This window comes from Fluoribacter gormanii (assembly GCF_900156395.1).
In the GTDB taxonomy this organism is placed as follows: Bacteria; Pseudomonadota; Gammaproteobacteria; order Legionellales; family Legionellaceae; genus Legionella; species Legionella gormanii.
On sequence record NZ_FTNL01000013.1, the window covers coordinates 1 to 110,540 of the forward strand.

Here is a 110,540-nt window from a genome sequence, read left to right on the forward strand (position 1 = left end):
TGTTCCACCTGACAGGAGATCCCTCACCCTCGCTGCGCTTGGGTTCGGGATGACGTGGGGAGTTACGTTTAGCCTTGAATTTCTAATAGATATTGTCCGTTTTTTTTTCTTTGATAAGCGTTAAATAGGGCTGTGTTGGATATTTTGTCGTTTTAATCATCTTCTCTGGCAATTTGATTTGTTTAACTGAAAAAGGATTTTCAGTGTTAAACATATAATTTATTGGATTGATTAGGTTTGGAAAATACCCCTGATTACTCATTTGCTTGTTCGCACGATTGGATGGATGAACGCTACCTATCCATAATGGTTGGTTTGATTCTAATAAGTTAAAACTTGACTCCCAAATTCTTAATTCCAAAGTTAACTTACTTTGTGGATCCCTAAAGGTCATGATTAGCATGGGGGCTTTATTCTCATATAATTGAGTAAGTAATGGTAGCTTAACGCTGTTTGGCTTTTGACTTATTCGCAGAAGTAAGTTGGTAAAAAATGAATCTTCATGAGATTTCCATCCATTTTTTTCAAGATAACTTTGGAGTGTATCCAAATTACCTGAGAATTGAACGTTTAATAAACTAATGCGTTTGCCTATCCTACTGAATTGATAAATTGGTAGAGTAGGCTTCTCTTGTTCCCACCATGTTTTTTCGCTCAAAGTAAATTTTTTATGATAAGGAGTGTGGCTATAAGATAAAGTTTTAAAATTAAAATAAGTAGATCCGAAAGAAGATAAAAGAATGCCGATAATTAGCAGAGAAATCATTAATAATGAAGGTGTATTTTTATGGGGAGGAATATTAGATTTTCTATAAATTAAGCAGTGAATTAAGCAAATTGTTGTACCAGCAAAGTACGATGCTAAAACGTCTGAAAGCCAATAATCTCCTAAATAAAGGGCGCCCAAACCACTAAAGCCAAGAACAGTAAATACAATAGATTTCGACATGTTGGTGAACAAATTATAGTTATTATTGATGTAAAATAGAATAAATCCATATAATGCTGTAGCAATCAAAAGATTAAATGCAGGAAAAGAAGAACCTGGCATCGCAATCAATAATCCAGGGGGTCTTGGACTATGAATAAAATATGTAAGTGACAGGGCTAAAAAACTACTAAAAAAAATAATACTACATAAATAAATAACAGCCGTTTTATTTTTACGATAAATAAACCAGCAACAACAAATAATAAAAAAACTGATTATCGTAGTTGTAGAAGTTAATTGAGTACAAAAGATAAAAAATATTTTTAATGTTGGTGTGTTAAAGCTTTGTAAAAATAAATAAGCTGGATAATTAACTGACGTTAGATATTGTGTCACAACAGTTAATCCTAAAAGGATAAGGAAAAAAAACAGACAAAAGACTGTTATCAATACAAAGGCAGCAGTGTGATAGTGATTTGTTTCACCATGAGGAGTAATTTTCTGGTGCACATATACAAAAATAGAGTTATTTTTTAGCTTTAACCAAAAAGTGTGCAAGTGTAATTTTAAAATAGAGCTTAATAAGCCTATAATTCGTTTTATAAATAAACTAATAAACCAAAGTCCAGCAAGTAAAATAAGTATTAAAATGAATAAGCGCGTTGCACTTTCGGTGGATAGCTCATGACTTGCAGCTCCAATGGCAACACCTGGCATTACGTATAAAAGAGACCAGCCTATTGCTGATAAAAGATTTGCTACAAAAAATCGCCATTGCTTCATATGCAGTATACCAGCAATGACGGGAATAATTGAGCGCAGAGGACCAACAAAGCGACCAATTAGTACACTCTTACCACCGTGTGTTTCAAAAAAATCTTTGCCGTATTGTATCCATCGTGGATACTTGCTAAACGGCCAAATTTCAGTCAGCCGATCGCTATAGTAATAACCCAGGAGATAACTAAGACTATCGCCAGCAACGGCCCCTAAAATCGCAGCTAATAATGTAAGATCAATTCGCATAATCCCTGAGCCAGCAAGTATTCCTATGGCAGTCATCGTAACACTACCAGGTACAATACTTCCAACAATCGCCAGAGACTCTGTTAGGGAAATTAAAAATGTAATAAATAAAGACCAGTGAGGGTTTTGTTGCAACCAGACAGTAAGTGGCTGTACATAATCTACGAACAAGTTCATATTTATTTCAGGGATAAAATTGTTGCAGAAAATATTGCACAAAATGTTGATTTACTTCATCTATTTGCACAGTAGGAACAAACTTGCTTATTTGAGTCATTTCCATTTTTGCAAATCCACATGGATTTATTCCTGAAAAAGGCTTTAAGTCCATATCAACATTTAGTGCAATTCCATGATAAGTACAACCATTTTTTACTCTTAAACCAATTGAGGCTATCTTTTGTTCATTAACATAAACCCCAGGTGCTCCACAACGGATAGAACCTTCTATTTGATATTGTGCAAGAACAGAAATTAAGATCTGTTCTAATTGACTAACCAATGATCTTATTCCTAAGTTTTTTCTACTGATATCCATTAAAACATAGGCAACTAGCTGGCCTGGTCCATGGTAGGTTACTTGTCCCCCTCGATCTGATTGCACCACAGGTATGGATTCAGGATTTAGTATGTGTTCAGGTTTCCCTGCTTGCCCTTGAGTATACACAGGGGAATGTTGTAAAAGCCAAAGTTCATCTTGTGTATTAGCATCACGGCTTTGTGTAAATTCTTTCATTTGCAGCCAAACATCATTATAATTTTGAATACCTAGCTGTCGTATTTTCATTATAGAACCATTTTCACTTCTGGATGTTGCGTAATAGCTCTATAAAATGCATCCAGTATGTCTTTATTTTCAGCATACACAGTAACAGTTATTGCTAAATAATTGGAATCCTTGCTCATTTTATGAGTCAGTGCATCTTCAGCAATATTAGGAAAGTGTGTGACGGTAATTTCTCTGATCTCTTCAAGAAAAACAGTCGAATTATTCCCTATTATTTTTATAGGAAAATAACAGGGAAATTCAATTAAAGTCGTTTTTTCCATCCTTATATCCTATAAATCCTAAGAGCCAAACCAGCGTTTAAAGGCCAAACGTATAGAGTCTTTTGTACGAGTATAAAAACCACCTGATTCAACATCTTGCAAAGCATAAAGTGGTCGAGTTGATACAACGTTATTATCAAATTGGACTACCAGATCACCAATTTTATCACCTTTCTTAATTGGTGCCTCAAGGTAAGAAGGAACTTTAGTAGAAATATTAAGACGTTGATATTGGCCAGTAGGAATAGTGATGTATTGATCTTCGTTTAGACCAACAGTTATTTTATCAACACTCCCTTTATAAAGTGGAAGCTCAGAAATTGATTGTCCTGATTTGTAAAGTTGATGCGTTTCAAAAAATCTGAAACCATAGTTGAGTAGCTTTTCACTATCATCGGCACGAGAAGAAACACTTGGCTCACCGAGTACAACAGCAAGTAAACGCATATTGTCGCGTTTTGCAGAGGAAACAAGACAAAAACCTGCATCATTCGTGTGACCTGTCTTTATACCATCCACTTGATTATCGCGCCATAACAAGCGATTTCTGTTAGGTTGACGAATGCCATTATAGGTAAACCATTTTTGTTTATACCAGTCATAATATTGAGGAAAATCAACAATTAACGCTCTTCCAAGGATCGCTAAATCTTTTGCGGTGGTATACAGATTAGGGTCAGGCAAACCAGTACTATCAGTAAAATGGCTGTTTTTCATTCCAAGGTTTTGAGCTTGCTGATTCATCAGATCAGTGAATGAATTTTCAGTTCCCCCAACATGTTCTGCCATAGCAACACATGCATCATTGCCTGAGTCAACGATAATCCCTTTAAGCAGATCTTCAACAGGAACTTGTTGACCCTCTTTAATAAACATGCGAGAACCACCAATTTTCCAGGCATCACGACTCACACGAACGCTATCAGTGAGGTGAATTTGTTCATGATGCAGTGCATTCGATATGACATATAACGTCATCATTTTAGTTAAACTTGCGGGAGGCAAACGTTCTTCACTGTTTTTTTCAGCAATAATTTTGCCACTGTTAACATCAATCAGAATGTAGGCTTTAGCATTAAGCATTGGGGCTGCAGGAGTAACTAAAGGTTTATTATTCACCGTAGGCGATGGTCTTTCCAAATCTGCAGTAGGTTTTGTTGGTAAAGAACCTTCGTCAGCCATAGAGTTCGTTGATTGTACAAATAATGTAATAATAAACAGTGTTGTTAATAAAATAGACGTTGTTCTTGTCATGTTGATATTTAGTCCGATTACAAAAATGAGGATATAGTACCACAGCCTTTTACAGGCAACAAAATAGCAGATGAAAAATAATGAAATTTTTTTCAAAATAAAATAAATCTTCGAAATTATGTGATATTTCTGTATATTAGCCAGAAAACAATTAATAAAACTGGAAATTATGCGAAAGATACTTATTGCCGTGACGATTATATTAGCAGGTTGTCAAACTACAAATCAGTCTCTTGATTCTGCATCATCTGGAACCAAGAAGTCTACACGACAAGTAACTCAAAATAATAAAAATTCTAATAATTCCATATATAATCGTTATAAGAATAAAACAAATCGATATACACAAGTTCAAGATGGTGCCCCCACTAAATTGAGGACTATTAGTTTTAAGGAGCCTGTGCCATCTAAAGAGCCTTTAAGTCGATATGGTAACATATCAGAATATTCTGTTGATGGACGCTCATATCAAGTGATGAGGAGCTCAACTGGATATAAAGCAAGGGGTATTGCTTCATGGTATGGGACCAAATTCCACAAACAAAGAACTTCAAGTGGTGAGCCTTATGATATGTATGTAATGTCTGCTGCACATAAGACCTTACCTTTACCTACTTATGTAAAAGTTAAAAATTTGAATAATGGAAAAGCTGCAATCGTTAAAGTAAATGATAGAGGGCCATTTCATTCTGATAGAATTATTGATTTATCTTATGCTGCGGCTCTAAAACTAGGAGTTTTTCCTAAAGGAACTGCCCCTGTTGAAATTGAAACATTAATGGGACCGGCAGGACAGGCGCATTATTATCTTCAGGCAGGTGCTTTTACAACTGAAATTTTAGCAAAACGTTTAAAAGATAAATTAGCTCGTATTACTCCCTCACCAGTTTATATCGAACACTATAAGCAACATTATATCGTGAGGGTTGGTCCATTTGGTTCAAAAAATATGGCTGATAGCTTGAAGCACAAATTAGCACTTAATGGAGTAACTGGATCTTTTTCCGTTTTGATTTGATTCATAATGAATATTGATAGCTAATTAACGGATTAATGGATAAAATTACTGCTTCAAATTTTCAGAACATTAGAATTACTATAGTAATAAAATTGTAGCCCTGGTTAAAAGCACAGTATATGCTCTTTTTGTATTCAACTTCTTGTTTTATTGCGCTTATCCAGGCTTACAATTTTTTTAATCAAAGTCGGTTTTATTTTAATATTGAGGTAATGAATCAATGCATGATGGCTCTGTGTTTTATACAATATTCTTAATTTTCGCAGGCGCTGCATTTCTATCCACTTTGGTTCTTTATACCAAACAATCTTTGCTGGTTGCGTATATCCTTCTCGGGGCAGTATTTGGACCATGGGGTTTGAAGCTTGTATCTGATGTGAGTATTGTCAAACAAATTGGTGATGTTGGAATAGTTTTCCTATTATTCTTGCTTGGATTGCATTTGCAACCACAAAATCTAGTGCATATGCTAAGGAAAGTTACCTGGATTGCTTTAGTTAGCTCTGTTCTTTTTGCTGTAACTGCATATTGGATTGGCAGGTTCTTTGGATTGAGTGTTGCCGAATCATGGATTTTGGGCGCTTCAATGATGTTTTCAAGTACTATCATTGGGTTGAAATTATTACCAACTACTATTTTGCATCACCAGCATACTGGTGAGGTGATGATAAGCGTGTTGCTCATGCAGGATGTTATTGCAATCATTGTTCTTATTTTAATTAATGGCGCTCAGCAAACCGGTGGTTTTTCGATTGATGATATCATTTTAGTAGGAATTAATTTACCTGCATTGTGTCTTTTTGCCTTTGCTTTTGAGAAATACGTCTTAATACGGTTACTGGCTCGTTTTGATAGAACTCAAGAATATGTCTTTTTATTATCAATTGGCTGGTGCCTTGGTTTGTCAGTCCTTGCGCAAAAAATGGGACTTTCAGAGGATATTGGTGCTTTTATTGCTGGAGTTGCGTTGGCAGCAAGTCCTATTTCTCTTTTTATCGCAGAGAGCCTAAAACCTTTAAGGGATTTTTTCCTGGTCATGTTTTTCTTTTCAATCGGAGCAACTTTTAACTTCGGTTTAGCACAGCAAGTTGTTATTCCGGCACTGATTTTATCAGCTCTAGTGTTATTGTTTAAGCCGGTTTTATTTTATTTGCTCCTTGGAAAATCTGGCGAAAAAAAGCATGTTGCAAAAGAGGTGGGTATTCGTTTGGGACAGGAAAGTGAGTTTTCATTGCTTGTAGCTAGCATCGCTTTAAGTACTCAGCTTATTTCGGACAAAGCTTCTAATCTGATTCAAGCGACTACTATTTTAACCTTTATCGTGTCATCGTATTTTGTTGTATTGAAATACCCAACCCCCATAGCATTCTCTGATAAAATGCGTAAGGATTAAATAATGAAATTATTAGTAATATTATTGTGTTTATTAAGTGAACGTTTTTTGATTCACTCTGTTTCCTACCAGCGATTTTATTGGTTTTCTGATTATTGCCAAAAGATCAAAAATGTAGGCAATAAGCATAGTTTTCTTAATAATCCGTGGGCTCTTTTGGCTTTAACAATAGCGCCTGTTCTACTGCTTGTATCCATTATTTATCTATTACTGAATCCTATTGTGTTTGGATTGATGGGATTTCTTTTAAGTTTGGTTATTTTCTTTTATTGCCTTGGTCCACAAAATGTTTTTTATCCAATAGTACAATCGGATGTCAAGAGCAACCAAGAACTCGTCGGAGACTATTTTATCTTAGTCAATAGACAATTATTTTCTCTTGTATTTTGGTATATCATCGCTGGACCAATTGGTGCTTTAACATATCGTTTAATTACTTTATGCCGTGATATTCATTTCGTAGATCAGCAGGCAAATGAAATTACCGATTTGCTTGAATGGATTCCTGCTCGCTTAACAGTATTACTTTTTTTACTTGTAGGAAATTTCCAAAAAGGTTTTTCTTTATATGTTAGTTACTTTCTTGCTAAACCCGATGTGAATAGTGACATGTTGCGTGAATGTGGATTGCAGGCAGTTAAAACAAATGAAACAGAAGAAATTCCTATGCCAATAGCAGAAGGCTTGGTCGAACATGCAATTATTGTTATGTTGGTTTTTATTGCTTTATTTACATTAATTACCTGGTTGTAGATGAGTTAAGTGGCTTTTAGCTGCGGTGGTTAACCTACATAATCATTTTTGTGGATATTATCTATATGAATTCTTTTTTGCGTTTAATTTGTTGCACTATAATATTACTGCTTGGGGGTTGTCATGGATTACAACAAAATGCTCTAAAAGGCCAGGCATTAGAACAATGTAATAGGACTTGTGTGCAACACTTAGATTTTTGCAGGCAAAATTGTAGCAATAATTGTACAACATGTGCCCATATATCTCAACAGGATGCGGAAAAAAATTTTGTAAAATATGTACATGAACGAAAAGTTGAAGGTAAAAAAGTGATGCGTGAGTTGAATTCTTACCGCGATCCACTACAATGCCGCAAAGTAACATGTGATTGCTTATCAGATTTCACAATTTGTAAGAAAGGTTGCACGGGTGTAATTCCACAAAAATTACAAGCTGTACCTTACTGAGTTTAATAGATTTCGGGGAACACTTTCATGGCAAATGAAAACATTTTAGATTTGGATCCTATAGAAACACGTGAATGGCTGGATGCCCTGCAAGCTGTATTAATAAATGATGGTCCACAACGAGGAGCTTTTCTTTTAAAACAGCTTCTTAATAAAGCGAATGCAGAAGGGGTCAACTTAGCCAGTTCAATTAATACACCTTACAGAAATACAATTAATCTGCATGAAGAAAAGCAAATACCTCCCGATGAAGGTATTGGCAAACGGATTAGTGCATTGATTCGTTGGAATGCTGTGGCAATGGTATTGCGTGCAGGAAAATATGCACCCGAACTAGGTGGGCATATTGCCTCTTATGCTTCATCATCTACTTTGTATGAAACAGGGTTTAATTACTTTTTTAAAGGACCAAATGGCGAGCATGGCGGTGATTTAGTATATATTCAAGGACATTCATCACCTGGTATTTACGCACGCGCCTTTCTTGAGGGACGACTCACAGAAGAGCAATTAAGTAAATTCAGACAAGAGGTAGAGGTTGATGGTTTATCCTCATACCCACATCCTTGGTTAATGAGTGAGTTTTGGCAGTTTCCTACGGTATCTATGGGATTAGGTCCTTTACAAGCTATTTATCAAGCACGATTTCTAAAATATTTAGAAAATCGAGGATTGATTAATACTGAAAATAGAAAAGTATGGGCATTTCTTGGTGATGGTGAAATGGATGAGCCTGAGTCAGTAGGGGCTTTAAGCATTGCAGCACGAGAAAAGCTTGATAATCTTATTTTTGTTGTGAATTGTAATTTACAGCGACTCGATGGCCCTGTACGTGGAAATGGCAAAATTATTCAAGAGTTAGAAGGATTATTCCGTGGTGCCGGTTGGAATGTAATTAAAGTCATTTGGGGTGGCCGCTGGGATCCATTGCTTGCGCGTGATAAGGATGGCTGGTTACAAAAACGTATGGAAGAGTGTGTCGACGGTGACTATCAGGCCTACAAAGCAAATAATGGAGCCTATGTTCGACAACACTTCTTTAATGAATATCCAGAACTAAAGAAAATGGTTGAGAATTATACAGATGAAGAGATCTGGAGATTGAACCGAGGTGGCCATGATCCTCAAAAAGTTTATGCTGCCTATGCTAAGGCTGTGGAGCATAAAGGCTCGCCAACTGTTATTTTAGCAAAAACAATTAAAGGCTATGGAATGGGAGCTGCTGGTGAAGGACAAAATATTACCCACCAGCAAAAGAAGATGACTGTGGAGCAACTGAAGGCATTTAGAGATCGATTCAGTATTCCTATCAGTGATGATCAAATTGCAGAAATACCATTTTATAAACCTGCAGATGATAGCCCCGAAATTAAATATATTAAAAAGCAAAGAGAAATGCTGGGTGGTTATTTACCATCACGCACTACCAAAGTTGAGCCTCTAAAGACTCCTGACCTAGCTGAGTTTTCATCAGTTACCAAAGGGTTAGGTGACCGTGAAATTTCAACAACAATGGCATTCGTGCGGATTCTTTCTACCTTGTTGAGAAATAAAGAACTCGGTTCACGTATCGTTCCAATTGTTCCTGATGAGTGCAGAACGTTTGGAATGGAAGGTTTATTTAGACAAATTGGAATTTATTCTCCAGTTGGTCAACTTTATACACCAGTAGATCATGAACAAGTAATGTTTTATCGTGAAGCAAAAGATGGACAAATTCTTGAGGAAGGAATTAATGAAGCCGGAGCATTTTGCTCGTGGATTGCAGCAGCGACCTCATACAGTTCAAACAAATTGGCAATGATCCCTTTTTATATTTATTATTCAATGTTTGGATTTCAACGTATTGGCGATTTGGCTTGGGCAGCAGGTGATATGCAAGCCAGAGGCTTTCTATTAGGCGGAACTGCAGGGCGTACAACACTTGCTGGCGAAGGATTGCAACATCAAGATGGACATAGCCATTTATACGCTTCAACAATTCCAAATTGTGTCTCTTATGATCCTACTTATGCTTATGAACTTGCTGTTATCATTCAAAACGGTTTGTATCGTATGTATGAGAAGCAGGAAAATGTTTTTTATTACATTACAGTAATGAATGAAAACTACATACAACCAGATATGCCAAAAGGAGTTGAAGAGGGAATCATTAAGGGAATGTATGTATTGGAAGAAACTAAGAAGAAATCAAAACAACATGTACAGTTAATGGGAAGTGGAACCATACTGCGCGAAGTTATTAAAGCAGCACAAATGTTAAAAGATGATTATGGTGTGACTGCAGATATTTGGAGTGTTACAAGCTTTAATGAATTAAGAAGGGATGGTTTAGCTGTGGAGCGCTACAATGCAATGCATCCCAAGGAAAAGGAACAAAAAAGTTATGTTACAACTCAATTAGAAGGCAGACCAGGACCTGTGATTGCTGCAACAGATTATTTAAGAATTTATGCAGATCAAATTAGACCGTTTGTACCTAATCACTATGTAACTTTGGGTACTGATGGTTATGGAAGAAGTGATACGAGAGAACGTTTACGTCATTTCTTTGAAGTAGATGCTAAATTTATAGTTCTAGCGGCATTGAATGCTTTAGTTGCTGAGGGAAGTATCGATAAATCGACAGTTGTTGATGCTATAAAGCGCTATAACATTAATCCTGATAAATTAAATCCGGTTAATCATTAGAATTAAAAGTATATAGTAGGCTTAGTAATCCAGGTTGTAATTGTATTGGAATATACGCTAATCGCTTAAGTATGTTTCCATTGCAGTCATGACCTGAATACTCTGAGCAATCTTTTGAGGAAAGACATGTCAAACGAAATAGAAGTTAAGATTCCTGATATTGGTGGAGCGACTCAGGTTGATGTGATTGAAATAATGGTTCGAGTGGGGGATCAAGTCGAAGTTGATACACCACTCATTACTTTAGAATCAGATAAAGCCAGCATGGAAATTCCTTCTCCAGTTGCTGGGAAAATCACAAAACTAAATATCAAAGTCGGTGATAAAGTATCTGAAGGCGATGTGATTCTTTTTGCCACAGTGGATAAAAAAGAAAATATTGAAAAAGAAAATGTAACTCAAGCTTCTAAAATAGAACCGGTCAATGCCGAGATAAAAGAGACTAAGGTTTCTCAAGAAAAGAAATCTGAACAGATAACAGAAGTTAAAATACCCGATATTGGCGGCGCAAGCAACGTAGACGTGATTGAGGTAATGGTCCAAGTTGGGGATCAAATTGAGACTGATACCCCGCTTATTACATTGGAATCAGATAAAGCCAGCATGGAGATCCCTTCACCCGTATCAGGGAAAATAACTAAGCTAAATGTGAACGTAGGTGATAAGGTATCTGAAGGTGATTTAATTCTTTTAGTTGCTACAGAAAATGGTTCGGAAACAGAAGAAAAAATAACACCTGAAACAGAGCAGAAGCCAGTAATTGCTCCAGAAACATCAAGCCCAATAGAGTCTAAAAAAAGCGAAGTAGCTCCCCCGCAACCAGCTTTTATTGAGCCAGTAGAATCTTCAAAATTAATTGCTGCGGGTCCGGCTGTAAGACGTATCGCTCGAGAATTTGGTGTAAATCTGGCTGAGGTTAAAGGCACTGGTCGCAAAGAGCGTATTACTAAAGAGGATGTACAAGCCTATGTGAAAAGGCGTCTTAGTGAGCAACCCAGTCAAGGTTCTTTTGGCATTCCACCGAATCCGGTAATTGACTTTTCTCAATTTGGCGACATTGAAACGAAACCACTTAATAAAATTAAAAGGCTTACTGGAGTTAATGTACATCGATCTTGGATAACAATCCCTCATGTAACCCAGTTTGATGCAGCAGACATTACTGATGTTGAAGCATTCAGGAAGTCTGAATCAGAGCATGCTAAAGAAAAAGGATATAAATTGACATTGCTGGCATTTGTTTGTGCCGTAGTCAGTAAAGCATTAAAAACATTCCCTCAATTTAATGCATCTTTAGATGCCGCCGGCACGAATCTTATTTATAAAAAATATTGCAATATCGGTATTGCAGTAGAAACACCGAACGGTTTGGTTGTTCCTGTTATTAAAAATGTTGATAAATTGACTGTTGCTGAAATTGCGACTGAAATGACTCGTTTAAGTACCAAGGCCCGAGATAAAGGCCTAATGCCAACAGATATGTCAGGAGGATGCTTTACTATTTCTAGCTTAGGTGGAATTGGTGGTACATCATTTACACCTATCGTGAATAGTCCTGAAGTAGCCATCCTTGGATTATCTCGCTCGGAAATAAAACCTGTCTATGAAAATGGTACCTTCCAACCAAGGTTAATGTTGCCTTTGTCTTTATCTTATGATCATCGAGTCATAGATGGTGCTGAGGCGGCGCGTTTTACTCGTTTTATTTGCGATTGCTTAAGTGATATAAGACGAATTTTACTCTAATCTTTTTTATAATATCTAATTAAAGAGGCTTGTAATGGCTAACAAAATAAAAACAGATGTCGTTGTATTAGGAAGTGGCCCTGGTGGATACACAGCGGCATTTAGAGCAGCAGATTTGGGAAAAAAAGTAGTATTGGTAGAGCGTTATGATTCACTAGGTGGTGTTTGCTTGAACGTAGGTTGCATCCCTTCCAAGGCATTATTACATATTGCAAAAGTTGTTGATGAAGCTCATGAAATGTCAGAGCAAGGTGTTAGCTTTGGCAAACCCAAGCTGGATAGTAAAAAAATCGTTGCATGGAAAAATTCAGTAGTTTCGAAATTAACAGGCGGTTTGAAGGCATTATCAAAACAACGTAAAGTCGAAGTCGTTACAGGAATAGGCAAATTTTCAGGTACGCATCAAGTAACTGTCACTACTAAAGAAGGGGCAGTAGAAGTTGAATTCGAGAATGCAATCATTGCCGTAGGTTCTGAATCCATTAATTTACCTTTTATTCCCGAAGACAAACGTATTTTTAGTTCAACAGGTGCTTTAGAACTTGCTGATATCAAAGGGAGTTTGTTGGTATTGGGTGGAGGAATTATTGGTCTGGAAATGGCTACAGTTTATGCATCTTTAGGTGTTGATGTAACTGTTGTTGAATTTATGGATCAATTGATTCCAGGCGCTGATTTTGATTTGGTTAATGTTTTACAAAAACGTATGCAGAAAAAGGGAGTTAAATTCCTTTTAAAAACCAAAGTAACTGCTGTTGAAGCCCAAAAAGATGGTATTTATGTATCTATGGAAGGTGAGCATGCTACAGACAAGCCTCTTTGCTTCCAACAGGTTCTTGTTGCTGTTGGTAGAAAACCTAATGGTGGTGCGATTGATGCAGAAAAAGCAGGTATAAAAGTTGATGAGCGCGGTTTTATTAAAGTAGATAACCAGCAAAGGACAAATGTATCACATATTTTTGCTATTGGTGACGTTGTTGGACAACCAATGCTCGCACATAAAGCAATTCCTGAAGGTAAAGTTGCTGCGGAAGTTATTGCGGGCAAAAAGCATTATTTTGACCCTAAATGTATTGCCAGTGTCGCCTATACAGATCCAGAAATTGCTTGGGCTGGTCTAACTGAAAAAGAAGCGAAAGAAAAAAATATACGTTATGAAAAAGCTACTTTTCCCTGGGCTGCCAGTGGCCGCGCTCTTAGTATGGGGCGAGAAGAAGGGATGACTAAATTATTATTCTGCCCAGATACGAATCGAATATTAGGTGCTGGAATTGTTGGGATTAATGCTGGTGACTTAATTGCTGAAGCGGCATTAGCAATTGAAATGTGCTGTGATGTTGAAGATATCGCTTTAACAATACATCCTCATCCGACACTTTCTGAAACTATTGCGCAAGCTGCAGAGGCATTTGAAGGAACAATTACAGATCTTTACTTGCCAAAAAAGAAAAAGAACTAATTAACAGTAGGTAATGCACAATCTGGTGCAGCGAAGTGCTGCTGCCATTAAGTTAGGTGATTTAGACTATAGTCTTTGTCATCTCCGCGAAGGCGGAGATCCATTTTTAGAGTGGCTCAGCGCTTCATATAGAAATAGATTCCCGCCTTCGCGGGAATGACAAAATATTCAACCGAATAGCAGTACAGGCAGCGTAACATAGGAAGTTAATGGTAGAAATCACCTGGGCACCATTTCGCTGCACTCAGGGCATGATTATTTGTAAAGGAGCGACAAGGATGACACTTAACATTCGGCGCATGACGGAATCAGACATTGATAATGTTTATGCAATTGAAAAAGATGTTCATATTGCTCCATGGGATAGGGATATTTTAAGGGATTGTGTACGGGTAGGATATGATTGTCGTGTATTCGAAGTAGATGTTGAAAATAGTCTAATTATTGGTGGTTATATTATTTCTAGACATAGTAATCGGTGCTGCCATATTTTAAATTTCTGTATTGCTAAGTCTTTTCAATCAAAAGGTAATGGACGACAATTCTTACAAAGAGTACTGGATTCATTAACTGAATCACAGCATATTGATCATGTGGTTCTTGAAGTGAGGCCTAGTAATAAAGCCGCATTACATCTTTATAGAAGCATGGGATTTGCACAAATTGAAATTAAACCAGCGTACTATGTAGAAGATAGCCATGTTGAAGATGCAATTGTTTTAAAAAAGATACTATCCATCCAAAACTAAAATCCAAGGGACCGTCGACAATTCATTTCGTGCCTACGTGGCAAGTATATTAGAATCTAACTGGACTCGTTTTTTAGCGATGCCCTATAGGTTTCAGGACTTCTCCGAGTCTTGTAGGCGGGGAGGTAAGTTGTCAGCAGATCCTTAAAGTCATAGATTAATCTACAAGGAAAAGCACATGCTCGTTATTTGATCATGAGCGTTTTAGCATGAACTTATATAAATTATCTAAGTTCAGGTCCTTCATTTTTGGGTTCCTCATCGGTAATTTCTTCTATTTTAGGACCTATCTTTCTCATGTAAGGTAATGAGTCAATCGTTTTCATCATATGATCTCGAATCGCGTCCATATCGTTAACTGGAATATCGCTTGGAACATGTGAAAATACATATGTTTCATCATCATTTTCATACATGCCGTTAAGCATTTCCAATATACCTGATTTTGCTAAATATTTTGCTTCATGCATCGTAATCACTCTACCATCAGGAGGAATAAGTCCCATATCCCGATTTCTTTGATTAACTAACTCAAATTCTTCCTTAAGATAAGCATCGTGCTCTGCAAAACCTACTTTAACAGAGCAAACTCTTAGTTTATATCCTGGATTTTCAAAGCTTATTTCATGTAAAGGAGTCTTTATACTCGTCCAATTACATAATAATTGACCTGGAACTGTTAGAAGATGAATTTCTTTTACATCCTGTATTCCTAATCCAACATAGTTTTTACCAAAGTTTCTGATCATAGTAATTTCAATGTTTTTCGCTGCTGTTTCTAAAACGTCGGTAAGTCCTTGGAATTCAGTATGCATTTCAGTTTCTAAGTCAAAACGTTTTTTAAAACGTTTATAAAGTTCTTCGTGAGTCCCTAGTATCTCTTTTGGATTAACAAAATAAGGAGGTAAATTGGTCGTGACAATTGCTCCGGTGCTGGGAACAATGGTGCTCATGCTTGCATAAGTTCCACCAACTTGTAAAGAGGGGGTAAAAGAACCGAATTTGGTTGTGTTATTAAGAATAACATGCTCAGGAATGTTATAATGATTCTGTTTCTTTTTGCTGGGCGCACATAAAAACTTTTTCACTTTTAGAAAATGGGCTACTTCTTCATTGCTCATCCCTCTAAATATTAGATTTTTTTTATTTTCCTTTTCTAGATGCGCAACAAACTTTGGAAATGTATCATTTCTCGAATGCAAGTTTGTTTTATATACAGCTTTAAAATCACTTAAAATTGAACTTTGCCGAGTATTTATATAATCTAATACAACACTGGAGTAATCACCTCTACGAGGTTGCTTTACATGGCTAAAAAATTGTCGTGCTTTCATCAAGAACACTCCAACGATTTAAAATAATTGAATCCAGATTCTTTGATTATAATTATAGCACTCAGTATTAAAATCGCTCTTTATGTGGGTTGTATGTAGAGATTAAAAATTTAATAAATTATGAAAAATAAGATAAAACATAACCTTAGGAGAGGAAATGAAACAGCATGCGAAAGGATTTTTAACATTGGTTGCTGAGTCCAAAAAACGTATTAAAGAGATAACTCCCAAAGCATTAAAAGAAAAAATTGACCGCCATGAGCCGATGCATCTTATCGATGTGCGCGAGCTTAATGAATGGGATACAGGCTATATCCCAACTGCAATTCACTTAAGCAAAGGCGTTATTGAGCGAGATATTGAGAAGAAAATTCCGGATCTGAGTTCGCAAGTAATTGTTTATTGTAGTGGAGGCTTTCGATGTGCCCTGGTTGCAGAAAACTTACAAAAAATGGGTTATTCCAATGTATTATCGTTAGAAACCGGACTACAAGGCTGGCTTGATGAAGGATACTCCTTACAAAAATAGATAGGTTTGGGGTATTTTTACTTAGTGTGAATTCCAGGAAACGCTACTGTGGGCCTCTCTCACAATGAGAGAGGTTAAGTAATTCAAATATGATTATATCTTTCTAATTCGCTAATTGCTTAAAATTAATAGTATATTCGTTGTTCCAATGCCAATTGTTTTTCTGATTTGTTGCAATGACCAGGGATTTTACTTTTTTGATATCTAATTCGTTATTGTTCTTATAAAGTAATGAGAACTCAACTGTACTTTCAATAAGAGGCGAAAGAAGGAACGTTGATTTTGCCATGTTTGCAACAAGACGATACTGTCTTGTCGCACCATTATTTAGATACATAGTAATGTGTAATTGTTGTGGTTTAAAGACAATCGTTGCTAAAGCTCCCAGGATGTTAGGGGTTAACTCAATTTCAGCAAATAGTAATTGTGTTTCTGGTATTTCGACTTGCTCACCAAGAGAATAAGACTCTCTTTTTAATAAAATGATATTTTTTTTATGTTCATGTTTCTTCTTACGGAGGAATAGAAAATTATTGGTGGAGTGAATAGGTTGGTAATTAGTCAGTAGCAAGGGCCAACTTGCACCATCCTCCAAAGACGGGACTCGCTGATCAATCGGTTCAATCTTAAAAATGATGTTATCAGGTTTATGCTTTCCTTGAAGATGTTTGCTGTTGTCCGCAGCCAAATCTGGATTGAAAACAGAGTAGCTCTGAAAAATTGGGCGTGGTGCCCAAATATTTTGAGAGGATATTAAGTAGGTTTGATCGTATGAATAAATATCAGTAGTGCCTTGTAAAACAGGAAAATCAGCTTGATTACGTATGAAGTTCATAGTGAGCGCAAAGTTTTTTTCGAGCCAGGAAAAATCCTGTATTCTGTTTTTAAAGCCATGCCATGCTGAAGAATAAGTAGAGATGAAGTTATCCCGGAGTGATATGTTTGTATACTGACTATTAATGGAGAACCAAGCATTTAATGAAACAACAATGAGCAGATAGCTTGGCCAGGAGTTAATAATATGGGGTAAAAATAATGTTGCAAGAAAAACAGAAGTTCCAGGTATAAAGGCATGACCCAAATGGCGTGTAAAACCGGTTTTGAACGAAACGAATAAAAAAATAAAATACACGCTCAATAAAAATATTTTTAGAGTAACTGGCATTTGTTTGTTCAAAAAAATGGTTAAGAAAATTAACGAACAGGTAAGCAGATACAAAATGACTTCTTTCATATTTCCATCAGACGACATTGCTTCAGTAAATTCTGATGCGATAAAAAGTGAGCTGGTGAGGTAATCTGGTAAGGTAAGCAGAGATTGTCCCGCTGCTAGCCAAAATACGATGATTGTTATTGAAGGAGAAACAAGGCAAATCAATGCAAGTTTATTTTCATTATTGGCGAGAAAAAAAATGAAACAAAGAAACAGCATAAGAAGGCAAGTAATTAGCATTGACCCTTTGATTAACGCCAGTAAGCCAAATGGAGCGAAGAGATAAAAAGCAAACAATAAAAGATAATGGCCTGTAATCTTATGTTTTAACGACTTGATTTTTAAACTGCACAATCCTGCAAGCAATGGATAAGAAAGAAATAGAGAATCCCGTGAATAAATCATTCCTAAAAATGGCACGCAATAAATTAGAGCCAAATACCATTTATTTTTTTTCATTAGAAAAAGCAAGCACCCCCAGTAAGTGAGCGCTAAGTATAGACATCCTACAATCATCATCAGATCAGTAGCTGGATGATAAGCTTTTGTATAAAGTGATGAATAGGGACCCAAGGTAAATATTATTTCCTTACCAAAAGCCAATCCTTGAGCGACAGCTTGGTTTAATCCAAGTGCCCATGAAGGATCAATTCCTGGAGCTGGCATTTTGGGAGAAAGGGGGACAAAAGTACTTATGAGAGTAAGTAACAGCAACAATTGAGCCATAAAATCAAAGGGTTTATTTATTTTTTCAAGCAGTATCGTTGGTATGTTCCTCAATGTAGGTATCCATAATTTTAATTTTTTAGTAGTGTAGCTTGGGTGATATAATGGAACAACCCTCTCATCATGTGTATCTGGGTGAAAAGAAGTATAACCCGAGTTGGGACGTTATGTTCACATCCTGAATCCCTGGGTTACGCTTTTGTTGTACCAACCTACCAGATATTTACGTTTTCTATAACAGGAATGTCAGTCCTAAAGAAACTGTATTCGAAATGTCTGGAGTCGTGCTTGTATCTTCAATTGTTTTAAACGCACCATAATCATGTTCGTTTTCATACTCAACAAATAAACTTAGACCAGGTAAAAGTCGATAATAAGGTCTTACTGTATAACGCATCTGATTCAAACCACCGCCAATTTGAGCATTGACTACGGTTTTAGTAGCTAAAATACTGCGAATACCAGTTCTTATCAAAAAATTATTAATAATTTGCGTATCTCGCGATAGTTCAATATCAAATTTAACGCTGCCAGCATAAAAATAAGTTCTTATATCAGTATCAATGAAAAAAGGCATTAATCCTTCAAGACCTAGGCCTGCTTGCCAATAAGGTTTATTGGCTGGTTGATTAAAATAGTTCACTCCACCTTTAACCGCCCAAAACTGACTGATTAAATGCCAGTAAAATATATCAACATCCGCATTTTCAACTACACCCTTGTACATTTCTGCATCGTTAGTAAATAATTCTAATTTATTATAATCAGGACCATACATGCCCTTGTAAGTAAGACGTTGAGAGTTGTGTAATGGATCTGCCCCCACATCAAGAAGTGTTGCAAACCAAAATCCTGCACCATGAGCCATAGGGTGCTTTATCAAATTTAAATTTATCGGCTTAATTGATTCATCGACTCGAATAATGGGACGGTTATAATAAGCGGTATCTTTTTCAATGGCTTCTGGTTTAGCTTTACCTTCTGCTATGTTGATTATGGTTGTATACTGAAAGACCCGGTTCATTCCCGTCATCATATGGTAAAGCATATGACAATGGAAAAACCATTGGCCACTTGCATCAGTATCGACATCTGCAGTTATTGTGGCTCCCGGTGGAATATCTAGGGTATGCTTCAAAGGATCATAGGCATCCTTTCCGGTTCGTAAAATGAACCAATGACCATGAATATGCATTGGATGATGCATCATCGATGTATTAGTAAATACAAAACGATAACGTTTCCCGGGTTTCAACGGAATTGGTTTAGCCTTATATCCTGGCACACCATTGATGAACCAGATATATTGTCCCATATAGCCAAATAACTCCAAATTAATTACTCCTTCTACAGGTTTATTTGGATTATTGGTGGGAACTGCAGCAGTCAAATCACGATACTTTGTTTCCAGTGATGTCATATAAGATGAGTCAGAAGGGGATATTGTATCCTTAAATCGAGTTGGTTCAGTAGGCATTATCATGCTCATGGAATGATCCATGTTCATAGAGTGTGTTTGTTTCATTGAAGACTGTGATGTATTTTGTTTTTGTTGACTCATAGGTAGGCTACCATGATACATACCACCCATCATAATATTCATCATTTCTCTACTGACAGGGATAGGCTCCGGGAACTGTTTGACTTGACCGAAATCAACAGGTTGATTTGGTGCTGTTTTTAAAGCGCCATATGCATTTCCTACGGCGTCTTTTGATCCTGCGTAAATGATATAGGGTTTACTTTTTTCTATTTTTATTAAAACATCATAGGTTTCAGCAGGAGAAATCGTTAATTCTTTAGTCGAATAAGGTTTTACATCGTTTCCATCAGCTTGTACGACAATCATGTTAGAACCAGGTATTTTGATACGGAATATTGTGCTACTTCCAGCATCAATAAATCGCAGTCGAACAATATCACCTACTTTAACGGGTGCGCTCCATGGGGCGTCATTAGGATGTCCATTCATTAAAAAAGTATCGAAGGCAACATCACTTATATCATAAATACTCATGCGCATTTGCTGCATGCTTTTATAATCGGTAAGGAGACTTTGTCGTTCACTTTTAGATGCATTACGATAATCATGAATAAATTTTGCAAGTGATGGTTGTAGCGGAAAACGAGGAGAATAATAATCTCCGGATTTTTTTAGATTAGCTAAAACCTGGTCTGGTTTGGTATTAATCCAATCTGATAAAACGATTACGTAATCTTTAGTATAGGTATAACCGGGCGGTTTTTTAGAAGCAATCAAAAAAGCGCCATACAAACCTTGTTGCTCTTCCAAACCGGAATGTGCATGGTACCAATAAGTTCCAGATTGCTTTAAAGTAAATTGATAGCGAAAAAATCCGCCTGGCGGAATTTCAGTTTGTGCAACACCCTCCACCCCATCCATTTGCCAAGGTACCAACACACCATGCCAATGCAGAGCTGTGCCTTTATCAAGATGATTGTGCACATTAATAGTCACTTGATCGCCTTCTTTAAAACGTAATGTTGGCGCGGGGATTTGATTATTTACAGCAATCGCTTTGGTAGGTTTATTGGCAAAATATACAGTTTTATAACCAATTTCTAAATTAATAGTCTTGTGTGCTGCAAATGCAGAAAGTGAGAGCAATAATGGAATCAGGGATATAAAAACATGATATCTTTTAAATTGTGAATTATAGAAACCCATTTTGCCATCCTTTAATGCAGTTGCTTTGCTCCTATAGAATTAGACGTTTACAATATCATTTACATCAAAAGGAAAACAGTAGGGGCTTTGGATTGACACAAAGCATTAAATAGAAAAGAATGTTCGTTAATTAAGGTATATTTGAGTTTTAATTCTTATAATATTCTTGGTTTTGCACTGATTGGCTCTTCATCTAATCGAGTATGAATAAAAGATTCTTCGAGTTTATAGATTTTTTTAATTGCCGCAGCCTCAGTTATTGCCGCATTTGTAGACATTTCGATTTCTAAAGGAGATAGGTTCAAATGCCGCTGTAACCTGAATAAGGCTTGTGAAAAACTAGTTATTTGTCCATTACTTGCTTCTGCTAATGTTTTTCCTTGATACGCATTGTTGAGCATTGGGGCTGAGTATTGCTCTAATCTTTTTGCAATACTCATTGCTTGAAATGCTTGAAGAGATAAATTCCGTCCAACTAAATTAGTTTCACTTTGATATTTAAGTAATTCTTGATAAACATTTGCCAATAATAAATAACCTGCTGAGAGATAATATTTTGCGGCGATTTGCGCGTAAAAAATTATTTTTTCTGCAATCTGATCATCAAATTTATGGCTTAACAACTCTAATCCCCCTTTACATAAAGCATTTAATGCAAAAAAGCATCCATAATTACCGGAGGTCGCCAAAAACTCTTCCACATCATCATAAAACTGCTGTGTGTGTTCCATGTCCTTAAAAATTTTCCTATAATTTTCATACAGATAAAGTCCTTTTAGCAGATCAAAGCATGAAGAAACAGTAGGCATGGGTTGATATTCATGTACTGGTTCATGATTTAATACGGCATGTTCCTTGGGATTAGCACCACAAAGGCGCCACATGTCCTCCCAGTGAGATTTAAATTCAGGTGCTTTACATATAGCATCAATTTCGGTGTTATTGATAGCAAGCTTGAATAGCACTTCTTGATCTGCTTGTTCAATTATTTGATTAAAAAAATCAGGGTCTAATCGCTTTTTTAGACTTAATAACTTAATTTGTTGGAATTTTTCTTGATCATTTAACTCAAGAAATTTAGCTAATTGCATATTTTGATTCCAAATCGAATTGTTTGAAGAACACACAATATATTAATATTTTCCCTATACAAAATGAAGAACATAAGCGGCTTATGTTCTTATCTCAGTAATTAATTGTACACCCTGTTCCTCTTTTTCTATAGTAGCCTTAGATGTTTTCTCAGCATGGACAGATGAAACGAAGATATCCGCATCTTTTGTTGTTCTTCGTGGGCCAAGCCAGGACAAGAGTTGTTGTTTCGATTTAGTTGAAACAGCGTGGCTCTCTGTTTTCAATGCTAGATGTCCATGTCCTTTAATTTCAATGATTTGATCCAGTTTATGTTTCGTTAAAAGAGCTTGAATCATTGAATGTGATGCACCACAAGTACTTGCTTTTCTTGCATTTAACAAGTCTTCTACGAAACTTGCAGCCACTTTTTCTTCAACGCCCGCCTTTTCTAAATATTTAATGATTAAATATTGGCTATCCATGTTCGCATTAATGCTGTTTGGGTTAAGGCCTCGCAAAAAATTATAACACTTGATTTGTGCTCTGGAAGGAGGCATTGATCCAGGACCTACATCACCTCCAATGTTTTCTGATTGGAGCCATTTCCAGGTAGCATTCATATATTCTTTTTCTCGAACTGCCATGGCGGCTGCACCAAAGAAAATTACTTTTTTATCAGGTGAGCATACATTAAGTACCATATTATTTTTATCATACACAAGTGATAGATCGTCTTCGATTTCCTTGCAAATGCCTCGCATAAGATTATCATCTTGTCCAACAGAGTAAATTAATTGGTCACATTCAATAGATAATGCTTTCGTTTTTTTCTTAGCAGTTGTAGCAATGGATCTATCGGTTATAAATAATAATAATAATTTTCCATTTTTTTGAGGTTCAATTTTTATTAATTCAGCATGCATTAATTCTCCACGTGATTGTGCAGAGGATAATGCAGTAGTAGCAAGTTTACCCGTTCCGGCTTTATCAAATTGCCTTGCTATCCAGATAACAGAGTTTTGTTGATTGGTTTCATCAAACTCCATATCTTCAGTTCGTTTATCATGGCCAAAAAATCCTTTTCTATAGCATGCCGCAGCAGTTCCCCCACCTCCGTAGATCACTATTTTTCTTGGTGCCTTAGCATGTTCCTCTGTATCCGTTAAAATAAATTGATTACCATCCACAATCGGTGTGAATCCTTTCTTAAGATCCAATTTGTTTAAGCAATCGAATTCAGCTGATGAGAGTAGGGAGCCTGAAATGATATTTCGTGCAGGCCCAAGACCTGTACAAATTTTCAGTTCGTTTGCATAGATATTTTTTGCTCCATTAGGTATTTTCACAACCAAGCGATATTCCTGATCTGGAGACTCCCAATCACCTAAATGATTACTTCTTTTTTCAACCCTTAATACAGTGGCACGTAACAAAGGAGCTTCAGTAAAGCCAAGATTCACCTGATTTGCCTGGTAGACATGACGACCATTAGCATGAGGATTTTTTTGATAATAATCTGTTGGCAAATAAATGGATGGGTTTTCTTTACATTCTGTTCGCTCAAGAATGCTGTGAGGTTGAGCGAGTGTGTAATCATGTTTCCAATTACCTGGATCTGCACCGATGATTAAAATTGGAGGAAGTTCCCCCTGAGCTAATTGTGCTTGGCTGGTTCCATGATATTCTTTATATTGTTCAAGCCAAAGAGTAGTACCAGTATCACCTGAACCAATGATAATTTGTGGGACCACTGCAAATTCCTTATGTGTTAACACCTGCAAAATACTACCACTGATTTGCTGTACTTTTTCTTGAGCCATTTCAAGGCGATCATAACCTTTTGTTACTTTGGTTAAATCATCTTCAACTGATGGTTCTACAGCGGTTTTGTGAATTGTCCCAACATCGTTCTTTCCCCTTTCGCTACTGATAAAGTTATCTATAATCTCTTCCTTTAGCGTGATTTTATAATCATATACATTATTGTAAGTTGTAATTGCTTTTTTGAGTATTTGAACGCATTGTTCTGGTGTATAGGCTTCTTTAAAAATGTGTTTATTTTGCTGGATTTGCTCAATAAGCAGATCAAAATTAGCTATTAAATCTTGAGTGGTACGGATTAAATTATGATTTAGTAACGTACAAATATAGTTTATCTCGTTTTGCCTAATGTCTTTAGGAATTGAGCTTTTACCCATTGTTCACCTCACCGGGCTGTTTAAAACTTGCGCATATAGCGAATAACTGTATCAAAAAAGTATTAAGAAAATATTAATTAGACAGGGTGGTTGCTTATTTTTCTTTTGATAAATGGAATATCTCAGCAAAGAAACACTTAAAAAATTGGCATTTAAAATTCATCTTGAATAAGATAAGACTAAATTTCTAAGATAATAGTTATAAAATGTCACGAACTGAACGATTATTGGACTTGATTCAGATATTAAGACGGCACCGTTTTCCAGTAAGTGGATTATTGCTTGCCCAGGAGTTAGGAATTAGCCTCCGTACTTTGTATCGAGATATTTCGATGTTGAAAGGACAGGGCGCTCCAATTGAAGGGGAGGCTGGCATGGGGTATATGCTGCGACCAGGATTTAACCTTCCCCCGCTTATGTTTACTACCGATGAAATTGAAGCTATAGTTCTTGGATCACGCTGGGTCGCGGATCGAACAGACACTCAGCTCAAATTTGCTGCACAGAATGCACTGGCTAAAATCGCAGCGGTACTTCCCAATGAATTACGTGAACAATTAGAAATTTCTGGACTTCTTATTGCTCCAGGAAAGGTCGCCGAAGGTAAAGATTCTGATTTAATTTTAATTAGAAAAGCAATACGACTGGAAAAAAAACTACAATTGATCTATCAAGATGTAAATGTACGCTCTTCCGAACGGATTATTTGGCCATTAGCACTGGGTTTTTTTGACCAAGTCCGTATTCTTATTGCATGGTGCGAACTAAGACAAGATTTTCGACATTTTCGAACAGATCGTATTATTGAATTAAATCTAACAGAAATAGGTTATCCTGAACGCCGTCAATCTCTTTTAAAAAAATGGAAGGCAACTCTTGCTGAAAGTAAGTCTCAATAAACGTTCAGGCTCCTTGTTTTTGTTAATATAAAGGAGAGAAGGGCGAGTGTTGATTTATTGTTCTTAAGGAATACGATAAAACTATTCTAATTAATAACATATGAGAGAAGATTTAGATTGGGACTCATTTGAACTTACATCCGACGAATTAAAAATTATTAAAGAAATCAGTATGAAGAGACGTTTCTCTACTGACAAAAACTGTCACTAGTTTCGATTACACTTGTAACCTCTCTAATAAATTGGCAAAGAATTATGACTAAAAATTGGCTGGCAGTTGCTTGTGCAGAACATGTTCGTTTGGGTAAACAAAAAGGAATTATGCAAGTATGTCATGGTAAACGTGCTCCTCTAGCTCGGATACATCCAAATGACGTTGTTATCTATTACTCACCAACAGTTAGTTTTAAAGGTAAAGACAGATTGCGTTCATTTACAGCAATCGGAGTTGTAAATTCCGGGGAACCGTATCAAGTTGAAATGAGTCAAGACTTTCATCCTTTTCGACGCAATGTACAGTGGGCGAGGGCGCTTGAAATACCCATTGCTCCCTTAATTCATAATCTTGATTTTACAAAGAATAATAAAAATTGGGGTTATCAGTTGCGGTATGGATTAATTCCAATAAGTGAACACGATAAATCAATTATTGATGCTGCTATGCAGGCTCAATGGTTATAAATTGAAGAGAGAACGCATTATGATACAAAATACGCCACAACTTATTAAAGTCGAAGCTTTTACCGTAATGGGATTGAGTGTGCGAACCCAAAATTCCAATGAGTTTAACCCCCAAACAGCAAAAATTCCGGAACTTTGGCAACGATTTTATACATTACAAATTCCCGCGCAAAAATCTGACTCACCGATTTATGGGGTATATTCTGATTATGAATCAGATAGTAAAGGGCTTTATACAGTTACCGCTGGAGTTGAGCTTAATAATTCGGCAATAATAAATCATTTTGATACTGTTAGTATCAAAAAAGGGAATTATCTTGTTTTTAAAAACTCAGGACCTATGCCTAAAGCAATTATCGAAACCTGGCAAGCAATTTGGGAATATTTTGAAACTGAATCTAATGTTCTCAGAGCGTATGAGACCGATTTTGAGGTGTATACGGGACAAGAGCAATGCGCTATTTACATTGGCGTTAAATACTCTTAAAACTTAGGTTCATGATTTAAATAATTCGTATATCGCCTTGCTGCAGTGAAACAATAACCGGAAAAATATCATGGTTCTATTTCACTGCATAAAGCATTACTTGGATACTATGCAATTGTTCGGATAATACCACCATCTACACGAATACTCGCTCCATTGGTAGCAGAAGATAATGGACTGCATAAGAATACTACCATATTGGCAATTTCTTCAGGAGTAGAAAATCGTTTGATTAGTGAGGTTGGTCTTAAATCGTCAAAAATATCTTTCTCAATCTGTTTCGTTGATTTATTTTGTTGCTTTCCAAGGTCGCTTACAAATTGGCTAATACCTTCGCTGCTGGTAGGGCCGGGGAGAACTGAATTGACTGTGACATTAGTTCCTTTTGTTGTCTCCGCCATACCTCGCGCAATGGCAAGCTGTGCCGTTTTACTCATGCCATAATGCACCATTTCTTTAGGAATTTGTACCGCTGATTCACTTGAAATAAATATGATTCTGCCCCAGTTTTGCTTTAGCATAGGGGTTATATAATGACGACTTAATCGAACGCCGCTCATTACATTGACCTCAAACATATGTAACCATTCTTCATCTGAAATATCAACAAAGGGCTTGGTGTTGTAAATACCAGCATTATTGACAAGAATTTCTACTGTGGGTATTTGCTTGATTAAAGCTTCTGTTTCACTTTTTTGACTTAAATCAGCAGGTGCTGCAATCAAAATGGCTTCGGGATTGTGTACTTTTATTTGTTGCATTGCCTCATTTACTCTATCCTTGGTTCGGCCATTAATTACAACAGTTGCGCCTTCCTGTGCTAATATTTGCGCGATTGCGAAACCAATTCCTGCAGTGGAGCCCGTCACTAATGCAGTTTTACCTTTAAGTTTTAGATCCATGATTTATTCCCTGAAATCAATCAGTTTAAATGAAAGAAACCTATTTATAGGTTTAATCATGCAGCTTAGCAAATTTTTTTTAATTTTTAATCTTTTTTATAATTAATTCTTCTTATAGAAGAATGATGTTTGGAAGAAAGATACCTAGGATAAGTCAATACTTGCAATAGAATCACTGGCAGAAGGTTCATTCGGAATGTCATTCTCTGAAGCCCCGTTAGCAATTTCTTTATTACTATTATTGTTTTTCATTGTATTTAGTTGATTTTTCATATTTTCTTGCAACGACTTTCGTGAAGAGAGTTCCCATCCCGCATTAAATGTAGCCCAGCCACGGGATGTCAGATCCGATTTAATGTCTATCTTTCCAGCGGATACTACAGATAATGTTGCTGAAACTAGATCGGCGACTGTACCTGCAAAGATCTTTATTAATCCTTTTAAAATTTTTAATTCTGGGAATTCAACTGCAAGCTTATTTTTAAGTTTTTCGTATTGCTCGCGGCTTTTATCTGTCTGAGTTTCAGGACTGATTGCCATCGAAGTAGTCCTAACAGTGGTTTCCAACAACAAACGTTTACCACTAACCTCCTGACCTTGTTGCTTTTTTATTTCTTCTAAAACATTTATTCCTTGTTTAAGGACTTCTAATTTAGGAGAAGCTTCTTGCTGTTCTCCTTCTGCTTGTTTTTGTTTTTTGATCTGCTCATCTAGCTCCGTCTCACATTCTTGTATCCGTTGTGCTAACAAATTTTCGACACGTTGGTGAGGGCAATTAAAGTCTCTCCATTCAATGAGCCATGCTTTTTGGGGATCATCTTTTAGTTGTTTATAATTTGCATTGACATAAGCATCAACCGAGTTCCATATGAGATTTATATGATGATTTATACCTCGGCCTTTAACCATGGTTGGTGCAGCATGTAATGCTTGCTCGAATTCTTCACGACTCATTGGGATTTTTTCCATTCCAGCCCGTACTTCTTTTTCGGTTAATGGTTGAAAGGATTTTATTAAGTTGTAATAAGCAGAGGCTACTCCACCTCGATCAATTGCGTCTTTACAACTGAAGTTGATGCTGTTGGGTTTTAATGACTCTATAATATAGTTCGGTAGTTCATATTTAACAAAATGAAACCATACTGCCTGGTGTTGCGCTTCAGACAATTCAGTATGATCTGGATTTATTACGGCATCAAAGCTCTTATCAATTAGTTTTTTTAGAATTCTAGCTTCAGCTTCAGGTGAATACCTGCCATCTTCCTTAAATATTTTTTCACGAATTCGTTTGCTGATGTGGAAGTCTTTTATTTTCATTAACCCAGGAGGAGTGTAGTCTCGGTTTGCAATCAAGGTTTTGGCTTGCTCATCACTAAGATGCAATGAGGCGTGTTGTTGCTTGTTAATATCGTTTAGATTTTTCTCAAATTGATGAAAGTCCTTAATAGGTAGTTCTTTGGACTCACCATTTGAGTCAATATAATACAGTTTTTTATTGTTGTTAACATCATTACAATATATATAACTTCCTGTATATTCATTAAGATCTTTAGGTAATTCAGATTTTAAATGGAGATTATACCCCTCAGACTCTTGCGCGATCCGTAAAAACTCTTCTTTTAGATCTGTAGGTTTATATTGGGGTTTAGTATCCGCATATGCATCTTGACTCATCAACCCCTTATCTGCAGGAAGCGTAATAACAGCTATATTTTTATGTTCAATTTCAAGTCATTCTAACTGCTCGGTTAACTCTTTTTCCTTTTTTCCTTCGAAATCGTCTCTATCACGCCCAAGAAGATTAAAATAAATATGAGTTATTCTATCCTCATCTATTTTATCATCATCTTCCAGTTCTTCTTGTGCTATAGTGTTATCTACTTCAAGTTCTTCTTGTTCTATAGTGTTACTTACTTCAAGTTCTTCCTGAGTTTGTTTTTTTAGGTCTTGTTCTTTTTTTGCAATTAAGCGTTTTGCTCGCTCTTTTTTTGCTTGTTCTACTCTCTCTTGCTCTCTTTCGGCCTCAATTTTTAAAAATCGTTCGAATAAAGGACTAATGCGAGCTGTACCATGATGACGTTGTCCCTGTGTCCCAAAGCGGTATTCAATAGGGCCATTACGATTGTAGTTGTAATGCCTTATTGTGGATAAACTGGTTCCATGCTGTGGTTTATAATCATCAGACATCATGGCCGTTAATCGACCTAAAGCTGAACCTTCATAGGATGGTGATTTGGAATTTTGATTGATAGGTGTTTCTTTATCGCTTACATGATGTGAAATGGATTTTTCAATGCTTGGTGAATTTGGCGTCTGATTTAGAGTAATTTCTTTAATATTCTCAAATGTATCTTCTAGGATATGATTATCATTAGCATATAGAGAGCAAATAAAATCATCTAAAGCATTAAGTTCTTCTTTAAGTGCTTGGGCTTTTTTGTTTAGTATTTCATCTAAAGGTAATACCTCGGGTTCTTTATTATTATAGTCAATTACTCCAATTTTCTTTATGGAATCTAAAAATCCCAAAACTCCGATGAATCTTCGCTGTAAATGTGAAGGGAAAATCTGTTGTTGGGATTGAAGAATATCTTTCTGTACTTCAATTCGTGCGGATTCAGTATTCAAATCATATTTGGCTTTATCATAAATAGTTTCAATATTCTCTTCGAGATAAGCAAAAAATTGTTTGTATAAATCACCATATGGATAGCTAGGATCATAATCTTCTTTTTTTTTATCTTGAAGTGACGATAACGCTGTAGCCATATCTGGTGGCAGTGATTTTAATTCAATTACTGCTTTAGGGAGTTTTATATTCCTTAAGTAGTTAAAGCAGTTTTTATTATGCAGTTTATCACTGGTTATTGATTTAGTTTCTTCTTTTGAACCAAACATAATATTCTCGAATGATAAATATATAAATATTAAAGCTTTATATTTATAGTCTAGACCTAATTTATTAAAAGAATATTAAGTTTTTACATATATATTTTGTTATTTATAAAGGATAAAAAAATGTGGCTTCATGCTTGTTATAAAACATATTAATAAGAAATGAATTAGGTATTTCTTGAAATTTTTTTATTGTAGCCAACTCAATTTCTCCTTGTAATTTTATGGTAAAAATCAGTTGTTTTGCTTTTCCCGACTCTATCCATTTCATGATGAGCGCATACGCTCGCTCAGGATAACAGGCCACATCTGATAAAACCCAATCATAACTGTGTTCCCACTGCATGGGATCTATAGCGAAGGCACTTTGTTGCAAGTAGTTAATGCGTGGTAGTTTGGCAATTTTAGGGTCTAATAAAGCTTTATCCACAGCAGTTACAGATGCTCCCAGTGTTTGCATGACATAGGTCCATCCTCCTGGAGAAGCGCCTAAATCCAGGGCTTTATCACCTGGTTTTGGATACTTCCCTAATAGCGTCAATGCTTCCCAAAGTTTTAAGTAGGCTCGATTCGGAGGATTTATTTTATCTTCAATAAAATAGCATACTCCATGCGGCCATTTTTTCTGGCGTTTTGCGCTATAAATTAAAGTATTTTTATCTAATAAGCTAAAAGCACCTATTGATGGAATTTCAGATTCAATAGGAAAATGACGCATGAGGGGGGGAACTTGACGTAATTGTTCTTCGATTAGTCGAGAGCGTCTGATGTTAGAAATAGGGTGCAAGTACCAAAATTTTCCTGCTTGACGAAGAATTCGTACGGCTTCTGAAATTGATTGGAAAGTTACTGTTTGAGGTTCTAACCAAATATCTTGAGCAAAGCATACATCCAGTTTTTTATGAGGGGAAAAAACCAAATCTTCTATAATGTGTGACACTTCACCTAGTTCTTCAGATAGTAATGTAAGAAATTCTGGTTTAGCGACATAAATCGCAGCAATTTTATCCATAAGTTGAACTTAAAATAAGGTTTAAAAAAACGATATATTATCATTATGACCATATAAGAAACGAGACTGCAAAGATAAAAAACATTTGAAGAGCCATGACAATGATATTTTGCATCTGATCTGTAATATACTGAATGAGGTGAATAAAATTCTATATCGACTAAAGGGAATTAAAATGGAAAAGAAAACTGTTCTTATTACAGGGGCTCTTACAGGAATCGGTAAAGCAACCGCTTTTGCATTTGCTCAGGAAGGTGCAAATGTCATAATTTCTGGGCGTAAACAAGAAGTTGGTGATTCTCTAGCTAAAGACCTCCGAGCCCTTGGTGCGGATGTACTATTCATTCGAGCTGATGTTCGTTACGATGATGAAGTTAACGCACTTATAGAGAGTACAGTAAAACATTTCGGTCGTTTGGATGTTGCCGTCAACAATGCAGGCGTAGAGGGATTCGTCGCGCCATTTGTAGAACAAACTATAGAGAATTATCATTCGATCTTTGATACGAATGTGTTTGGTGTCTTTTTAAGCATTAAGCATGAGCTTAAAATTATGATACCACAAGGATCTGGATGCATTATCAATCTTTCATCACTTGCGGGTCAAAAAGCGGTTCCGGGCGGAGCAGTTTATTGTGCCTCAAAACATGCTGTGGAAGGATTTACCAAAGTCGCTGCACTTGAAGCGGCAGCTGCTAATGTTCGCGTCAATGCAATTGCCCCAGGTCCGATTAGTACGGATATGTTCGATCGTTTTGTAGGCACAGAAGAAAATAAATCTGCTTTTCTGGAAATGGTGCCTCTAAAACGGGTTGGTCTTCCTGAAGAGATAGCACAAACAATTGTTTTTCTGGCTTCAGATAAAGCACCATATATTACTGGTAAAGTGATTGGAGTGGATGGTGGTATGGCCTAATTTAGGGCCGTAATGTCTGGAATGCATTTCGCTTCAGTTCATTTCTATGAAAGTGAAATGCTGACTCCAAATAAGCTAAGTAAAAAATCTGATTGGCGTGAGGGTTTATGAGATAATATATATTAGGACTTTTCCATATAATTTTCTCTAGATTCAAGACCCAAGGCTGCGCCAAATTTCTGTGCCGCAGAAATGAAACTGCAAAAAGCAATTAATTCCGCAATTTCCGCCTCAGAGAAATATTTTTTTAAGCGAAGGATTTCGTTTTTATCAATGGACTGGGTAATTGAAAACAGATTAGCAAACCTTAATGCCTCAACAAGTCGATCTCCTTGTGGATTTTGATCCGGTGGCCCGGCTTTTGCCATACAATACTGGCATTGATTATTAAATGCTAAAGCGCGCCTTACTTGCTCCAAAAAATCAGCATTAAATGTGTTGCTCTTTAAAAAAACCATCTCCAATTTTCCCCATTGATCCAGTACTTCTGGGGCATGCCCCAAAAGACGTTCAAAAGGAGATGTTCCATATTCTGATAACTGGATAAATGACATAGTATATTTTACCTGCTGTTTCTCATCTGATATAAAAGTATATGTATAAAAGTGTGTATTTTAAATATGTAGCGAAATCTTATGATCTCTCGATTGGATTATTGATGAAAAAGACAATCTGTCTTTTTCATCAATGATTACTTTATTTCACATATACAGTGCTTGCTGCAGGACCATCATTACTTCTTGCTTCAACAAAACTAACTCTTTTTCCTACTTCTAATTTATCGAAATCATAATCGATTACACTTTTACTGGTAAAACGAAGTCTTCTGCCATCAATTGTTTCAATAAAACCATAATCAGCCAGAGGCGCTATTTCACGAACAAGTCCTATTGGTGGAAGTTCGTGATGTTTTATTTCACCACGTTGTTTATGAACGTATTTTTGCAGTTGCCGTGTCATAGCAAGAAATTTATCTCTTATCGCTACATAAACGTCTTCATAAGCGTGATTTTCTGCAAGATCTCGATTGACTACGAGTTCTGCATTTGGAACAACAAGATCAATACGCACATGAAAAATTCTCCCTTTATTGTGATGTCGATGCGTTTCAATGCTTACGTTACAACTAATAATACCGTCAAAATACTTCCCTAATTTTTCAGCATGCTTGCGTACATTACTCTCAATAGCTTTTGAATACCTTAGATTATTGAATATTATTTGTATAGGAAAATATGCTGAATTGTTCATTGTTTGCTCCTTATATCACATACATCAATATCGTTTATTTAAAACTATATTCTCTGTTTTGCTTCTTTTTTTTGCTGAATTTTTATTACATCAACCATTTTGACCATTGTCTCTGCTAGAATTTCAATAAAATCATCCAGAGTAATTATACCTATAAGCGTTTTGTCATTATTGACAACCGGTAAACGACGTATTTTTTTTGAATGCATTATTTCAAGCGCATCAAAAAGACTGTCATTCTCAAAGACGCAACTAAAAGGTTCTGTGAGAATATCTCGGACTAACAATGAGTCAGGTTTAACACCTGCGGCCATAACTTCGACGACTAAGTCACGATCAGTAACAATACCTATTGGTATCTTCCTATTTTCTTGTTCCTCGAGTAAAACCAAGTCGCCAACATGATGGGAACGCATGAGCTCTGCAGCATTTTTTACTGATTCATAGTCATTGATGACAACTACATCCCGGTTACAGTATTCGCCAACTCTCATAAAGGTCTCCCAAAATAATAGTTGTTATCGTTTTTTGCTTTGTAAACAAAGTACTTTTCGAGATAGAAAATGTTTCATATTCACTAGGTCGAACAACGAAATGACCGCAGGGAATGAACGTTTAATAATTTTACTAACTGTTTTTAGTATAGTATATAAAACCTGGATTCGGGCTAACTCGACTGAATTGACAATGATTTTATGCTGAAATAGAAGATATAGATGGATGTTTTTTGAAAAAACGACAATGAAATAGAGAAAGATTTATAAGTAAAAACAACATAGCTAACCCTAAAGATAAAAATAGTCCAGTTTTTGATAAAATAAGAATAAATAAAATTAAAATAGAGCGTATTATTTCAAAAAATAGGATTTTTTGTTTGCCATTGGCAATTGAGCCAAGCGTGTAAAGGGTGAATAAAATAAATGCTCCAATCAGCCATGAGCCCAGAGAGTTTAAAATGAAAATAAATGAAAGATAAGCGTATAAGACTATTGCAAGGGCTATATTTAATAACATGTATAATTTAGGAGATTCGCTGTTTTTCGGATTCACCATTCTTTTGGAAATGTTTTGATTCTGCTGTCGTAAACGATGAATTACCCATTCTGGAGGCATAAAAAATGCTTGAATGATGTTCAGCTTATTTTTCAGATTTTTTCCATAATACAATATATCTTTAATTACTTTAACATTGGCATAAAAAGGATTCCATGAGTCCAGCGGTTCAGTTACCCCGTATTCTACAGCAGTATTTTCTGGCTCAAAGGTGCCAAAAAGTTTGTCCCATATAATCAAACTTCCTGCAAAGTTTTTGTCTATATATTGCGGGTTTATACCATGATGCACTCTATGATGAGAGGGTGTATTGAATATTTTTTCAAACCACCCCATTCGCTTAATTGATTGAGTATGAATCCAAAATTGATAAATAGTATTGCTTGAAGCGACTAAAACAAACATCCAGGTTGGAAAGCCTAACAAAGCCAGAGGCAGATAAAAAATCCAAGATGTTAGAGTTTGAAAATAGCCCTGTCTTAGGGCAACTGATAAATTATAATTTTCACTTTGATGATGAACCGAGTGTCCTATCCAAAGGAAATTACATCGATGGCTTGATCGATGATACCAGTAATAACAAAAATCGACACCAAACCAGAGCATGATCCAGGAAATAATATGATGAGAATTTATATTAAACAAAGCAAAATGCTCATATAAATAATAGTAACCAAAAACTATTAAACTTCTTACTGGTAGTGCAGCAATTTCCTCGAGTATGCCAGTGCTCAAATTATTAATAGAATCATTAAATTGATATAGACCAGATTTTTTGTAATAGGCAATGCTCCATTCAATTCCAATTAAAATTAGAAATATTGGTGCAGCAAATACCGTTAAATTAATATCCATATCAATCCTTTCGCTTGAGATGAGCCAAGATAGAACTAATTTTTATTTTCTTCTAATCGTATTATGGTTGTAAATGCTGATATTAATGTTTATCTTCTTTTATTCAAGAAACATCACAAATTCAGTATTGATGCAATCAAATGAGTACCTCATCACTAGTCTTGCGTGATTTTATATAATTCATATATTCAGTTTGATAGCCAATGCATGCTGGCAAGTGGGCCACAGAGCTAATGGTGTATCTGATAGGGAGCTCCGAAGATTCATTATTTAACGAGCGATTATTAATAAAACAATAATCGATTCCAAAGTTTTTTGCTCCATAACCATCACTAATAATGGAGTCACCTACCATTAGCATCGAATTTTTTTCAATTACTTGTTTGCGCTTGCTAGTAATTTCTTGTATGGCAATATTAAAAATTTCTATGTTAGGTTTCGCCACACCAACTTCATCAGAAACTATATAACAGTCAAACCAATTATTTAACTGAAGTCGTTGCCTTTTTTCTCCTTGTGCCTCGATGAAACCATTGGTGATAATACCTAAAATATGTCCTTTTTGATGTAAAAATTCAATAGCCGTTCTTACGTTAGGTATCCAATGTGCATGAATACAAAGATTGATATCATATTCATCAGCAATCACCTCAACAGGAGTAGAGCAAGAGAGCTTTTGGTTTAACTGTACGAATCGCAATAACCTGACATCGCTTGGCATGAGTGAATTTTTTTCAGACCCAACTTGATTCCATAAACACGTATTAATTTCTTTATAAAGATGCTCAAAAAGAGTGTATTCCACTTTTGAGTAGAATTTTTTGTAGATATTTATCAATCCCATGCGTTGGGAATAGGTAAAATCAATGAGCGTATCATCTAGATCAAATAAAATAACTTGATAAGGCATTTATGAATCCTGATTATTCATCTACATCCAAAGATGCAAGTACCAGTTCACGATACATTGTCCCCAGAATAATGAAATTAATCCGCTTACACACAAAAAGGGACCAAATGGAATTGCAGTATCTTTGGTTTTACCTTGTAAACTTAAATACAATAAGCCAATAATTGTACCACTAATTGAGGAAAGAAGGAGAATTAGCGGTAAAAATACCCAACCAAACCATGCTCCAAATGCAGCAAATAATTTAAAATCTCCATTGCCCATACCTATTTTTCCGGTAAATAAATAAAATATTTTGATAAATATCCATAATCCCATGTAGGCTCCTGCAGCACTAAGAACTGCTTGAGGTAAGGAAGCAAACAGATTTTGAGTATTCGCAATAAGACCTATCCACAATAAACTTAAGGTAAGACTATCAGGTAAAATTTGATGGTCCAGGTCTATAAAAATTAAACAAATTAAAATCCAAATAGCAATCAATACAAAAATCAATTGTAAGGTAAAGCCGAAATGCCAACTCGCATATAATGAAAGGAGCATGGTACCTAATTCAATTAAAGGATAGCGGATAGAGATAGGGGTTTTACATTGGTAACATCGTCCACGTAAAAATAAATAGCTTAAAATCGGGACATTTTGCCAAGCTTTAACCATGGCTTTACATGAGGGGCAAAAAGATCTTGGGAAAAATAAATTAATTGGTTGTTGTTCTTCATCCTTGCCGCCAACCAGTTCATTATATTGTTGTTTCCATTCTCGTTCTAACATGATGGGCAAGCGGTAAATAATTACGTTAAGCAAACTACCTACTGCAAGCGAAAATAGAGCAATTAGAAGGTACATAAACCAAGTATGATTACTAATAAGGTCATATATCATTGAACGGTCCTGCAAAAATATCCAGGTGCAGCGAAGCGAAACCCGGATTTTAGGTCATAAATTTCCTGGAGTTCCCTTCGCTGCACCCAGGCTATAAGCTATTAGCATATAATTATTGGATGTTTTATATCGCAGATCCCAGTTTAAAGATGGGTAAATACATTGCAACAACAAGTCCACCGACCAAGACACCTAGAACACACATAATAATTGGTTCTAATAAACTGCTCAGTGAGTCGACTGCATTATCAACATCCTCTTCATAAAAATCAGCCACCTTACTTAACATTTTTTCTAGAGCACCTGATTCCTCACCAATCGCAACCATTTGGATCACCATATTGGGGAATAATTGGGTGTTCTCCATGGCTTTATTCATTTGTTGCCCAGTGGATACCTCTTCTCTAATATTATCGGTAGCCTTTGCAAAAATAATATTCCCCGTGGCACCCGCTACGGATTTAAGCGCCTCAACTAAAGGCAAGCCAGCAGCAAAAGTAATTGATAGAGTTCTTGCAAAACGAGCAATCGCCGCTTTTTCAATAATAGGGCCAATTACTGGTATTTTTAGCAGGGTTTTATCTACATTTTGTGCAAATTTCGGTGAGTGCTTTTCAGCATAGATAAAAGCATAAATCCCACCACCCACAACTCCAAAAATTAAATACCAATAGGATTGAAAAAATTTGGACATACTCACTACTGCCTGGGTCATTGCAGGTAAGTCTGCACCAAAACCTTTAAATAAAGCTTCAAATTGTGGGACAACGAAAATAAGTAAGCCAGCAGTAACCAAAAAAGCAACTACTAACACGGCGAGGGGATAGGTTAATGCCTTTTTAATTTTCTTTTTTATTGTTTCTATTTTTTCCTTATAGGTTGCAACTTTATCGAGCATGATATCCAGAGAACCCGATTTCTCGCCGGCTTCCACCAAATTGCAAAATAAATCATTAAAGTGCGCTGGGAATTTTTTTAGTGATTCCGAGAGCGTTAGCCCTGTTTCAACATCTCGCTTAATCGTTTCAATTAATTCTTTAAATCGCTTATTGGATTGACCTTTTGCAACAATATCAAAGGATTGTACTAAAGGGATCCCTGATTCAATCATTGTCGCTAATTGGCGACTAAATACGGTTATATCTGCTGATTTTATTTTTTTGCTTTTTAGACCAAATAGAGGTGCGCGTTTTTTAGCAATTTTATTAACAACAATTCCCTGCCTTCGTAATTCCATTTTGGCTAAAGCAAGACTCCGGGCCTCAATATCTCCATTTATTTTTTGAGCTGCTTTATTAACTCCGGTGTAATGAAAAGTTAAAGCAGTATTGGCATTTTTTTTCATTTTTATGCAGTTAATCAACGGTTACCCGATTGACTTCCTCAATAGTTGTAATACCTTGCTTTATCTTCTCAAGTCCGGATTGATAAATAGTAATCATCCCTTCTTCCTGAGCAATCTTTAATATTTCTAAGGAATTTCCTCCTGCCATGATGATCTGGCCAAGTTTTTTAGTCATAGGCAATACCTCAAACAATCCTATTCTTCCACGATATCCGCTCGTACACCGAGCGCATCCACCGGCTTTGTACAACTTAATTCCCTCTAAATCCGTTTCGGTAAAACCTAATTCTAATAACCCTGGTCTGTTGAAGTCATCTCTTAAGACTTTACAATGTTCACATAATTTGCGAGCTAAACGCTGAGCAATAATAAGTGTTACGGAGCTGGCCACATTAAATGTTGCAATTCCCATATTAACTAAACGGTTTAATGTTTCAGCTGCACTATTCGTATGCAATGTTGAGAGTACAAGATGTCCTGTTTGGGCTGCTTTAACTGCTATTTCAGCTGTTTCCAAATCACGTATCTCGCCAACCATGATGATATCAGGGTCTTGACGTAAAAAAGAACGCAATGCATTAGAAAAGGTTAACCCTGCTTTAGGGTTGATATTAACCTGATTAATTCCTGCTACTTTAATTTCGACGGGATCTTCGGCAGTGGAAATATTGACTTCTTTAGTATTAAGAATATTTAATGCGGTATATAAAGTTACGGTTTTACCACTTCCGGTTGGACCTGTTACCAGGATCATTCCTTGAGGTCGTTCAATTGAATGTTTAAAATATTCTTTTTGAATAGGGCTAAAACCTAACGCTTCAATGCCTAATTTTGCAGAACCCGGATCCAAGATTCTCATAACAACTTTTTCACCTGAGGTAGTAGGGCAGGTGCTTACACGAAAATCGATGGATCTGGTTTTTGATATTTTCATTTTAAAACCACCATCCTGAGGAATTCGTCTTTCAGAAATATCCAAATTAGACATGATTTTTATTCGTGCAGTAATTCGTGTAGCTAAAGTTCCAGGAGGAGTCGCAATTTCGTGCAAAATACCATCTTGACGATATCGTATCCGATACTCTTTTTCATAGGGCTCAAAATGGATGTCAGAAGCTCCTTGTTTGATGGCATCAAGAAGTATTTTATTAACGAATTTAACTATAGGGGCATCCTCTGTTATCGAAGTAATAATAGTTGAATCACGCTCTTCTTCTTCCTCCTCATTGATAATAATTCCATCGAACTCAGCGGTATCTCCAACAAATTCGGATAATCCTTCAGTTTCCTTTACGGTGAGTAAATGATCAATTAGTGCACTGAGCTTATCTGCCTCAACGATAATTGCATGTATATTAAGACCCGTATGGAATTGGATCTCCTTTAAAGATACTTGTTTGCTTGGATCCTCTGTTGCAAGATATAAGTTATTTCCTCGGCAAAATAGAGGAACCATTGAATGACGACGAATTAACTTTTCATTTACCAGATTTGTAGGAATGGAATCGATGTCAATGCAATCCAGGTCCAGCATAGGTGCACCAAAATTATGAGCTGCTGTGAGTGCAATTTGTGTGGCTGGTAAAATGTTGTTTTTAACAAGGTATTGAACTAAAGATATCTTTTCTGCAGCGGCATTTTTACAGAATTCTATAGCTTGTGGTTTATCCAAAAGCTTTTCAAGAACAAACAATTGTCCTATTCCATATAATTTAAAATCATCGCTTCCTAACATAAGTTCCAATAAATTTTTTTAATAATATTAAATATAGTTAATCCATTTGATAAATTCACGTGTTCATTAATATTCGTGTTGTTCAAATACAGTATGCATGGTGAAAGGTAATGGCATAAAAATCGTCAAATATTTCATTTGTCCAGAATGGATGGGTTCCACTACATCCACTGATACAATATTTAAACGCAAAAAATGGATTGTATGTATATGAAACTCGTTGTATTGTAGTTTAATTCAGGATTAACTATTTTAAAAGGCATTATTTTGTTGATTGACCGACAAATTAAACAATATCGCGCCCTGAATAAATGGTTTCAATCACCTCTTGGGCTTTTTGCTGCGCATGAGTTTTTAGTAAATCTTGAACATGAAAGTGACTATTCACGCGGTGAGACATTACTGCAATTGGGAAATTGTGGTGACAATATATGGCTAAAAAAATTTAATCATGTTCATAAGTGGATTGCCTCTCCTTTTTATATCGCTAATAAAGTCCACATTGAATGTGCCTTACATCAGCTTCCACTCGATCGTAATAGTGTTGATTGTATTATTGTACCACTCACGCTTGAACCTTTTGCTAACAGTTTTAGCCTGATTGATGAAATTGATCGCGTTCTTAATCCAATGGGTTTTGTTATTTTACTAAGTATTAATCCTTGGAGTCTGTGGGGTGGGGCAATGAAAACCGGGTTGCTGCACTGTTACAGTGATCAAAAAGTTAAAATGCGTACCCCGTTTAACTTAAATCGAATTTTTTTGCAAAGGGGATACAGACAGTATTCTCTTAGCAATTTTTGTTATATTCCTCCTGTTAATAACTCCTCATTAATTAAAAAATTTACTTTTTTGGATGAAATAGGCAAAATGCTTTGGCCTTTTCCTTCTGGTTTTTACTGTTACATTGCTCAAAAATATCAGGTTATAGAACCTGTATTAAAGCTAAATCCTGCTGAATCTCCAATCAAAGATTATCAGGCTCCATTGCAGCCGGTTATTTTTTCTTCTCAGAGCGCAGGTCTTTATCCCTCTGATAAAATACAAAATAATATAGATTATTGATCCTTTAGTTTAAAGGTCATATCAAGTTGATTAGGTGTTTTCATTTCTGTTGAGTAACCTTATCAAATGTTATTAACCCATTTATCAGTGTTTTTGACTTGAACTATCAAATTGCTCTTGAGTAATGGTTTCTTTTGCGAGTAATAGTGGATGCACGCTAATTTAATTTGAATAGAGTGCCTTTGTTTTTGTATAATTTGCTTTGCCATAAAAATAGGTTAATTTTATGAATAAAAAAACGATATTCAGAATCACTTTTGCTAATCAAGAAGCAATTTATGAGATTTATGCGCGTTCAATTAAAGAAAGTGAGATGTTTGGGTTTCTCGAGGTCGAAGAATTGGTGTTTGGTGAGCAAACAGCATTAGTTGTTGACCCTTCTGAAGAACGATTAAAGATTGAATTCAATGGTGTAAAGCGAACATTTATTCCGATGCATTCAATCTATCGTATCGATGAAGTTACAAAACAAGGGACAGCCAAAGTAAAAGATAATCCAGGCTATGGAAGTAAAGTTAGCCCTTTTCCTGGAACAGGAAAAATAAAAGATTAAATGTATACCTATAACCTGCTCTGTCCCGAGGACTCATAATGACAATCCCAGATAAAATTAAAGAAGTTTACGAAAAATCATCTTGTTTGTTTACAACTAATGAAGTTGAAGCCGCTCTTGATCGAATGGCAATTAATATACATAAGGAATTGCAAGATCAAAATCCAGTTCTTGTGTGTGTGATGGTAGGGGGGTTAGTCCTTTTAGGCAATTTGCTTCCACGATTGGATTTTCCTTTAGAAGTAGATTACGTGCATGCAACTCGCTATCGAGGCGAGACTAGAGGTGGAGATATTGTTTGGAAGGTAAAGCCATCTGCTAATTTACAAGGCAGGACCGTTCTTGTTGTTGATGACATTCTTGATGGTGGTGTTACGCTGGCGGCAATTATCGATGAAATAAAATCTTTGGGAGCCGAAAAAGTATACAGCGCTGTCTTGGTTGATAAATACCGGAAACGTGTCCCAAATGGACTGAAAAAAGCTGATTTTGTAGGCTTACAAGTCGAAGATCATTATATATTTGGATATGGTATGGATTACAATGAATACCTGAGAAATGCACCAGGAATTTTTGTAGTACATCCTGAGCATGAATAATCAAAATCTTAGCTTGATTAAATAAACTACTTAAACCATACAGGTATTTATTGATGAAAAGGACTTCAATACATCTGGTTGAACCAGTGGGCGAGGAGCCTAAAATCGGTTCTGTGGTGGTTACAGGGGTTTCATCTGGAATTGGCTATGCCATAACTAGAAAACTGGTTGCTCATGGCGTAAGAGTTTTTGGAAGTGTGCGTAATCAAAAAGATGCACAACGTGTAATTAATGAACTTGGTCCTCTTTGTGTTCCTCTGATTTTTGATATAACCGATCCAATTGCGGTTGGAAATGCAGTCCAAGTGATACGTGAACAATTACAGGGAGAAACGCTCTGGGGATTGATTAATAATGCAGGGATTGCTGTTGTTGGTCCATTAATAGAAACGCCGATTGAAGAATTTCGCCGTCAGTTTGAGGTTAATGTTATTGGACAAATTCAAGTAACTCAAGCTTTTGTTTCTTTACTTGGTGCTGATGATACCCTGAAAGGAAAACCAGGGAAAATTATTAACATAGGTTCTATATCAGGTAAAATATGCAGGCCTTTTTTCGGTCCCTATTCTATCTCAAAATATGGTCTAGAAGCGTTTTCAGATACATTAAGAATTGAATTAATGATTTATGGTATCGATGTCGTGCTTATTGGGCCAGGAATGATTAATACAGAGATTTGGCATAAGAGTGAAGACCAGGTTAGTGAGGATAAACTGCGTAAATCAATTTATGCAAAATCCTTACTTAAATTTAAAAGTTATATTTATCATAAGGTCGCCGAATCTGCTTTACCAGCCCAAAAGGTTGGAGAACTTGTATATCAGATTTTATCTAATCCCCATCCTAAAACACGTTATGTTTTAGTTCCTAATCTCTTCTCAGACTGGATACTTCCAAGGTCATTACCTAAGCGTTTTTTAAATAATAAAATTGCAAAAGCACTAGGTTTCTTTAAAAAAGAAGCAAATGATAATTAGCCACGTCTTATTGTTCCTTTACTATCTTATTTTTGATTGATCGTAGTGGTGTACGGGATTGTAATAAGAACTCATGTCGATTTTAAAATTCTAAGGACTTTAAATCTGCTTTATCACATAAATTTAAGAACAATACAAATTGTAAATAAAATTAAGGGAGTTATTGATGTACAAGAGACATTATTTTGTAGATGCATTGATCAAAGCGATTAAAGAAAATAATTACGAAGATGTGATAGACCTGGTTAAGTTAATCAACGAACGATCTCCTGCTTCTTTATTTTCTTGTGATGAAGAGAATAAAACGTTTTTACACCTTGCCTTAGCAACTGGCAATGATGAACTATCTAATTTTATATTTAATGAAATAAAAAATAATAAAGTGATTTATACAAAAGACCATGAATTAAGAACGGTTTTTTGGTATGCAGCAAAAGATGCATTTTGCGAGATTTTTATAAAGTTACTAAATCAGGCAAAAGAAGACGACCAACAAACTTTGATTTTTGCATGTGACTTATATAAATCTACACTTTTACATAAAACAGCGTGGTTGGGTCAGCATAAAATTATAGATATATTATTTCATTACTTCAAATCAGATAAAGAATTTATTAATCAAGCAGATGATGATGGTAATACGGCATTACATAAAAGCTATCAAGCACTCCTGGATTGCAGGAACGAACAACCAATAGATGAGGAGTCAATCAAAAAACACATTAAGATCATAATAAAATTATTTCAAAATGGAGCAGACATACATCTGTTCAATAATGAAAATATGACACCATTTATGCTTCATAGACAACTTCCTATCGATGATCAAGAAAAAATTTTACTCCATCTTAAAAGCACAGAAAGGGTACAGTTTTTACGTGCTTATGCCCAGTTATTCGAGGAGCAAAGCGACAAATATGATCAAACGGAAAAAAGTCTTTATATACGATATAGCGGAGTGATTAGTCTGGTTGATTTAGTAAGAGCCAATTACTTATGTAATCCAGAAATGACTCCAAGGATCTTCTATATGCAACGTGTGAGCGTACCAAAAGACCAAGTAATGTCATATGAAGCTAGAGGGTATACTTTGATCGAGTCAGATCAAAAATCACTTGAATCAGAAAAAGGTAAAGAAAAAATTGAGGATCGGGGGGATAAAAAAGATGAAAACTTTGTCTTAATGACAGGTCAAGAAGTCATCCCTGATTCGATATTGGTGGATATGCCAAGACGGTTTAAAGATAATTTAAAATCAGGCCCACACGTTTGTCGGCCAAATATTTCGAAATCATCTTCCACATCTTCAATCACTTATCCCTACCAACAATCAAATAATGACAGGATTGCTTTGAATTGCTTGATTAGGCAGATGGAAGATTATTTGGCTAACTTACAAAGACGTGCTCCGCAAGCTGATCCATTGTTTAGGGCGGCAACAATAACCATGTCGGGTGGATCTATTTGTTGCCCACTAGCTATTATATTATATTTTATTTATCGTGCCGTTGATGCTTATCAATATTTGGAATCCCATAGGGAAATGCTTGATTATGAAACAAAAGGATATTATAGGGAGCAATTGGACCTATATGCTGCGCTTGCATTTTTAGCGCCATGGCTTCTTCTTATCCCTGCAGTGGGGATATCTGCTTGTTCTGCTAATCTTTGGAATATTGAAAAGAAGATTTCGAACCTTGAATATCAACGCTTTATTGAACGACTGGAACTGATTTCAAGTAAGCTAGCTGATATGCAAGGGCTTCACGCCCCAATTCATTATGACATTCATGTGCAACTATCGCGAGATATTGGTTTGTTAAAGCAGGATCAGTATCTGGCAGATTGCATTGATATATTTGCGCGTTGTATTGATGCATTAAAGGTAATAAGACGAGACGTAACAAATAATGAAAAATTATCAGCGTATTCAATTTTTTCACGTAAGGAAATTATTATTACAGTAAATGAAGATACACCGTTACAACACCTTCCTCAATCGAGATTAACCTATGGAACGATGTAACTATTTTTATGTAAAAACCATCGGAGCCTAATAATACTATAACTCAAATGATTAATGTTAGTTAGTGAAAAGGGGGTAAAAAATGATTCACTATTCAATGTATCATTGACTTAATTAAATGTTCATTATGAATAACGTCTCAATGTTTACCTTGAGACGTTTTTATGGACATTTTTTTAAGTAAAAGAATATGTTTTTTCAATATCATTAACTAAGTTTGTTGAATCCGTCCTAGAAAGAGGTTCAAAGAACATTTGCTGGATAGGGAGGGGAGGATCAAGCGTCCTTTTGTCCAACCCCTTTTTTGCCATGTTTCTCACATCCGCAGTTATGGCATTACTATTAATATATTCCAATTGGCTTACCATAAGTTTCTGTCGTTTTTCATCGTAATTATCCCAATAATTGAACTTTTCGGTCAAATTGGCAGCTAAAGTTGGATTGATTTGTTCCAGTTTTAGGATGGCATTAACAATTAATCGATAGCCTTTTCCTGATATGGCATGGAAGCCATAAGGATTTTTGATAAAGGCTCCTAATAGAGCGCTGACCTTATTTGGATTAGACAAATCAAAAGCAGGATGTAGCATTAATTGTCCCACTAAGTCTACAACGTTTTCTGAGTGAGCTGCTGCTTGAATATTAAACCAATAGTTAACAGCGCTTGGGTCATGTTGCCAGTACTCATAAAAACATTCCAAAAGCTCATTTGATTGGCTGCTGTTATTATTCAACAACAAGCCGAGTGCATAGATGCAGTTTGTCATATTTTTGCTTAATGAACTATTAAATTGCTTAATTAATGATTGCTCAGTTTTTTCTGGCTGTATCGTAAGCAAATAAGAATGACAAACATATTTTAAGCGTCGAGCACCTGCACTCAGGATATCAAATGACTTAAAAGGTGAGTCCTGGGATACAGGTAGCGTATCAAGTCTTTTTTGCAATCGTAATATATCTCCCTTCAACTCTTTTGCAAGTTGATATTGAATCAGTTGACGTGCTTCAGCTATTTTTTCGAAATCCTGACTCTGCATGCTGGAAAATAAGACTTCTTCTTGTGGAATAGCTATTAGTTCGGCCAGTAACCAATAGTTTAAGGAACCATTATTCTCATTGAGTATATTTCGGTAGGTACTGAAAAAATCGGAAGTAAATGTAAGTGGCTTTCCAGAACAATAGTCACCAACCATCCCGGTCAGGAGTTTATTAGCCGCTTCGCAACGATTATATAGATTAGTATCATGTTGCATTAGGCGGAGTAGTTGTTCTGAGCTGTATGCAAACTCAAGATTTACTGGAGCAGAAAAACTGCGCAATAAAGATGGAGTGGGATGGGTGTCAATGTTCTCAAAGTGAAACTCCATTTCAGGTTTATCAACCAGTATCATCGTGTCGCTTTGAATTTCCTTACCTGTATCATTGAGTAATCCAACAACAATTGGTATTGGCCTTCCGTTTCCATCTTTGGTTTTAAATTTTAGAGTATATCGTTTTGTGTCTAAATCATATTCATCGGTAACGGTTACTTCTGGAATGCCTGATGCAGTAAACCAAGATAAGAAAGGATGCATATCTTTGCCGGTTGATTTACTTAATGCTTCTAATACATCTTCCAGAGTTACTGCGCCACCATCATTATCTTTTAGAAATTGGGTCATTCCTTTATAAAAAGCTTTTTCACCTAAGACAAGCATCATCATACGAAAAATATCGGCACTCTTTTCATATGCAGCGGGGGTATAAAGGCTTCTAACATTCGTGTAGGTATCTTGTCGTGGAGCACGCTCATCAAGGTTTTTTCCGTCTAGTATCCGAATTAAATCAGTACCAAACAAACGCTCACGAAACATGGCCGCCCTAAAAGTAGTCAATCCCTCTTTAAAAGGTAAATTAAACCACTCGCGAATAGTCACTCGATCACCAGACCAATAATGATAGTATTCATGTGCAACAACTTCTAATACCCGTAAAAAATCTGCATCCGTACGCGCTTCAGGTGTAGCAAATAAATTTGCAGTATTAAATAAATTTAAACCTGTCGGTTCAGAGGCTCCAGATGCATATTTATCAACGCCGGCTACCATATGTTGGGGTAGCTCACATTCTAAATCAAAGACTTCCTCTTCCCAGCGCATTGCTTCTTTTAATACTTCTTTGGCAAAATCACATTTTGCTGTTGCTTCAGGAGGGACATAAAATTCGATTGGTAGTTCACGTCCAGAGCGTGTTTTGAAATAAGTTACTGATTTCTGGAGTTTTCCTGCAACTAATGCAAAAAGATAACTGGGTTTAGGAACTTCATCTACCCATGTTACGGAGTGAAGTCCTTCATCTAGATCCTTCTGTTCTATGAGCGAACCATTGGAAAGCAGCACAGGATAGTCATTTTTCTTAGCAATAATTGTTGTTTTGTAAGTAGCTAAATTATCAGGCCGGTCATGACAATAAAGTACTCGGCGCAGTCCTTCAGTTTCTGCTTTTACCAGAATGGTTCCTTCTGTTTCATATAAACCAAATAGATCGGTATTTTCCCCCAAGCGAGTTGTTGTCTCAAGTGTAAAGGGACGATCATGGGGAATATTTTTTATAATCAGAGAGTCTTCTGTTATTTCGTACTCTTCTTGAGATAGTTTTTTGCCATCGAGCAAGATGGATTCTAGAATCATATTTTTACCATCTAGCTCCAAATCTGCAGAATATGATTTGGATTTTGGATTAGGCTCAATAGTTAACAGGGCTTTTGATTGCACAGGTTTTTGGGAGAGATCAAGCTTCAAATTTACGTGTTTTACCAGATAATCAAGAATCTTATAATCACTTAGCCTAAATATCCCAGAATGGTTCTTCATGAAAACTCCCTTATTCATGCCAGATTAATAAGCAACAATATAAGATCAAAATGTATATTTCAACAGAAATGATGACTTATATGGTAAGCATTGTCTCTTGATGTTCTTCCTGAAATTCATCTGTATTTTTTTTATCGCTTTGTATGAAGATTAGATCATGACTCGGTAATTTAGTTTGAGTAAATGGATTATGTTCTGCATCCCAATAGGGGAAAGCCGTCATGTCATTGAAATAGCAAAGCATGTATTCTGAAATTTCGAGTGGAAATTTAATTTTTTCAATGACGTTACTGAGTTCTTTGGTAATTTCTGTATGTAGTGGTTCAGAAATTTTTTTGGATATTGGTTTATTGAAGCGTGAATAAGCTAATGTAATATGAAGAACTCGAGGTATTGTATGTTCGATGTTTAAAGATGCGGCTATAGCCTTAATTTGTGCTTCTTGTTCTTTCGGTAAAGATAAAGAGAGGGAAATGGTTCTGCCTATACTGACTTCCATTTTTTCAATTGAAGGATAAAGAGGGTTTTTCTCTAGTGTTTGCTTGATCCTTTTATAGTGAGGCAAATTATTAATAATAAATTGATTCCATGATCCCCCTATTTGTTGTTCTGTTTCCAGACTCATTGTAGTCATATGATAACTTTGAGCTGGAAGTGGTAAATAATGATTCACGATCAGTGGGTTGCTCACTAAAACCTTATGAATAGTTTCACAAAATTCCTTTTGTTTTGGGTAGCAGGCGGATACTACTGTAACTCCTGGAAAAGGTGCATATTCACCACGTTCATTAACTTTGCTTAATTGTCTAGAGTGCACATTTTCGCTTTTTAATGTAAACATTTTATAAGCCAAGAACTGAAATGAAATCAAGAATACCATGAGTTAATAGTGATGCAAAAGGAAGTGATATATTTAATCTATAATGACTATATGTGAAGGATAACCAGGCAATTAAATTTTTGTTAATTTATGAATACCTGGCTCAGAGAGTTATTATGAAATCAAAAAAAGCAGATGGTGCCCAAGAGTTAGAACATAAAAGGCTTGATGCGCTCCAATCATTAAAAATTATGGATACACTACCAGAGGAAAGTTATGAGCGTTTGGTACGTCTTGCTATTGATTTATTTAATATCCCAATTTGTTACATTGCATTTCTAGATGAAGAAAGACAATGGTTTAAAGCGCGGCATGGTTTTAAAGAAAAACAAACGCCTCGATGCATTTCTTTTTGCAATGTAACAATAAAAAAAAATGAACCCCTAATTATTAACGACGCACTTCTTGATGAACGCTTTGCCAATAGTCCTTTGGTGCAACACGAACCTTTTATTCGTTTTTATGCAGGTGTTCCTTTGACTGATCCTCAAGGATATAACGTAGGTACTTTTTGTTTGGCAGATACGTCCCCTAAAGAGCTTGATTCAAAACAAAGAGAGCTTCTATTAAGTTTAGCTAATATAGCTAAAGATGAGTTAACACTACGTAAAACGAATTTATTGTTACAAAAAATAAAGAATCAACTTGAAGTACGTAATAAATTAATTCGCAAGGTATTCAGTTTTTATATGTCCGATGAGGTAGCTAATACAATACTTAAATCACCGCATCAACAAAAATTAGGTGGTTATGAAAATAAAATAACAATCATGTTTAGTGATTTAAGAAATTTTACTCCATTATCTGAATCTATTCCTGCAGAAACGCTGGTTTCTCTTTTAAACACCTACTTCAGTAAAATGGTTCCTGTTATAGAAAAACATCAAGGAATCGTTGATGCATTTATTGGTGATGCAATTATGGTTATTTTTGGTGCCCCATATTCCTCCGGGGATGACTCACTTCGTGCAATAGCTTGCGCTTTAGAAATGCAAAAAATGTTAAAAAAATTGAATCGTGCCAATAGTAAGATTAATTTACCGCAGTTAGAGATGGGAATAGGAATAAATACCGGAGTTGCCGTAGTCGGGAATATAGGTTCCAAGAAGCGAATGCAATATAGTGCGATTGGATCAGCAGTCAACTTGTCATCCCGAATTCAAGATCTAAGCCTTGGTGGACAGATATTGGTATCTGAATCCACGTATAAAGAAGTTGCACAAGACATTGAAATTAATGGGCATCTTCGTGTAAAAGTTAAGGGAATTCAATCGCCAATTACCATATATGATGTATCAGATTTAAAATTGAAGAATCAAAAAGTTAAAGAACAAAAAAAATAATCGAATTTTTACAGTGGTTTTCAGATAAAATACTGAAAACCACTCATTGACATAGCCTAATATTACATTTTAGGGGTTTTACTACTTAGTTCATCTGACAAACCATTTGGAGTAATTACCCATGGTTTTATCTTGGAATGCTCGATGGGTAATCCACCTTTATTCAAGACCACGCTAACAAGTGAAGTGCAATTATGTACTTCACTATCATTCATTTGTTTCTCTGATATCCTGCGTTGCATTTCAATCTCAATGGGATCTTGCGAGATGAATGCGGAACTATCCTTAAAAAAACCAACTAAATTCACATTCGGAAATAGCTGATATCCCATTTTGCCAGAAGTTACTTTTTCATGAGATTTCTTTATGTGCTCACTCATTGCAGAGTTGTCCAGGTTTTCAAAATGATAAATGTGATCTGGTGCTAATGGTTTTGCTTCTTTACTAGATTTTGCTTTTATGGGGCCATCCATATCGGTAATGGACAAAGTATTTTCGGAAGCTCCTAATGTTTCCATGTCCTGAGATAAATTTGTTGCGATGTGTGCAGGTAATGGTAATACAGATGTTAATCCTGCGGATGGAATTCCATTCGGATGAATACTGGCATATTCTCCAGGATCTTCTTCGTTCATTTTTGGCTTAGAACCACCTATTTGTACTGCAGCATGGCCAACTTTATCTGCTGTCAGGTTCCAAATAAATACCCAAGTGTCTTTCGCGGGCTCAGTGGATTTTGTGTTGTTTAGTGAATAATTCGTTGAATCAGGGGTATTAGAGGTATTTTTAAGAGCTGAATCTGAAGCGGCATTAATTCCATTACTTTTTTTAGATTTTAGAAATGAAAACATAAGCAATCCTTTTATAAATAGAAAAAGTTACAGTGTTAGGATTATAATCAATTATCTAATTTTTTATCAAATAGTTTTAATTATTGTACGCCATGCCTAATCATATTAAGCAAAGCGTACATTCGTTCGGTTATTTTTTGAGTGAGCTGCCACCATGTTGCACACCAAATTGTTTCATAAAATCTTCTTTTTCCATTTTTACGAAGCCATGATTTTGCAATTCGCTGGTAAAGAAGGTTGGTATTTTAGGATTTTTAAAATCTTTATAACCTGCTTTGCGTAATACATGTGTTACGGAACTAGCGCAATTATCGACTCTTGGTCCTTTTTTAATTTCTGGATGGTTGTTATCAAATACATGGATACCACACATGTCTTCAGGTGGATGAGAACCTGTCTTTTGCATATGTTCTTCTATAGTTAGCTGTGCGCCTTTACATCCTAAAGCCAATTTATTTATACCATTTGCAATTGGATTGTCTTTCGCAAACACAGAGTACATTCGGCGTCCGTCTTGAACCTCTTTACTAAATTTCTTATGTCCATTTTTTGCATCTTTAAATGTTTCTTTAGGTACTGAAGTAACTAGCACATGGTCGGCCTCATGTACATCTTGCATATGATCAGGAGCGAGCTGTCCTTTTACTGGTACGGATCCTAAAGTCATTCCATTTACAATACTACCGAATGGGCCTGGAAAAAAGCTTGTATGATAAACTTTAGTTTTGCCTTCTTTCTTTTTGATCAGCATGGCTGATACATGCCCTGGTCCATTTTCCTGATTTGTATCTTTTACACAAACACCAATTTGGTATTCTGCTTCTGACTTCGATTGCATTTTATCACCTCATATTACGAGGCATCCATACCCGATTAAACCTGATCTGTTTAATAATTATACAGGTCAATCATTAACAGATTATTAATAATATGAATACATATTGATTAAAATTTGTTTATTTGGGGTTTTGCTGAACTAATTCATTTTGTTATGCAAATTAAAGATAAAGTAACTTTTGATAGAATTATCGCTTGCGATAAATTAGAAAAGGAGTTAGTAAATGCTATGAAGATTTAAATGGCATCCAAGACTTTTTAAAGGATAAATTAAAATTTGCTACACACTTTGCAAACAAAAAAAATAACATGTTGTTACATGAAAAAGATGGTAAATATCAAATTGTGGAATCTCAAATACTAATTAAGCTCTATCGACATAGTTTGCAGTTCCTCATGCATTGCTCTTTGTGCTAACAAGACTTTGGTATACCTGAGTGTATCAGCTAAGGCTTTATCAAAAGCACCTTCATTTCCATTCAATAATAGACTCGTTGCATTAATATGTTCAAACCCCTCGATAAAGGTGAATTTTTCACGCACTTGAGGTATCTCTAATACACCAAAAAATTCATTGAACACATGGCCACCACTATTGAATAATAGAATTGACATAAAACACTTCAAAAAATTAGCAAATTTTTCTTGGGTATCAAAAACCCGCTTATTTTCTCGCTGTAATTTTATCATCAGACGTAATTGGCATAGTATTGTTCCTGATATGGAACAGGAAAACGGATGAACTAACTTAGAAAAATTCAGTTCAGGCCAAGCAGCTTGTGGATCATAGGTATTTTGATCCGATGGTTTTACAAAAGTAAATCCCGATTCTGCATAAGCAATATCATTGCGAGGCAGTGGCATGCTGGTTTTCATCAAGCCAAAATAGTTTGAATAAAATGGTGATTTTTCCAATAGATAGATTGAAGTAGGAGAGAGGGGCTTATCTTTAACTACGCGGCCTCTATTCTGCTCTGAGAAAAAGCCTGTTCCATAAAGGTTAACAGGAACTTCAGGATTTCTCGCATGCAACACACCAATCCAAGATATTCGGAGTATTAATAATACTTTTTCTTTTTGGTCCGCGGTTAAGGCTTGGTAATTTTCATGATGCTGCACTTTTTGGAATGCATCCATATATTCAGTAGCAAAACCATCTATTTGGGGAGATATCTTACCCTCAACAAAATCGTTAAATTTATTTCGACTTTCTTCAGGCAACGAATCATAAAGCACTTTATTATACTGTAAAATATCTTCTTTCTTCATTTGGTCTAAGGAACTTAATAACGTTTCAAATGCCAAGTGGGTTTCAAAATAACGCCGGGACGCATCTTCATCGATGTTCTTTTTACTGTACGAGATCTTATATTGATTTGTTATTTGATTCTCTTGGAACAATTTTTCAATATAGTTTAAATCTGTTGAAGTAACTACGCCTTGTATATAAAATTGTTTCAAAGTGGTGCAAGTGCGTTGATATTTTTTATATTTGTCAATTAATAGCAGTAACGCTTGTCCAAAAGATACTGTAACCATAATAACAACTGCAATGAAAGCTTAGTACACTAACAGTATAGATATTATTCATTAAGGAATAATTAAGATCACCCGCGGATATGTTTAAATCTTTCATTAGGTAATTATGAAATCACTATTAGAAACAGGTAGTAACACTTTTTTTGTATTCAATTCGAAATCTCAAAAAATCACTTTGAAAACTACTGCGATTGATGAGCAAAAGGTAAGTTTAAATCGAACAAATAAACTACTCGGCAGTTTTGGTGAAACACTGGTTATCTTTCATGAGGCAGGTTCTGCGTTAGGCCAATTTATTATTAACTTTCAAAATGAATTACTAAACCATTTCACCAAAGCAATTCAAAATCTGGAATCTCAACAATTCATCAGTGAGAATGAGGAATCCATAGGACCAACTTCTTTTGCGCCGATTACTAATCTCCATACTACTATCGCTGCACTAAGAGTGATTGATTCATATGATAAAAAAAGCTGGAACAATTGCCTGATGCAATCCTATTTGTATGCGAAATTAACGCAATATCAACCAAAAAAGGGAGAAATTGATATCATTGAGCTGGGCAAAATTATGCTTCTTGATGACATGGATTTAGATAAAGTCGTTAATACTTTAACGCCAGCTCTTTTAAGAAAAATATTAGCAATAGAGGACGAGGCTACTGATATACATCATTTTGTCAAAATCCAATGCCACACCTCTTTACTCAGTGAGACGGTAGAGCGATCGATAGTCACCCAAATCCATAACGACCCTATTGTTGAACTGGAATTGGAATCTATATCATTAAATGCGAATGGAAGCTTAGGAATTAAGTGGAAATTAAATCAACAAATTATGGGTTTACGAGGAGTCCTTAGTCAAATAGGTGGAATTGCCAAGCATGGCGCCCAGGTGCTTACCACAACTATCGGATATTTCCCTTATTGCTCCGAGTGCTATCGTGATGAAATAAAAAAAGTTCTTCAAGAAATTATTTGCAAACTTGAATCCGATGGAGATTGCACTCCTAAATTTCATTTAAATTTATCCGAGCTGCAATTGGTTCAGTTTTCACGAAATGATTTACATCAAAATTTTATTAATAAAACGTTATTTCTCGATCAACAACATATTTCAAATAGGATCCAGCAGCAAGAGTTTCCTGACAACGGTTGCCCCATTAAAAATCATTGACATTTTGTTAAATAATTGTCTATTTGTCCAATTATTCCACGATAAAGTTACACTAAGAATCTAATAGTACCTTACCAAAAAAATATCAGTATACAGTTCGACACACTGAAATTGTCCCAATGAAATTTTTAGAACTCCGGAATTATTAAAAATTTGCGGAAATTTCCAGAGTTTCAGCTCCAATATCATCCATGAGATTTTTTTAACAAGTGGTATGACTCTTGAGTTTAGCTACTTTTTCTTTAATGTGTTTTACTCTGTACGAGCATTTTATTAGTTAATGCAATTGCCAAAGCTGAAACAAGTAATGTTAAATGAATAATTACTTGCCACATTACTGAGTAATTACTAAGTTTATTGGGATCAATAAACGTCCTTAATAAGTGAATTGATGAGATACCGATTAATGAAAGAGCAAGCTTTATTTTCATAGCGCCTGCATCGAGATGATCCAGCCACTCTGGTTGATCTGGGTGAGCGTCGAGGGCGAGATGAGAAACAAAGGTCTCATATCCCCCCATAACAACCATAATCAGTAGATTTGCAATCATTACTACGTCAATTAGATCTAATACACCAAGCATAATGAGCGTATCATCAAAACTGTTAAGGTGGGTTACCAATTCAAATAGCTCATGAACAAAACGATAAACATAAGCAGCCAGTATTAAAATAAGTCCTAAATAGAGAGGAAGTTGTAGCCATCTTCCCATAAAAATAAACTTGCTAATGCCTTTTTTTAAATTATTCATAAAAATTTACACCATTTACATATTAAAAATTCTTATTATCCAATCATATTGAATGGGATTTGTGTCCTGATTTATCTAATGCCCTAAATTTAAACAGTTCTATTTACAATTGTACGTAAATCTGCTTTATTTTTAGGGACTGTTGACAATTAACTTATATTAGTAGTCTGGCTACAGTGTAGCGGAACCCGGTTTTGTATCACAGATCTTCCGGGTTATGGCATGCCTTAAACCAGCCTACAATTTGAGCGTCATTACTCAAGCAATTCAAGTATTAGGGTGCTTCCGTAATTGTAATTACAGAAGAAACGCCTTGAGCTTTGGTATTGGGATTATACATTGCTTCCGCATATGCGGGTGGAACAATATATTTTCCTATATTCACCGCTTTTATTTTATAAACAATTTCCTTAGCTGCAGACTCAACTCCACCAAAGAAATTTACCCTATCTTCACGTACGTCAACATAGTCCATTGTATTATTATTTTTTACAGAGTCATTTACCACTTCAAATCCACCAGGCAATAGGTCCTCAATCGCGATATTGGATAAATAATCACTACCTAATGCACGAATTTGAATATGTACTTCAATTTCACTTCCCAGCGTTGTTGAACTAACAACATTTCCTTTAGCATCTTTATATTCTCGGAAGATTTCCAAGCCTTGTTTTAATGGAGTTTTTGGTATAACTCGATTAAAGCCTGATTGCATGAGCTGATAGAAAAATGTGTTTTTGTCTGGATTGTTAAAGCGTATTTTTTGTACACCAGGTTCAATATCAATTTTATGATAGTCCGCATGAGCACCAGGAATATTAACCTCTTTATTATTGGCCATGATTTTGGTCATTGATAAAGCAGACGCTTGCTCATTTGATAAAGCTGGATGATAAGCCCCTAAAGCCAGACTCGTAAATCCAGATAAAACCGTATTGATTTCATCATTATTGATCGCTTGAATTAAGCGCTTAAGGAGTTCATCCCCAACTTGTGGTAATAAGTTTGGAAAATGCTTGGCTACTAGATACAAATACTGAGCATCAGCAATTGCACTACTATAAAAATCAGTAATATAAGCTTGATTATTTTGTGGCTTGTACAAACCAATTAATTGATTTGCCTCATCATGGCTTTGCAACAATTGATATGAAGCAGCAGTATAGGCTGTGGTAATGTCTTTTTGCCAAGCTTTTGTTTGGTCTTTTTCCAGATATAATTGCAGGTTAGCCAGATAATTCGTAGTTACTATTTCATTACGAGTTAAAATGTAAATGGCATAGGCTTGGATTCTAGCCGCATCCATATCTGTTACATTTTGACTTGCCAAGGTCTTAAGGTAATTAATGCCATTAAAGAACAGGTCACTAGGGATATTAAATCCTTGGGCTTTTGCTTCAGTCAAAAAGTGCATTGCATAAACTGAGGCAAAATCATTGCCTTTATTGTCACCCAGTCCTGGCCAATAACTGAATCCGCCATTAGACATCTGTCTTTGGCTTAGCATTTGAATTGTACCGTTTACTTTTTCATTAACTTGTTTTGCTTCGCCACCAAATCCAGCTTGGTTATTCATTGCTAATAAGGGCAGTGCTTTGCTCGTTAATTGCTCTGTACAACCATAAGGATAATTATCCAGGTAACGTTGTAAACCAAATACCAAAATCATAGGGCTAGTAGAAGACGTTGCGTTTGCTTTGCGATATTCAGGATACAATGTTTGCATCACATCCAAAGTTTTTTGCGCGTCTGCGGATTTACCACTATTGATGTAAGTACTTAGCGGTGTAGCAGGTCTAACACTAAGTGTCGCACTCATTGTACTGGACTTATCGCCCATGCTTGCTTTAAAACTTAACTTAGCATCGCCTAAAAGTGATTTGGCTTTTAATTTAAAATGAACAGTTTGTTCATGGCCTTCAGCAATTTCTAATGTTTGGGTCGAAGAGCCAATCACTTCGATTTCAGGAGAGGCAATCAAATCTACATTAATAAGTGCATGTTCTCCAGAATCTTTAATGTTATTTGCAATCGATGAAGAGATTTCAAACTCATCACCCGGTGCTACAAAGGTTGGAACATTGGGATTAATTATAAAATCTCCGCGAATTTCGGCAGAGGTCTCTTGTGAACCGACTGAGTCAGATGATACTGCTACTGCCATGACTCGTAATGTTCCATTAAAGTAGTCGGGTACTTGATACACTAATTGATGAGTACTTGAATCAGTATCAATAATCCCTGACCAATAAGCTATGGGTAGATCCGTTTTTCGTTTGAAAGGATTTAGGCGGCTTGCCATAGCATCCTCACCATTGTCACCACCAACAGCAGACAGTTCGCGATCCTGAATGAATTTTGGCATGATTTGATCCACAGTTTGTTGGGTCAAAACTTCAAGAGCATGCTTTTGGAAGAAAAATGATAAAGGATCCGGAGTCTCATAGCGCGCTACTTGCAAAATACCTTCATCAACAGCAAACACAATAATTTTTCCTGGTTTATCTGTGTGATAATCAATAGTAAATGGCTCACCAGGACGTGCAACTGCGGCGGTTTGCAGATCAATTTTTATGTCGTGAGCCTCATGATTGACTGTGAAAGGGACAACGCTAGAGCTGAGTGGACTAATGAAGATTTCAGGTGAGCTCCAATCGCGTATAAAGGCGACATTGATATATCCATCTCCTTGAAAATCAGCGGGGATGTGAATGGTTTGCACAGAGTTTGTAGTATCTGTTTTAAACCATTGAGCCGCATAAACCTTATCACGTTCTATAGTAATTAAGCCGGAACCAGTATAGGGCGCGGTGATTTGAATCTCAATATCCTCATCAGCTAGATACTCAGTTTTATTGAGTTTAATTGATAATTCAGCATTTTTAGCTAAAGGCTGTTGGCTGGCGCCTACTACACTGAACTTTAACTGATTAAGTACAGTATTATCTTTCCCAAGAATGCTTAAGGAAAAATCGCCAATTTGTTGTGTAGGCAAAGGATAATCAGTTCCTTGAGCAGAGATATTAAAAGGGGTAGTGCTGACTACCGTAGACTGAATAACTGATTGATATTGATAAGTACCATCCGCTTTTTTAACCAGAGTTGTAACTGGATGTAAAGAAACCAGTTGCATCTTTAAGTCTTTAATTTCTTCTTTATTTAATTGGGGATTAATCGCAATATAATTAACACTTCTGGTGCTGTTTTGCTTAATAAAAGATAAGTCACCATCTGGTTTGTATCCAACAAAATAGGGCAGGGGACTAATCAAGGTTTTAATTTGGCTTGTTACACTACGACCACCTTCCGATTCAAAACCTTCAGCAAAAAATGTTAATTGATAAGTTGCTTTTTCAAAACGGTCAAGATTCAAATCAAATTCGGCTTCACCTTTATTGTTTGTTTTGCTGTCATTTAATGTTTCAGTGAACACCTTAGGTGGTTTTTGGGGATCCTGTAAAGGATCGATAAAGACGTAATCGGGATATTTATCAAATTCAACTTTTTGGGGTACCAACAAAATTTTAGCGCTGATTTTTCGGTCGGTAGCAGGGGCACCATATAGATTCCAAAGATTTACCGCTCCTTTTAATCCCGTAGGGGAACTCCATCCAGCGGATGGATTTGGAGAGAGACTCGTAGAAATTCGCATTCTATCCGGTAAAAACTCGGAAATACGAATACTTGTAGAACCAAGCAGGTTTTGGGGGTATCCATCTTTAACTAGATACAAATTAACCATATACTCGCCTGTCGGTGAGCTGGAATTCGTTGTGAAATCCAGATCCATATACCCCAGATCATTAAGGGTAATTTTTTCATCCTTAATTGTTGTTCCTCTTGAATCAACTACAGTTGCTTGTAGTGGTAACCCTCCAGGTTGCGGTTGAGCATAAGCTTGCTTGACTATCATACCGATATGAACAGTATCACCTGGTCTGTAGATCCCTCTATCAGAAAAAAGATAAGCGCTTAAGCTGTGTAATTCTTGATTATTAGTATAAAGACCACCAATATCAAATTTAGAAAAATTCAATTGTCTGTTGGCATTGTTGAACGGAATAAATGACACATCATTATTTAATTGAGCCAAATATACCGTAGGTTCTCTATCATCTACAAAGTCTTTTAAAGGCGGAAAATTGACTCGACCTTGTGCGTCACTGATGCGAGATAAAATAGGCAAGCCATTTTTACCTAAAACCGTTACTGTTGCATTAGCAACAGGGGTTCCTTGCGTTATGGAGTCAACAAAAACGTCATGGGTACCATCTTGATTGTCTTTTACCAACAATGCCAGATCAGTAATTAAAATCATGCGGCTTGCTTTTACATCCAATGCAGTTTTATTTGTAGTATCCCATCCAGTGGCTTGTAATAAAAATAATCCTTGCGGTCCCAGTGTATTTGTATTCATTGTTAAATACTTACTGAAATCAAGCGCAGTATACTGTTGCTTTGCTAAGTCTGAAATATCAAATTCTTGAATTTCTGAAGAAATTTGACTGATATTTTGTTGATTAAATGTAGGATTAATAAAATATGGATTGTTAAAATCACCCTGGGTTTGAGTGACTAATTGGTTAATATTTTCTGGCAATACACGTGCGAAATCAAACTTTACCGCAGGCACGCCTCGAACCAATACTGAAAGTTTTTTCTCCCCACTTAAAGCAAGCAACGAACCTTTGTGGAGGAAACTGATCTCTTTTGGTATCGCAGGAACAGGGATGATTGCTGCATATTCATTTCCTAACGTAAAATTACCAAAACTCCGCATGCCTTTATCTATTTTAATATAGATAAATCGCGGCGTATCGGCTTTAAATTTGAAACTGTGCAGGGTCGAGTAGTTTTGTTCTGTAGGTATCGCTTCTTTAGCTAAAGGCGTAGCAAGAGCAAGGACCGCTTTTGTTACTTCTCCTGGATTTTGCCATTGATAGTTCTCTTGAGATGGTTCAGCGACTGTTGCTGGACGATCTTTAGGCAATAAATAAATATGGACTGATTTATTAAACTCATTTTCATTTATACCCAGTGAGGTTTCAACATTTAGCACTTGCTCCGGTCTGTCTTTATCGTTGCGGATAATCGATGCCGAAGCAGAAAGAACTTTAAGAAAATCTTGGGTACTGGGGATTAAGAGGTTTTGCGATAATTCATTTAGCAAATGTGCAGAGTCAGTGGATGAAGTCACATTTTTGTTTAAGGTTAAGCGTAAAAATCGTGCTACATTGTCTATTTTTATTGTTTCTGAATGTAAATAGGCTACCCGCTTATTTTTATCATAAGTAAAAGTAACAGGAAGTTTTTCGCCCTCAGCCCCTGATTTCGTTTGATACACTAATGAGGTGTTCATTTCCAAACGTTTAGGATTGACTGGAAAATTGAATTCTATAGTAGCTACGGCATTTCTTATTTCAGCATGTACTGGATCTTGATAAAGTTTAAACTCAGTTATTTTTCCATTAAAAGAATGAGTAGAAAAGGTATAATCATGGCTTTCCATCTTTGCATTGGATGCAAAAAAATCAGGAGCAAAACGTATTGTAAATTTTTGTCCTGCGGGCCAATCTTCAGAAGGGGTAAAAACTAATTGGCTGTCGGTGTTCCAAGTCCATGTTCCAGGCATTTTGGGGGTCATTTCTATGCCGTCAGTGACAGTTTTTCCAACCTGACTGAGCGGTGCGACCGATTGATTAATGAATCCGTTGTTTTTTATTCCAAAATCAATTACCAAGTTGTTAGCAACTAATTGTTCTTCAGTATTTGGTGTTATGTCTGGAACTGTAATCTGCGCGGTGGTATAAATAGGTTTTGGTAAATTTTTATACCAATGTATTGAATAGCCAGCAATGATTAAAACGAGCACTATTAACAGGCTACTTCCCCAAAACATTTTTGGAGATGACTTTGATTTATAGCACAAGTACTTCATCCACGGTGGGCTGCGCCAGTTTAATTTGCCAAATACAGATGATAATGCATTTAGTAATATAGATAGCGGATTTTTAGTCATCATTTATTCCAAGTGGTGAATTGTGCTAAAAAATTTTGCACATATTTTATTCTATTTAGGGCATAATAGCGACTATGAACAAAATATTTAAAAAACTTAGCATAATATTTGTTGTGTTATTTGTCAGCGTCTATTTGCTATTATTTTTTCTACCAAAGCCTACTTTGTTAGACGACGTAAGTTTTTCTATAGCGGTTTATGATGACAATCATAAGTTATTGAGATTGACATTAAGCCCAGATGAGAAATATCGATTGTTCACGCCTTTATCGCAAATATCAAATCAGCTTATTGAAGCAACATTATTGCAAGAGGATCAATATTTCTATTGGCATTATGGCGTTAATCCTTGGGCCACAATAAAAGCCGTATGGCAAACGTATGGCGCACAATCGCGTAGAATAGGTGCTTCAACAATTACCATGCAAGTTGCACGGATGCGTTATGGTATGAATTCAAAAAAAATATCGGGAAAATTAGTACAGATCATCCGTGCCATACAAATTGAAATGCACTACAGCAAAAAAGAAATTTTGGAGGCTTATCTAAATTTGGCGCCTTATGGCGGCAATGTTGAAGGAGTAGGGGCAGCAAGCTTGGTATATTTTGGAACATCTGTAAATGAAATCACTTTGCCTCAATCATTAACTTTAAGCATTATCCCGCAAAATCCCGGTAAAAGGACACCTAATAATAAGGAATTAAAAAATATTAGAGATCATTTATTAGGACGATGGTTACATAAACACCCAGAAGATCTCAATAAAAAGGGCATGTTTGCTTTACCTTTGGTGATGCAAAATACACATATGCTACCTTTTAGTGCACCACATTTTGTGAATGAAATTTTGTATGATTTAAAAACTAAACAGCAAAGTATTGATACAACTTTGGATTATCGTAGCCAAATGATTATTGAACGGATTACGCATCATTATCTCGCCAGAAAAAGGGGTATTGGTGTACATAATGCCTCTGTTTTACTGGTAGACACCCGAGATATGGGTATTAAAGGTATGTTAGGTTCGGCTGATTTTTTTAATCCAAGTATTAGCGGACAAATTAATGGTACGGAAACAAAACGGTCACCAGGATCCACACTAAAGCCATTTATCTATGGGTTGGCTTTGGATCAAGGCTTAATTCACCCAGATACGGTTTTAAAAGATGTCCCCCATAGTTTTAATGGTTATAACCCAGAAAACTTTGATTATGATTTTATGGGGCCTATTAAAGCTAAGGATGCTTTAGTTTTGAGTCGTAATATTCCCGCAATTTATCTTGCCAATCAATTGTCTAATCCAACATTACATCAATTATTGGAAAAAGCTCAAATCAGTCAATTACGTTCTGAATCATACTACGGCCTATCACTGAGCTTGGGTGGCGTGGAATTAACGATGAAAGAGCTCGTCAGTTTATATGCTATGTTATCAAATGATGGACTTTGGTATCCAATTCGTACTTTTAAAAATGAAGCGAGGCCCCAAGGGATTCGTTTGCTTAGTCCAGAGTCAAGCTATCTTGTATTGGATATGCTTAAAAATACTCCACGTATGGATGATGTTTCCAGAACATGGTCTCGTTTGCCAATTTCTTGGAAGACTGGAACTTCATCAGGTTATCGCGATGCTTGGACAGTAGGAGTATTTGGGCCCTATGTTTTAGCAGTATGGGTGGGAAATTTTGACAATAAATCTAATCCAGCATTCATTGGTAAAGATATTGCAGCTCCCTTGTTTTTTGAGTTAGTTGATGCATTAAAACATGAACGTGGCCCCATACATGCTTTAGAAAAACATCCAGAACAGATGAATTTAAAGAAAGTAGAAGTATGCAAGGCCTCTGGGATGCTTCCTACTCGTTATTGCAAAGATACTGACTGGAGCTGGTTTATTCCTGGAAAATCACCAATAAAAACAGATACAATATATCGAGAGGTTGCTATTAATAGCAAAACCGGTTTGCGTACTTGTCACATCGATGAAAATACCCGCTTTGAAATTTTTGAGTTTTGGCCTTCTGACTTACTGAGTATTTTTAAACGGGCTGGAATACAAAGACATATTCCACCATTTTTTGAGTCTAATTGTAACTTATCTGGAAACGCTGGTATTAATCCACACATTACTTCACCTCAAAACGGTATCAGTTATATTATTCGTGCTGATTCCCAGCAAAATAATACAATTCCTCTTACTGCAGTAACTGATGCAGGCATTGCTAATGTATATTGGTTTATTAATGAAACATTTATTGCAAAAACTAAAGCAGGAGAGTCTTACTTGTGGAAGGCAAAACCAGGAAAATTTGTTGTCAGAATAGTTGATGATCATGGTTTATCTGATGCCCGTGATATTAATGTTCAATTGGATAGTTAATTAAAATTATCGCTGGATGAGATGCTAAACACCATATTAGTGATGCTTTGATTAATCTTGCAACAGAAGAACTCGAATTAATTCCAACATCTAAAGAGCTCGCTTATGCAGGGCAAGCTATTCGCGTAAAGCCAATTAAGATTAAATGAGTTAGGCTCCTACCCAGTAGTTCGTATAACGACTTGATAGCGAACTATTTTTATTAAAAAAGCATTTACATGTGAAAGAAAGTTACACATAATTAATTCTTTTTTTTCAATTATAGAATGAAACGATTTTTTAAAACTCCCAAGCAACGAATTTCTTTTGAAGAATATTTGCGAAATACTTTGATTATAGCTAGGCGGATTGTTTCGGATTCCGGTAAACAACGGTATAGCAGTGCTCAATTAGAATTGGCACTTGTCGCTTTTGCTGATCTTAAAACATTGAAACAAGAAATGGATGATGACATTGAGGTCGAGTTTCCCAAACTAGAATGTGATTGGCTTGCTGGTTTTGACTGGCTTGACCTTTCTGTACATTTTGGCGATGAAGATGCTATTGAATATTTTAGGGCTAATATGCACCGAGAGGATTTTTCATCCAAGTATGAAAAATATAAAAGAAAATATCGCCCTGAGTGTGCTTTACAATTCTATGAAGAAAACGGTAATTCTCTGGAGTTTTAGATATAGGCCCAAATAAGAAGGGATAGAAATACTTCCAGGCTTTTCAGTGCTACACTGACGCTGGGAATTGTGTTCATTAAATAATGATTACAATTTCTGGTATATCCCATTATTAAAAACCAGGTAGGCTTCACCGCTATAAGAAAGTACCTTATCAAAAGGGAAGAGATTTCTAATGACTGAGCTATTGAGATTACTGCCAATCCATTCAATTGAATGAACTTCTGCTGATTCAAATCCGGAGTGTGTTTTTCTTAAGTTAATTGTAAACGCATGATTAAATGAGACGGGGAGTTTATGAGTTAATGGGATTAGATCAGTAATAGTAAGTTTATTGTAATTAAAAACCAACTTAATATGTCCAATTGCATTTGTATGATTCGGAATAAAAACGGCGACACTTTCTTGCTTAAGTTGTTTTGCCAAAATGGATGCGATAAGAAAAGTTCTTTTTCGAGATAATTTCTGTAAGGGGGAAACATAAAATATTTCTGAGTTTTCCGCTGTAAACTGTTGCTCTTCGTGCATAGTATAAGTACCAAGGGCATTTTTAAATTCGCCTAAATCAAGATGTTGTTTTTGTAATACATGGATAGCAATCCTTTTGAGCTCATGCTGCTCTTTTCCTATTAAACGCTGATATGCGTTTTCGAGATCAAGGATTTGATTGTTATTTGAGTAGAAAAATTGAATGCTGTTGCTGGCGGTAAAACCCGTCAGATGATAAGTAAAAAAACAGATTATAATGAATAGGTTCCACAACGTGTTAATCGTCATTGAAGAGGCTCCTCATCTTTCGTTTAATGAGAATATATTAGTCTATAGGCTATCATATATCGAAAATTTGATAGCCGTATTGGATATTTGAAAGGAAAGATTTTATGCTGAAACACTTATAATAATTCAACAATGTATAAATTTATTTATTGATTAATCGCAGGTAAGTATTCATAAGCATTCAATTGAAGGCGCTTTGGTCATATCGATTGAAACTTCTAAAGAGTCACTAAACTCTTCTTTAAACTCATCTGATTCTAAGTAAAGAGACAACATATCTTTAAATGCAGCTAAGGCAATTTCAAGTTCTTTAGGATCCCATTTAATCGCAAATTGATTCGTTGGTTCCGTCTTGGATTTTGCAATCAGATCAAACATCAATCCTGGTTTGGGACCTCGCAAAGGAACTCCCGCAATAAATTCATGCTCAGGATCACCTCTACCCCAAAGATGAAGATGGAGCATACCTGGTTCTTCTTCATTTCCAATAATAGTTTCGCGTGTTTTCTCGTCAAAGGAGTGAGAGTTGTTGCCTAGCTGAGCAAATTGGGGGATGAGTCCCATTTTTTCATAGACTCGCTCCATCATTGCGGTCACTTCATTTAATCCTCTTTCTTCAGCAACTGTATATGGACGATTCAGCGCCGAAGGAATATCTGAGTTACTGTCATTCAGGTATCTTATTATGGTTCTGTATCCTCTACAGTCAGTAGGATTTAAAATAATTGAATAATTGTATTTACCTTTTAACTTTACGTGCGCAATTGATGTTCCAGCTTTAGTGTAATCTATAGCCCAATGATCTTTCGGATAGTTATATTTAAAGAATTTAATTGAGTTAAGATAACTGCTACGTACATCTGTAACATTTATTTTTTCATGCATGCTGTTTTCCCTTAAATTAAATAAACTGACATTGGCAGCTGATAGCGTAGGAAAAATAAATAAAACGATTTGTAGAAATAGTTTTAATAAAATGATTTTACTTATTTGTTGAGATATTAATGCCATTTTTTACCCTGTTTCAATATAAATCATCTAATTGTCTTACCGTTAGATATTTTGCACTCTTCCGGGTGTTCTAATTTCTCATCATTCTTATTTGCAGACACTACGGGAGTAAAGAATATACTTAACTCCTTTTTTAAATGCTGTTTGCTTGCTAAAACCTGAGCATAAATCGAAGTATCATTCATTGCATACTCAAGAAAAGCTCCAATATCAGGTTCAAGACTGAAGTATTTGGTTAAATCCAGAGTGACATTATTTTCTTTAAAAACCTCTTGAATTACTGGGTCATGCAAAACATCTATAACTTCAAGCATGCCATGATATCCGCGTTTTGCGTATACGGCCACTAATTGCACCAAAAATAGATTAATATCTTGACTTAAATTTGGATCCTTTCGATTTTCTTGCATATAGTAATTGAGCATAAACACAATATTACAGGTGTGCCCCGAGACTGAGCCCACATAGGCTGCACGAGAGCGATTATTAGACCAAAACCACTGAGGTGGTTCGACATCCTTCTTAGGGGAAACTTCACTGGTGTCTACCAACATATTCCGCATGGGGACACGTTGCGCATCATAGAACGTAGCAGATGTCGAACGCATTACGCCGCCGGAAGAGTTCCAGGTATCAGCCCCAACTTTATCAGCAGAAGTCTCAAATTTTCTTTCTAAAATTCCAGTTGATTTTGCTCTTGCTACTCGGTCTCTTCTATTATATACATGACAAGACTTCATAAAATGTTCCAGTTTTTCTGGATTGTATTTTTCTTTATCCTTATATCCGTTTGCAAAAATACTAATTTTTCTTTCCATTTCTATGGGAGAATTTACAATGCCTTCAGGTCCAAGGAAAAAATATAATATCTTGTTCGTAGCATTTAGCGTTTGGAATCTTAACTTAGTGTCATCAAATAAATCGTTCAATGAATCACTTACATTATTACTGGATATGGTTTCTTCCGAATGAGTTACCCCATTAATGTATTGTGCAAGGCGTGTTTCAAAAAAACGTCGAGTATCATTTTCTTTAGGATCACACATTCTAACTTTTTGACATATAGAACGAGTAAACTTCTCATATCCCACAGGGAGTTCTTTAGGTAAAGCTAGATTTTGGAAATGTTGTTCAATCGCTTCAATACACGCTTCATAGTCAACAAATAAGTAATTAGCAGACAGCTTTTGTAAAAATTGTTTTGAAGCAAGATTATTTGACTTTAAATAGCCGATCGTCAAGGTAATGAAAATTGATTGATCTACTCCTTTAGTTACAACTTGTAGGTATTGTTTGTGAGTGATTAACACCGGTATGTAATTTTTATCACCAATAGAGGGTCTAAAACCAGGCAATAATGAATCAAAAGATAAGTCGGTAAGTTGCGAAAGTACGGATATTCTGACTTGGACTTCAGTTTTCTCCAGAAGCCTAGGAAGTAATTCCTTTTTTGCACGCATGCTAAGGCAAATGCTTGGTTTACCATTTGATGATTCAGGTATTGATTGAAATACATTTAATAATAGGGAAATTAATGGTTTCACTTCTTCTTTAGCGAGCTCTTTTTGAACGTAACCTAAAACAGGGGAGTTCAAAATGACGAGAGGTGCTTTTATATGCAAATCCAAAAGATTTGTATAATGTTCAAAAGATAATACATCATAAAGATCGAGTTCTATCATGAGCTCTTTAAAGAGTGCTATATTTTTGCTCAAAATAGCTTTGAAAAGCATCGCTTTCAAATGCTGCTTTCGATCTTTATCACTTTTATTTATTTCATGACTTATTAAAAAGAATAATGTTTCAAGAGAATGATTTTTCGATTGAAGCGGTGTATCTTGCACAAGTGCAGAAGATATTATAGAAGAGGCACTGGTCTTATTTGTTTTTTTTAAAAGTCCGTCCTTTTCTAGGAGTTTTTCTTCAAGTTGAATTCTTGTTTCATCAGCTGATTGTATTATTAATGTACGAGTATTCTCAGATACTTTTATGACTAAATTAGCCGTTTTATTTGAAGCAGAAACAACACGTTCTCTGGTTTCTTGAGCAGCTTTACTTACCAAGGCAATAATATCTTTATAGCTTAGCATGCCTGATGGCCTCTCTAAGTATGATTGTTGCCTAATATACCTCGAAAAAATTAAGGAAAAATTAAGAGGAATGTAAATCATTTCTACTGAGGACAATATGAGTATTGATAGATTTTATGTAGTAAATTCATTCAGTTGAAAAGATATAAAATAGTTTTGTTGACAGAGTAATTGATTCTTTGTACTCTTTTTTATCTCGTTTGACATTATTTATTACCTTAGTTGAGGATTAAAATGGGTGTTACTCCTGAAGTAATATATGTAAAACACAATAGTGTTGAGCCTGAATTTTATACACTTGTTGATGCCGTTTATAACAATCTCTACGAACAAGCAGAAGAGATGCTTATACTACACCCAAATTTTATTAATACAATTATCATCCCCACAAATCAATCTGCTTTATCCACGGTTTTATCTAAGAAAACAATTGATTTCACAATGCTAAATATTCTCGTTAATCATGGTGTTGAATTTACTTATCCTATTAATGCAATCGGAGATTTTGCTTTAGATCAGGCCTGTAGGTCGAGGGATTTACACTTGCTCAGCTATTTAGTTGCTCATGATGTCTCAATTTCAGGAGCTGCTGTTCACAAATTGTTATATAAAGCTAGAGACATTAGAACAATTAATACTAAGGATATTAAGCTGCTTGTTAGCATCATTCATCAATTAGGAGGACTGGCTGAAGTTGCCGAAATGAAAGATGAGCAAGGTCGTACCTTTAAAGCGAAAGCAGAGCGAATAAATCTAAGCAATGAATCCTATGGAACGTTGCGTTACAATCTATGGAATTTATTGAATTTAGCTGATAATCAAGTGCCAGATCGAGCTGGGCTAAATGATGCAAATAAAATATTAGATGAAGAAATTGCTGCAATTAGCCATCGCTATTATGAGAAAGAGAATGCTGATTTTTCTTTAGGAAATTCAATAACGTCTTTATTTGGATCAGGGGGGATGCCAATAGAGTTTACTGATGACTCTGTCTATGGAGATCTACAGAAACCCTTTAATCAAATATAGGTATCATTTAAGCATACTGTATTTTCAGTATCATGGATTCCAAAGTTAACCCAGGCCCAAAGGCACAGCTGAAAATATGCTTCGCTATATCTTGATTATTTAATTTATCCCAAATACTTTTTAAAACGAATAACACCGTTGCAGAAGACATATTCCCATAATTTTTTAATATATCGTAAGCATATTGGTTGTCTTGAGTGGAAATTTTTAATGATTTTTCACATGCTTGGAGAATTTTAATTCCACCAGGGTGAATTGCGAAATAATCTATATCAGCAAAAGAATAATTAGATTGTTTTAATAGTTTTTCAGTAAACAGGAAAATTCCTGATTGAATTGCTTCGGGTACGTACGAACTGAGTATGATATCAAATCCATAATCTGTAATAGTCCATGCCATGTCCTGGTTCGTTTGCGGAACTAAATCACAATAAAATGACTCTATACTCAAAAATTTGTTTGAATCAGTTTGCCCCTGAATCAAGACTGCCGCAGCTCCGTCAGCAAAAATTGCATTTGAAACTATATTCTCTATGTTAAAGGTATTTTGAAAGTGTATCGTACAAAGTTCAACGCATACTAAGAGCACATTGGAGTTGGGTTCTGCTTGACAAAATGCATTTGCTACTTTTAAACCATTGAACGCTCCATAGCATCCCATAAAATTAATCGCAGTACGTTTTATGGATGAAGATAAATTAAGCTTTTGTATAATCTCAATGTCAATTCCAGGAGCATACATGCCAGTGCAGCTGACTGTAATCAAATGAGTAATATTTTTGCTGTCAAATTGAACGCTATTTAAGCAGTTCTCGATGGAAGCCAAAGCTAAATTAAGCGCATTATCCTTATATAACTTCATTCGCTGTAAAGTAGATGGAAAACTCTCTTCAGGAATATTAGGGAAAAATTCAAATTCTCCTGGTTGCTTACAATAGTCCGTTAATACACTATATCTGGTCTCAATTCCTGATGATTTATAAATTTTTTTCAGTACCTTTTTTTGTACGCTATCAAGATGAAATCCTACAGAAATAAGATCCGCGATCTCTGCTTGAGTTCGTTTAAATCGTGGGTTTGCTGTTCCAATTGCAGTAATTTTTGATTGCATTTTTTTCCTTTTTGAAAACATCTCCCTCAATACAGGCAATTTGTTATCGCTTATAGGTCTATTTATAGCACAAATCACTTATTGCAATAATTAAATATAGGATGCAGAATTAAAATTTAACTTCTTTAAATTGAAATGGCCAAATTAAAAGTACGATCAAAGGAAAAGGAAATTATTGATCTCGGTCAGGATTTTTATACACCTCAAGAGTATGAACAATCATTAAAAAAGTTATTTAAAATCAATAGGATGATGGGTATTTTTAAAAGTACAGTCAATTTACTTCGACAATTTCCTTCTAATTCTGTATTGACAGATGTGGGATGTGGAGGCGGCTTATTTTTGCTTCATCTTGCTAAATATTTCCCTGGAATGCGCATGTTCGGGTTAGACATCTCTCAAGATGCCATTAAGCTTGCAGAAGAAGAATTGCATAATTGGCAACAAAAAAATGGATGTACTCAAATTAAATTTCAAATCCAATTGAAACCAGAGCTCGAAATCAAGACAAGTGTCGATATAATTTTACTTAATTTGGTATGTCACCACCTGAATGATGAAGAATTAGTCTCTCTCTTAATAAAAGCGAATGATACAGCCCTTAAAGCTGTGATAATTAATGATCTACATCGAAACTTTATTGCTTATTGGCTATATAAAATAATCAGCCCTGTATTATTTAGAAACCGACTTATCACCCATGATGGCTTACTATCGATTCAAAAGAGTTTTACTAGAACAGAACTGGATTTTTTTCTGCAACAAGCAGGTATTAAAAATTATAAAATCAAATGGCACTTCCCATTTTGGTGGAGTATTCTTATTCTGAAATAATTATGGATTAAAATTTATGACTCTGGATGTGCTTATCATTGGAGGAGGGCCTTCTGGTGCAACTACCGCATTATTGCTTGCTGAAGCAGGATGGTCTGTGGGGTTGGTTGAAAAAAAAATATTTCCACGAAGAAAAGTTTGCGGTGAATTTATATCGGTGACAAGTTTACCTCTATTGCAAAAACTCGGTTTGGAAGAGTTCTATCTGAAGAATGGCGGTCCGGAAATACAAAAGGTTGGTTTATATGCTGATGATGTTATATTGACCGCAAATATGCCTTCTACTGAAACCTCAAAAAATCTATGGGGAAGGGCGTTAGCACGGGAATATCTTGATACAAAACTCATAGATAAGGCCAAATTAGAAGGAGTACGTGTTTGGCAGCCTTGTGAAGCACTGTCCTTACATCAATCAAAAGATGGATTATTCACCTGCTCTGTAAAAGGAAATAATAAAATAACAATGATAACCGCCTCTCTGATTGTTGTTGCAAATGGATCATGGGAAAAAAGAATTGACCAAGTAGAGAATAAAATGCATCGAGATTCTGAGCTCTTGGCATTTAAAGCACATTTTAAAAACGCCACACTACCTGAAAATTTAATGCCATTACTCGCTTTCCCAGGTGGATATGGAGGAATTGTTCATAGTAGCATGGAGAAAGTTACGCTTTCGTGTTGTATTCGCCGAAGTCTTTTGCGTGAGTTACGTTTAAAAAATCCAGGAATACATGCAGGCGATACAGTTTATCAGTACATTTTGAGCCAATGTCGTGGAGCCAGGGAAGTTCTTGGTTGTGCAGAACGTGAAGGAAATTGGTTAGCAGTAGGGCCAATTAAACCGGGTATTCGCAGCTGCTATCAAAATGGTATCTTTTTTGTTGGCAATATTGCAGGAGAAGCTCATCCGATTGTTGCCGAGGGAATTAGCATGGCAATGCAATCTGCATGGCTACTTTCACGCTGTTTAATTCATTTTAAACTGAATATTAGAGGAGGTAATTATCGGGATGATGCCGGGGCGTATTATACAAAGCAGTGGCGTAAATATTTTAGTAGCCGCATTCACGCAGCCTCGTTTTTCGCACAATTAGCGATGATGAAACCCTGGAGTAGATCGTTACTGTTACCAATAATCAAACAATTCCCTACTATTTTAACCTTGGGAGCACAGTTAAGTGGAAAAATACAACACGTTATGCCAATTGAAGAAATATAATTATTGGGTATATCTATAGTATTGAGAAGTTCAACTTTTTAATTGCGGGGGCATTGAACCTGATTCTTGATATCTTGCTCAGTTGATAAAATCAGAAATGTGGCAAAAAAATGTATATTTTTGTCTACAAAAAAAGCGTTATTATAATTTTATGATAAACTGCCCATTCATTTTACTTTCATGGTAATCCTTATGTTTGAAATATATAAAAATAATCACTTTGTCATGTACTATGAAAACCTAAACAAAAGTTTTGGATTTACCCATTCACTCACTGTAAAGAACTTACTAACAAATGAGACCACGGGGATGTGGGTCGATCCGACTCACACAAGTACGGATGCAAAACTTCTGGATAAAATTCTACGACTACAACAATTAAAAGAAACTATGACTCAAGATGAATATGAGCATGAAGTGGCTTGTTTTATAGAAAGACTCATAGAAAATGGTGGTTATACTTGTCTTGAGATTTCAAGTTTAATGAAAGACGCATTAAAACATCATAAAGACCCTCAGCATTTATTAGAAACGATTAAAAACGTAGATGTTTCATACATTCGCAATCAAGACATTGATAGGTTCCATAATATCCAAGAGATGAAAAATGCAGTTGCTGGATTTATAAAAACACTTACCGAATTTATTTGTAATCTTTTGTCTTTACCTTCTGATAATTCAGTAACATCAATATTAGTAAAATTTAATATTTATCAAAATCCTATTGCTGACGAAGAAATAAAAGAACCAACAAATTTTGTATCTTCAATGATTTAAAATCTTCATGTAGACGGAGAGGGTGGGGATATCTATACGAGGTATCACTCCCTTTTTTAAACTCAAAAATTCTAATAATTAATATCAGCATTAGTTAGTTATTTTGCTCTAATTTGTTTCATTCTTTGAATAATGCAAGTAGCTGTTATTGATCATTTTATAAGCGGTGTTATAGATTTTTCTGAATCGTTGGTCTCTATCTCAGAGCTTTCAGTGCTCTCTATGTTGTCAAGACTAAAATCCATGGAGCTTTTATTTTCCTTGGTTATCGAATCAGCTAGTGCTGTGAGTGGCGGAGCGTCCGTATGCTCATCATTTTGTAGCGAATGTTCATTTTTTCCTGCTGTACTCCCTGGTTCTGGGCGTGCATTTCCTGCTTGGCGTCGCTCTCTTAAATAAGAAAAAATATCATCTCCATAAAGTTCTTTTGATTTTTGATTACAAAAGTTTGCGAGTATACCGTCTTGATAAGTTCTACTTCCGGGATATTTTTCTTCAACTGCAGCAATTCCACCAGCCCGAATCGTCGCCAACATATCTTTGCTAAAATCATCTTTATTTATATTTAGGTGAGAAATATCATGAAAAGTATCTGAAGCACAATCCCGTCCTATACTGTAAGCGAGCATCTTACCATCTTTATCATAAACTAGAACTGCAACAGTTAATTCTGGCTCGTCTTCTTCCTCTTCTTTTTTTTGAGGTTTATTTAGCAACATTGCATCTTCAAGTGCTTCTTTTTCTGAATCCTCATCATTTTCCAAATCATTTATTAAATCTTTTTTAATTGCTTCTTCTCTTTCAATGATCAAAATTTGTTCCAATTGCTTCTCTTGGTCTAAACTGACTAACATCTTAACATAGACAGCTTCCTTGTTACTTTTTTCTAAATTTTCTTGTTCTAAGCGTGATTGGGACATAAGAGTGGCTCTTGAATAATAAATGATCTAACATATTGTATAATAATACACCATTGTCAGTTTGTTGTCTAAAACCAGAGAAGGGCTTATATTACGACTCCATTAAGTCTGATTATCAAAATAATCAGACTTAATGGGGCGTGGATTCCCGTGGTTACAAGTCATAAGTGCAAGCGCCTTTTTATAACATAGTGTTCATTTCCATCTTCATTTCATGTCGCTGATTTCTTTTGTAAAAACTTCATTTGGTGATGCATAACCAAGACTTCTACGTGGTCTATTATTTAATTGGTCTGCGATAAGAGCAAGGTATTCATCTGTGATGCCAGCAAAACTTGATCCTTTTTTTAGATATTGCCTGACCAGACCATTTGTATTTTCGTTCAATCCACGTTCCCATGATGAATATGGATGAGCAAAATAAAAATCTGTATTGAGTTCTTTGCTGATATTTTCATGATAAGCTAACTCTGATCCGTTGTCTGCTGTGATAGTAAATACAGAGCCAGAGAAATCCTTTAATCCAGCTATTGTTGCTTCAGAAACCTTTGCGGCAGTTTTTGTTTCGACTTTTTTAAGAATGGTTTTTTTGGAAACACGTTCAACAATACTCACCACTGCTTGCTTCCGTTGTTTGCCAATGATGGTATCAATTTCCCAATCCCCGATTCGCTTTTTTTCTTTAACGATAACAGGTCTATCATCAATAAAACGCCGGTTTTTAATGGGTCCTTGTCGCTTTGGGCTGCCATAGCGTTTACGGTATTTTTTATTCTGGTGACGTAGATGAAGATATAATTTTCCGCGTTTATTTTTATCCTGTAATATGAATTGGTAAATCCATTTGCCGCTAATAATGAAAAGATTATGCTTCTTTGCATAACCACTAATTTGGTCTGGTCTCCAGTTTTGTTGAAGCTTCTCGCGAACAAAACTTTTGGCATAATCAGTAAATTTTATAAATTTATTTTTGTTTTTATGTCGCTGATTAGCGTTGTTTTGAGCATAGTCAGGTTTATATTGCCATGATCCAAGCCTTGTACGTACAAAGGTGATATTACGTTTTAACTCACGGCTGATGGTTGATTCGTGTACTCCGATTTCTTTAGCAATGCTACGTTGCGTATACCCTGCTTTCCAAAAAGCTAAAATCTGACATCTTTGTAAATAATTTAAATGTTTATAACCCATTTCGTACAAATTCCATTTGAAAATTAACCGATAGAATTATATCAACCAGATTGATTAATTAATAATCAAAACTTGCACTTATAACTTGGATCTAAGAACGGTAAATTCAATTTGTAAGTGCAATCGGCCTAACCAGTATTTGTCTCTTGCAATGTAAAAAGAGTTTTAGTACTCTGCAATAAAAATGAACGAGGATTTGAACAATGAGAAACAAAAATGAGCTACTTTTTCAGAAAAAGATTCATGAGATCAATGAAGTCATCGAAGATTCAGCGGCGTCTGTAGGGCGAGCTGTGCGTATGGCACGAAACACTCGAGAAATAGGGGCAGATACTGTAGAAGCCTTAGAGGGGCAATCAAAACAAATTCAAAAAATAGAGGAAATTACAGAAAATATACAAAATAAGGCTGAACAGGCAGAAGAAAGTATTTTAAATATAAAAACTTATGGCTTATCTCGCTTTTTTCCTCCCATACCTGATTTCTTGAAACACCCCTTCAGTCGCAAGTCAAAAGATGAACCACCAAGACACTCAACTCTGACTCAATCTATTAAGCAGGAACTGCCAAGACATCATGAACCTAAACTGAAACAGCAATATAATGAACCAGTTGATAGAACTTTATTAGATGAAAAACATTTAGAGCTGTTAGGTAAGACCAATGAGGGGCTTGATGAGTTAGGTGAAATTATCGATGATCTAAATCAATTGGCGAGGGAGCAAGGCAAAGAAATAACGTGGCAGAATAAACATCTAGACAAGCTTAAACCAAAGATAGAAATGGCAAAAGAAACTGTAAATTATGAAACTGGGCGTGCTGGAATGTTATAGAATTCATTAGAGCAAGCGTAGGTCTCTCAACATGATGCTAATGAAAGTTCGATAGGGCTATTTCTTTTAGCTTATGAGTGGGATCCTGCATTAAGGATTTTATTAGCACTTGGTGTACATCAAAACTTCTACAGGGATCTCAAGAGAAAGTAATTTAGTAAGGAAGCTAGGTACTTCATCTCTTGGCCTGCGTTTAGCAACTTTTCGTTATAAGCAGACCCTATGAAAACAGCAAAGGATTTGCAGATTTGTCAGACCTTTATGTCTTGAAGTTCATTCTAAAATAATGGGTTCGATATTAAGTTGTACATCATAATGCTCTTTAATTTTCGATTGAATCCAGTCTGCAAATTTCAATAATTCTGTTTGATATGCGCCGCCATAATTTACCATAACCAATGCATGCTCCTTGTAAATCCCAACATTGCCTTGTCGCAATCCTTTCAGACCTAAACTATCAATCAGCCACCCTGCTGATACTTTAACTTTCTCGGGATTAGGTGTTGGAAAAACCGGCAAATTAGGATTTTTTATACATAACTTCTGCGCTATTTTTTTGGGTATGATAGGATTATGAAAAAAGCTACCTGCATTACCCAACTCCTTGGGATCGGGCAATTTACTTTGACGGATACTAATAATTATGTTACGAAGGTCATATGGTGTTGGATGAGTTAACGATGAGAGTCTTTGCGCCACATCGCCGTAATTCGTATTAAGATTGGGCTCCGTTAATAAAGAAAAACTGACGCTAATAACAATAAAACGCGAATTATTTTTTAAAAAACTGTTCCGATAACTAAATTGACATTCGCTGTTGCTAAGGCTAACTAGTTTTCCAGACTGAAGATCATATACCACAACCTCTTTGATAAAATCTTTAACCTCGACTCCATACGCACCGATATTCTGAATTGGCGATGCACCGACCGTGCCAGGGATTAAGCTTAAATTTTCCAACCCAAAAGCACCATGCTGGTTACAATAAGCCACAAAGTCATCCCAATTCTCACCAGCCATTGCCGTAACAATCTTTTCTTGGCCAAAATCAGTAATTGTGATACCACGTAACTCATTATGAATAACTAAACCTTGATATCGGGCGGGTATAATTAAATTACTCCCACCTCCCAAAATGAAGAATTTGCAATAATTAGAAATAGTTTCTCTGATTTCATCTAATTGTTCGATTTGATTTAAGACAATATAATGAGATGCTGTTGAGTTTAAGTGCAATGTGTTTAAAGATGTTAAATCAATATTCTCTAGAATATTCAGCATTGCTTGCTAACCAGTTGTGTATTAATTACTGATTATCGCGAAATTAATTGGGAGGTGCAATTGGTTTAACCAATTTTGTAGATAATCACCTTTTAAAACAGAAATTGATATTATAGGCGGCTACATTGTAATAGCTATTATTGCTTCTGTGATATATCCATAACCTGCAAATTTTGTATTCGATCCAATATCTTCAGAAACGCTTCTTATTTCGCCTTGATCTCATAATTACTAGGCAACGTCCCTACAGTTTTTTATAGGATTTTCCAAACTAAATCTGAGCACGGAGTTTTCAGGCTCGTTCGATTTGCCCCCTCTCCCGCGCTAGGAATTTGAGTAGTATGATGATGCCCTTTTCGCGGGACGAGGGTTGGGGAGAGGGAATGTCACGGATGGTTATTAACGATGAGGCGTGGTTTCGTTTAGAAAAGTTGCTTCCAAAGCCAAAAGGACGTCATGGTAAGGATGATCGCTTGTTTATGATGTTTGGGCTCATGAACATTGTGAATTTTTTTGGCTGATAAGGCTTATGATATTGATAGTTTTCGTCAGGCGTTAACCGAGGGCGGAATAAAGGCTGTTATTCCAAGCAAAAAAGAATCGCTTGAAGCCAGCGGCTCATGATCGTCATCTTTACAAAGAAAGGAATATTGTTGAACGTTTTTTCAAAAAATTAAGCGCTTTAGAAGGATTGCTACACGATATGATAAAACAGCCAGAATATACCTCACTGGCGTATTGTTTGTGAGTATACTATTGACTTTAAAGTAGAGGAGCATCGATTGCGTTTGCTGAAAAATATCGTGATTCCAAAAGCGCAACACTTTAAACCCACGTGTCATTAGCCAATCTGTACGCTTTGCATCGTACATTTGATTGTCCGCATGTTGACTGCCATCAAGCTCGATAATCAGTCGTTTTTCAAGACAGACAAAATCAACGATGTATTCACCTATTAGTACTTGCCTCTTGAATTTAAATCCAAGTCTATTCGCTCGAAGGTAACACCATAGATGCCTCTCAGCATCAGTACTGTTTTTCCTTAAATCACGAGCTCGTTGTCTTAACACAGATTGTTCCATTCCCTCTCCCCAACCCTCGTCCCGCGAAAAGGCATCATCATACTACTCAAATTCATAGCGCGGGAGAGGAGGCAAATCGAACGAACCTAAACAATCTGTGCTCAGATTCAGTTTGGAAAATCCTATAAAAAAAATTTAGGGACGTTGCCTATATTTAACTTAAATATTCACTGGGTGTGAAATCATCAGCTTTAGATTGATTATCTTCATTCCCGTCATTTTGGGGGGATGAAAAAAAACCGATACCAGAATAAGAGTGATTCATGATTGTCCCTTGATCTAAATAAGAAAGTTCATCGTCTCCTTCACTTTCAGATGTATTTCCACAATACAAATGTATCTCTTTCATAAAGAGCGAGGGATTCGCCAAACTAAAATCTTGATCAAGATTTTTTTCAAGTGCTACTAATTGCCATTGCTCATGCCTATTTTTTAATAATTTTATTAAAGACTCAATGTCACATTCACTAGCTTCTATGTTAGAAAAATCATTCTTCATTGAAATAATTTCCTCTTCATCTTCAACCAGTGCAAGACATTTATATAACATTATTTGTTGGTGTGTGTAAAAATCGGATGTTATCGTAGTTCGAATGATCTCTTCAAAAAATGAAAAAGGAGTATTTGCAATCAACCTTATCATAGCTATTTTTTCACTTTGAAAACTCTCTGAGCCCACATAATTTTGAGGCAAAGAGCTCTCATCTACACCATGATAATGTTGCTCGACTATGTAGGGAATTTTTTGTAACGACGATAAAGTGAGTGTAGTTCGTAACATTTCATAGTCCAAAGACTCTGCCATATCTATCCTGAATGTTCTTTGTTCCTTACCTGTAACCTGTAAGCCAAAATTACCCGAATGCATGTCTGTTTCACAAAGGAAATAGCAAATAATAAACATTGCCGCTAAACCTTTAATATTTTGAAATTCACTTTGCTCTTTGAGATCAGGACACCCTTCTCTAAAATTTTTTATCCTCCTGCTCGCAATAAAAAACTCATTGTTTTCTTTAATAATTTCCAATTCAGGGCCATACCCCATAAGTCCTTTAAATATTTTACAGCAAGCTAATTCAATTTGAGCAGCATATTCACTTCTTCTGAATAAAAGAAAAAAATCATCATCGAAAGAGGGGTTTTGTACAGGCTCAAAATTTGGGGTGCAGGTATAACCAAAATTTAGACCTTCTTTAGGACTGCCAAATAATAATTTAATGTTATGAAAAGATGAGAAATCTCTATAAGGCATGGTATGCTCTATTCTAAAAAAGACTATATTATAAACGGAATGATGATTAAATTGTATCTAAAATAACTCAATGGAATTGATTTAAATTTTTATGTTTGTTCGCCAATACAACCATTTTGGTGTCGTAGATTTAAATATAAAGTGGTCTTGGAACTATCCAATTGCTCAGCAAAATGAATATTCTCTTTCTATAAAGAGCTTTCTGTACAATCCAGTTTATGTACGAGCAGCTCGTTAAAAGTCCAAGCATTTTCCCGTTCTTACTTAAAGCACTTGAAAGTCCAATTCTTCCTTTAATAAAATTGGCTAAACCCCAATTAAAAAAACATAATTGCTTTTTATGATTCAAGAACAACAAATTATCGATCTTTTAAACGTTCATTATGGAATTGATATTCATGCAGCACAACTCATCCAGGGTGGTGCTGATATGAATGCATTTGGATATAAAGCAGATTCAAAATTCAATTCTTATTTTGTAAAGCTTAAATATGGCGTTCATAATGAAATTAATTTCTCAATTATTCGTCTCTTGCATCATTCAGGAATGAAAGAAATTATTTTCCCTATCTCTACAATCGACGGAAAATTATTTCAGAAATTGGACCAGGTTAAAATAATTGTGTATCCGTTTATTGATGCGCCAAACGGCTTCATGCAGCATTTAACAGGAAAGCAGTGGAGCCATTTTGGAAAAGTATTAAGACAAATTCATGAAACCTCAGTTCCTGCCGTGATTCAAGAGCAATTAAGAAAAGAGATGTACTCAACTCAATGGCGTGAAATAGTCAGGTCCTTTTATAGTAAAATTGAATTGAATGCTTCAGATGATAAGATTACTGCTGACTTCAAATCATTTTTCAATCAAAATATCGAAACAATTCATCAATTAGTTGATTCTGCAGAAGAGCTATCTAAAAAAATTCAACCTGATTTAACGAAGTATGTATTGTGCCATTCTGATATACATGCGGGCAATGTACTAGTTGTTAATGAGGAGACTATTTACATTATTGATTGGGATGAACCCATTTTAGCCCCCAAAGAACGTGATTTAATGTTCATTGGTGGTGGTGTTGGCAATGTGTGGAACAACCCCCATGAAATCGATTATTTTTACGAGGGTTATGGTAAAACAAACATCGATAAAACTATTTTGTCGTATTACCGGCATGAACGAATTGTCGAAGATATAGCAGTATATGGACTAGACCTGCTTTCACGTGTTCAAAACGATCAGTCCAGACTTGAAAGTTTTAAACATTTTAAGGAGATGTTTGATCCAAACAACGTTATTGAAATAGCTTTTGCTACAGGATATTAGAAACATATAATTATGTTCAAATTTCCTGTATTTCTATTGTTTTGGTGTAGTCATGGTTGGCTCCACGGACTCTTGCTTTCCTTCACTTCCATGCAATTAATTCTTTTTACGTTCACTTTAATGGATATAGAACCTCGATTTTTCAGATAAGCTCTTAACTACCTCCTCTACGCACTCCCCTACACCTCTTCTGAAACTGACAAGATCTGCGGCTGTTTCTCCTCGCTTATTGACAATGCTGCTGTCAACACGTTTATCTTGGAGCAAACGTTTTACACAGCTCAAATGACCTCGCTCTACTGCATCATGTAGGGCTGTATATCCTATATTATCCTGTTGATTGGGATTGAGTTTAGGATCGGCAAGGAAGAGTTCAAGTACAGCGACATCACCAATCGATGTGGCCCAGAACAAGATGGGTTCAGATGTTGCTGTACAGGCATTAATATCAATTCCTGGGGTTTTTAGAAGCATTTTGACAATGTTGAACGCTTCATCATATTCTTCCCCTTTTTTTCCGGCCAGTTTTTGTATTGCTTCTGTCAAAGGTGTGGTGAAATAGTGGTTGCTGGTTTTGACTACTTTGACATCAGGGTATGTGAACAAAAATCCGCGGATGGCTCGTACATCATTGGTACGAATAGCTATAATTAAATAATCTATATTTTCCTTTACAATGCCAGGATTGCTATTTTTAAATGCCTTAAAATATTTACGATCCGCTTTTCTTTCGTGTTTTTCATGCATAAGGAGTTGTTGCATTTCGGTATCTTTAGCCATCTTGACCACAGAATCACCACGATATGGACGTTTGAATAATGTCCCTGGATATTGAAGCAATAACCTTACTGTATCTGTACGTTCATTTTGAAGAGCTAATTGTAACGGCGTAACACCATTCACATCTTTTGCTGCAGTATTAACATCAGCATAATACACCAGGCTTTGAATGTTTTCATTTTGTCCTGCCAGAGCTGCAGCATGAACAGGAGTTCGGTAGCTATGCGTAGTTTTTTTCATAGCCTCTGGGTGAAACTCCATTAAAGAGTTTAAAATCTTTGGATCTTTTGAGGCTGCATAATAAGCACTATATTCGCTAGGTTTGGCACCATGATTTAGTAAGGCTCTTACTAAGTCAACTCTGTTTGCTCTAATGGCGCAGTCTAATGCATTGTCATTTTTTGTCTTTGCTGTATCTGCCCCAGTTTTAACCAATAGATCAATCATCTCAACAGATTGCACCAGGCATAATGGTTCTTGGTTGTGCCAGTTGGGTTGATCCACTGCATTGGGGAACATCTGGATAAGTGTAGAAGCAAGCTCAAGATTATTATTCATTACTGCTAAATGCAATAAATGATAACCTTGGAACTGTTGTTCTGTTAAAGACCAGGATTTTAATTCATCTAAATCCTCATGGGTCACTTTATCATTAAGGAAGTGATCTAAGATCTGAAGCCGAGAGTTCATTTCAGGAAAAAGTTTTATTTCAAGAGACTGTAACTGTTTATCAAACTCCTTTCTAGATTCACCAGTAGTTTCCAGTAACCAACCTTTCAGCATGAGTTCAGTCTGAAAAATCTCCTGATTTGATTCTGAACTGAAATGGTCAGTTAATAGCGTTCTTATTAAATCGAGTTTGCCTTCTGGTAGTAACTTTTGGGTAATTAAGCGCATTAATAAATGTGGTAATGCAGAATTATTAGCGTAAAGAGAAAGATATTCTTTCAGAAAGAATTGTTCAAAAAATTGAATCGTATCGATAAAAAGCTCATCAGCTATGCTTTCTGGTAAAAATAAGCGATATTTTATTTTTAAAGCGATTAACTTATTGTGAAGATCGCAATTGCCTACCGTTTGAAATTCTCCATCAATCCTATCGTGGTAGACAAGTCCAAGAGTTTCATGCAAATTTTGTTGAATATATGTTTTATTTGACTCATAGGTATCTATAAAAAGAGTGGCAAATACTTGTTTAGTTACATTCTCAGGTTTAGTTATTTTGTAATGTTCTGTTGTGGTGTCGGTGCTGCATCCACCGCCATTATTGCGATACAAGTCTTTTTGTTTGATGATGATATCGATACCATGTTCAGGCCAACCAGTGAATAGTTCCACTCCTGACTGTTTACTGTCTTCTTCCATAGATGACAAATAATCATCCGTGTATGGGAGTGTACCCGAATAATTCGCCATAAAATAATATCGCATGGCTTTTATTGTCATATTTCTTACTTGCCGAATAGCGTCCTGATGTTCTATGTACTTATTATTTTGCTCACAATGAGACAAGTAAGTATTCATCAAATGCACTATAAATGGCGCGGTGTAAAAAGAATTACTCCCTGTTAGTCTGACAAGACTGTTATCGACTGGTATTGATCCGCTCAATGCAAATAAATGGCCGAACATTGCAGTGTCTTTGCTGATAGGGGAAATTATTTTAGTTTGGAGATGATGCGCTTCAAAAGCGAGGGTACTGTCACTGAAGTCATTGATGTTATTAAAAGTAAAATTAAACTTGCAGATATAACTTAATGCTTTGGAACGCTCATTACTCCCTTCTTGAGTTAAATTTTTTATATGGCCAATAACAACATTAAAATCCAAATCAGGCTTAAGTGTTTTAAAATAGCTGTTTATTTTTTCATTTTTATACTGAGGATTACAAATGGCGACAAGAGCGAGGCAATATTCAACATCTACGCTAATACCGGTTGTAACAATCGCTTGAATTAAATCGAGCATTGTCTCCTCAGTAACTCCATTTTGATGAAAATTAGCAAACGCCTCTTCTATTATCTTTTTTAGAATTCCGGCAGAACTCTCTTGTTTTTTACATAGTTCAATAATGTTGACAAATTTGGATCTGATGCTCCAATCGTCCATAATAAATAACGCACCCAAAATAGTCCTTCCATCGGAGCATTTATCAAAGAGTGATGAGGGATGAGCTTTCAGAATCGTTAACAACAGGTCGTTTCGAATTGTATTGGACCTACCTGCTTTGTTTTCGAAAATCAAATCAAATACTGACTTACCTTCCTTATTTTTATGTGTGACATCAATACCTCTATTAATCAGCAGAAATGCAATCTGTTCAGCTTTGAATTTTTGAGAAATAATTGCGAGTTGCAGGTAATTATTTCCATCATTATCTACGGCATTGATATCAAACAATTCATTATTAACTAATGCATTAACATACTCCATGTTACTAGATTGTGTCCCTTCCAAAATTAAAGCCAAAGCAGTTTTTCCAATATCATTTTTGACGTTAGGATCGGTCTTTTTGTGGTTGATTACATCGACTAGTTGCTCTCTATATTGGAACAGATCTTTAAATACCATATGAAGCAATACGGCGTTATGCTCTGATGTTTGCTGATTAGGATTAAACTTATCATGGGCTATTAAAGCTTTTAGGTGGTCACATGACTGATAACCTGTGGAGCAAAAAAAGAACTCGAAAAGAGAGAAGCCATTTGCCAATCTTTGATTGACGTCAAATTCGTCATTTCTCAGTAATAGTTTAAAGGTCTCATGTTTATAGTAATCAGCCATACCCGTTCGGGTGCGCTCTATATAGTAACCAAGGAAACCATTACCTTGCCTGTCGACAGCATTTACATTTGCGCCTGCTGTTATCAACACGTTGAGATAATCAGAAAAATCAATTTTATTTGCATGATCCGATTTAGCTAATACATGCAGTATTGAATCTCCATCATCAGTCACATCAGTAATTGCAAATTGCTTTTCTTTAAGTTTTGTTAAAATCTCATCGGGTTGCTTCACTTCATTGATAAGAGCAAGAAGACTTAATGTGTCCATTAATAATCCAGGCTGGTATTGGAAAGTGCTCGAAGTATGCCAGATTAATCTTAATAAAATATTAAGAAAAAGACTTGTTATTTGGCCTCCAAATTACTCATTAAAACGCGATTTCATTACAACGCCAGGTCATTTTAAATTTGATGCTTTAGATGATAAGATTACTTCTGGCTTTAAATGTTTTTTTGATTAACTCATCAATTAGTTGATTCTTCACAAGAGCTATCTAAATAATTAACCTGATTTAACTAAAGGCTAAAACTATACTATCTGGAAACGAAAATATGGGATATCACGTTATTTCACTGTTACTTATTACATTAGCCTTTAGTGGAAGTTCCCTTTCTCAACAACAAAAAGTTTATCAACCGCAACTAGAGTCTGTGTCAATTAGATCGATTCATAATGCCATTCAACTTCATAAATTCACTTGCTTCGACCTAGTAACTGCATACATTGATCGTATAAAAAAATATAACTTAAGTGCCAAAAATCATGCCCCAATCAATGCCTGGACTGAGATCAATCCTTCTGCTTTAGCACAAGCACAACAATTAGATGCTTCTTTTAAAAATACAGGTCGGCTAGCAGGCCCCCTCCACTGCATCTCAATTATATTAAAAGATAATATTGATTCTTTTGACACAACTACAACTTCTGGATCCTATGCGCTATTAGGCAGCCAACCTATTCGCGATGCTTTTCTGGTAGGAAAATTACGTAATGCTGGTGCTATTATTTTAGGAAAAGGCGGAATGGACGAGTTTGCTTGGGGTATTATTGGAATAAGTAGTCGTAGTGGAAGAATTGGTAATACATTTGATCCCAATAAAAACTCTGGAGGTTCTAGCGGTGGACCAGCAGCTGCAGTCAGTGCCAGTTTTGCTTTACTGGGGATAGGTACAGATAACAGTGGCTCGGTTAGAATTCCAGCCGCATTTCACGGTTTAGTTGGATTACGCCCAAGTACCGGATTAATTAGTCAACAGGGCATCTTTCCTATGGGAAATTTAGATGGAACAGCAGGGCCTATTGCACGGACTACGGAAGAACTCGCCATTTTGTTGGATATCATAGCTAAACCTGATTCTCACGATCCAAAGACTCTAGGTATTCCCAGAATAAAAACATATACTGAGTTTCTGAAAATGAATGGATTAAGCAATAAACGAATTGGTATTGTACGTAACGTCAGTGGCATTAATCCATTCGACAAGATGCCCCCTCACATTTTAAAAATAGTACAAAACGCGACTCAAAATATGAGAAAAATGGGTGCATCGTTCATTGATATTGCTCTCCCACGATTTGATAATGATCGAAAAAATAACCAAGCAGGAGAAATTCAAGATGTAAATGATTATCTTGCTTCTTTCCCATCAACACGGAAAAATTTTCAGGATATTTGTGAGTCTAATCGCACGCGAAATTTTGGCAATAAAAAAGATTGTCTTCACTTTATCAAGAATATGGCAAGCAAGAGCAGCAACTCTTATCAGAAAGCTCAATCTATATTTGCCCAAAATAAAATTTATGTCCAAAAAATTATGAAAAAAAATAATTTAGATGCTCTACTTATACCAATAACAACTAATGGAACTGCGACCTATGATGTAATGACTGTAAATACCTGGCGTGCCCCGATCGCATCTAACTCGGGTCTTCCTTCTATAAGTATTAATGTTGGGTATAGTAATGATATACATATGCCTATTGGGGTTGAATTAGTGGGCAAAAAATTTCATGAAGGTACATTGATTGAAATTGCTTATGCTTATGAAATGCATGGTCCTAAAAGAATTAATCCAACTATGCCAGAGGAAAATTCAGCATTGTTACATTTATCGATCCCGGAGCTGAATAATTTATTTACATTACTAGGTAAAAATGCTTATGAGGAAGTTCTAATACATAATAAAGACACTAATGATATAGCTCGTGCATTAACTCCAGAAAAATTCCAAAAAATCACTGTTGATACAATTGAAAAAATGAAATTTAATTAACGATAATTTCCCCCAGGCTCCCATCCGAAGCCCAACTTTATTTAAAATCACCCCATGTATAGCATATTAATTGAACTTAATGTAAAATATTGTACCTGTAATATTGTTTGGCGAACATGAGAACTTTGGCTTAATGACGCAGTGTTATTAGTTTTCAATTTCTCTTAATAAAGATAGAGCTGAGTTCTTGCAAAACAAATAGTTTAATATAAGATACAATATTACGGTTTTTTTGCTACTTGATTTTCAATCAAGTGTTTTGATTATTTTATAGTACATGATGTAAAAGAAAGAAGGTATTATGATTCAAGTAAATGTTTGGCTCTCTACAACTCAGATTTTAGGCAAGCGAATAAAAAATCGTTTTTTTGGTCCTTTATTAGCCGCTGAGGACAAAGGTGAAAACATTGGACATGCTAATTTTGTTATGGAGCTTAATGAACGCTCCCCTGGATATGAAAAATTAGAAGATAAATCATCTACTTTATCCACAAGAAAAAGTCTCTGCTATATCCCTGAAGCCGTTGTTGGCAATTCAGGCATGTATTATAAACGTAAAACGCTTCGAAGTGTTCAAGTAACTCATAGTTTCTGGCCCGAGGAAAGACCTACTTCAGGAGCGTTAGCTTGTGATTTTTTTAACCTCTTACATCTTGCCCCAAAAAGTAAAGGAACAAAGCCAGAAATATCGGATCATGATTCTGATATGAAAAGAGAAGAAAGTAATAGCCATTCTCTTACCATCGAACATCCTGCTTACAGAATAAAGCAAAAAAAAATTGAGAATGCCAAGAAAAGTAATCTCGATGCAACCATTAATGTTTGGAATTTAGATGGGGATATAGACAATAGAAAAATTGTCGTAGAAAAACTCAATCAATTAGCGATCAAAGAACAAACATTGATTGCTTCACGTAGCCAACTTCTTGAGCAATCACAGGCTGACCTGGATGGATTAAAAAAAGCGAAAGATGAAATAAGTGCTGAAATATCAAAAAATGCTAAAGAATCCATTTTCCCTTCTAGAATATTAAATTATTTACAAAAAATTTCTAAACCTGATACAAGGACGATCGCCGAAATATCTCGAATAAGTAATGCGTTAAATGATTTGCAAAACGAGAATGAAGCACTTCACCAAGCCTTGATTGTTCTTGAAAAAAATATAGAACAAACACAACTTATTTACCAAGGACAATTAGAACAGAATCAACAAGAATTGGATCGGACAACAAAGGAAGTAACGGTCCTCCAGACGCAACTTCAAGAACTAAATGAAAGAATTAAGGACATGGATGAGAAAACAGTTGAGCTAATAAAAGCAAATGTTAGAAATCGAGCAGACTTTCTTTCGCGAAAAGAAAATTTGTTCCAAAGTTCAAATAAGACTGAGGGTAAACATCCGGATCACTCGATCCATCTGCCGACAAGTGACAGCGGTTTACGCTATCACATTAATGAGCTAGCAGTTATAAATGCAATGCAAAAAGAAAGTAATGAAAATTACTGCTTTATTCAAAATAACTGTGCGAAAAGTGTCAAACGTTGTTTATTGGCTGGCATTCAACACTTAAGAAAAGAATTGAAAAAAAATGGGGTTCCAGATAGTTTTTTCAGACCCCAAGCCATTGAAACAACAAATGGAGTTTATAAGTGGGCTAGATCATTGGAACGTGAACTAAGCAAGTTAAATAGCCAGCCTGAAGTGGAAATAGAAGTGGAAAAGACTTCTTTAAGTATGGGCTGTAAATAAGATTTTAGCTGCTAGTGTTGAAATTCTTGTTTTTCATTTCACGAAGTAAATCGATTGACACTAAATGGTAATGGATCGGTAATAAAGTCCCCTTCTGTTATCATTTCCGCAATTAAACGTCCAGTAACGCGCCCAAGAGTCAATCCGTGATGAGCACATGTCCGAATGCAAACCAAAGTCTTTTATGTCGAGGGGCTTGACCTATAAAACGCACTTTCTAAAAGACGTTCTACGAAAGTACGACTACTAGATAGGTTAAATATAAAGCTCCATTTAAAAACAAAGCCTTAATTTTAATTCCCCGAGTTGAAATATTAAATCTTAACCATGCTGTAGCAATATAGGTTACAAGAATCCCTGTAAGCACTATTCTAGAAGGCTCCCAGGGGGTTAGGAGTATTCCTAATGCAGGAAGTAATGTACCTTGAAAAACCATTGCGCCGGTTATGTTGCCAAAAGCAAGGGTATCTTGACTTTTTCTCACCCAAATTACGCTATTTACTTTTTCTGGCAGTTCTGTTGCTATGGGAATAACCAATAATGATAGAAGCAAAACGGGTATGCCAAGAGAATTAGCCGCCTGCTGTATCCCATGAATAAATCCTTTCGCACTCAATACCAATAAGACTAAGCCAAAAAGCAATTGGATTAAAATTGTTGTAAGGTTGGTTTTAAAACCCAGTTTAGCGATAAATAATGGTTCATTTGTGATTACCGCATGACCATCCTCTACTAACGCCTTGGAGGCTCTGAACGTGAGCAACAGGTAAATGAAATAGAGGAGAATAAGGATGATGCAAAATAAAATACGCATGTAGTTTGGTTCTAATGGAAGAAACATCGCTAAGGCAGCTAATGTAAAGGCGACTAAGAAAAAACTCATGTCACGTTCAAAACCAGTAGCTTCTGGTGATATATATCCATTAACTCCTCGTTTCCTAATGACTGAAAAGGCCATAATAAAAGTTGATAAGGTTGATAACATTAACGGGGCGCCTAAAATTGCCCCTACACTAATTTCCTCATTAACTTGCCTATCAGCAGTTCCTGCAATTATTGCTAAAATTGGTACGGTAGTTTCTGGAAGTGCGGTAGATATTGCTGCAAATATTGAACCAGTTACACCTGTTGAAATATCTATTTTTTCACCAAAGTACTCCAGCGCATTGGAAAATAATTGCGCTGAAATTAAGATGAGAATCAGCATAAATAATAGTTCAAACCACATATACATATAATATCCCTCATACCAGCAGCCAATTTATTCATCCATCAATTTTTTCTAGATACATTTGGGGTTCATTTATAAAATTTTAATGTCCAACATAATTCAGAGTAACTAAAATACAAGGCCCATCTGCAATAATATTAATTTTATGATGTTTACAATTTTGAATGGCTAGGTCACTTTCTGCTCCAGGTTGCATCCAAATATTTTTAATTCCTTTTTTAATAGCTTCTTCAACAATTTTCTCAGTAATAGCAGGTGGAGTTATAATTGAAATACTTTCAACCTCATCGGGTAACTCACTTACAGAATGTACTACGGCAACTCCCTCAATTGAATCTTCTTGAGGATTTACAGGATAAACTTTTTTATTATTCTCAAGATAACAACATAATACCTTATTACCATATTTTGCCCGATTGGATGAAGCCCCAATAACAGCAAAAGCATTTGACTTGAAAAAAGTTTCAATTTGATGATTTATCATAGTAGTTTCGCTTGAGTCATTCGTATTTACCTAGTGTAGCAGTGAATATTCATCTATCATATTTTTTTGTCTGGGTTTTACTGCTATCAATTTGGTAATCATAGCTTTTTCCCAATTTCAATATCTCGAGGATCACGTTCATGATGATCAGGATCATCAAATGACATATAAATGTATTGATGATGCAGATAAAAGCTTAAAGCTTCGGGCGAAGATTGTATATGCAGCTGAATAACTCCTGTATGTTTTAACCATTCTTCAACAAGATTTAAAAAATTACTACCTATACCTTTATTACGATATGCCTCATCGATAACAATAATTCTCAATGCGGCTCTTTGACTTGGCCACAATTGAATGTGGGCATATCCAACTAGTGTTGTTCCTTTATAAAGTACAAAATGTATATGATTTTTGTGATCAAATGTCCATGTATAAGGATCTGAAATAGGTACTTTATCAAAGAAATATGTTTGGCGAAAAGTACGCACTAATTGCCATTCAAGCGGGGATAAAGCTTTTACGATACGAAGATTAGTAAAGCCAGCTCGAGCATCTATATTGGTAATAAAGTCCTCTTTCCCTAGACAATAAGCAGTAATATCATTGGGAAATTGTTTTGCCAAAGTAATTTTTAGAGTCCCGTACGCATCACGATCATCCGGGTGTGCTCTCATCCAATCTCGAAAATTCAAATGCCGAGCAATTTCTGAGTTGTTTTTTTCAAAAACATGTACATTATGGCTTCTTATTGCAGCTCCTTTTTGAAAATAACGACGAAATGGGATGCCATACTCACCCATCGTTGAATATCCAATGCGTTCCATGTTTTTTGACGCTTTATCTACGAGCAAAATATCTTGAACAACAGGAAGGATATCAATAATAGGTTTTGCACTTAATCCTGCCACTGACGTAGAGCCGATATGATGGATTTCGATGCAATTGTCCCCTAGTGCTTGCTTTATTTGATGTGCTTCTTCAGCAAAAAGTTCAGGCCACAATGGATTATAAGGAACAACTTCAACGCCTCTATTCATGATTTTTTTCTATCAGGAATCAAAATGGGAAATCATACCTTAGAGATACCTTACACTCAAATGAGTATCATCCTTTTTTCTCTCTTCCATTTTGTAAAATTTTTTTTACCCAGTTTCTTAATTTAATATAGTGAGATCCCTCCCAATAAATTTTTTTGCAGGATTCGCACTGCATAAAAGTCTGATAATGTTTTTGTGTCAGTTTAGGTAGCTTCTCGCTGATTTCAGTTTTATTTACCTTTTTTAGTAATCCATTACACGTTAAACATCGTGTAAATGGATTGCATTGATTTATTAACCGAAATTGCATCAAAACTTCTCCTACCTGTTTTTCTGGATTAGTATTGTGCATCCAGTGGCCATAAGTGACGCTTTTATTTTTTAAAATGCCAACATCGCGTGTTAATATAATTCGACATTCCTTTTTACTGCACTGAATTATAAATTCATCGGTCAATTTGTTCTCATAAACAACATCAAATCCCAGTAAGCGTAAATACTTGGCGAGTTTCCCAAGATGGACATCCAGAATAAAACGAGGAGTCATTAACGGCTTTGGACGAAGTCGAATTAACTCACTTACATCAATCGTTTCAAATATAGGATAGACAGAAATATAATCCTGATCTTGAATTAGATAGTTAAAATCAACAGACTTTCCATTGACCAGGATCACTTCAACCTCAGTATGAGGAACTCCAAACGATTCAATAAGATCTTTAATCGAAGTTTTTTGAGACAAAGTATGAGCGAAGCACTTTTTACGCTTTTCCAGAGGGATTAAATCATTTAATTCTTCATAAAATCGTAAACGTAATGAGATCATATTCTGATTAAGTTGTTTGCTTCGTTTAATTAATGGCACAAAATATGGAAAACACTATCAATCGGCACATTAAAAATTGCAGGAGCACTCCCTCATTAGATATAAATCTTTAGATTATCGATTATTTGATATATTATAGTACACCTTGGTTATTTGTTATTTTGTATAACACTTTATAAGTTTTATTATGCCTAAATTAAAAAAAGTAGATAACAGCAGCGATGGAAACTGTCTTTATTATGCATATGGCATCTCATTGATGTATCACTTGCGTAAAAATGGAAATAGAGCGGATGCAGAGAGCATATTTCACCGGCTGGGATTAAATCCTGCAGAAAAAGCAAAACTTTTTTATTTATTAGGAAATGAAAAAAATAAACCATTTACGTCGCTACATATAAAAAGAATTATCGAGCCTATACTTGGTTCTGCCTTGAGGCATTATGCTGCAAATATGACTCGAGAGAACTTTTTAGAAAATCCCAAAGGTTCATCCCTATATACAGCAACCAATTATGGGATGATTTTTCTATTCAAAAAAATGCTTCAACAAAAAAAACACCCTGCTCTTGTGTTGTTTGAATCAGATAGTTTTGATAATGAAAACTATAACACAGCAGAAATATTTAAAGTCGAAAACATGTCTGCAGAAATGTATGCGTTCATGAACGCTAAATTCGAAGAAATTATAAATATTTTTGATCATGAATGGTTTGCAGAAAAAAGAGAACCTAAATCATTTACAGAGCTCGGGGACTACCTGTTCCATTTAAAACAACATCTGACAGATGTAATCGGAGATATGACCGTAGCATTTTTCCTGGGAGAAGAGCACACAAATCTTGAGGCTTATATTCGTCATTTAAGTACTAATTACAGATGGGGGACAGAAGAAACTTTGATGCTAATGCATTGTAAACTTCAGGGTGAAATACGCGAGCGGATTGATGATGAACATGTAGCAATACGCTACGAAACCCCTATGGCATTGCAAATTTATCGTGATGGAACACCTTATTTTTCATCAGAAGAACATGGTACCCCAGATATTATTTTAAATAACTCAGCAAATACTCATTGGTTCTCTTTTATTGACTCTAAATTTTACTCAATAAATAGCGAACATATTCTGAGAAATGATTTATTAGATATAGTAGGATTTAATGCATATTTGCAAAAAATGTTGGAAAAAGGAGACGATCTGGCAAAAGCGGATAAGCAAGCAAGTGACGAACTATATGTACTTCATAAAAAATTAAGTGAGGAAAAAGACAAATTTCTGGCTAAAGAATCTCCGATCACACGAAAAGAATTCGCGGCCTCATGTAATGCTCTATTATCAGACCCTAATGCAACAAAGGAACTTCAAAAACAATGTGGTGCATTAGATATCTTAAGCAATATAATTAACTGCCTTTATCTTATAGTTACATGTGACTTTAGTAATTTACTTATGGGGAATTTTAATGTGATTAATCCATTAGGAATCAACTCAATGTTTCATCGAGTTGACCTAATAAAAACATCACTTAAAATATCAGTTAAAGAGTTAGAAAACAGTGAAATACCTGATGATAACAATCAATTAGGGTTTGAGTAATTAAGAGGATTATAGAAGCTATAAATCCGCCTAAATTTTACGAAATGTACACCCGAAGCCTAAGAAACTAAAGTATGTGCTTTTGGTTGTTATTTGATTTCTTGGGCGGTAATTTGCTCCTGTTGTTGAATTTTAAATCATGCGGTAGTAAAATGCACAAAATTTCTATTTATAGTGTGCCCCTTGAACAATTTATTACATGAAGCAGCAAAAGCAGGAACTATTTATCAGATTCAAGAATTAATTACGCAACAAAAGCACAATCCCAATCAACTTCATACGGAATTAGGTATTCCTCCACTTGCTTTAGCAGCCCAGGGGGGACACCTTGAAGCAATGAAGGAGCTCCTTCGCTTAGGTGCTGATCTAAATTATGATCCTAAAGATAAACCTTCTTTATGGCATTTTGCATTACAGACGCCTAAGGCATTAGAGATTTTTGACTTTTTGGAGGAAGAAGGACTATCTTTTCCTCGCCACGAGTTATATTTAGATGATGAGGAAAAGACCCTCCTTTCCAAAATGGTATCACACGAACGTTGGGATATCATTTTAAAAATCATTAATAGGTTTTCTGATGTCAGGATTATAAATAGTGCGCCAGAGCAGGGTCCCAATAAAGGAGCCACGTTAATGTGGCAGGCTGCTTATAAGTCAAAATGGGATGTTATCGAAGCAATACTCAACAAATTCCCTGACGCCAATCATAATGCCATTCCAGAAGCGAAATTACATGAAGGTACTTCAGTACTAAACATATTGGCACCTATGTTAGTTTTATTAAAAAAGTGGAGCATTCTATTCTCAATTATGGAATCCAGAAAACTTGCTGATATAGACTTAAAATGTTTTTTAGACACCCAAGAAGATGATGATCCTTTTCTTGTTTTATTGCTTCAAGAAGAGGATAAGACCTTAATAGAACGATTTATGTATAATTTTTTGCTTCGATCCTTTCTACTTACAAATGATTCCAAGCTATTCACGCGTGAAACACTGTGCGTTTTTCTGAAACAACAAAAGCACGATCTGATGAGACGTCTGGGTGATTCTTATCTTCCAACTTACGAAGAGATTGAGGACCTCTCTAGATTAATGAAACAATTTAATGCGCATTTAATGCAGTTATTTGATAATATGGAAAGTTTGTGGAGAGATGGTAAATTAATTTTTCTTTTACCCGATGAGTTGCGTTTAGAATTAACCGAACATCTTTTTAACCATGCCGCTTTTATTAACCTGGAAAAAAGTATGAAATCTCAGTTAATTAACTTGTTTATCGATAGCCATAGACAACAGTTGGTATTTGAAGAGCCCTCAATAGATCACGCCAAAGAATATTGTGATAAGTTAGCACGGTTGGTCTTTCGTGCATGGCGCCAGGAACATTTTAATTTTTTCATGAAACATCCTATTTCTCGGTCAACAGCAAAAGATGCCTATGAACTTCTTTCTGAGTGTCTATTCACAAATTTATTGCGGAATGAAGCGCTTCCTCGACTTAATTGCGCAAATCAATCTTTTGTCCCCCCTCTTCTTCTAAAACAAATTATTGGAAAAATTGCATCTCTTGATGAAAAAGAGTTCTACAAATCACGCTTAGAATCTCTTATTAAAGGCGAGGTTGTTGCTTATTTTCACATTTATGGCAAAAAGAGTAAGTGTGACGATTTGAGTTTAAAAACGAAGGAACAGAATGATGAACTTAAAAGTAAAAAAATGACCGATGACCACGAGGAAAAAGGTGCTGGAACCATAAATCAAATGCAATTTTCCAGAGGCGGTTGACAATTTACCAAGCCTACTTGCCGTGGCTTGTCCACGGCATCTAGTAACATAAATGCGCAAGGAACTTTATCTTTACGCTTTAATAGGTATTCAAAAATTCTTCTCAAGAAATTTTTACCATTTCTTATCAATACAAATATCCACAATTTAAATGAATATTAATTATGATGTGCTCCAAATATTGCCAAGCCTTGAGTACGAAACCAGTATTTATCTTCACCAATAACATACGTTTTTAGTCCAGGGATCGCCTGAATATCGGAGTAGCCTGTTGTTAAAAAATAGCGCCGTCCTGTGATGTAATGTTCTTTCGTATCTCTGGAAGGAGTAACTAGAATACAGCCATCGGGAATAATTTTGACTAATTGGCAAATGAAATCTACTATGTCACTTTCTTTTTCTATCCCGTTCTCTACCCCTAAAAGATAGGGAACAAAAGCAGTATCAAAAGTCTGCTTTTTATCACTAAGTATTTTATCAATTGTGCCCACATGAAACTCAATATTTTTATCAAGTTCAAAATTAGTTTGAATTTTGGATCGAATGGCACGCTGCACCAATGTCACCATATAATGAATATAAGTACGTCTTAAAGTGTTGGGTTGAATTATCCAAAATAAAAAATTAGTAAATTTGCCACAGGATAAAGTAATTAACGGTGGATACCAATAAGTAAGTGCATCGAATAATTCACCTATTGATGGTAATGGATTTCCTCGATCATCATACTCCCGATAAAGATAATATTTCTTAAATGCTTTCATCCAAGCAATCGTAATGGGATCTTTATCATAAGCAGTAACTGACTTTGCGCCAGCCAGCGCAAATAAAAAACTGCTATTTCCATACCCAGGAATCACCAAGACATTTTTTCCCTCGATATCCGATCGGATATCATAGTGATTTTTTTGACTTCCAGCCAAAGCAGATGATAAATAGCGCTCTGCCCCCATGGGGTATATTTGAACCTCTTTATTATCAGAGAGCCGTGTTATACGCCTGTCCAAGATCCATGTTTTTTCCTGCTTACTTAAAATAGTTTCACAAGCCGACATAAAATTCCCAGTTAATTTTTTGACAGTTGTAATCGCAATGACTTAATCGAGTTTTTTATCAATATTAGTAACGCTGGAGTACTGAAACTTAATTTTTGCGCAAGTTTTTTTCCTAATGTTTGTGAAGGTCGTTCAATTAATGAATGCAGGAACCAGGATATTAGTACCGATGTGATAATGACCGCACTCAAGGAAAATCCAATTTTAAAATTCATATCCAACATGATACGAAGAATAATGTAACCCATAATGCTGTGAGTAATATACAAAGGATAACTAATATCAGCTAAAAAATTAAATATGGGATTTGCTTTAAAAAGATGAGGGAATATATAAGCAAACATAAAGGTCAATAAAGATAAAGCATAGCTCCAGGCCAATATTAAATTGTCAGAATAAGGGCCTGCCCACCAGGCAATGCAAAACATGAAAAATAAGACGCTTATTATTAAATATCCCACATCAGATGATATTTTCTGACAGAATAAATAATGAAAAACCACACCAATAAACATGAAAATTATATAGGGTGATGACATCATATAGATTTCAGCATGGATGAAGGCGACTAAATGATTCATTGCCCATACTGGAATCATGTGTGACATATAGCAGGATAGAAGAAAAAGGGCTGTTGGTATTAAAAAAACGTTCAGTGAGTAACTACGAAACCAGGCAATCGATAAAGCGACCATAAGGTAAAATTTCATTTCTATTTCAAGAGTCCAGATAATTATATCTATGTTTCTAGATCCAAGAATATCTCGAACTCCTGGGATGTAATGAATTAATACCTCCTGAGATGTATATGGCCATGCTGCAAAAAAATATTTTCCGCATAAAAAAAGAGCTAATAAAGTAATACTAAATCCCACCATGTAAGTCGGAATAATACGAAAAAGGCGATTTATAAAAAATCCCATGGCATTTATTCTTTGGAGTGAAAAAGGAATAACAAAACCACTAATAATAAAAAATAACCCCACTCCATAAGATCCCCAGTCAAAAAGAGGAAAAATATTAAGCCACATGATATATGGTGGTATTGCATGTGTTTCGGGAGATAGAAGTGGCGCATGAATTAGATGAGCGATTGAATCTCTCTTGTACCAAAAGGTACTTAAATAATGGGAGATAACAACCGATAATGCCGCAAGACCTCGCAAGGTGTTCGCAAATTCGATCCTGGAATTAGCGCAAAAATTATCACTCATAAGTAGGCACCTAGCCCCTTTTTCTATAATTAGTATTATGAGACATTACTGTATTTTCATTCGATTTTTTATCAAGCTAAGAAAAACCAATTGTATCTTACTATATTTTTCTTGACTATCATCAGCTTGAGCAGTGCACAGTGTAAAAAATAATTTACATTATTATTCAATAGGATATTTTTTTTAGTTCCTTCGTCACAAGTTTTTTTGACTGATTTAAAGAAATTTCACCTGGTTTTAATCTTTAGTTAACAATGCTCTGATAAAATTAAATACATATGGTTCATAAATCGAGTAAATCATGAAATACAAAACAACTGTTGAACAACAACGCGATGGCTCTCTTGTTATGAAAGATGGAGCGCGAGAGGCAATTGGTGATATGACTTTTGCATATCATGCACTTTTAGCAATTTGCGATGATCAAAGTAGTAAGAAAAATGCCTTTGTAAATGGCAAACATTTTTTTGTAGAATCAGCTGATGGTCGTTTAAATTCAGACAGATTAAAAGTAACCATTAGCAAAGAGTTTGCCCAAGATGCGATTGCTGTACTTAAAAATGAATACCCTGGGCTAGAGATAAAAGGCGAGCACCCCGTTCAAACAAACACAACTAATTTTAATCCTACTTAGAGAATTTATGTTTTTAGCGAGGAAATAAGCATTTTGACTCCATTTAGCAATTGTATATTGCAAACATCCCCATTTTAATTAATTTAATTAATTAACTTAAAAATTTATTGCTGATAATCGTTTACAAGTTAACAGAATAAATTCATTATCTTGATCCACTAATTTAGTATCAATTAAAACTTTGGATGCTAAAGTAGCTTTCTATCGACTTCCAAGAGCCAAGTACAACTGAAATGAAACGCGGCAAATTTAATTTAACCATTTTTATTTAAGGACAAATGTATGGCTAAAATTCTTTGTGTTCTGTATGACGATCCGATTAATGGATATCCCCAATATTATGCGCGCGATAGTCTTCCCAAAATAGAGCACTATCCTGATGGACAAATGGTACCTAATCCTAAGCATCTTGATTTTAAACCTGGTACTTTACTTGGTTCTGTGTCTGGAGAACTAGGATTACGCGAATTTCTTGAATCTCAAGGACATCAGTTTGTTGTTACTTCTGATAAGGAAGGGCCAAATTCCGTTTTTGAAAAAGAATTACCTGACGCAGATGTGGTGATTTCTCAACCTTTTTGGCCTGCATATCTAACTTCTGAGCGAATTGCCAAAGCAAAAAAATTGAAATTGGTAATTACTGCAGGTATTGGCTCGGATCACGTCGACTTACAAGCAGCAGAAGAAAGGAACATTACAGTCGCGGAAGTAACTTATTCAAACAGTATTAGCGTTGCTGAGCATGTGGTCATGATGATTCTTTCTTTGGTACGAAATTATTTGCCTTCTTATCAATGGGTTATCCAAAAAGGCTGGAATATTGCGGATTGCATAGTGCGTTCCTACGATCTGGAAGGAATGACAGTGGGTTCTGTTGCATGTGGACGTATCGGTTTGGCGGTTATGAAACGTTTAAAACCTTTTGATGTTAAAATGCATTACACAGATCGCCATCGATTGCCAGAAAAAATCGAAAAGGAGTTGGGATTGGTTTTTCATAATCATGTCGAATCTCTTGTGGAAATGTGTGATGTGGTAACTATTAATTGTCCATTAACACCAGAAACTGAAAATTTATTTGATGAGCAATTGATTAATAAAATGAAACATGGTTCTTATCTTATAAATACCGCTCGAGGAAAAATATGTAATCGCGAAGCCATTGTAAAAGCCTGTGAAAATGGCCAACTTGCAGGCTATGCAGGTGATGTATGGTTCCCACAACCAGCGCCCAAAGACCATCCTTGGCGCACAATGCCTCACCATGGTATGACTCCTCACATTTCAGGCTCGTCATTATCTGCACAAGCTCGTTATGCAGCGGGAACACGTGAAATTTTGGAGTGTTGGCTCGAAAGCCGCCCTATCCGTGATGTGTATCTTATTGTCGATCAAGGCAGACTTGCTGGAACGGGAGCTCATTCATACAGTATGGGTAATGCAACTGTAGGGGCTGAAGAAGCATGAGATAGCTCGGTTCTTGCATCCAGAATTGCTGTCTAATCCTGGATGCAAGTGGCCATTTATAGACTTTTTATATATAGCGAGACAGCACATGATCCTGATGATGTTCTTCATCATGTATAATAAGTGTATCGTCTATTTGTTCTCCAAGCATGAGCTTTTTAACAAGCTGATAGATAGAGAATGTATCATTGGAATATTCTAAAGAGCGAAAAAAATGTCTTTCTTTTTTTAAGAAATGATCTGGGCTATTTAAGATACTGAGCGCAAGGCTCTTTTTTTGTGCAGGTTCCAAATCGTTAACTATATTTTCCAATGCTAAAAGATATCCAATTTTGCGCTCTTTAAGAGAGAGTCCCGGATACAATATTGTCTGCAACCAGTTATCAATCTCTGCCCCAGTTTTATTTTTGAATGGAAAATCCTGAGCATTACATGAAAAATATCGAATGTTACTTTGCGTTTTTAAACTGTGAATAGCTTTTTTTAATAATGGCTCTATATCATCAATTATCGACTTCAAAGGAACTCTACCTCTATCGATACGTGTATTCAATATTTGCAATTGCACTTCTTTTTCTTCAAGTGTAGCTAATTTTTTGCCTGTAACTTTCAGGTATTCCCTCAAAACATCAACAATTTCTTCCTCACTGATGCTCAAATAAGTTAAGGCAATCGCCCCTATTTTTGCTGATACTTCAAACAAAGTCGCCGGTTTTTTATGAGGATTAAGACCGAAATATGGGGTCGTGTGGAATAACCACCAAAAGTGTTAATTCTGAATTAATCCTCTTTCCAAAAATATTCCTTTAAATGCTTTTCAAGCGCACTTACCATAGCTTTTATGTCAATTTCACCATTACTCTTTTTAAAACTGTACTTACCAGTAACGGCAATGTGTGCCCACGCAATGGGAGATATTCTTGCAAATTTATCAATAATATCTTGACTCACACCATCTGCAAGCATCTGTTCATATACCATGTTCAAAATAACGCTGTTGTACGCAATGATACAATTTGCAACAAGCCGTACAGCATGAGCACTGATGCGATTAGCGACTATTTTTTCCCCTTTGAAAACACCAAGGTATATTTATCTAATGAGTCCCTGTAATTGATGATAGGCCTCAGTTCGGTTTCTTGCCGTTCTTATAGTTTTTCTTAGCGCCATGTTGTCAATTAAATTAAGGACATGGATGCTTTTTAAGAGCTTGTTATACTCAAATAGCGCTTTCTTTAGACTGGTGTAACGCGCGTATGAATTTATCTTTTTAACAAGGGTACTTTGGGTATTTTCCTGTAACAGTAATGATAGAAGAACCCGTAAGATGCCTCGCTTCTGAGATTTGAGTTAATAACACTCCTTGGACGAATAATCCCAGGGTAATCACTAACCGGTTTAACAGAATACAAATCACGAGCCACTTCTTTTATATCTTTGATGCTTGGTACATAATCAACGTCTATGGAATCCAAGATAACAAAATTGAGCTGACTCAGAGAATGATTATCGCCAGTTACCATATCAATATTGATGTCTGTTTTATTTCCATTGATTAGATCATAAAGTGAATGCCCTTCATACTCATTTAACCCGATATTTTTAGCATTAACGGCAACAAAATTCGCTATTAATGTATAAACAGAAATGCCTGGTGCCTTCCCAAGGTATTTTTTTGAATACCTTGATTGAATGGTGCTTTCGCTAGTTGTCAGTTTTTGTCCATCAGCATCGGTTTTTGAAATAGAATCCTCAATCTCTTTGGGCAGTTTAAAGGACGCGGGGCCTTTTTTACGGCTGTAATGATTTTTCAATAACGTGATAAAGTCCATGATATCGCTGTATTCTTTATAATAGGCGAATGAAGTATTGAGTAATACAGGGCGCAGATAAAGGGCAAAGAGGCGTGATGATTCCAAATAAAAATCTCATTAGGCATCAATTCAATGTTTCATCGAGTAGGTTTGCTCAAGACAGAACTAAAAATATCACTTAACGACTAAGAAAAAAGTGAAATTCCTGATAATAACCGTCAATTAGGATTTGAGTAACCGGGTATTATTTCTGAGTGATAGTTGAGTTTCTATTAAATAATCCCTCATTTTTATGTATGGCGAGAAAGAAGATACTCCTGATGATGTTCTTTATCCTCAATAACCAGTATGTTGTTTTTAGCTTCTGCAGGAACGTGCATGAGCTTTTTAACAAGCTGAAAGACAGAGAACGTATCGTTGGAATATTCTAAAGAGCGAAAAAAATCTCTTTCTTTTTTTAAAAAATGGCCTGGACAGTTTAAAATATAGAATGCCAAGCTCTTTTTTGCCGTAGAATCCAATTCATTAATTATATTTTCCAAGCCTAAAAGATATCCTTCTTTGCGTTCTTTAAGAGAGAGGTTGGGCAACAATATTCCCTGCAACCATTGATCAATCTCGACCGGACTCCTAGTTTTTGAAAGAAACTCATGAGCATCATGTGCTTTTACTTGAAACAAAGTAGTAGGCTTTTTATGAAGATTTAAGCCAAAATATACAATATTAATTGATGGTTCAGTTTGTACGCTAGGCTGAGCTGAATTTCCTTGGGCATTAAGTTTCCGGCAATTTTCCTGGAAATTTCTCATTTCATATGCACTAGGGGCTTCATGAAGAAGCAATTTAGTGAGAACCAATTTCAACTCATAAGCACAGCTTCTCGGTACACGTGCTTCGTGGCCACTTCTTCTCACCTTGCCCGTATAATCCTTATAATAAGTACTCATGGAAAAAGGTAATAAATCATGAAGCTCAATCTTTGAATGGCGTGGATTTAGTATATTTAAAAATGGCTGTAGGAGTTGATTTTTACTATCAATATATCTAATGTTTAAAAGAAAACTTCCTTTCCCATCAGGCCTCCATTCAAGGTATAGTTTTCCTATCTTTGCTTTGACCCAAGAGCGGCCACGGACTTTTGGTGGTATGACAAAATCTTCATCTTGAAATAACTTTTCAGACAAATCCTTCTCAGTCAATTGGGGAAGATCTCGTAGATCATACAAAGTCATTGGTACTATCTTATAATGATTTCCGACCTTTTGAGATGTTAGCATATCTTCTGGGGTACTTGGAATTAAACCCTTAAGTTTTATCATTTTGCACATTTTCCATGATGGGTATGTGTATAATTTAAACTAAGTGAGCTATTTTGATAATATAGAGATTTGGAAATATAAATTTTCCAAAATGGAAATAATTTTGACTTTGCGGCAAAAAAGCATTGAGTCATTATTTTCGCCCCAACCTATTGATTTTATTAGGACTGCTAGCTAACCTTGCTGCCCTTAAGAGGAGCAGGGTTGCTAAATGACACCAGCAAAAGAACTACCGATTGTCATTGAAAAATCACAAGAAGACGTTGATCAGATCATTGCATTGGTACACTCATCAAACTTACCAGAGGGAACAAAACCTTTTGTCATTGGGTGTACTCACCTGGCTTCCTGGGTTCTGCGTGCACTGGTCGAGCATAAAATAACCCTATCCAATTTAAAGCAACTTATCTTTGGCAAAGGAGATAAGACCACTAAACAACAAGAAAAATAGCTCAGCTGACGTTTTGAATTTTTTACGCCCAATGCACACATCCATAGTACCTTTGATTCGCAAATAAAAAGGTATTTTCTCTTCAACCAGCCACGCAATGAGTGTCTTATTAGGAAATTCTCTATCTGCGAGTATTCCTTGGATACACTCTTTGCCAAAGAGATGAGTAAATCGTGAAATAAGAGCTATCTGCTCCTGTGCTGTCGTGTTCCCGGCTTTGTTTAACAGCGTCCAAAATAGTGGAATAGCAATTCCTTCATAGCAAACCGAAAGCATAAATATATTGATTTTAGCTTTGCCAAAAAACCAATTGGTTCGGTCCATGCTAAGATAAAGCTTATCGTTGTCTGTAAAAAACAAATAAAATAACCAACGGGCTATCGATGTAAAATCAAATGAGTAACCAGAGAAAAAACGGTATATTCGTTTATAGCGGGAATCAATCTCCGTTTCAGACGGCATGCTTACTGCAATTTCTCTGAAATTAATCGTCCGACAGATGGAGTTTCTGCTTTTAGATCTTTAAGTTTTGTCATTTTTACTGTTTTCGATGTTGATTATGCATATAATTTACACCAAGTGTTTCATTTTGATAATATTGAAATTTCTCAATATAAATTTTCCAAAATGGAAATGACTTTCATAATCAAGTGTAAAAGTGTAAAACTGTCTTGCAATAAAATTACATAGATGGTTTAGAAGGTTCTTCATCAAATGAGAAGTTATCGATGCCATTGAACCTTAAAATTGAATTGATGAGGTCAATTATCTTCTCAAATAGTGTCCTTTTATCATATAGTGTTTGCGCGAGAGTACTATTATATTCAATAGTTAAATCTGTATTTGCATACTCCATACCGCCTGATCCAGTAGGTCTTAAGTGGAGTCTATGTTTAATAATCATCATTGCAGATTTATCGTCATTACTCACTTCGACTGCACCTAATCCCACAAGCTGGTCTAAGGCCATTAGCTCAGTTTGCTCATCAATGTAGATACTTCCATTTTTTTCATAAATATTAACTTTTGTATTTAATTTATTGCCATCAACGATGTATCCTTTTGCAGCAACCTCACTATTATCAGTGAGTGATTGCGCAGCCAAATAAAGTACTCCCCATTGATAAAAAACCTTACTTAATGTGTCAACATACTGAGCTTTAATCTGCTCATTATCACAAAAGCCAAGTAGCTCTCTTTTAATGAGTTTGGATATATTATCTATCGAGAGTTTTGCTTTTACGGCACTTATCTTGTCATTACTCGTCATGCCTCTTGCATCAATTGCCAAGTCAGCAATGAAGATATCCAGTAATAATTTGCCATTAAAGTGAATCTTTACTGTGTCACGCTTAAGATCATGAAAACAATCAGTGAGATTTCCTTCCATGCTCGCTTTTCGTGTTAAGAACTTACTATTTCGTATTTGCCAAAATGGTGTAGTCATCAAATATCTTTCTATATTATTCCGTTTGTCATTATATGTACCATTTATTAATGATTTATTAAGTACATTTAAACCTGTTCCTAAAATTCCAGGGTGATTTCATGTTTTTTTGGAGGCCTTAATCTTTTCTTAAGTCAATTAGTGTAAATTATGATCACATTATGACGAGTAAAAAACAATATATTTATGGCTAATCACGTAATTGTTGGCGCAGGTTTAGGCGGTTTATATGAGGCGAACCGTTTGATAAATAAAGGGGTTAAGCCTGAGAATATAGTTATTATAGAAAAGCGCCCGGAAAATCATTATACAAGACCTGGACATTTGAATCCTAAAACATTTGATTTAGTCACTAGCAACACCGGCATCCAAACGCCTCATTCACAAGCACATCACATCAAAGAATTAGAGCGCTTGATGTATGCTCATTTGCATCGTTTAAATGTTAGATTTATTGATGAAGAATTTATTGGATTACAAGCTCAAGCTGAAGATCAACCCAAAGCAGTTATAACTCGCAAGATTGATGCTTCTCGAGGTGTTTATCCTGCAGATTATGTTTTTGATTGTTCAGGAAGAAACGCGTCTGTAGCCCAAGCGGTAAATGCTCATCAGCAATTAATAAACTCAGGAATAGCTTTTGAAACAAGATTATTAGTAGATATTAATCCTATTCCATATCATTTAGTAGGACATGTCATAATTCCTAATAATTCTTCTTTAATTGTTTTTGTGTCACGAGAGGGAGAGGCTGTACCACCTCATGTCCAACGTAGCTCATTGCAGAGGAATATTGAATTAAGAGAGAGATTAAGAGCATTAGGGTGGACTTATGAGGCATTTCCAACCTTTTATACCCACTCTCAAGGGGCTAAAGATAAAGTATGCATTTATATGGAAACACCACCTAATTTATCTCAAGCTCAACAACGAGAATGGATACAGTTACTGTTAGATATTTATAGTGATGGCATGATAAATGATTATACTGAGTTAAAACCATCAATAAAATATGGAGTTAAACCTAGGATTATAAGCTTCCAAAGTATACCCTATGTATTAAATAAAGTTGTTCATGAATCCAATAGCTTACCTACGGTGATTCTAGGCTTTGATGCAGTAAAAGGTTTTGATTATCGTCTTGCTCACGGTGTGAATTCTGGAATAGAGTGCTGTGAACGTATGTTGAGACATATTACAGTTACAGATGGCAGCATAAAATCCATTGACTCAGCTGCTATTGAACGTGAAACATTTGCTTATATTAATGACCTACATAAAAATAGGTTAGCTAATAGGTTAAGCGTTCGGCAAAAAGCTATAGAGAATGCTTTTGACTATTTTAGTGAGGTTTATGAAAGCGCAGCAGCTATAATACCTGCGAAAAAACAAGAATATCAATCCATAGCTGGTCAACTAGCATACCGAGCAGCAACCAATCAATTCTCTAAGTTAGAAACAAGAGAGCAAACAGCAGTTTCTAGTCTCGAAGTTCTTAATAAATGTCTCAGTGTGTTAATAAGGGCTCATAGCATAATACCACATAGTGATACTAATGAGTATCACGATGTGAATAGTAAATTGGTATCCATTATTAATATCATTCGTCTAGAAGTAAGTGCTTTTAATATTGAACAAGTTCTTGCACAGCCTAATAATGATAGAAGATTACGTGCACTATTTGAAAGCATTGCAGAGAATTTTCAACGGTTGGATGGTCATTTTGCGAGAAATTTTGTCCTAAGTAAAATAAAAGAAATATTAGAACAAATTTCTCAACTACCAGTACAGAATACTAGACCGCAAACTTATGTTCCTATACCGATTGACGATTCTCTTCTATTATTTTTATTATTTAATTCCGTTTCTAATATTGAAGTTAGCACTCCATTGAGTGCTGGAAATCTGAGTTTTTTTAATACAAATGATAGATTTAGAATTGGTGACTCAACCTCTCTTCTCGATGAGAGTGAATCACTATCCCCACGAAAGGTATAAAAGCCTGTAAAAAGCAAGACGCTCGACCAATAGATTAATGAAATTACTTAATCAACATGAATAAAGCCATGCCCATCATCATTAAATTTTCAGTGAGTGAAATAAATCCTAAAGGCACCTTACTGTCACCTCCCACACAGGCGCATTTAAGCTCTCGTTTGTCGATATAAACGGCTTTAAACACAGAAAGAGCACCTACAGTTCCAATAAATAGGGCAAGAGGAATGGAAACCCAATTCAACGCGCCTGAAATCATTAATATCCCTGCTAAACCTTCAGCATATGGATAAATATAGCTGTAAGGAACCCAGCGCTTGGCTAAAAGGTCATAGTTTAAAAACATAGTTGAGAAACTTTCGATATTTTGTAGTTTTAATAAAGCAAGGACTGCCATACTAAACGCAATAAACCAGGCTAAAACATGTGGCGTAAACGGATTACCACAGGTCGCATAACTAACTGCCATTGCCATTAGCGCAGTAACCGCGAAAAGAGCAATGACGGGACGATAACTTTTTTCTTTTGAGTCTCTTATTTTCTTTCCAAAGTATCGTCGTAAATCGTCATAACCACCTATTCGCTCATCGTTGATAAAAATTTGAGGTGTGGTTTTTACGTCGTGTTGATTTTTAAACGCATCGACTTGTTCACGGGTGATTAACCAATGATCTTCTATCTCATAGCCTTGATGCCTTAATAGATCTTTAGCTTTAAGGCCATAAGGGCAGACATGATGCCCCATCACCATGCGATACAATACCGCTTTTTTAATTGAGCAATTATTCATTTTTATCCTCTACGATTAATGGTCTATAAATAGTAATATAGAGTACGTACCATAGTACGGAGTCAAGTAATGTCTTATAAAACAATTGGTGAATTTGCCAAATTATGTGAGGTTGGAGTTGAAACCATACGCTATTATCAACGCAAAGGACTGATTCATGTCCCGTTGCTTCCCAAAGAACTTGGAGCCCCAAAAATAAGACGTTATGGTGATAATGATATAAGCCGTTTAAGGTTTATTCTTTTAGCTAAAAAAGCAGGTTTTACTCTAAAAGAGATAAAGGAATTATTAGAGTTTGATGCCAAGAATGATCGAAAGCATGTTCGGGATATGGCTGAAAAGCGTATTGAACAACTGAATTTAAAAATTAATGAGTTAACAGAAGCTTGTAGCACCCTATCACGCTTAGTAGCAAAATGCAGAGATACTGAATCTTCACCCTGTCCTATTCTTATGACTTTTGAAAAAAGTGAAACTGGAAATTAACCGTTCTGAAACCCCATTTCTTACACGCTGGAGGACGATATTCATTAGCTATTACCTACAGTTAAACCTTGAGAGCTCAAATCAGTGTCCGCTACCTCTGTGGAGCATTCCGATTTTAAGGCATCCAGACTTGATTTTATTTCTTTGAATTTTTCAACACCAGTTGAAATTTTTTCGCGCTTTTCTCGATTATCTATTTCTTTTGCAATATCTTCTAATCCCAGGCCAGATTGAGTTACAAGGGCGGCTAAAAATTTTACAAAAAGTTCAAAGCCTTTGATTACCTTGTGGGCTGCTGAATACCTGTCTTCATTAATTTTTGCTAGATATTTGGGAGTAGATAATTTAGCTGATTCCTCAAGTTTTATTTTGTAATAATCAATTGGCGCGTTAATTTCGGTAATTCCTTGCCGTTTGAGTTGATTATCTCCAGCCTGCAAGACCTTTGCATTCAAATTAGCCTTGTCTACTATCTTTAATATATTCTCTGTCAGATCTTTATCGTATACCCCATTTTGAAAATTCGCACTTAATGTTACTTCCTTACCTTCTTTTATCTGACGCACCATCGTATCTATTTCGTTCTGAGGTATGGGCTTGTGATCACTACATCGCCACTGCTGGCATTCTTTTTTTAGCTCAGAACTTAAATGTTGTGCATAATTTTCGTGTGGTCTTCGGAAACACTCAACGTATACATTTTTCAGTAGCGTCGCCCTAGATTGATTAATTTGATTTAAAAATCTAAGAAAATCTTCTGGTTCTTTAACAAGCTCCCTTTCTGTGGATTGCATATATAATCCTGTTGAAAGCCAGAATAGTGTATCGGTACACTTTTGTGTATCCTGCCCTGACCCAAAACTAGTCTCTCGAAGGATTTCGCAATAATCTTTAATTTCTTCATCATTTAATTTAAAGCGAGAAAGATAATCACTCAGCTCTTTTTTAGAAACGTGATGTACATATCCCGAGTTACTGTTTCGGATTTCTGAAGTGCATACTGTTTGGCATTCTCATCAGCTTTATTAGAGATTTTTCTTAGGAGTATCAATAATGGAGCACCATTACCCTTACTGAGTTCAATTAATTCTTTAGACATAAAATATACCCTTCCACCACCTTATTTATAATATAGTCTAAAAATATTAACTTAGTATTGAGTCTTATACGTGCTCCGTGTCACGCTAATTCGCTCAGGTGCAATGGAGCATATTCAATGATCACAATCTCCTCTGCGTTCTGTTTTTTTGTATATTTAGATCTGAAATTATAGAAATTATTCACTCAAATAACAAAAATCAGTTTAGAACATCTATACTAATTTATGATTTCAACACTTAACTAGGGAAGGAACGTATCATGTATAGAAAACTTATACAGACCGCTGCATTTACATGTGCACTGGCACTTAGTCCTGTAGTATTGGCTCATTCTGGAGAATGCGGAGAGGGATTTAAAAGCATGGTTGAATCACTAAAACTTGATGACAGCCAAAAAGCTAAAATAAAACCTATTTTAGACCAACTTAAAACATCAATGAAAAATGATTTTGATCAAATGAAGGATTTAAGTCAACAAATCAATCAACAAGCAGAATCAGCCACCATGGATCAATCAGCAGTAGACGGTTTAATTGATAAAAAAACAAAACTTATTGGTGATATGATGAAAGCTAAAGTCACCGCAAAAAATCAAATTTTTTCGGTACTTAATCCTCAACAAAAAACAGAACTGCAAAATAAGATGAAAAAGATGGAAGATAAAATGGAAAAACAATTTAAGAATTGCCACAAAGAATAAATAAAGATTGTATTTTTTAATTCAGGAACAAGTTATTTGTTCCTGAATTTGTAACTCCCCACGTCATCCCGAACCCAAGCGCAGCGAGGGTGAGGGATCTCCTGTCAGGTGGAACAATTTTTAAAGAATCGATTGATACAAATCATTC

Annotated in this window: 93 protein-coding genes and 1 pseudogene; 41 read left to right on the top strand and 53 right to left on the bottom strand. The window is 35.7% G+C overall.

Going from position 1 to position 110,540, the window contains the following annotated elements; genetic code table 11:
* Nucleotides 1–82 precede the first annotated feature (82 nt).
* The 4 genes from BW930_RS09265 to BW930_RS09280 are packed head-to-tail and all read right to left on the bottom strand — an operon-like array spanning nucleotide 83 to nucleotide 4,261.
* A complete protein-coding gene (locus tag BW930_RS09265) occupies nucleotides 83–2,134 on the bottom strand; it encodes a bifunctional DedA family/phosphatase PAP2 family protein (RefSeq protein WP_058468931.1) in 2,052 nt (683 codons plus the stop codon).
* 7 nt (nucleotides 2,135–2,141) lie between these two features.
* The gene (gene lipB, locus BW930_RS09270) at nucleotides 2,142–2,744 is read right to left on the bottom strand and encodes a lipoyl(octanoyl) transferase LipB (RefSeq protein ID WP_058468930.1); all 603 of its coding nucleotides are present in this window, start codon (nucleotides 2,742–2,744) and stop codon (nucleotides 2,142–2,144) included.
* Nucleotides 2,744–3,007 carry an HP0495 family protein gene (locus tag BW930_RS09275; RefSeq protein ID WP_058468929.1) on the bottom strand — a complete coding sequence of 88 codons (264 nt, stop codon included), beginning with the start codon at nucleotides 3,005–3,007 and terminating at the stop codon, nucleotides 2,744–2,746. Before BW930_RS09275 ends, lipB begins: the two co-directional genes overlap by 1 nt.
* A gap of 18 nt (nucleotides 3,008–3,025) precedes the next feature.
* On the bottom strand, nucleotides 3,026–4,261 hold the full coding sequence (locus BW930_RS09280) for a D-alanyl-D-alanine carboxypeptidase family protein (protein ID WP_064276564.1): 1,236 nt from the start codon (nucleotides 4,259–4,261) through the stop codon (nucleotides 3,026–3,028).
* A 169-nt stretch (nucleotides 4,262–4,430) separates the two neighbouring features.
* On the opposite strand from BW930_RS09280, the gene BW930_RS09285 reads away from it, so the two are divergent.
* The 8 genes from BW930_RS09285 (at nucleotide 4,431) to rimI (ending at nucleotide 14,519) form a co-directional block, all read left to right on the top strand.
* Nucleotides 4,431–5,279, top strand: a complete 849-nt coding sequence (locus BW930_RS09285) for a septal ring lytic transglycosylase RlpA family protein (protein ID WP_058468927.1) — start codon at nucleotides 4,431–4,433, stop codon at nucleotides 5,277–5,279.
* Nucleotides 5,280–5,499: 220 nt separating this feature from the next.
* Nucleotides 5,500–6,672 carry a cation:proton antiporter gene (locus tag BW930_RS09290; RefSeq protein WP_064276565.1) on the top strand — a complete coding sequence of 391 codons (1,173 nt, stop codon included), beginning with the start codon at nucleotides 5,500–5,502 and terminating at the stop codon, nucleotides 6,670–6,672.
* Nucleotides 6,673–6,675: 3 nt separating this feature from the next.
* The gene (locus BW930_RS09295) at nucleotides 6,676–7,425 is read left to right on the top strand and encodes a hypothetical protein (RefSeq protein ID WP_058468925.1); all 750 of its coding nucleotides are present in this window, start codon (nucleotides 6,676–6,678) and stop codon (nucleotides 7,423–7,425) included.
* 65 nt (nucleotides 7,426–7,490) lie between these two features.
* Nucleotides 7,491–7,874: a hypothetical protein gene (locus tag BW930_RS09300; RefSeq protein ID WP_058468924.1), complete on the top strand. Its 384-nt coding sequence runs from the start codon at nucleotides 7,491–7,493 to the stop codon at nucleotides 7,872–7,874.
* A 27-nt stretch (nucleotides 7,875–7,901) separates the two neighbouring features.
* Nucleotides 7,902–10,565, top strand: coding sequence for a pyruvate dehydrogenase (acetyl-transferring), homodimeric type (gene aceE / locus BW930_RS09305; RefSeq protein ID WP_058468923.1), 2,664 nt, complete (start codon nucleotides 7,902–7,904; stop codon nucleotides 10,563–10,565).
* Nucleotides 10,566–10,691: 126 nt separating this feature from the next.
* Nucleotides 10,692–12,311 (top strand): dihydrolipoyllysine-residue acetyltransferase, encoded by a 1,620-nt coding sequence (aceF, locus tag BW930_RS09310; RefSeq protein WP_058468922.1) that lies wholly within the window; start codon nucleotides 10,692–10,694, stop codon nucleotides 12,309–12,311.
* A gap of 34 nt (nucleotides 12,312–12,345) precedes the next feature.
* Complete coding sequence (gene lpdA / locus BW930_RS09315; protein ID WP_058468921.1) at nucleotides 12,346–13,770, top strand: dihydrolipoyl dehydrogenase; 1,425 nt, start codon at nucleotides 12,346–12,348, stop codon at nucleotides 13,768–13,770.
* Between the two features lie 278 nt (nucleotides 13,771–14,048).
* Nucleotides 14,049–14,519 carry a ribosomal protein S18-alanine N-acetyltransferase gene (gene rimI, locus BW930_RS09320; RefSeq protein WP_058468920.1) on the top strand — a complete coding sequence of 157 codons (471 nt, stop codon included), beginning with the start codon at nucleotides 14,049–14,051 and terminating at the stop codon, nucleotides 14,517–14,519.
* 224 nt (nucleotides 14,520–14,743) lie between these two features.
* On the opposite strand, the gene BW930_RS09325 is transcribed toward rimI, so the two are convergent.
* A complete protein-coding gene (locus BW930_RS09325) occupies nucleotides 14,744–15,853 on the bottom strand; it encodes a hypothetical protein (RefSeq protein WP_058468919.1) in 1,110 nt (369 codons plus the stop codon).
* Between the two features lie 157 nt (nucleotides 15,854–16,010).
* On the opposite strand from BW930_RS09325, the gene BW930_RS09330 reads away from it, so the two are divergent.
* A complete protein-coding gene (locus tag BW930_RS09330; protein ID WP_058468918.1) occupies nucleotides 16,011–16,382 on the top strand; it encodes a rhodanese-like domain-containing protein in 372 nt (123 codons plus the stop codon).
* A gap of 103 nt (nucleotides 16,383–16,485) precedes the next feature.
* On the opposite strand, the gene BW930_RS09335 is transcribed toward BW930_RS09330, so the two are convergent.
* The 4 genes from BW930_RS09335 to BW930_RS09350 all read right to left on the bottom strand — a co-directional run bounded on the left by BW930_RS09335 (nucleotide 16,486) and on the right by BW930_RS09350 (nucleotide 24,282).
* Entirely contained in the window at nucleotides 16,486–18,375 is a 1,890-nt protein-coding gene (locus BW930_RS09335; RefSeq protein WP_238587899.1) for a hypothetical protein, read from the bottom strand.
* Between the two features lie 178 nt (nucleotides 18,376–18,553).
* Complete coding sequence (locus BW930_RS09340; RefSeq protein ID WP_058468916.1) at nucleotides 18,554–21,010, bottom strand: multicopper oxidase domain-containing protein; 2,457 nt, start codon at nucleotides 21,008–21,010, stop codon at nucleotides 18,554–18,556.
* Between the two features lie 155 nt (nucleotides 21,011–21,165).
* Nucleotides 21,166–22,101: a DUF5630 domain-containing protein gene (locus BW930_RS09345; RefSeq protein ID WP_064276567.1), complete on the bottom strand. Its 936-nt coding sequence runs from the start codon at nucleotides 22,099–22,101 to the stop codon at nucleotides 21,166–21,168.
* Nucleotides 22,102–22,182: 81 nt separating this feature from the next.
* Nucleotides 22,183–24,282: a hypothetical protein gene (locus BW930_RS09350; RefSeq protein WP_058468915.1), complete on the bottom strand. Its 2,100-nt coding sequence runs from the start codon at nucleotides 24,280–24,282 to the stop codon at nucleotides 22,183–22,185.
* A gap of 206 nt (nucleotides 24,283–24,488) precedes the next feature.
* Between BW930_RS09350 and BW930_RS09355 the strand changes: the two genes are divergently transcribed.
* From BW930_RS09355 to BW930_RS09365, 3 genes are all read left to right on the top strand, one after another.
* A complete protein-coding gene (locus tag BW930_RS09355) occupies nucleotides 24,489–25,181 on the top strand; it encodes a helix-turn-helix transcriptional regulator (RefSeq protein WP_058468914.1) in 693 nt (230 codons plus the stop codon).
* A gap of 255 nt (nucleotides 25,182–25,436) precedes the next feature.
* Nucleotides 25,437–25,862 carry an EVE domain-containing protein gene (locus tag BW930_RS09360; protein ID WP_058468913.1) on the top strand — a complete coding sequence of 142 codons (426 nt, stop codon included), beginning with the start codon at nucleotides 25,437–25,439 and terminating at the stop codon, nucleotides 25,860–25,862.
* Nucleotides 25,863–25,881: 19 nt separating this feature from the next.
* Nucleotides 25,882–26,349 carry a GyrI-like domain-containing protein gene (locus tag BW930_RS09365; protein WP_058468912.1) on the top strand — a complete coding sequence of 156 codons (468 nt, stop codon included), beginning with the start codon at nucleotides 25,882–25,884 and terminating at the stop codon, nucleotides 26,347–26,349.
* A 107-nt stretch (nucleotides 26,350–26,456) separates the two neighbouring features.
* Here the strand turns inward: BW930_RS09365 and BW930_RS09370 are convergent, their stop codons facing one another.
* The 4 genes from BW930_RS09370 to BW930_RS09385 all read right to left on the bottom strand — a co-directional run bounded on the left by BW930_RS09370 (nucleotide 26,457) and on the right by BW930_RS09385 (nucleotide 31,158).
* Nucleotides 26,457–27,251, bottom strand: coding sequence for an SDR family NAD(P)-dependent oxidoreductase (locus BW930_RS09370; RefSeq protein ID WP_058468911.1), 795 nt, complete (start codon nucleotides 27,249–27,251; stop codon nucleotides 26,457–26,459).
* 144 nt (nucleotides 27,252–27,395) lie between these two features.
* Entirely contained in the window at nucleotides 27,396–28,925 is a 1,530-nt protein-coding gene (locus BW930_RS09375) for a hypothetical protein (RefSeq protein ID WP_058468910.1), read from the bottom strand.
* Nucleotides 28,926–28,982: 57 nt separating this feature from the next.
* Nucleotides 28,983–30,149 carry a hypothetical protein gene (locus tag BW930_RS09380; protein ID WP_058468909.1) on the bottom strand — a complete coding sequence of 389 codons (1,167 nt, stop codon included), beginning with the start codon at nucleotides 30,147–30,149 and terminating at the stop codon, nucleotides 28,983–28,985.
* 103 nt (nucleotides 30,150–30,252) lie between these two features.
* Complete coding sequence (locus BW930_RS09385; protein ID WP_058468908.1) at nucleotides 30,253–31,158, bottom strand: SAM-dependent methyltransferase; 906 nt, start codon at nucleotides 31,156–31,158, stop codon at nucleotides 30,253–30,255.
* A 139-nt stretch (nucleotides 31,159–31,297) separates the two neighbouring features.
* Between BW930_RS09385 and BW930_RS09390 the strand changes: the two genes are divergently transcribed.
* Nucleotides 31,298–32,074, top strand: a complete 777-nt coding sequence (locus BW930_RS09390; RefSeq protein WP_238587898.1) for an SDR family NAD(P)-dependent oxidoreductase — start codon at nucleotides 31,298–31,300, stop codon at nucleotides 32,072–32,074.
* A gap of 122 nt (nucleotides 32,075–32,196) precedes the next feature.
* Here BW930_RS09390 and BW930_RS09395 read toward each other — a convergent pair whose 3' ends face one another.
* The 8 genes from BW930_RS09395 to pilB form a co-directional block, all read right to left on the bottom strand.
* Complete coding sequence (locus BW930_RS09395; RefSeq protein ID WP_058468906.1) at nucleotides 32,197–32,628, bottom strand: carboxymuconolactone decarboxylase family protein; 432 nt, start codon at nucleotides 32,626–32,628, stop codon at nucleotides 32,197–32,199.
* Between the two features lie 142 nt (nucleotides 32,629–32,770).
* Nucleotides 32,771–33,325 carry an HPF/RaiA family ribosome-associated protein gene (locus BW930_RS09400; RefSeq protein ID WP_058468905.1) on the bottom strand — a complete coding sequence of 185 codons (555 nt, stop codon included), beginning with the start codon at nucleotides 33,323–33,325 and terminating at the stop codon, nucleotides 32,771–32,773.
* Nucleotides 33,326–33,369: 44 nt separating this feature from the next.
* Nucleotides 33,370–33,819 carry a CBS domain-containing protein gene (locus BW930_RS09405; protein ID WP_058468904.1) on the bottom strand — a complete coding sequence of 150 codons (450 nt, stop codon included), beginning with the start codon at nucleotides 33,817–33,819 and terminating at the stop codon, nucleotides 33,370–33,372.
* A 199-nt stretch (nucleotides 33,820–34,018) separates the two neighbouring features.
* Entirely contained in the window at nucleotides 34,019–35,233 is a 1,215-nt protein-coding gene (locus tag BW930_RS09410) for a sterol desaturase family protein (RefSeq protein ID WP_058468903.1), read from the bottom strand.
* 136 nt (nucleotides 35,234–35,369) lie between these two features.
* Entirely contained in the window at nucleotides 35,370–36,143 is a 774-nt protein-coding gene (locus BW930_RS09415; protein ID WP_058468902.1) for an HAD family hydrolase, read from the bottom strand.
* Nucleotides 36,144–36,164: 21 nt separating this feature from the next.
* Complete coding sequence (locus tag BW930_RS09420; RefSeq protein WP_058468901.1) at nucleotides 36,165–37,025, bottom strand: prepilin peptidase; 861 nt, start codon at nucleotides 37,023–37,025, stop codon at nucleotides 36,165–36,167.
* A gap of 124 nt (nucleotides 37,026–37,149) precedes the next feature.
* Complete coding sequence (locus BW930_RS09425; protein ID WP_058468900.1) at nucleotides 37,150–38,370, bottom strand: type II secretion system F family protein; 1,221 nt, start codon at nucleotides 38,368–38,370, stop codon at nucleotides 37,150–37,152.
* Between the two features lie 10 nt (nucleotides 38,371–38,380).
* Entirely contained in the window at nucleotides 38,381–40,105 is a 1,725-nt protein-coding gene (pilB, locus tag BW930_RS09430) for a type IV-A pilus assembly ATPase PilB (protein WP_058468899.1), read from the bottom strand.
* A gap of 267 nt (nucleotides 40,106–40,372) precedes the next feature.
* Between pilB and BW930_RS09435 the strand changes: the two genes are divergently transcribed.
* The 5 genes from BW930_RS09435 (at nucleotide 40,373) to BW930_RS09455 (ending at nucleotide 45,325) form a co-directional block, all read left to right on the top strand.
* Complete coding sequence (locus BW930_RS09435) at nucleotides 40,373–41,170, top strand: methyltransferase domain-containing protein (RefSeq protein ID WP_058468898.1); 798 nt, start codon at nucleotides 40,373–40,375, stop codon at nucleotides 41,168–41,170.
* Nucleotides 41,171–41,396: 226 nt separating this feature from the next.
* Nucleotides 41,397–41,723: a DUF1820 family protein gene (locus BW930_RS09440; protein ID WP_058468897.1), complete on the top strand. Its 327-nt coding sequence runs from the start codon at nucleotides 41,397–41,399 to the stop codon at nucleotides 41,721–41,723.
* A 38-nt stretch (nucleotides 41,724–41,761) separates the two neighbouring features.
* Nucleotides 41,762–42,322, top strand: a complete 561-nt coding sequence (locus BW930_RS09445) for a hypoxanthine-guanine phosphoribosyltransferase (RefSeq protein ID WP_058468896.1) — start codon at nucleotides 41,762–41,764, stop codon at nucleotides 42,320–42,322.
* A 53-nt stretch (nucleotides 42,323–42,375) separates the two neighbouring features.
* Nucleotides 42,376–43,299 carry an SDR family NAD(P)-dependent oxidoreductase gene (locus BW930_RS09450; RefSeq protein ID WP_238587897.1) on the top strand — a complete coding sequence of 308 codons (924 nt, stop codon included), beginning with the start codon at nucleotides 42,376–42,378 and terminating at the stop codon, nucleotides 43,297–43,299.
* A 166-nt stretch (nucleotides 43,300–43,465) separates the two neighbouring features.
* Nucleotides 43,466–45,325 carry an ankyrin repeat domain-containing protein gene (locus BW930_RS09455; protein WP_058468895.1) on the top strand — a complete coding sequence of 620 codons (1,860 nt, stop codon included), beginning with the start codon at nucleotides 43,466–43,468 and terminating at the stop codon, nucleotides 45,323–45,325.
* A 176-nt stretch (nucleotides 45,326–45,501) separates the two neighbouring features.
* Here the strand turns inward: BW930_RS09455 and pepN are convergent, their stop codons facing one another.
* Complete coding sequence (pepN, locus tag BW930_RS09460) at nucleotides 45,502–48,177, bottom strand: aminopeptidase N (protein ID WP_058468894.1); 2,676 nt, start codon at nucleotides 48,175–48,177, stop codon at nucleotides 45,502–45,504.
* A 76-nt stretch (nucleotides 48,178–48,253) separates the two neighbouring features.
* Nucleotides 48,254–49,018 (bottom strand): DUF1868 domain-containing protein, encoded by a 765-nt coding sequence (locus BW930_RS09465; protein WP_058468893.1) that lies wholly within the window; start codon nucleotides 49,016–49,018, stop codon nucleotides 48,254–48,256.
* Between the two features lie 155 nt (nucleotides 49,019–49,173).
* On the opposite strand from BW930_RS09465, the gene BW930_RS09470 reads away from it, so the two are divergent.
* Complete coding sequence (locus BW930_RS09470; RefSeq protein WP_058468937.1) at nucleotides 49,174–50,400, top strand: adenylate/guanylate cyclase domain-containing protein; 1,227 nt, start codon at nucleotides 49,174–49,176, stop codon at nucleotides 50,398–50,400.
* A 62-nt stretch (nucleotides 50,401–50,462) separates the two neighbouring features.
* Here BW930_RS09470 and BW930_RS09475 read toward each other — a convergent pair whose 3' ends face one another.
* The 3 genes from BW930_RS09475 to BW930_RS09485 form a co-directional block, all read right to left on the bottom strand.
* Nucleotides 50,463–51,251, bottom strand: coding sequence for a hypothetical protein (locus BW930_RS09475; RefSeq protein ID WP_058468892.1), 789 nt, complete (start codon nucleotides 51,249–51,251; stop codon nucleotides 50,463–50,465).
* A 130-nt stretch (nucleotides 51,252–51,381) separates the two neighbouring features.
* Nucleotides 51,382–52,089 (bottom strand): hypothetical protein, encoded by a 708-nt coding sequence (locus tag BW930_RS09480; RefSeq protein WP_058468891.1) that lies wholly within the window; start codon nucleotides 52,087–52,089, stop codon nucleotides 51,382–51,384.
* 359 nt (nucleotides 52,090–52,448) lie between these two features.
* Complete coding sequence (locus BW930_RS09485; RefSeq protein ID WP_058468890.1) at nucleotides 52,449–53,627, bottom strand: hypothetical protein; 1,179 nt, start codon at nucleotides 53,625–53,627, stop codon at nucleotides 52,449–52,451.
* A 106-nt stretch (nucleotides 53,628–53,733) separates the two neighbouring features.
* Between BW930_RS09485 and BW930_RS09490 the strand changes: the two genes are divergently transcribed.
* Nucleotides 53,734–54,804 (top strand): hypothetical protein, encoded by a 1,071-nt coding sequence (locus BW930_RS09490; RefSeq protein ID WP_058468889.1) that lies wholly within the window; start codon nucleotides 53,734–53,736, stop codon nucleotides 54,802–54,804.
* A gap of 242 nt (nucleotides 54,805–55,046) precedes the next feature.
* On the opposite strand, the gene BW930_RS09495 is transcribed toward BW930_RS09490, so the two are convergent.
* Entirely contained in the window at nucleotides 55,047–55,556 is a 510-nt protein-coding gene (locus BW930_RS09495; RefSeq protein ID WP_058468888.1) for a TIGR00645 family protein, read from the bottom strand.
* A 274-nt stretch (nucleotides 55,557–55,830) separates the two neighbouring features.
* Nucleotides 55,831–61,575 carry an alpha-2-macroglobulin gene (locus BW930_RS09500; RefSeq protein ID WP_058468887.1) on the bottom strand — a complete coding sequence of 1,915 codons (5,745 nt, stop codon included), beginning with the start codon at nucleotides 61,573–61,575 and terminating at the stop codon, nucleotides 55,831–55,833.
* 74 nt (nucleotides 61,576–61,649) lie between these two features.
* Between BW930_RS09500 and pbpC the strand changes: the two genes are divergently transcribed.
* Both pbpC and BW930_RS09510 read left to right on the top strand, forming a co-directional pair.
* Nucleotides 61,650–63,956 (top strand): penicillin-binding protein 1C, encoded by a 2,307-nt coding sequence (gene pbpC, locus BW930_RS09505; RefSeq protein ID WP_058468886.1) that lies wholly within the window; start codon nucleotides 61,650–61,652, stop codon nucleotides 63,954–63,956.
* Between the two features lie 266 nt (nucleotides 63,957–64,222).
* The gene (locus tag BW930_RS09510) at nucleotides 64,223–64,627 is read left to right on the top strand and encodes a protein-tyrosine phosphatase family protein (protein WP_058468885.1); all 405 of its coding nucleotides are present in this window, start codon (nucleotides 64,223–64,225) and stop codon (nucleotides 64,625–64,627) included.
* A gap of 87 nt (nucleotides 64,628–64,714) precedes the next feature.
* Here the strand turns inward: BW930_RS09510 and BW930_RS09515 are convergent, their stop codons facing one another.
* From BW930_RS09515 to ceg14, 3 genes are all read right to left on the bottom strand, one after another.
* Nucleotides 64,715–65,404, bottom strand: coding sequence for a hypothetical protein (locus BW930_RS09515; protein ID WP_058468884.1), 690 nt, complete (start codon nucleotides 65,402–65,404; stop codon nucleotides 64,715–64,717).
* 171 nt (nucleotides 65,405–65,575) lie between these two features.
* A complete protein-coding gene (locus BW930_RS09520; protein ID WP_058468883.1) occupies nucleotides 65,576–66,415 on the bottom strand; it encodes a hypothetical protein in 840 nt (279 codons plus the stop codon).
* 23 nt (nucleotides 66,416–66,438) lie between these two features.
* On the bottom strand, nucleotides 66,439–68,505 hold the full coding sequence (ceg14, locus tag BW930_RS09525; protein WP_058468882.1) for a Dot/Icm T4SS effector Ceg14/sidL: 2,067 nt from the start codon (nucleotides 68,503–68,505) through the stop codon (nucleotides 66,439–66,441).
* A 234-nt stretch (nucleotides 68,506–68,739) separates the two neighbouring features.
* On the opposite strand from ceg14, the gene ankJ reads away from it, so the two are divergent.
* Nucleotides 68,740–69,534, top strand: coding sequence for a Dot/Icm T4SS effector AnkJ/LegA11 (ankJ, locus tag BW930_RS09530; protein ID WP_058468881.1), 795 nt, complete (start codon nucleotides 68,740–68,742; stop codon nucleotides 69,532–69,534).
* Nucleotides 69,535–69,541: 7 nt separating this feature from the next.
* Here the strand turns inward: ankJ and BW930_RS09535 are convergent, their stop codons facing one another.
* Entirely contained in the window at nucleotides 69,542–70,645 is a 1,104-nt protein-coding gene (locus tag BW930_RS09535; RefSeq protein ID WP_058468880.1) for a type III polyketide synthase, read from the bottom strand.
* Between the two features lie 135 nt (nucleotides 70,646–70,780).
* Between BW930_RS09535 and BW930_RS09540 the strand changes: the two genes are divergently transcribed.
* The 3 genes from BW930_RS09540 to BW930_RS09550 all read left to right on the top strand — a co-directional run bounded on the left by BW930_RS09540 (nucleotide 70,781) and on the right by BW930_RS09550 (nucleotide 73,475).
* Nucleotides 70,781–71,479 (top strand): methyltransferase, encoded by a 699-nt coding sequence (locus BW930_RS09540; protein ID WP_058468879.1) that lies wholly within the window; start codon nucleotides 70,781–70,783, stop codon nucleotides 71,477–71,479.
* A 16-nt stretch (nucleotides 71,480–71,495) separates the two neighbouring features.
* Nucleotides 71,496–72,698: an NAD(P)/FAD-dependent oxidoreductase gene (locus tag BW930_RS09545; protein ID WP_058468878.1), complete on the top strand. Its 1,203-nt coding sequence runs from the start codon at nucleotides 71,496–71,498 to the stop codon at nucleotides 72,696–72,698.
* Nucleotides 72,699–72,890: 192 nt separating this feature from the next.
* Nucleotides 72,891–73,475: a hypothetical protein gene (locus BW930_RS09550; RefSeq protein WP_131756882.1), complete on the top strand. Its 585-nt coding sequence runs from the start codon at nucleotides 72,891–72,893 to the stop codon at nucleotides 73,473–73,475.
* A gap of 152 nt (nucleotides 73,476–73,627) precedes the next feature.
* On the opposite strand, the gene BW930_RS09555 is transcribed toward BW930_RS09550, so the two are convergent.
* Nucleotides 73,628–74,395, bottom strand: a complete 768-nt coding sequence (locus tag BW930_RS09555; protein WP_058468876.1) for a hypothetical protein — start codon at nucleotides 74,393–74,395, stop codon at nucleotides 73,628–73,630.
* A 207-nt stretch (nucleotides 74,396–74,602) separates the two neighbouring features.
* Complete coding sequence (locus tag BW930_RS09560; RefSeq protein WP_058468875.1) at nucleotides 74,603–75,586, bottom strand: IS30 family transposase; 984 nt, start codon at nucleotides 75,584–75,586, stop codon at nucleotides 74,603–74,605.
* 203 nt (nucleotides 75,587–75,789) lie between these two features.
* On the opposite strand from BW930_RS09560, the gene BW930_RS09565 reads away from it, so the two are divergent.
* Together BW930_RS09565 and BW930_RS17445 are read left to right on the top strand one after the other, a co-directional pair.
* Nucleotides 75,790–76,419 carry an SNARE domain-containing protein gene (locus tag BW930_RS09565; RefSeq protein WP_058468874.1) on the top strand — a complete coding sequence of 210 codons (630 nt, stop codon included), beginning with the start codon at nucleotides 75,790–75,792 and terminating at the stop codon, nucleotides 76,417–76,419.
* Nucleotides 76,420–76,470: 51 nt separating this feature from the next.
* A complete protein-coding gene (locus BW930_RS17445; RefSeq protein ID WP_265657897.1) occupies nucleotides 76,471–76,572 on the top strand; it encodes a type II toxin-antitoxin system RelE/ParE family toxin in 102 nt (33 codons plus the stop codon).
* Nucleotides 76,573–76,692: 120 nt separating this feature from the next.
* Here BW930_RS17445 and murB read toward each other — a convergent pair whose 3' ends face one another.
* Nucleotides 76,693–77,700: a UDP-N-acetylmuramate dehydrogenase gene (gene murB / locus BW930_RS09575; protein WP_058468873.1), complete on the bottom strand. Its 1,008-nt coding sequence runs from the start codon at nucleotides 77,698–77,700 to the stop codon at nucleotides 76,693–76,695.
* A 341-nt stretch (nucleotides 77,701–78,041) separates the two neighbouring features.
* On the opposite strand from murB, the gene BW930_RS09580 reads away from it, so the two are divergent.
* On the top strand, nucleotides 78,042–78,221 hold the full coding sequence (locus BW930_RS09580) for a hypothetical protein (RefSeq protein WP_076547511.1): 180 nt from the start codon (nucleotides 78,042–78,044) through the stop codon (nucleotides 78,219–78,221).
* Between the two features lie 144 nt (nucleotides 78,222–78,365).
* Here BW930_RS09580 and BW930_RS09585 read toward each other — a convergent pair whose 3' ends face one another.
* Both BW930_RS09585 and BW930_RS09590 read right to left on the bottom strand, forming a co-directional pair.
* Nucleotides 78,366–78,782, bottom strand: a complete 417-nt coding sequence (locus BW930_RS09585) for an endonuclease domain-containing protein (RefSeq protein WP_082647085.1) — start codon at nucleotides 78,780–78,782, stop codon at nucleotides 78,366–78,368.
* Nucleotides 78,783–78,936: 154 nt separating this feature from the next.
* Entirely contained in the window at nucleotides 78,937–80,034 is a 1,098-nt protein-coding gene (locus tag BW930_RS09590; RefSeq protein ID WP_058469114.1) for a hypothetical protein, read from the bottom strand.
* A 340-nt stretch (nucleotides 80,035–80,374) separates the two neighbouring features.
* On the opposite strand from BW930_RS09590, the gene BW930_RS09595 reads away from it, so the two are divergent.
* A complete protein-coding gene (locus BW930_RS09595) occupies nucleotides 80,375–81,358 on the top strand; it encodes a phosphotransferase (protein ID WP_058469115.1) in 984 nt (327 codons plus the stop codon).
* Between the two features lie 117 nt (nucleotides 81,359–81,475).
* On the opposite strand, the gene BW930_RS09600 is transcribed toward BW930_RS09595, so the two are convergent.
* Nucleotides 81,476–85,192, bottom strand: coding sequence for an ankyrin repeat domain-containing protein (locus BW930_RS09600; protein ID WP_058469116.1), 3,717 nt, complete (start codon nucleotides 85,190–85,192; stop codon nucleotides 81,476–81,478).
* Here BW930_RS09600 and BW930_RS09605 point away from each other — a divergent pair.
* From BW930_RS09605 to BW930_RS09615, 3 genes are all read left to right on the top strand, one after another.
* Nucleotides 85,185–85,385 (top strand): hypothetical protein, encoded by a 201-nt coding sequence (locus BW930_RS09605; protein WP_058469117.1) that lies wholly within the window; start codon nucleotides 85,185–85,187, stop codon nucleotides 85,383–85,385. The two genes, BW930_RS09600 and BW930_RS09605, sit on opposite strands and share 8 nt — an antisense overlap.
* Before the next feature lie 91 nt (nucleotides 85,386–85,476).
* Nucleotides 85,477–87,198: an amidase gene (locus BW930_RS09610; RefSeq protein ID WP_058469118.1), complete on the top strand. Its 1,722-nt coding sequence runs from the start codon at nucleotides 85,477–85,479 to the stop codon at nucleotides 87,196–87,198.
* A gap of 301 nt (nucleotides 87,199–87,499) precedes the next feature.
* Nucleotides 87,500–88,951, top strand: coding sequence for a coiled-coil domain-containing protein (locus tag BW930_RS09615; RefSeq protein ID WP_058469119.1), 1,452 nt, complete (start codon nucleotides 87,500–87,502; stop codon nucleotides 88,949–88,951).
* Nucleotides 88,952–89,180: 229 nt separating this feature from the next.
* Here the strand turns inward: BW930_RS09615 and BW930_RS09620 are convergent, their stop codons facing one another.
* The 4 genes from BW930_RS09620 to BW930_RS09635 all read right to left on the bottom strand — a co-directional run bounded on the left by BW930_RS09620 (nucleotide 89,181) and on the right by BW930_RS09635 (nucleotide 92,532).
* Nucleotides 89,181–90,185, bottom strand: a complete 1,005-nt coding sequence (locus BW930_RS09620; RefSeq protein WP_058469120.1) for a sodium:calcium antiporter — start codon at nucleotides 90,183–90,185, stop codon at nucleotides 89,181–89,183.
* A gap of 79 nt (nucleotides 90,186–90,264) precedes the next feature.
* Complete coding sequence (locus BW930_RS09625; protein WP_058469121.1) at nucleotides 90,265–90,666, bottom strand: CoA-binding protein; 402 nt, start codon at nucleotides 90,664–90,666, stop codon at nucleotides 90,265–90,267.
* 98 nt (nucleotides 90,667–90,764) lie between these two features.
* Nucleotides 90,765–91,706: a bifunctional GrpB family protein/GNAT family N-acetyltransferase gene (locus BW930_RS09630; RefSeq protein WP_058469122.1), complete on the bottom strand. Its 942-nt coding sequence runs from the start codon at nucleotides 91,704–91,706 to the stop codon at nucleotides 90,765–90,767.
* A gap of 67 nt (nucleotides 91,707–91,773) precedes the next feature.
* Nucleotides 91,774–92,532, bottom strand: coding sequence for a Mut7-C RNAse domain-containing protein (locus tag BW930_RS09635; RefSeq protein ID WP_058469204.1), 759 nt, complete (start codon nucleotides 92,530–92,532; stop codon nucleotides 91,774–91,776).
* Nucleotides 92,533–92,719: 187 nt separating this feature from the next.
* Between BW930_RS09635 and BW930_RS09640 the strand changes: the two genes are divergently transcribed.
* Together BW930_RS09640 and BW930_RS09645 are read left to right on the top strand one after the other, a co-directional pair.
* The gene (locus BW930_RS09640; RefSeq protein ID WP_058469123.1) at nucleotides 92,720–94,132 is read left to right on the top strand and encodes a hypothetical protein; all 1,413 of its coding nucleotides are present in this window, start codon (nucleotides 92,720–92,722) and stop codon (nucleotides 94,130–94,132) included.
* A gap of 183 nt (nucleotides 94,133–94,315) precedes the next feature.
* The gene (locus tag BW930_RS09645) at nucleotides 94,316–95,920 is read left to right on the top strand and encodes an ankyrin repeat domain-containing protein (protein WP_058469124.1); all 1,605 of its coding nucleotides are present in this window, start codon (nucleotides 94,316–94,318) and stop codon (nucleotides 95,918–95,920) included.
* Between the two features lie 158 nt (nucleotides 95,921–96,078).
* Here BW930_RS09645 and BW930_RS09650 read toward each other — a convergent pair whose 3' ends face one another.
* Together BW930_RS09650 and BW930_RS09655 are read right to left on the bottom strand one after the other, a co-directional pair.
* Complete coding sequence (locus BW930_RS09650; RefSeq protein ID WP_058469125.1) at nucleotides 96,079–96,975, bottom strand: hypothetical protein; 897 nt, start codon at nucleotides 96,973–96,975, stop codon at nucleotides 96,079–96,081.
* Nucleotides 96,976–96,986: 11 nt separating this feature from the next.
* Nucleotides 96,987–98,189: an acyltransferase family protein gene (locus BW930_RS09655; protein ID WP_058469126.1), complete on the bottom strand. Its 1,203-nt coding sequence runs from the start codon at nucleotides 98,187–98,189 to the stop codon at nucleotides 96,987–96,989.
* Nucleotides 98,190–98,490: 301 nt separating this feature from the next.
* On the opposite strand from BW930_RS09655, the gene BW930_RS09660 reads away from it, so the two are divergent.
* Both BW930_RS09660 and BW930_RS09665 read left to right on the top strand, forming a co-directional pair.
* Nucleotides 98,491–98,823 (top strand): hypothetical protein, encoded by a 333-nt coding sequence (locus tag BW930_RS09660; RefSeq protein WP_058469127.1) that lies wholly within the window; start codon nucleotides 98,491–98,493, stop codon nucleotides 98,821–98,823.
* A 282-nt stretch (nucleotides 98,824–99,105) separates the two neighbouring features.
* A complete protein-coding gene (locus BW930_RS09665) occupies nucleotides 99,106–100,290 on the top strand; it encodes an NAD-dependent formate dehydrogenase (RefSeq protein WP_058469128.1) in 1,185 nt (394 codons plus the stop codon).
* Between the two features lie 67 nt (nucleotides 100,291–100,357).
* Here BW930_RS09665 and BW930_RS09670 read toward each other — a convergent pair whose 3' ends face one another.
* From BW930_RS09670 to BW930_RS09685, 4 genes and pseudogenes are all read right to left on the bottom strand, one after another.
* A complete protein-coding gene (locus BW930_RS09670) occupies nucleotides 100,358–100,993 on the bottom strand; it encodes a hypothetical protein (RefSeq protein WP_058469129.1) in 636 nt (211 codons plus the stop codon).
* Between the two features lie 77 nt (nucleotides 100,994–101,070).
* A pseudogene (locus BW930_RS17340) lies at nucleotides 101,071–101,619 on the bottom strand (Tn3 family transposase).
* Entirely contained in the window at nucleotides 101,553–102,209 is a 657-nt protein-coding gene (locus BW930_RS17345; protein ID WP_254843423.1) for a transposase, read from the bottom strand. The pseudogene BW930_RS17340 and the gene BW930_RS17345 overlap by 67 nt, the downstream one beginning before the upstream one ends.
* A gap of 185 nt (nucleotides 102,210–102,394) precedes the next feature.
* Complete coding sequence (locus BW930_RS09685) at nucleotides 102,395–103,423, bottom strand: hypothetical protein (protein WP_058469130.1); 1,029 nt, start codon at nucleotides 103,421–103,423, stop codon at nucleotides 102,395–102,397.
* Nucleotides 103,424–103,634: 211 nt separating this feature from the next.
* Between BW930_RS09685 and BW930_RS09690 the strand changes: the two genes are divergently transcribed.
* Nucleotides 103,635–103,874 (top strand): hypothetical protein, encoded by a 240-nt coding sequence (locus BW930_RS09690; protein ID WP_058469131.1) that lies wholly within the window; start codon nucleotides 103,635–103,637, stop codon nucleotides 103,872–103,874.
* Here BW930_RS09690 and BW930_RS16940 read toward each other — a convergent pair.
* Nucleotides 103,818–104,336 carry a hypothetical protein gene (locus tag BW930_RS16940; protein ID WP_064276570.1) on the bottom strand — a complete coding sequence of 173 codons (519 nt, stop codon included), beginning with the start codon at nucleotides 104,334–104,336 and terminating at the stop codon, nucleotides 103,818–103,820. The genes BW930_RS09690 and BW930_RS16940 overlap by 57 nt on opposite strands.
* A 220-nt stretch (nucleotides 104,337–104,556) precedes the next feature.
* A complete protein-coding gene (locus BW930_RS09700) occupies nucleotides 104,557–105,321 on the bottom strand; it encodes a hypothetical protein (RefSeq protein WP_058469132.1) in 765 nt (254 codons plus the stop codon).
* Nucleotides 105,322–105,507: 186 nt separating this feature from the next.
* Here BW930_RS09700 and BW930_RS09705 point away from each other — a divergent pair, with 186 nt between their 5' ends.
* Complete coding sequence (locus BW930_RS09705) at nucleotides 105,508–107,319, top strand: NAD(P)/FAD-dependent oxidoreductase (RefSeq protein WP_058469133.1); 1,812 nt, start codon at nucleotides 105,508–105,510, stop codon at nucleotides 107,317–107,319.
* A 43-nt stretch (nucleotides 107,320–107,362) separates the two neighbouring features.
* Here the strand turns inward: BW930_RS09705 and BW930_RS09710 are convergent, their stop codons facing one another.
* Nucleotides 107,363–108,106 (bottom strand): glutaredoxin family protein, encoded by a 744-nt coding sequence (locus BW930_RS09710; protein ID WP_058469134.1) that lies wholly within the window; start codon nucleotides 108,104–108,106, stop codon nucleotides 107,363–107,365.
* 69 nt (nucleotides 108,107–108,175) lie between these two features.
* Here BW930_RS09710 and BW930_RS09715 point away from each other — a divergent pair, with 69 nt between their 5' ends.
* Entirely contained in the window at nucleotides 108,176–108,592 is a 417-nt protein-coding gene (locus BW930_RS09715) for a MerR family transcriptional regulator (protein ID WP_058469135.1), read from the top strand.
* A 44-nt stretch (nucleotides 108,593–108,636) separates the two neighbouring features.
* On the opposite strand, the gene BW930_RS09720 is transcribed toward BW930_RS09715, so the two are convergent.
* Nucleotides 108,637–109,386, bottom strand: a complete 750-nt coding sequence (locus tag BW930_RS09720; protein WP_058469136.1) for a hypothetical protein — start codon at nucleotides 109,384–109,386, stop codon at nucleotides 108,637–108,639.
* A gap of 140 nt (nucleotides 109,387–109,526) precedes the next feature.
* Entirely contained in the window at nucleotides 109,527–109,691 is a 165-nt protein-coding gene (locus BW930_RS17150) for a hypothetical protein (protein ID WP_154668512.1), read from the bottom strand.
* A gap of 260 nt (nucleotides 109,692–109,951) precedes the next feature.
* Between BW930_RS17150 and BW930_RS09725 the strand changes: the two genes are divergently transcribed.
* Complete coding sequence (locus BW930_RS09725; RefSeq protein ID WP_058469137.1) at nucleotides 109,952–110,392, top strand: Spy/CpxP family protein refolding chaperone; 441 nt, start codon at nucleotides 109,952–109,954, stop codon at nucleotides 110,390–110,392.
* Nucleotides 110,393–110,540: the final 148 nt, after the last annotated feature.

What these genes read in the sequence shown, in the direction of transcription:
- BW930_RS09655 (WP_058469126.1), bottom strand. Translation starts at nt 98,189, where the DNA reads ATGAGTGATAATTTTTGCGCTAATTCCAGGATCGAATTTGCGAACACC.
- ankJ (WP_058468881.1), top strand. Translation starts at nt 68,740, where the DNA reads ATGGGTGTTACTCCTGAAGTAATATATGTAAAACACAATAGTGTTGAG.
- BW930_RS09275 (WP_058468929.1), bottom strand. Translation starts at nt 3,007, where the DNA reads ATGGAAAAAACGACTTTAATTGAATTTCCCTGTTATTTTCCTATAAAA.
- pbpC (WP_058468886.1), top strand. Translation starts at nt 61,650, where the DNA reads ATGAACAAAATATTTAAAAAACTTAGCATAATATTTGTTGTGTTATTT.
- BW930_RS09540 (WP_058468879.1), top strand. Translation starts at nt 70,781, where the DNA reads ATGGCCAAATTAAAAGTACGATCAAAGGAAAAGGAAATTATTGATCTC.
- BW930_RS09350 (WP_058468915.1), bottom strand. Translation starts at nt 24,282, where the DNA reads ATGGGTAAAAGCTCAATTCCTAAAGACATTAGGCAAAACGAGATAAAC.
- BW930_RS09450 (WP_238587897.1), top strand. Translation starts at nt 42,376, where the DNA reads ATGAAAAGGACTTCAATACATCTGGTTGAACCAGTGGGCGAGGAGCCT.
- BW930_RS09470 (WP_058468937.1), top strand. Translation starts at nt 49,174, where the DNA reads ATGAAATCAAAAAAAGCAGATGGTGCCCAAGAGTTAGAACATAAAAGG.
- BW930_RS09650 (WP_058469125.1), bottom strand. Translation starts at nt 96,975, where the DNA reads ATGTCGGCTTGTGAAACTATTTTAAGTAAGCAGGAAAAAACATGGATC.
- BW930_RS09550 (WP_131756882.1), top strand. Translation starts at nt 72,891, where the DNA reads ATGTTTGAAATATATAAAAATAATCACTTTGTCATGTACTATGAAAAC.
- pepN (WP_058468894.1), bottom strand. Translation starts at nt 48,177, where the DNA reads ATGAAGAACCATTCTGGGATATTTAGGCTAAGTGATTATAAGATTCTT.
- lpdA (WP_058468921.1), top strand. Translation starts at nt 12,346, where the DNA reads ATGGCTAACAAAATAAAAACAGATGTCGTTGTATTAGGAAGTGGCCCT.
- BW930_RS09535 (WP_058468880.1), bottom strand. Translation starts at nt 70,645, where the DNA reads ATGCAATCAAAAATTACTGCAATTGGAACAGCAAACCCACGATTTAAA.
- BW930_RS09480 (WP_058468891.1), bottom strand. Translation starts at nt 52,089, where the DNA reads ATGCAATCGAAGTCAGAAGCAGAATACCAAATTGGTGTTTGTGTAAAA.
- BW930_RS09705 (WP_058469133.1), top strand. Translation starts at nt 105,508, where the DNA reads ATGGCTAATCACGTAATTGTTGGCGCAGGTTTAGGCGGTTTATATGAG.
- BW930_RS09630 (WP_058469122.1), bottom strand. Translation starts at nt 91,706, where the DNA reads ATGAATAGAGGCGTTGAAGTTGTTCCTTATAATCCATTGTGGCCTGAA.
- BW930_RS09415 (WP_058468902.1), bottom strand. Translation starts at nt 36,143, where the DNA reads ATGCCTTATCAAGTTATTTTATTTGATCTAGATGATACGCTCATTGAT.
- ceg14 (WP_058468882.1), bottom strand. Translation starts at nt 68,505, where the DNA reads ATGCTAAGCTATAAAGATATTATTGCCTTGGTAAGTAAAGCTGCTCAA.
- BW930_RS09280 (WP_064276564.1), bottom strand. Translation starts at nt 4,261, where the DNA reads ATGACAAGAACAACGTCTATTTTATTAACAACACTGTTTATTATTACA.
- BW930_RS09565 (WP_058468874.1), top strand. Translation starts at nt 75,790, where the DNA reads ATGAGAAACAAAAATGAGCTACTTTTTCAGAAAAAGATTCATGAGATC.
- BW930_RS09685 (WP_058469130.1), bottom strand. Translation starts at nt 103,423, where the DNA reads ATGATAAAACTTAAGGGTTTAATTCCAAGTACCCCAGAAGATATGCTA.
- BW930_RS09380 (WP_058468909.1), bottom strand. Translation starts at nt 30,149, where the DNA reads ATGTTTGGTTCAAAAGAAGAAACTAAATCAATAACCAGTGATAAACTG.
- BW930_RS09720 (WP_058469136.1), bottom strand. Translation starts at nt 109,386, where the DNA reads ATGCAATCCACAGAAAGGGAGCTTGTTAAAGAACCAGAAGATTTTCTT.
- BW930_RS09660 (WP_058469127.1), top strand. Translation starts at nt 98,491, where the DNA reads ATGAAATACAAAACAACTGTTGAACAACAACGCGATGGCTCTCTTGTT.
- BW930_RS09545 (WP_058468878.1), top strand. Translation starts at nt 71,496, where the DNA reads ATGACTCTGGATGTGCTTATCATTGGAGGAGGGCCTTCTGGTGCAACT.
- pilB (WP_058468899.1), bottom strand. Translation starts at nt 40,105, where the DNA reads ATGTTAGGAAGCGATGATTTTAAATTATATGGAATAGGACAATTGTTT.
- aceF (WP_058468922.1), top strand. Translation starts at nt 10,692, where the DNA reads ATGTCAAACGAAATAGAAGTTAAGATTCCTGATATTGGTGGAGCGACT.
- BW930_RS09595 (WP_058469115.1), top strand. Translation starts at nt 80,375, where the DNA reads ATGATTCAAGAACAACAAATTATCGATCTTTTAAACGTTCATTATGGA.
- BW930_RS09615 (WP_058469119.1), top strand. Translation starts at nt 87,500, where the DNA reads ATGATTCAAGTAAATGTTTGGCTCTCTACAACTCAGATTTTAGGCAAG.
- BW930_RS09520 (WP_058468883.1), bottom strand. Translation starts at nt 66,415, where the DNA reads ATGGCATTAATATCTCAACAAATAAGTAAAATCATTTTATTAAAACTA.
- rimI (WP_058468920.1), top strand. Translation starts at nt 14,049, where the DNA reads ATGACACTTAACATTCGGCGCATGACGGAATCAGACATTGATAATGTT.
- BW930_RS09330 (WP_058468918.1), top strand. Translation starts at nt 16,011, where the DNA reads ATGAAACAGCATGCGAAAGGATTTTTAACATTGGTTGCTGAGTCCAAA.
- BW930_RS09580 (WP_076547511.1), top strand. Translation starts at nt 78,042, where the DNA reads ATGATGATGCCCTTTTCGCGGGACGAGGGTTGGGGAGAGGGAATGTCA.
- BW930_RS09590 (WP_058469114.1), bottom strand. Translation starts at nt 80,034, where the DNA reads ATGCCTTATAGAGATTTCTCATCTTTTCATAACATTAAATTATTATTT.
- BW930_RS09620 (WP_058469120.1), bottom strand. Translation starts at nt 90,185, where the DNA reads ATGTATATGTGGTTTGAACTATTATTTATGCTGATTCTCATCTTAATT.
- BW930_RS09665 (WP_058469128.1), top strand. Translation starts at nt 99,106, where the DNA reads ATGGCTAAAATTCTTTGTGTTCTGTATGACGATCCGATTAATGGATAT.
- BW930_RS09420 (WP_058468901.1), bottom strand. Translation starts at nt 37,025, where the DNA reads ATGATATATGACCTTATTAGTAATCATACTTGGTTTATGTACCTTCTA.
- BW930_RS09700 (WP_058469132.1), bottom strand. Translation starts at nt 105,321, where the DNA reads ATGACTACACCATTTTGGCAAATACGAAATAGTAAGTTCTTAACACGA.
- BW930_RS09265 (WP_058468931.1), bottom strand. Translation starts at nt 2,134, where the DNA reads ATGAACTTGTTCGTAGATTATGTACAGCCACTTACTGTCTGGTTGCAA.
- murB (WP_058468873.1), bottom strand. Translation starts at nt 77,700, where the DNA reads ATGCTGAATATTCTAGAGAATATTGATTTAACATCTTTAAACACATTG.
- BW930_RS09300 (WP_058468924.1), top strand. Translation starts at nt 7,491, where the DNA reads ATGAATTCTTTTTTGCGTTTAATTTGTTGCACTATAATATTACTGCTT.
- BW930_RS09555 (WP_058468876.1), bottom strand. Translation starts at nt 74,395, where the DNA reads ATGTCCCAATCACGCTTAGAACAAGAAAATTTAGAAAAAAGTAACAAG.
- BW930_RS09370 (WP_058468911.1), bottom strand. Translation starts at nt 27,251, where the DNA reads ATGGATCTAAAACTTAAAGGTAAAACTGCATTAGTGACGGGCTCCACT.
- BW930_RS09290 (WP_064276565.1), top strand. Translation starts at nt 5,500, where the DNA reads ATGCATGATGGCTCTGTGTTTTATACAATATTCTTAATTTTCGCAGGC.
- BW930_RS09295 (WP_058468925.1), top strand. Translation starts at nt 6,676, where the DNA reads ATGAAATTATTAGTAATATTATTGTGTTTATTAAGTGAACGTTTTTTG.
- BW930_RS09285 (WP_058468927.1), top strand. Translation starts at nt 4,431, where the DNA reads ATGCGAAAGATACTTATTGCCGTGACGATTATATTAGCAGGTTGTCAA.
- BW930_RS09355 (WP_058468914.1), top strand. Translation starts at nt 24,489, where the DNA reads ATGTCACGAACTGAACGATTATTGGACTTGATTCAGATATTAAGACGG.
- BW930_RS09375 (WP_058468910.1), bottom strand. Translation starts at nt 28,925, where the DNA reads ATGAGTCAAGATGCATATGCGGATACTAAACCCCAATATAAACCTACA.
- BW930_RS09515 (WP_058468884.1), bottom strand. Translation starts at nt 65,404, where the DNA reads ATGACGATTAACACGTTGTGGAACCTATTCATTATAATCTGTTTTTTT.
- BW930_RS09345 (WP_064276567.1), bottom strand. Translation starts at nt 22,101, where the DNA reads ATGCAATTAGCTAAATTTCTTGAGTTAAATGATCAAGAAAAATTCCAA.
- lipB (WP_058468930.1), bottom strand. Translation starts at nt 2,744, where the DNA reads ATGAAAATACGACAGCTAGGTATTCAAAATTATAATGATGTTTGGCTG.
- BW930_RS09710 (WP_058469134.1), bottom strand. Translation starts at nt 108,106, where the DNA reads ATGAATAATTGCTCAATTAAAAAAGCGGTATTGTATCGCATGGTGATG.
- aceE (WP_058468923.1), top strand. Translation starts at nt 7,902, where the DNA reads ATGGCAAATGAAAACATTTTAGATTTGGATCCTATAGAAACACGTGAA.
- BW930_RS09405 (WP_058468904.1), bottom strand. Translation starts at nt 33,819, where the DNA reads ATGAGAGTTGGCGAATACTGTAACCGGGATGTAGTTGTCATCAATGAC.
- BW930_RS09385 (WP_058468908.1), bottom strand. Translation starts at nt 31,158, where the DNA reads ATGGATAAAATTGCTGCGATTTATGTCGCTAAACCAGAATTTCTTACA.
- BW930_RS09475 (WP_058468892.1), bottom strand. Translation starts at nt 51,251, where the DNA reads ATGTTTTCATTTCTAAAATCTAAAAAAAGTAATGGAATTAATGCCGCT.
- BW930_RS09325 (WP_058468919.1), bottom strand. Translation starts at nt 15,853, where the DNA reads ATGAAAGCACGACAATTTTTTAGCCATGTAAAGCAACCTCGTAGAGGT.
- BW930_RS09625 (WP_058469121.1), bottom strand. Translation starts at nt 90,666, where the DNA reads ATGATAAATCATCAAATTGAAACTTTTTTCAAGTCAAATGCTTTTGCT.
- BW930_RS09500 (WP_058468887.1), bottom strand. Translation starts at nt 61,575, where the DNA reads ATGACTAAAAATCCGCTATCTATATTACTAAATGCATTATCATCTGTA.
- BW930_RS09560 (WP_058468875.1), bottom strand. Translation starts at nt 75,586, where the DNA reads ATGGGTTATAAACATTTAAATTATTTACAAAGATGTCAGATTTTAGCT.
- BW930_RS09485 (WP_058468890.1), bottom strand. Translation starts at nt 53,627, where the DNA reads ATGGTTACAGTATCTTTTGGACAAGCGTTACTGCTATTAATTGACAAA.
- BW930_RS09635 (WP_058469204.1), bottom strand. Translation starts at nt 92,532, where the DNA reads ATGATCTCATTACGTTTACGATTTTATGAAGAATTAAATGATTTAATC.
- BW930_RS09465 (WP_058468893.1), bottom strand. Translation starts at nt 49,018, where the DNA reads ATGTTTACATTAAAAAGCGAAAATGTGCACTCTAGACAATTAAGCAAA.
- BW930_RS09690 (WP_058469131.1), top strand. Translation starts at nt 103,635, where the DNA reads ATGACACCAGCAAAAGAACTACCGATTGTCATTGAAAAATCACAAGAA.
- BW930_RS09360 (WP_058468913.1), top strand. Translation starts at nt 25,437, where the DNA reads ATGACTAAAAATTGGCTGGCAGTTGCTTGTGCAGAACATGTTCGTTTG.
- BW930_RS09610 (WP_058469118.1), top strand. Translation starts at nt 85,477, where the DNA reads ATGGGATATCACGTTATTTCACTGTTACTTATTACATTAGCCTTTAGT.
- BW930_RS09440 (WP_058468897.1), top strand. Translation starts at nt 41,397, where the DNA reads ATGAATAAAAAAACGATATTCAGAATCACTTTTGCTAATCAAGAAGCA.
- BW930_RS09490 (WP_058468889.1), top strand. Translation starts at nt 53,734, where the DNA reads ATGAAATCACTATTAGAAACAGGTAGTAACACTTTTTTTGTATTCAAT.
- BW930_RS09725 (WP_058469137.1), top strand. Translation starts at nt 109,952, where the DNA reads ATGTATAGAAAACTTATACAGACCGCTGCATTTACATGTGCACTGGCA.
- BW930_RS09495 (WP_058468888.1), bottom strand. Translation starts at nt 55,556, where the DNA reads ATGAATAATTTAAAAAAAGGCATTAGCAAGTTTATTTTTATGGGAAGA.
- BW930_RS09510 (WP_058468885.1), top strand. Translation starts at nt 64,223, where the DNA reads ATGAAACGATTTTTTAAAACTCCCAAGCAACGAATTTCTTTTGAAGAA.
- BW930_RS09365 (WP_058468912.1), top strand. Translation starts at nt 25,882, where the DNA reads ATGATACAAAATACGCCACAACTTATTAAAGTCGAAGCTTTTACCGTA.
- BW930_RS09400 (WP_058468905.1), bottom strand. Translation starts at nt 33,325, where the DNA reads ATGAACAATTCAGCATATTTTCCTATACAAATAATATTCAATAATCTA.
- BW930_RS17150 (WP_154668512.1), bottom strand. Translation starts at nt 109,691, where the DNA reads ATGTCTAAAGAATTAATTGAACTCAGTAAGGGTAATGGTGCTCCATTA.
- BW930_RS16940 (WP_064276570.1), bottom strand. Translation starts at nt 104,336, where the DNA reads ATGCCGTCTGAAACGGAGATTGATTCCCGCTATAAACGAATATACCGT.
- BW930_RS09455 (WP_058468895.1), top strand. Translation starts at nt 43,466, where the DNA reads ATGTACAAGAGACATTATTTTGTAGATGCATTGATCAAAGCGATTAAA.
- BW930_RS09600 (WP_058469116.1), bottom strand. Translation starts at nt 85,192, where the DNA reads ATGGACACATTAAGTCTTCTTGCTCTTATCAATGAAGTGAAGCAACCC.
- BW930_RS09425 (WP_058468900.1), bottom strand. Translation starts at nt 38,370, where the DNA reads ATGAAAAAAAATGCCAATACTGCTTTAACTTTTCATTACACCGGAGTT.
- BW930_RS09640 (WP_058469123.1), top strand. Translation starts at nt 92,720, where the DNA reads ATGCCTAAATTAAAAAAAGTAGATAACAGCAGCGATGGAAACTGTCTT.
- BW930_RS09445 (WP_058468896.1), top strand. Translation starts at nt 41,762, where the DNA reads ATGACAATCCCAGATAAAATTAAAGAAGTTTACGAAAAATCATCTTGT.
- BW930_RS09410 (WP_058468903.1), bottom strand. Translation starts at nt 35,233, where the DNA reads ATGGATATTAATTTAACGGTATTTGCTGCACCAATATTTCTAATTTTA.
- BW930_RS09395 (WP_058468906.1), bottom strand. Translation starts at nt 32,628, where the DNA reads ATGTCATTTATCCAGTTATCAGAATATGGAACATCTCCTTTTGAACGT.
- BW930_RS09585 (WP_082647085.1), bottom strand. Translation starts at nt 78,782, where the DNA reads ATGGAACAATCTGTGTTAAGACAACGAGCTCGTGATTTAAGGAAAAAC.
- BW930_RS09340 (WP_058468916.1), bottom strand. Translation starts at nt 21,010, where the DNA reads ATGGGTTTCTATAATTCACAATTTAAAAGATATCATGTTTTTATATCC.
- BW930_RS09715 (WP_058469135.1), top strand. Translation starts at nt 108,176, where the DNA reads ATGTCTTATAAAACAATTGGTGAATTTGCCAAATTATGTGAGGTTGGA.